The organism is Hydrogenophaga sp., from assembly GCF_026125785.1.
Taxonomy (GTDB): domain Bacteria; phylum Pseudomonadota; class Gammaproteobacteria; order Burkholderiales; family Burkholderiaceae_C; genus Hydrogenophaga.
This window is the reverse complement of sequence record NZ_JAHCKL010000002.1, coordinates 279,998-362,419: the sequence shown is the minus strand read 5'-3', so window position 1 is coordinate 362,419 and position 82,422 is coordinate 279,998. Positions and strand designations below refer to the sequence as shown.

Sequence of the window (82,422 nt, the reverse complement as noted above, 5' to 3'; positions counted from 1 at the left end):
CGCCACAGGCGATCATGCTGACGATCGTCAACACGGCGATGTAGCCACTCCAGAACTCGTGAATGAAATCACCCATGGTTCGCCCCCTTCCGCGAGCGTCCCGCCTGCGGCGGCGTGTCGTCGTCGTGCAGAACCCGCAACGCGTCGGCTTCGAACCGGGACCGTCGCGGCCCGCTATACGCCCACCAGACGATCCCCACGAACACCAGGAACTGCGCCACCACCATCCACGCACGCACGTCTTCGATCGTCATCGCGCTCACCTCACGTTCTTCAATGCGGTACCAAGGCCCTGCAGGTATGCGATCAGCGCATCCTGCTCGGTCTTGCCGGCCACCTGGCCGGCAGCGCCGGCGATGTCCTCATCGGTGTAGGGCACGCCCACACGGCGCAGGGCCCGCATCTTGGCCTCGATGCTGCCGGTGTCGGCCGGCGTCCGCGCCAGCCAGGGATAGGCCGGCATGTTGGATTCCGGCACCACGTCGCGGGGGTTGTCCAGGTGCAGGCGGTGCCATTCATCGCTGTAGCGGCCGCCGACCCGGTGCAGGTCCGGCCCGGTGCGCTTGCTGCCCCACTGGAACGGGTGGTCGTACACATACTCCCCCGCCACCGAGTAGTGGCCGTAGCGCTCGGTCTCAGCCCGGAACGGCCGCACCATCTGCGAATGGCAGTTGTAGCAGCCCTCGCGCACGTAGACGTCCCGGCCCACCAGCTGCAGCGGCGGATACGGGGTCACGCCGGCCACCGGCTCCGTGGTGGAACGCTGGAAGAACAGGGGCACGATCTCCACCAGGCCCCCGACGCTCACCACCAGGATCACCAGCACGATCATCCAGCCGATGTTCTTCTCGACGAACTCATGTGTCATCTTCATCGCATCGCTCTCCGCTGGAGGTTCAGTGGGCCGCCGCCGGCGCCAGGACCGGGGCATCCACGGGCTTGGAACCGACCACCGTCTTCCAGACGTTCCAGACCATGATGAGCATGCCGCAGAAGAACATGAACCCGCCGAGCAACCGGATGGCGTAGAACGGATAGGTGGCCTTGACGCTTTCCACGAAGGTGTAGGTCAGGGTGCCGTCCGGGTTGGTGGCGCGCCACATGAGACCCTGCATCACCCCGGCGATCCACATGGCGGCGATATACAGCACCACGCCGATGGTGGCGACCCAGAAGTGCACGGTGATGGCCCGCACGCTGTACATCTCGGCCCGGCCGAACAGACGCGGGATCAGGTAGTACAGGCTGCCGACCGAGATCATCGCCACCCAGCCCAGGGCGCCCGAATGCACGTGGCCCACGGTCCAGTCGGTGTAGTGCGACAGGGAGTTCACCGTCTTGATGGCCATCATCGGCCCTTCGAAGGTCGACATGCCGTAGAACGACAGGGAGGTGATCAGGAACTTCAGGATCGGATCGGTGCGCAGTTTGTGCCACGCACCCGACAAGGTCATGATGCCGTTGATCATCCCGCCCCAGGACGGCGCCAGCAGGATCAGGGAGAACACCATGCCCAGGGACTGGGCCCAGTCCGGCAGCGCCGTGTAGTGCAGATGGTGGGGGCCGGCCCACATGTAGGTGAAGATCAGCGCCCAGAAGTGCACGATGGACAGCCGGTAGGAATACACCGGCCGCTCGGCCTGCTTCGGAATGAAGTAGTACATCATCCCGAGGAAACCCGCTGTGAGGAAGAAGCCCACCGCGTTGTGGCCGTACCACCACTGCACCATCGCGTCCTGCACGCCCGCGTAGGCCGAATAGGACTTGAACAGGTCCACCGGCAGCGCCGCGCTGTTGACGATGTGCAGCACCGCCACCGCCAGGATGAAGGCGCCGAAGAACCAGTTGGCCACGTAGATGTGGCGCACCTTGCGAATGCCGATGGTGCCGAAGAACACGATGGCGTAGGCCACCCAGACCACGGCGATGAGCAGGTCGATCGGCCATTCGAGCTCGGCGTATTCCTTGCCCTGGGTCAACCCCATGGGCAGCGAGACGACCGCCAGCAGGATGACCAGTTGCCAGCCCCAGAAGGTGAAGGCGGCCAGACCGTCGGAGAAGATGCGCGTCTGGCAGGTGCGCTGCACCACGTAGTAGCTGGCCGCGAACAAGCCGCAACCGCCAAACGCGAAGATCACCGCGTTGGTGTGCAGCGGGCGCAGGCGGCCGTAGCTCAGCCACTCGACGCCCAGATTGAGCGCGGGCCAGGTGAGCTGGGCGGCGATGATCACGCCCACCAGCATGCCGATCACGCCCCATACCACCGTCATGATGGCGAACTGCCGCACCACTTTGTCGTTGTAGACCGCCGCACGGTCGGCCTTGCTTGTCATGGACATACAGAACTCCTCGCTAATGTCACTGTGGGAAGTGTCACCACGGGGCGCCGCCGACGCCTTGACTTAAGTCAACTGGGGCCTGTTCACCGTGTTCCCCCAGCTGGAAAAACACAGCGGACCAGCGGTGGGCTCAATCGCCCTTGAGGATGCGCTCGCCTTCGCGGTCGATGTTGTCGAACTGACCCGATTGCAGCGCCCACCAGAAGACACCGATGATGCCGAACACGAGCAGCACCGAGAGGGGGATCAGCAGGTAGAGAATGTCCATGGCTTGTCCGGATTGAAGAGCGGCGCACGACAGCTCGCATGCTACGCCGTTGCAGGCACCTCGGCCATCCCCTGCCTGGGGGAGCGGGCGGACAGGCGCAGTGCGTTGCCGATGACGAGCAGCGAGCTGCCCGCCATGCCCAGGCCGGCCAGCCAGGGTGGCATCCAACCGACCAGCGCCAGCGGCACGCTGACCGCGTTGTAGACCGCCGCCCAGACCAGGTTCTGCCGCACGACGCGCATCGTCGCTCGGGCCAGGTGCAGCGTGTCGACCACGTCCATCACGCTGGCCCCCTGGATCACGAAGTCGGACTGTGCCTGCGCCAGCGGAGCCGCGTGGCCCAGCGCGAAAGAGGTGTCGGCGCGAGCCAGCACAGGGCCGTCGTTGAGGCCATCGCCGACCATGGCCACCCGCCGCCCCTGCGCCTGCATGGCCGCGATCTCCTGCAACTTGCGCTCCGGAGACGCCTGTGCGATGACCTCATCCACACCCACGGCCTGGGCGATGCGCCCCGCCGCCTGCGGCCGGTCGCCCGAGAGCAACAGCGTGCGCAGGCCCTGGCCCCGCAGTGACGCCACCGCGGCGGCCGCGTCGGCGCGCAGCGACTCCTGCAGCACGAAGCTGGCCATCCAGCCGCGCTCGTCGCTCAGGTGCACCACCGGCGCATCCTCGTCACGCGAGGCGGGTGGCGTACCGCCGCAGAACCCGGCCGAGCCCAGGCGCACCAGGGTGCCGTCGGGCAATCGCCCCTGCATGCCCTGCCCCGCCACCTCCGCGTGGTCCCGCAGGTGCGGCAGGCCGGCGCCGGGGGCTTCCCGCGCCAGCGCCCGCGAAGCCGGATGCAGGGAGCCCTGCGCCAGCGCGGCCGCCAGGGCCAGCGCCTGCGCGCGGTCGAGGCCGGGCCGCGTGCGCACCTTGCACAGCGACAGCCCCTCGTGGGTCAGGGTGCCGGTCTTGTCGAACACCACGGTGTCGATGCCGGCCAGGGTCTCGAAGGCCTGCAGCCGCCGCACCAGCACGCCCTTGCGCGCCAGCGAGCCCGCCGAGGCCAGCATGGCCGCCGGCGTGGCCAGCGAAAGGGCACACGGACAGGTGACGATGAGCACCGCCACAGCCACCGCGAACGCCTGCGTATGGTCAATCTGCCACCAGTACCAGCCCGCCAGCGCGGCCGCCAGCAGCACCAGCACGAGGAACGGCGCGGCCACGCGGTCGGCCAGAATGGCCAGCCTCGGCTTTTCGGTCGAGGCCTGTTCCATGAGCCTGACGATCTGCGCGAAGCGCGTGTCGCCACCAACACGCAACAGCCGCACGTGCACAGGCCCTGCGAGGTTGAAGCTGCCGGCCACGACGTGCTCGCCGCGCGTGCGCGTGAGCGGATGCGATTCCCCGGTCAGCAAGGCCTCGTCCACCGTGGCGCGTTCGTCGAGCAGTTCGCCGTCCGCGGGGAACGCCTCGCCCGCCGGCACGCGCACCACGTCACCCGTGGCCAGCCGGCGGATCGACACCGTTTCGTAGATACCGTCGCCGGTCTGCCGTTCGCAGGCCGCGGGCAGGCGGTTCATCAGGCTGTCCAGCGCCCCCGCCGTGCGGTCGCGCGCCTTGTGCTCCAGGTAGCGCCCGCCCAGCAGAAAGAACACGAACATGGTGAGCGAGTCGAACCACACTTCCGCGCCCCAGGGGCCGGAGGGGTCGAAGGTGGCGGCAGAGCTCACCAGAAAGGTCACGAGAATGCCCAGGGACACCGGCGTGTCCATGCCGACGCGGCCGCGCCGCAGGTCGTTCCAGGCGCTGCGGAAAAACGGTCCGCTGGCGAAGAACACCACCGGCAGGCTGATGACCCAGCTGGCCCAGCGAAGCAACTGATCGATGTCGGGCGGGATCTCCCCCGGCGCGGTGACGTAGGCCGGCCACGCGTACATCATGACCTGCATCATGCAGAAGCCGGCGACGAAAAGGCGCCACAGCGCCTGCCGGGTCTCCTGCAAGCGCTGGCTGATGGACAGGGCCTGCTGCATGGGCAGCAGCCGGTAGCCAGCCCGTCCGACGGCCTGGGCCAGCGTGGACATGCGGGTGAGCGACGGGTCCCAGCGCACGCGCAGGCGGCGGGTGGCGGCGTGCACGCGGGCCTCGCGCACACCAGGCAGACCCTGCAGGGCGGATTCCACGGTGTCGGCGCAGGCCGCGCAGTACATGCCCTGCACCATCAGCACCGATTCGGCCTGACCTTCCTGGCCCTCTGCCTGGATACGCTCGGTGAAGGCCTGCTGTTCCAGCGGGTCGTCGAGCACCGCGAAATCGTCGGTGACGGTGAGCGGGCCCCGGTGTTCGCCCAGCCAGTCCGGCGCCTGCGCGGTGCGGATGGGTGGATCGGCCAACGCAGGCCCCACCGGCAGTGTGGTGACAGCCTGGTTCATGGGTGTAGCGTAGTGCGGGTCTTCCATGGCGCCGTTGACATAAGTCAACCACAACCGGGCTGGACTTGCTACTCTTGGGCTTCATCCCGCAACAAACCCGAGGAGCAAGGCATGTACAAGCGCATCCTGGTGGCCACCGATGGCTCCAAGCTTTCCCAACAGGCCGTCAAGCACGGCATCGATCTGGCCGACCTGACCGGCGCCGAGGTGGTGGCGCTCAAGGTCGTGCCCCGGTACCCGCAGACCTATTTCGAAGGCGGCGTCGCACTGGCCACGGCCGAAGTGGCGCGCATCGAGAAGCAGTGGCAGGAAGAGGCACAGGCCGCCGTCAACGCGGTCAAGGCCGCCGGCCAGGCGCGCGAGGTCAAGGTCAAGGCCGTCACGGTCAAGTCGGACCTGGTCTCGGAAGCCATCATCGCCACCGCCAAGCGCAACAAGTGCGACCTGATCGTGATGGCTTCACACGGCCGCCGCGGCATCAAGCGCCTGCTGCTGGGCAGTGAGACCCAGCAGGTGCTGACGCACTCGCACATCCCCGTGCTCGTGCTCCGCTGAGCGGGCGTTCAGGGTCTGGGCGTACAGCGGCTTTCAGCCGTGCGGCGCGGCTTTGACAAAGGCGCCACCCTGGAAACGCGCGGCGGGATCGTTCACGTCGATCGTCGGCTGCCTTGATTCGACCGCTTCACGGAAGCGGTCTGAAGAATCCCGCGGCCGGTAGCCAATGTGGCGGGCGGCGGTGTTGTCCCACCAGGTGGCCTGGTTGTCGGACATGCCGTAGATGATGCTGTGGCCCACGATGGGTGCGGTCAACGCCGCGACCACCAGACGCTCCAGATCGTCGTGGCTCAGCCAGGTCGCCAGCATGCGCCGGTCCCGAGGCTCCGGGAACGAAGAACCAATGCGCAAACTCACCGTTTCGATTCCCCAGCGATCCCAATACAGCTGGGCCAGGTCTTCGCCAAAGGCTTTGGAGAGGCCATAGAAGCCATCGGGCCGTGGCGCGGTCCGCGGGCCGATCACCTCGTCCTGCCGGTAAAAACCGGTGACGTGGTTGGAACTCGCGAAAACGATGCGGCGCACCCCCTGAAGCCTGGCAGCCTCGTACAGGTTGACCATGCCCACGATGTTGCCCGCGAGAATGGGTTCCCAAGGCTGCTCGGTGGACACGCCGCCCATGTGCACCACCGCGTCGACCCCTTCGAGCAAGGATTGCACGCGCGACCGGTCCTCCAGCGGGGCCTGCACCACCTCCTCGCCCTCGGAGGCTGCGGCCATTTCGTTGAGATCGCTCACACGCAGGGTGCCGCAATACGCCTTCAGGCGCGGTCGCAGCGCCTGACCAAGGTTGCCCGCTGCGCCCGTGAGCAGAAGACGTGTGAAACGAAGAGCGGAAACGGGGTGATCGAGCATGGGAAGACTCCGGATGGGCACGCGGGCGATACGGGATTCAGGTCTTGAAACGCGCACACAGGGCCTGTGCGCTGTCGCGCAACAGGTTCTGGTCCGCGCCGACGGCAACAAACAGGCAACCTTGCTCCAGGTAGTGGCGTGCCAGCGCTTCGTCGCCAGTCAGAATGCCGGCGGCCTTGCCACAGGCGCGTATGCGGGCGATGGCGTCATCGATCGCTGCCAGTACCTCGGGGTGTCGAGGGTTCCCCAGATGGCCCAGAGCCGCCGAGAGATCGCCTGGCCCGATGAACACGCCATCGACGCCCGCCACGCCCGCGATGGACTCCAGGTTGGCCAGGCCTTGTACCGTCTCCACCTGCACCAATACGCACAGCTCCTGCGCGCACCGCTGCGCGTAGCCAGGCACACGGCCATAGCCGCTGGCCCTTGGCGCACCGGCAAAGCCCCGCACACCTTCAGGCGGATAGCGGGTCTGAGAAACAGCCTGGGCCGCCTCCTGAGCCGTCTGCACATAGGGAACCAGCAAGGTCTGCACGCCAATGTCGAGCAAACGCTTGAAGGTCACCATATCGTTCCAGGGCGGCCGGACGATGGCCGAGGCGCTGCCGCCACGCATGGCCATCAACTGCGGCAACAGGTCGGGCAACTCGTTGGGCGAGTGCTCCATGTCGAGCAGAAGCCAGTCAAAGCCGCAGCCGGCCAGGATCTCGGCGCTGATGTGGTTGCACAGATGAGACCACAGTCCGATCTGCCGTTGGCCGGCCAGAAGGGCTTGCTTGAAATGGTTGATGGGCAGATCCATGCGTGCGCCAGGTTGATCGAGGTGCTGAGGCATCTTTATGATCAGTCATCATACAACCAGAGACCATGGCATACCTCGGTGTTAACCCTCTGAGCGCCGGATTCAGTTGGGCAGGATGTCGCGTCTGCGCAGACGCTCGCGGCTGTTGGAGAGGTGCGTGCGGATCGCAGCACGCGCGCCGTCCACGTCCTGATCCCGGATCGCATGGAAGATGCTTTCATGCTCCTGGTGCACGCGGCGAAGGTAGGCCAGGCGGTTGGGGTTGTGACCCTCGTCCGGGTCAAGCCGGGCACGCGGGATCACACCCGGCCCCAACGAGTTCATGACCTCGGCGAAGTGGTTGTTCTGGGTGGCCAGCGCGATCTCCCGGTGGAACTGAAAGTCGGTGGCAGCCGCATCCTGACCGGCCTCGATCGCCGCCTCGAAGGCGGCCAGCGCATCCTGCATACCCTGCAAATTGGCCTCCGTCCGCCGCGAGGCCGCGATGGCGGCCGCCTCGGTCTCTATGCCTATGCGCAGCTCCAGCAGCGCTATCGTGTCGCGCAGGGTGCCCACCTGCTCCGGCTGAACACGGAACGGAGCCCCCTCCTCGGCACGCAGGGCAAAGGTGCCAATGCCATGACGGGTTTCCGCCATGTTCACCGCCTGCAGGTAGGAAATGGCTTCGCGCACGACTGTGCGACTGACGCGGAACTCGTCCATGATGGCCGCTTCCTTGGGCAGCTTGGCCCCCGGCGGATACTCGCCGCTGCGAATGCGATCGGCCAGCAAATGGGCCAGTTCGGTCGACAGGGTGCGCGACTTGTTGCGCCGCGACAGATCCCGGTTCATGAGGGTTATCCCGGTAGGGGGGTCAAAGGACATCTGCTAGATTTGTTGTACGACAACTGATGATGAGAACAGTGCCTCACTGTAGCAGAAGCACCTCGTCTTTGGGAAGTTCGCTCACCAAACGCCTCCGGGGCATCCACACCACCAGCGACCCGGCGCTAGGAGACTCGACATGAACGATCGCAGAACCCTGATTCAGGCGGCCGTGGCCGCCTTCACCGTTGGCATGCTGGGGACGGCCTCCGGGCAGACCGTGCTCAAGGCGGCCGACGTACACCCTGCCGGCTACCCCACTGTCGTCGCGGTGGAAAACATGGGCAAGAAGCTGGAGGCCGCCACCCAGGGCCGGATGAAGTTCCAGATGTTCCCCGGCAGCGTACTGGGCGCCGAGAAGGAAATGATCGAGCAGACGCAGGTGGGAGCGATCCAGATCCTGCGCACTTCGCTGGGTCCCATCGGCCCAGTGGTGCCCGAGGTCGATGTGTTCAACATGCCCTTCGTGTTTCGCGACATCGCGCACATGCGCGCCGTGATCGATGGCCCCATCGGCGACGAACTGCTGGACAAGATATCCGCCTCCCCGGCCCGCATGGTCGGACTGGCCTGGATGGATGGCGGCTCCCGCAGCCTCTACACCAAGAAGCCCGTGCGCAAGCCTGAGGACCTCAAGGGCCAGAAGATCCGCATGATGGGCAACCCGCTGTTTGTCGACACCATGAATGCCATGGGCGGCAACGGCATCAGCATGGGCTACGGCGAGGTGTTCACCGCCCTGCAAACCGGCGTGGTGGATGGCGCAGAGAACAACCCGCCAAGTCTGTATACCGCCAATCACTTCAAGGCCGGGGCCAAGTACTACACGCAGACCAACCACCTCATCATTCCCGAGGTGCTCGTGATGTCGCGCGTGGCCTGGGACAAACTCAGTCCCGCCGACCAGACTCTGATGAAGAAACTGGGCCGCGAAGCCCAACTGGAACAGCGCGCCCTCTGGGACAAGGCCGTGGCGGACTACACCGCCAAGCTCAAGGCCGAGGGTGTGGAGTTCATCGCCATCGACAACCGCCCTTTCTACGAGGCGACCGCGCCTGTGCGGGCCAAGTACGGCGCCAAGTTCGCCGACCTCATGAAGCGCATCAGCGAGGTCAAGTGAACGCATGAAGACGTCCTACGTGGCGGCCATGGACCGCCTTTACCTCGCCTGCATCTGGGTGGCAGGGACAGCCATCACGTGCATGTCCCTCATCATCCCGTGGGGCGTCTTCACGCGCTATGTGATGGGGACGGGCTCGCAGTGGCCCGAACCGATCGCCATCCTGCTCATGATGGTGTTCACCTTCATCGGTGCCGCCGCGGGCTACAGGGCCAACGCGCACATCGCCGTCACCATGCTGACGGACGTCATGCCCGCACCGATCCGTGCGGCATGTGGCTGGCTGGTGGACAGCCTGATGGCGCTGGCCTGCGCCTTCGTGGTCTGGTACGGCACGCACCTGTGTCTGGGCACCATGGGCCAGTCGATCAGCGAGCTGCCCTGGTTGCCTGTGGGGGTGACCTACGCGGCGCTGCCCATAGGTTCGCTCATCACGCTGCTGTTCGTGCTTGAGCGCCGCTGGATCGGCCCCCAGGACCAACGCCGCCTCATGCGCTACGAAGAGTCCGACGAAGCGTTCGCCAAACACAGCTCAGAGGCCGCCTGATGGACGCCTTCATTCTTATCGGCAGCTTCGTGCTGCTCATGGTTCTGGGTGTGCCTATTGCCTTTTCGCTGGGACTGGCGGCGCTGCTTGGCGCTCTATGGATCGATATTCCGCTGGACGCGGTGATGATCCAGATCGCGGCTGGCGTCAACAAGTTTTCACTGCTGGCCATTCCCTTCTTCGTGCTGGCCGGCGCCATCATGGCCGAAGGCGGCATGGCACGGAGGCTGGTGGCCTTTGCCAGCGTGCTGGTCGGCTTCGTGCGAGGCGGTCTTTCGCTGGTGAATATTCTGGCGTCCACCTTCTTCGGTGCCATTTCGGGCTCCTCGGTGGCGGACACGGCGTCCGTCGGCACGGTCTTGATCCCGGAAATGGAACGCAAGGGGTATCCCCGGCCTTTCGCGACGGCTGTGACCATCAGCGGTTCGGTGCAGGCCATCCTGATCCCACCCAGCCACAACGCGGTGCTGTACTCGCTTGCCGCCGGTGGCTCGGTGTCCATCGCTGCGCTCTTCATGGCAGGCGTTCTTCCCGGCCTGCTCATGGGGCTCACGCTGGCGGTGCTGTGCCTGTACAAGGCCAACCGGCATGGCTACCCCAAAGGCGAGGTCATTCCGCTGCGGCAGGCGCTGAAGATGTCGATGGAGGCCCTCTGGGGCCTGATGACCATGGTGATCATTCTTGGCGGCATTCTCTCTGGCGTGTTCACCGCCAACGAGAGCGCTTCCATCGCGGTGCTTTGGGCCTTCTTTGTCACGATGTTCATCTACCGCGACTACCGCTGGCGCGACCTGCCCAAGCTGGTCCACCGAACCGTGAAGACGGTGACCATCGTCATGATCCTCATCGGCTTCGCCGCCGCCTTCGGCTACATCATGACCTTGATGCAGATACCGATGCGCGTGACGGCTTTTCTCACGGGCATTTCTGACAACAAGTACGTCATCCTCGCGTTGATCAATCTGCTCCTGCTGGCGCTGGGCACGCTGATGGACATGTCGCCGTTGATCCTGATCCTCACGCCCATACTGCTTCCCGTGGTCAAGCTGCTTGGCGTGGACCCTGTGCATTTCGGCATGATCATGATGGTCAACCTGGGCATCGGCCTGATCACGCCTCCTGTGGGTACCGTGCTTTTTGTGGGAAGTGCCATCTCTCGGCTCAAGATCGGCGTGGTCACCCGCGCCATGGCGCCCTTCTTTGTGGCGCTCTTCGTGGTGCTCATGATGGTCACCTACCTGCCCTGGCTCTCGCTGTGGCTGCCGCGCACGCTGGGACTGTGAGGCCATGACGCCATCGCTGGTCTGTGTGTCCAACGCCGACAGCGGGGACATTTCCATTCTTCGCGCCACGGCCGACGGGCACCTCACTGTCCTGCCCGGCATCGCATTGGGCGGCGTGCTCATGCCCATGGCCACGAACCAGGACGGCAGCCGCCTGTACGTGGCTCGCCGCAGCGAACCCTTCGCGGTGCTCACCCTGGCTGTGGACAAGGCCTCTGGCAGTCTGCGCCTGCTGGGCGAGACGCCCCTGCCCGCCAGCATGGCCTATATCGCCACCGATCGCCATGCACGCCACCTGTTGGCGGCCTCTTACCCGGGCCACATGCTCACCGTGAGTCCCATCGCCGACGACGGCACCGTGGGCCCGGTGCTCCAGACCATCCCGACGGGTCCGCATGCGCATGCCATCGTGGCCGCGCCGTCCAATCGCCATGTGCTGGCCACCAGCCTGGGAGCGGACGAGGTGCTGCAGTTCCACTTTGATGCCCGCAGCGGTCGACTCACGCCCAACGACCCGCCCTGCTGGCGCCAGCGTGAAGGGGCCGGCCCTCGCCACCTGTGCTTTCACCCGAATGGCCGCTTCGTCTACCTGCTCAACGAACTCGATGCGACGCTGGACGTCTTGTCTTTCGATGCGGACGCCGGCACGCTGCGCTGGTTGCAGACGGAGGCCACCGCGCCGCCCGGTCTCAACGGAAAGCCTTGGGCGGCGGACCTGCACATCACCCCCGATGGCCGCCATTTGTTCACTTGCGAGCGTCACAGCAGCACCCTGTGCGCATTCGCCATCGACGGCTCCAGCGGCCGCGTGCGGCGAATCGGCCGCACCGACACCGAACAACAGCCTCGCGGCTTCGCCATCGGCCCGGAGGGACGCACGCTGCTCGTGGCTGGGCAGGCCTCGCACCATCTCAGCAGCTACAGCCTCGACCCGCTGACCGGTGAGCTGACTCTGCGCCAGCGAGAGCCTGTCGGACGCAACCCCAACTGGGTCTTGTTCCTCCCATGAGCGTTCTGCTCGACCCGGCACGCTTCCGGGGCGAGGTGGGTGGACAACGCACGGCATTGTTCCAGTTGCGCCACCCTCAGGGCATGGTGGTGAGTGTCACCAACCTGGGGGCAAAAGTGCTGCAGATCCTGGTGCCCGACCGCCAGAGCAGACTGACCGATGTCGCGCTGGGCTATGACAGCCTGGATGCCGTGCTGCGAGGTGCCCCATCCGTCGGGGCTTTCATCGGGCGTTATGCAGGGCGCATCTCGAACGCCCGCTTCCCTTGGGACGGGAACATGCATTCACTGCCAGCCAACGCTGGGGCGCATTGCATCCACGGCGGACCCGGAGGGTCACGCCACCAGGTATTCGAGGCGAGCCAGGCCGATCCCTGCACGCTCGATCTGTGGCACCGCTTTGACCCGGAGGTGGATGGCTTCCCAGGAACGCTGGAACTGCACCTGCGCTACCAACTCACGGACCATCACACACTGCGGATAGAACATGAGGCCGTGGCCACGCAGGGCACCAGCCCTGCCAGCTTCACCAGCCACGTGTTCTTCAACCTGGAAGGCCCCGGAACCTCCTTGATCGACGGCCACACCTTGGCGGTGCATGCCCATGCACTGCTGCCCTGCGACGGCGAGCGGATCGCCACAGGCCTGCAGCAAGCGCTCCAAGGCCTGCCGTATGACCTGCGGGTGCCCCGGCGACTGGACACCGTGCCAGAGATCGACGAAGCCTTTGTGATCGAGCCCCGCACGGACGAACTGCGCCACGCCGCACGTTTGTCCGCGCCCGCCAGTGCGCGAACGCTGGACGTATGGACCACGGAGCCGGTTCTGCAGGTCTACACGGCAGGCCTGTTGGGCGTCGGCGAACGGCCCGACATGGGAAAGCAAGGCGTTCGCCACCGGCCCCGGGCGGCCATCTGCCTGGAACCGCAGCGCTATCCGAATGCCCCCAACCGCCCCTCGCTGCCGCTGCTGCGCGTGTCGCCACAGGAGCCCTACTTCGCCGAGACACGCTACGTCTTCAGCGCCGCCTGAGCGCCCCTGTGCGATGCCACGCTCGCCGTGGCCATTCAGGCAAAACTGGCCTTGTACTGGTCCCGCAGCAGGTTCTTCTGCACCTTGCCCATGGTGTTGCGGGGCAGTTCGGGAACGACCACGCAGCGTTTGGGGATCTTGAAGTTGGCCAGGCGGGCCTTGAGGGCAGCCAGGATCTGGTTGGCGTCCAGACTGGCACCGGGTTTGGCGATCACCACCGCCACGCCGACCTCACCGAAATCCGGATGCGGCACGCCGACCACCGCGCTCTCGGCGACGCCCGCCATCTCGTTGATGCAGCCCTCGATCTCGGCCGGATAGACGTTGTAGCCGCCGGAGATGATGAGGTCCTTGCTGCGGCCCACGATGCTCACATAGCCGCGTGCGTCGATGCGACCCACATCGCCGGTCTTGAAGAAGCCATCGGCGGTGAACTCCTCGGCGGTCTTTTCGGGCATGCGCCAGTAGCCCTTGAACACATTGGGCCCACGCACCTGGATGCCGCCGATCTCGTCCACGGGCATGGGTGCGCCCGCGTCATCCACCACGCGCAGCTCCACGCCAGGCAGCACGAAGCCCACGGTGCCCCCGCGGCGTTCATCCTGGCCGCCGAAGCGCGGGTCGGCCGGATAGGGGTTGGAGGTGATCATCACCGTCTCGCTCATGCCGTAGCGCTCCAGGATGGTCTGTCCGGTGCGCTGTTTCCATTCGTCGAAGGTTTCGATGAGCAGTGGCGCGGAGCCCGAGATGAACAGGCGCATGTGCGCGGCCTGCTGTTTCGTGAGACCTGGCTCGGCCAGCATGCGCACGTAGAGCGTGGGCACCCCCATGAACACCGTGGCGCGGGGAAACAGGGCCACCGTGGCGCGCGGGTCGAAGCGGTTGAGCCAGAGCATCGGGCTGCCATTGATCAACGCGCCGTGGATGGCAACGAACAGGCCATGCACGTGGAAGATGGGCAGCGCGTGGATCAGCACGTCGTCGGGCCGCCAGCCCCAGTACTGGCGCAGCACCTGGGCGTTGCTGAGCATGTTGCCGTGCGAGAGCATCGCGCCCTTGCTGCGGCCGGTGGTGCCGCTGGTGTAGATGATGACGGCCAGGTCGTCCGCCTGGCGCAACGCCGGGGTATGCACGTCCGAATGGTGCGCGGCCCGGTCCAGCAGCGTGCCGCTGCGGTCTTCGTCCAGCGTGAACACATGGCGCGTGCCGGCCTTGAAGGCGATCTTGGATACCCAGCCGAAGTTGGCCTTGCTGCACACCACCACGGCGGGTTCGGCGTTGCCGACGAAGTACTCGATCTCGCCGGCCTGGTAGGCGGTGTTCAGCGGCAGGAAGACGTGGCCTGCGCGCAGCGTGGCCAGGTAGAGCATCAGCGCCTCGACCGACTTGTCCACCTGCACGGCGATGCGCGAACCGGCGGGCAGCTGGAGCGAGTCCAGCAGATTGGCCAGCATGGCGCTGGCGCGGTCCAGGTCGCGCCAGGAATAACGCAGACCGGCATGCTCGCCCCCCACGGTTTCCACGGCGGTGGCATCCAGGTCGGCGGGAAAGGCCGCGCGCAGCGCGGCGAAGAGGTTGTGGTTGTCCATGTGCAGACTGAGCGAAGACAGAAGGGAATCAGAAAACGGCGGGCCGCTTGGCGAGAAAGGCACCGATGCCCTCCCGGTGTTCGGGGTGCTCGGCATAGCGGTAGGCCTCGGCCAGCAGCGCGGCAGCGGGCGCGTCCCCGCCCAGTGCACGCAAGGTTTGTTTGTTGAGCCGGGCCGCGTGCGGCGACAGCCGCGCCAGGCGCTGGGCGCGGGCCAGCACCTGCTGCGCCACCTCGGCATCGGGCAGCACCGCCTGGAGAAAGCCGCGCGCCTTCATCTCGCTGGCGTCCAGCACGGCGGCTTCCAGCAGCATCTCGCGCGCCGTGGCCAACCCCAGCTCGCGCGCCACCAACTGGGCTTCGCGCGGCGCCATGGGAAAGCCCAGGCGGGCGATGGGCGCACCAAAGCGCGCGCCCTGCCCGGCCACGCGGATGTCGCAGCAACTGGCGATCTCCACGCCCGCGCCCATGCAGTGGCCGTCGATCTGCGCCAGCAGCGGCAGGTCGCACGCGAGCATGGCGCTCAGACCTCCCCAGACGTCGTTCTCGTGAAAGTCGCGCAGGCCCGCCTCCTCGAAGCGGAATGCCGGGTATTCGGCGATGTCGCCGCCAGCGCAGAAGTGCCCGCCCTCGCCTGCCACGATCACGGCACGCAGGTCATCGCGCGTCTGCAGGGCGGTGAACACCGCGCGCAACTCCCGCCACATCGCGCGCGACATGGCGTTGAACTTGCCCGGATGGGACAGCGTGACCCGCGCCAGCGCCCCGTTGTCGATGGCGAGATGAACCCGTCCGCTCATGCTGTCCTTTCCGTCATTCGAGCTTGGCCCCCGACGCCTTGACCACGGCGGCCCATTTCTGCACCTCAGTCTTCACGAAGGCCTCGAACTGCGGGCCGCTCAGGTTGGCGAACTCCGCCCCCTGGCTGGCCCAGACGGCCTTGGACTCGTCGGCGGAGACCGCCTTGCGGATCTCCTCGATCGCCCGCGCCTGCGCGTCGACCGGCGTTCCCTTGGGCGCCCAGACCCCGTACCAGGTGGTGACGTTGTAGTCGGGCAGGCCCACCTCGGCCGCGCAGGGCACGTCGGGCAGCGCGGGGCTGCGTTTGCTGCCGGAGACCATCAGCGGCTTGATGCGCCCGCCCTTGATATGGCCGGCCGAGGAGCCCAGGCCGTCGAACATCACGTCCACCTGGCCGGCAATGAGGTCGTTGAGCGCCGGGCCCGCACCGCGGTAGGGAATGTGGGTGATGAAGGTGCGCGTCTGTTGCTTGAACAGCTCGCCAGCCAGGTGGTGCGAGGTACCGCTGCCCGCCGAGGCGTAGTTCAGCTTGCCCGGGTTGGCCTTGGCCATGGCGAGAAACTCCTGGAAGTTGTTGGCCGTCACCCGCTTGGGGTTGACCACCACCACCTGGGGCACGCTGGCCACGAGGATGAGCGGCACCAGGTCTTTTTCGAGGTCGTAGTCCAGGCGCGGGTACATGCTGGGGGCGATGGTGTGGTGCACCGCGCCCATGAAGAGCGTGTAGCCGTCCGGCACGGCCTTGGCCGCCGCGCTCGCGCCGACCGTGCCGCCCGCGCCGCCGCGGTTGTCGATCACCAGGGACTTGCCGGTCAGACGGGTGAACTGCGCGCCCATGGGGCGGGCGAAGGCATCGGTGCCGCCGCCCGCGGGAAAGGGCACGATCATGGTGACCGGCCGGCTCGGCCACGCGCTGGGCTGGGCGTGGCCAGCCGTGGCGCGGAGGGCGGCGCCGGCAGCGGCCGCGCGCAGGATGTCTCGTCTGTTCAGACTCTGGTTCATGCGGTTGTCTCCTGTGGTTGGAATGGGCGGCCGGCAGGCCTCGATCTTTCAGTCGTCGAGGTCCTTGATGGCCGCGGCTAGCGGAACCTTGCCCTGCGCCAGCAAGGCACGATGCTTGTCCAGGCGCTTGAGATCATAGAGATAGTTGACCATCAGCCCGTAGGACTGGCGCATGCCCTTGGCAGACGGGTCGGCGGCCCAGTTCAGGCGTTCGACCCGGGCGCCATTGCCCAGGTGGAAACGCGCCACCGGGTCCAGCGGTTTGCCGTCCTGCAGTTCCCGGCCGAGGTAGCGCGCAGCCCAGCCCAGCAGCGCGCGCCGCTCGGGTGCGTCTTCTTCCAGGGTGTCCACGTGCTCCCAGGCCTTGAGCAGCTCCGCCGGAGCCGCCTTGTTCAACCAGGCACGCAAGCCGGGGATGGGCGAGAGCGTGGCGAAGTGGCGCAGGCGCGGGAATTCGCGGTTGAGCGTGTCCACCACCCGCTTGATGAGCGAATCGCCGAAGCTCACGCCACGCAGGCCGGTCTGCGTGTTGCTGATGGAATAGAAGATGGCGGTGGTGGCGCGGTCGAGGTCCGCGGGCGCCGCCGCTTCGTCCAGCAGCGGCGTGATGCTGGACGCGATCTCGTTCATCAACGCCACCTCGACGAAGATCAACGGTTCCTCAGGCAGGCTGGGGTGGAAAAAGCCGTAGCAGCGCCGGTCGCTGTCCAGCCGGTTCTTCACGTCCGCCCAACTGCGGATGTCGTGCACCGCTTCGTACTTGATGAGCTTCTCCACCAGCGAGGCCGGCGAATCCCAGGTGATGCGCCGCAACGCCAGAAAGCCTACGTCGAACCAGGTGGAGAACATGTACTCCATCTCCACGTCCAGCGCCAGCAGGCGCCTGTCCGAACGCAGCAGGGGCTGCATCTGCGCGCGCAGATCGACCAGGAAGCGCACACCGTCGGGGTTGGCGCTGAAACGCTGCAGCAGGCGGCGCCGTGGCGAGACGGTGGCCCGGCGGTACAGCACCTCTGCCGCGGCCTCGTCTGGCGTGCCCACGGCGGCGGCGTACTGGGCTTGCGCCTGCTGCACACGCTCCGGGTCGGCGACGAAGTGCTCGCTCATGAGCAGCCAGAGGTCGCGCCGCAGCGCGGGCTCGGCCTGCGCGTGCCAGTCCATCACCGCCTGAGCCCGCCGCCCTCCCTCCACCTCGCTGACCATGGGATCGACGATGCCCTTGAGATCCTTGAGGGCCTGGCGCAACGCACGTGGGGACATGGCCTCGCCGTCCTGCCGCAGCGTGGCCTTGAGCCGTTCCTGGGTGGAACGGGGGCCCTGCTTGCGCGTGGCGGAGGGACGCAGCCGCGAGACGCTGCGGGCCAGCCATTCCGTGGTGGTGTGGGTGCCGGTGTTCATGCGGATAGCCTCGATCGCTGGCTGCGCGCGAGCTCGCGCAAGGCGGTGCGCTGGCGCGTGAGATGGGTGCGCATGGCGGCCTCCGCGCCTTCGGCGTCGCGCGCCTTGAGCGCGGCAAACACCGCCAGGTGCTCGGACAGGCTCTGCTCCAGGCGGCCCGGGGCATGCAACTGCTGCAGGCGCGCGAGCTTGACGATCTTGCGCAGGTCACCGATCACCTGGGCCAGCCAGCGGTTGTTGGCCAGGGTGATGATGGCTTCGTGGATGGCGAAGTTGGCCTCGTAGTAGTCGTTGATGAGCCGTGCACGCGCGCAGCGCTCCAGGCGTTCGTGCAACTGCTCCAGCGCGGCCAGCTCGGCGTCCGATGCGTTGACGGCCGCCTCGTGCGCGCAGCGCCCTTCGAGCAGCGCGATGACGGGAAAGATCTCGTCCAGGTCGCGCTCGGTGACCTCGCTGACGAAACAGCCGCGCCGGGGTTCGTGGCGCACCAGGCCTTCGGCGGTGAGCACTTTCAGAGCCTCCCGCAGTGGCGTGCGGGAAATGGAAAGCTCATTGCACAGCGCCGGCTCGTCGATGAAGCTGCCGGGCACCAACTGGCCGGCGAAGATGCGCTCCCGCAATTGCGTGGCCACTTCGTCGTGCAGGGAGTTGAGCATGGGCTGCGGGCTGAATAATGACGTGTAATTACGCATAATTTTAAAGCCCCGGCGGGCGCCTTCCATAGGGGTAAGCCCGCCCCTGGTGACGCCTCCGTGGGCCGCCAGGCCGCGCCGCGCCCGGGCCTGCCCCTCCACCCGAACGGGCTCAGGCCGGCATTTCCCGCCCCATCCAATCCCATAACGTCGGCAGGGTAATGACGGTCCTTCGACTTAACCCAAATTTGGTGTCACCACTTACCACCTGCACGAAGACATTGGGCGCATGGTTCTTTTGGTATTACGCTCGAATTTCCAACTGTGGACTTTGCTCCTCAGTCGATGCGACAAGTGGAACTTCGGTCCTATACAAAGGGGGATGTAAAAGCTTATCAATAAAGTTATAAATCCCATCTAATCACATGAAAAACAACGAGATTTTGTACTCAAAACAATGCCTGCACATGCATTTCATCACACCTTTTCATCGATGAAAAAAACCTTCTGGCGGTCACCCATTCTTTTCTGAATGGTCAATTAATAACAGTTTCTAACATGAAAAATTCCACCTCAAGATAAACCATTTATCCCCGAAATCACTAAGGTCGGCATCCGATTTAATTCATGGATTCCCCACCTCTGGAGGCGAATCGGCGAAGGAATCGAGAAGCGGATCAGAGGACCTGGCGCAACAGGGCATCACCGGCTCTCCGGTGGACTGGAACGTCGGGAAGCCTGTCGCCATGCACCTGTGTGTTTGACCTTTTGCGGCCTGTTCAAAGGAGCCCATCATGAAACTTCAGATCCTTCAATTCCTGCGCGACGAGGAAGGCGCCACCGCCATCGAGTACGGCATCATCGCGGGCCTCATGGCCATCGTCCTGGTGGTCGTGTTCAGCACCGGCGAGAACAGCGTGAAGAGCACGCTGGAGGCGATCTTCGAGCACGTCAAGTCGTCGGCCGTGCCGTCGTCCTGACACCCAAGCGCGAGGCAACGGCGATGAACACCTGGGCCATGGCGGTTTTGGTCGGCTGGCTGATGCTGGTGACGCACCACGACCTGGCGCACCGCCGCGTACCCAACAGCCTGGTGCTCGTTGGCGCGGCCATGGCCCTGGTGTCCTTGAGCGTTGGCGCCCAGCCATTGGGCCTGGCTTGGCCACAGGCGCTGCTGGGTGGCGCTCTGGCCTTCGGCGCCCTGCTCTGTCTGCATGCCGCCGGGCTCATGGGCGCGGGCGACGTGAAGTTCGCCGGCGCCCTGGGGCTCTGGATGGGGGCCGCGGCGCTCCCGGGCATCTGGCTGATCACCAGCGTGCTGGGCCTCGCCCATGCGCTGCTGTGGCTGGCTCTGCGGCGACAGCCCACCTGGCTGCCGCGTCTGGCCGGCGCACTGGACAACCCCGCCCCCCCAGCCGCGCAGCGCCGACGGCACATCCCTTTGGCCGCCTACCTCGCATTCGGCACGCTCGGCCTCATGGCCCTGGGCGGCGCGGGTTGAGGCGAGACGTCAACCCACCACGGACACACCGACGCCATGATCAAGTTCTCCAAAGTCATCGCCATCGTCCTGGTGCTGCTGTCCCTGCTCCTGGCGGCGTACGCCTGGATGCTGAGCCGGCAGCCGGCGGTGCCCGTGGCCCAGCCCGTGCCGGCCCCGACAGCCGCGGCGGCCCCTGCGGCCGCCACCTACCCGGTGGTCGTGGCCGCACGCGCCCTGCCCGCCGGCCAGGTCATCGAGGCCAGTGCCTTGCGCGTGGTCCAGCTGCCTATGCAGCCAACGGGTGCGTTTCGCAGCGTGTCCGACGTCGAAGGCCGCGTGCCGGTGTTCGACCTGGGCAGCGGATCACCGCTGCTGGAAGCGCAACTGGTGTCCGGGCTGGCCCTGCGCCTGGAAAGCGGCGAGCGCGCCGTGGCCGTGAAAGTGGACGAGGTGATCGGCGTGGGCAACACCGTGCGTCCCGGTGACTTCGTCGACGTGTTCTTTGCCATCAAGGCCGATGGCAAGGACGTCGAGCGCAGCCAGTCGCGCCTGCTGCTGGCCCGCAAACGTGTGCTGGCCTACGGCAGTGCGTCGGTCGACGGCCTGCCACCCAACGGAGACGGCCGCCCCCAGAAGCCTGCCGCGCAGGCAGCAGCACGCACCGCCGTGCTGGCGGTGCCCGTGGAGGAGGTCAACCGCCTGGCCCTGGGCGACGCCACCGGGCAACTGCTGCTAGCGCTGCGCAACCCCGACGACACCGCCGAACCGGACCCCGCCCTGTTCGCACCGCTGCCCACCGCGCTGCGGCCGGCCCGGCGGGGCACCGCCGCGACCGGTCCGCTCAAGGGCATGGACCTGGCACAGGCCGGCCTGACCGCGGCCGACCTCGCCGAGGGCGGCAGCGCCTCGCCCGCACGCCCGGCGGCCACGCCCATGCCCGCCCGGCGCGGCGCGCGGCCCGCCGCCGAGAGCCAGGAAATCGAAATCATCCGCGGCGACCGCCGCGACACCGCGCGCTACTGAGCCGGCCGCCCCCTACCACCCCAAGGTGCACGCATGTCCACAGCCCACCCGCCCTCTCTCCCGCCCTCGGCCCCGCGCGCGGGTGTCCGCATGGTGGCCAGCCTTGTCGCCTGCGGCATCCTGGCCTGGGCGCCCCCCCTGACCGCCACGGCCCAGACAGGAACGGCCGGCATGGCCGCGCAGGCAACGGCGCTGGACCTGACCGTCGGCAGCCAGCAGACGCTGCTGATCGACAAGGGCGTGGAGCGCATCGCCATCGCCGACGACCGCGTCGCCACGGTGCTCGTCACGCGCAAGGAACGCGGCAGCGCGGCGGCCCGGTTGATCCTCACCGGCAAGGCGCCGGGCAGCACCTCGCTGCTGGTCTGGGAGCGCGGCAGCGAAGCGCCGCGCGCGTTCCTGCTGGAGGTGCAGCGCCCCGCGGCGGTGCTGCAAGGCAGCTACGCGGATGCGCAGGCGCACCGGCAGGCCCGCGAGGAGGCTTTGAGCGCCCATGCACCGCAGACAACCCTGAACGACCGCGCCACCGTGGCGGTGAAGAGCCACACCGTGCAGGTGGAAGTGAAGATCGTGGAGTTCAACAAACGCGTGCTCAAGCAGGCCGGCCTGAACCTCTTCAGCACCAGCCCCAACCGCAGCGGCTTCAGCTTCGGCGTGTTCACGCCCTCTTCGCTGAACTCGGCCACCTTCGGCGCCGATGGCGCGCTGACGGGCGAAATGGCTTCCCCGATGTCGCAGGCGTTCAGCCTGCTGATGAATTTCGGCAAGGCCAACATCGGCATGCGGCTGGGCCTGCTGGAAGGCAACGGCCTGGCGCGCGTGCTGGCCGAGCCGACACTGGTGACGCTCTCCGGCCAGAGCGCCAATTTCCTCGCCGGCGGCGAGATCCCGATCCCCGTCGCACAGGGCCTGGGCACGACCAGCGTCGAGTACAAGCCCTTCGGCATCGGCCTGACGGTTTCGCCCACGGTGCTGTCGGACAGCCGCATCGTGCTCAAGGTGGCCCCCGAGGCCAGCGACCTGGACTACACCAACGCGGTGACGCTCAACGGCATTTCGGTGCCGGCGCTCACCACGCGCCGGGCCGACACCACCGTCGAGCTGGGCGACGGCGAGAGCTTCATCATCGGCGGCCTCATCAGCCGCCACACCACCTCCAGCCTGGACAAGGTGCCCATGCTGGGCGACCTGCCCGTGTTGGGCACGCTGTTCAAGCGCCAGGACTACCAGCAAAGCGAACGCGAGCTGGTGATCGTGGTGACGCCGCACCTGGTGCGCCCCCTGGCGCCGGGCACGCCGATCGACCCTGCCCTGCCAGGGCGCAGCGAACAGCGCGACGCCCCCTTCTGGCGCAGCTTCCTGATCGGTGCCCAGGCCGACGAGAGCCTGCCCGGCTTCTCGCGTTGACCGACGCCCCACGACCATGACCAAGATGCCAAGCTCCCTCGTCGCCGCGAACCTGGGCCTCACCGCCTCGCTCTGTGCGTCCGACGTCCGCGCGCACGTGGACTGGCTGGCCACGGCGCTGGGCGGTCCGGAACAGGTCACCGCCATCACGCCCGATGCGCGTTCGCTGGGGGAACGCATCGGCGCCACGCCGCCGCGGGCCGTGTTCATCGATTTCTCCGGCGAACAGGCCGGCCAGGGCGCACGCCTCGCCGCCCACTTGCGCCGGGAGTGGCCCGACCTGCTGTTGATCGGCATCGGGCATGCCAGCGAAACCCAGGCCACGCTGACGGCGCTGCGCGCGGGGGTGGACGATTTCGTGGACCTGGGCGGCCCGCCCGGTGAGGTGCTGCAGATGCTGCTGACGCTGGGCAACCGGCGCCAGGAAGTCCGGCCGGTGCCCCGCGGGCGCACGCTGGCCCTGCTCGGCGCGCGCGGTGGCCTGGGCGTGAGCACCCTGGCCTGCAACCTCGCCGCGCTGCTGCAGTCCGGGCGCGGCGCAGGCATGCCGCGCCAGGGCGTCGCCCTGCTGGACATGGGCCTGCCCGCGCGCGACGGCCTGCTGTACCTGGACATGCAGAGCGGCTTCAGCTTCGTCGATGGCGTTCACAACCTGCGCCGCCTGGACCAGACGCTGCTGCAGACCGCCCTGGCCCAGCACGCCAGCGGCACGGCGGTGCTGCCCCTGCCGGCCGACCTGACGCAACTGCGCGCGGTGTCGCATGCCGACTCCGTGGCGCTGATCCAGCGCATGACCGAGTTCTTCGACCTGCAGATCGCGGACCTCGGCGGTCTGTCCAACCTGGACTTCGTCGCGCAGGTGGCGCAGGCGGCCGACGAGGTCTGGGTGGTGTGCGACCAGAGCATCGGCGCCATCGTCTCCACCGCCCAGTTGCTGAGCGAACTGCGCGACCGCCAGGTGCCCGTCGCCAACTTCTCCCTGGTGCTCAACCGGCTGGAAAAAGGCGTGGGCCTGGGCAGCGAAGACATTGCGCGGCAGCTCGGCCTGCGCGCCAGCGCGCACCCCTTGCCCGCGCGCGGCGCGGCGCTGCTCGGCGCCGCCGCGCAAGGCCGCCTGCTGGCCGAGACGGACCGCAGCGACCCGTATGTCCAGGCCCTCGCGGCCCTGGCGCGCACGCTGGGCCAGGGCCAGAGCCACGATGCCGGCGCGGCGTCATCGGGCCCTCCCACCTCGGCACCCTGGTCCCAGCGCATGAACGGCTGGCTTGCGCCCTGGAAAGGACGGAAATGAGCGCCCTGTCCAACCCCATCGAATTCGCCGAAACGGGGCAGTTCCAGAACTCGCCGGAGTTCCAGACCGTCAAGACCTTCGTGCACGAGCACCTGCTCAACCGCATCGAAGAACTGGGCGCGGAGTTTGGCCGCTGGTCACGAAGCACCATCCAGCAGTTCGTCAGCCTGGAGTGCGAAAGCCAGGTGCGCCTGCACCGCGTGCCCATCAACGCGCGCGAAACGCAACTGGTGGCGGACGCGCTGACCAAGGAGTTCGCCGGCTTCGGTCCGCTGGAAGACCTGTTGAGCGATCCGACCGTGGAGGACATCCTCATCAACGGCAGCCAGCAGGTCTATGTCTCGCGCCACGGCGTGCTGCAGCGCGAGCAGATCCACTTTGCCGACAACGACCACCTGATGCGCATCGTGCGGCGCATCCTGGCGCCCATCGGCCGCCGGCTGGACGAGTCCAACCCCATGGTCGATGCGCGCATGGGCGACGGCGGACGCATCAACGTCGTCATCGAGCCTCTGGTGATCAACGGCCCCGCCGTGTCGATCCGGAAATTCCGCAAGGACCCGCTGAGCCCGGAAGACCTGCTCGGGCTGGGCACCTTCGACCTGGCCATGGCCCAGTTGCTGGAGATGGCGGTGCGCTCTCGCTGCAACATCCTCATCAGCGGCGGCACCAGCTCGGGCAAGACCTCGCTGCTCAACGCCCTGGCCTGTTTCGTGACCGGCAACGAGCGCATGGTCACCATCGAAGACACCGCCGAACTGGCGCTCAACCACCCGCACGTGGTGCGACTGGAGAGCCGCCCGGGTGGCTACGACGGCGCGGGGCACATCGCCATCCGCGACCTCATGCGCAACAGCCTGCGCATGCGTCCGGACCGCATCATCGTGGGCGAGGTGCGCGGCGGCGAGGTCATCGAAATGCTGCAGGCCATGAACACCGGGCACGACGGCTCCATGGGCACCATCCACGCCAGCTCGCCGCGCGAGTGCCTGTACCGCCTGGAAATGCTGGCTGGCTTCGCGGGCTACCAGGGCAGCGAGATCAGCCTGCGCCGGCAGATCGCCAACGCCATCGACTTCATCGTGCAGATCGGCCGCCTGCCCAATGGCTCGCGCCGCATTCTGTCCATCAGCGAGATCACCGGCCTGAACGACAACGTGGTCGCCATGCAGGAGCTGTTCCGCCACGAGCCGTTGGTGTCGGCCCATGGAGAGGAGCAGGACCGCTGGGTGGCGATGGACATCGCCCCGCACTCGCCCAAGATCGCCCGCTTGCGCCAGCAACTGCTGCACCAGGCATCGCCCGGAGGCCCGCATGTCTGACCTCGCTCTCATCGCCCTGAGCGGGGCGCTGCTGCTGCTCGCCGCGGGCGTTCTGGCCTGGGCGTTCGCGCAGCGGCGCCAGCGGAACCAGGCCGCGCAACGGCACCTGGCCGAACGCCTGTCACCCCAGAACATGCCTCCCCCCGGCGCGGCGCCGCTGGCCATGCCGGGCCTGCGCTTTGGCGCGCCGCTGGCTCCACAGGCGCCACCGCAACCCATACCCGGAGCACGCCCGGCATGGCACATGCCGGCCTGCATGCTGGGCGCATTGCCACCCTCTGCCGCGGTGGCCGGGTTGCTGATGGCACTGGTGTCCGTCGGCACCGCCCTGGCATTCTCCGGCTGGGTCAGCGCGCTGGGTGTGCTGGCGGTGCTGCTGTCCGGCGGCGGCCTGGGCATCTGGCTGCGCGTGCAGCGCCAGCGCCGGCAGATGGTCCACCAGTTGCCAGGCATGCTCGATGCGATCGTGCGGCTGATCGTGGTGGGCCACTCCACGCAGGCGGCCTTCCAGATGGCCGTGCAGGGCACCAAGAACCCCTTGCACGAGCAGATGGCGCATGCCCTGGCGATGGTGAAGGCCGGCATGGACGTGGACCAGGCCTTGCGGCAGGTGGCGCGCAAGACCCGTGTGAAAGAGCTGTTTCTGGTGGCCTCCATCCTCGGTCTGAGCTCGCGCTACGGCGGCCGCTCGGACCAGTTGCTCGAACGGGTGGCCCACTTCATGCGCGACCGGGAAGAGGCCGAGGCGGAGCTCTCGGCCATGTCGGCGGAAACCCGCCTGTCGGCCTGGGTGCTGGGCCTGCTGCCGGTGCTGGTGGGGGGCGCCATCATCGCCACCAACGCCGACTACTTCGGCCGCATGTGGACCGACTCCCTGGGCCGCAGCCTGGTCTTCAGCGCCGCTGGCCTGCAACTGGCGGGCGCGCTGCTGCTGTACCGGCTCGCACGACTGGACTGAGCATGAGCCCGCTGCAATTGACCATCCTGTCCCTGGTGCTGCTGGCCGTGGGCCTGGCCATGCTGGCGGCGGTGATGCTGCGCGAGCAGGCGCGGCGAGACGTCCACACCCGCCTGGTCGAGCGGGCGCTGGGCGTGCACTCGCAGGAAGCGCCGCACGCCCCCCCGGACGAACTGGCCTTGCTGCGCGCGCCAGCCTGGCCACGGCGCTGGCTGGACAGCCGTTTCGGCCGCGCGCTGGTGGCCGAGGAAGACCGCCGCCTGATCAGCCAGAGTGGCCTGCCGGCCACACGCGCGCAGATCGCCTTCCTCGTCGCCCGGCTGCTGCTCTGCCTGACCTTGCCGCTGCTGGCCCATGCCTTTCTGGGCAACGGCAAGGGCGGCGCCGGCCAGCACGTGGTGCTGCTGGCCACCGGCTTCGCCATGGGTTACCTCTTGCCCAAGTGGGTGCTCAAGCACCTTGCCGCACGTCGGCGGCGCCAGGTGACGCACGAACTGCCGCTGTTCGTGGACCTTCTCGGCCTGCTGCAGAGCGTGGGCCTGAGCCTGGACCAGAGTCTGCAGGTCGTGGCCGCCGAATTCCAGCACGTGATGCCGGTGCTCGGCGCCGAGGTCGCGCGGGCCAATCGCCAGTACGCGCAGGGCCGCAGCCGCGAACAGGCCTACCAACGCATGGCCGGCCTGCACGACAACCAGCACCTGATCGACTTCGTGGCCCTGATGAACCAGGTGGACAAGCACGGTGGCGCGGTGCAGGAGCCCATACGCCAGTTCGGCGAACGCCTGCGCGTGCACCGCAAGGCCGAAATGCGGGCCCTGGTGGGCAAGATCACCGTGAAGATGACCGTGGTGATGGTGGCCACCCTGCTGCCGGCGCTGGTCATCGTCACCGCCGGGCCGGGCTTCATCGCGATCGTGCGATCACTGGGGAGCATCACATCATGAACACACCGCACCGCATCGGCCGCGCCCTGCTGGGCCTTGCCTGCCTCCTGGCGCTCGGCGCTTGCACCTCGCTGCCGCCCGACCCGGCCGGGGCCGCAGAAACGGCCCAGCCCGGCCTGGACAACCAGGCCACGTACCTGGCGCTGGTTCGCCAGATGCAGGGCAACGGCATGTGGTTTGCCTCCCTGGCCCATATCGATGCGCTGGAGCAGCGTTGGGGCAGCACCCCGGCCACGCGCCTGCTGCGCGCACAGGCGTTTCGCCACACCGGCCAGGACGCACCGAGTGCCGCGCTCTACGAGCAGCTCACCGGCACCACCGAACGCGCCGCCGCCTTGCGCGGCCTGGGCCTGCTGGCCGGTACGCGCGGCGACTACGCCGAAGCGGCCACGCTGTTTCAGCAGGCGCGCGAAGCACGCCCCACCGACGGCCTGCTGCTCAACGACCTGGGCTACGCCTACCTGATGGCCGGGCGCTTCGACGCCGCCCGGCTGCCGCTGATGCAGGCGCAGCAGTTGCTGCCCGACCACCCGCGCGTGCGCAGCAACCTGGCCCTGTACCTGCTCACCCAGGGCGACACGGCGGCCGCTCGGCGCTGGATGGACGAGGCGCGCCTGAGCGACGCCGCGCGCTCGGCCATCGAGCAGCAGGCGCGGGTCCTGGCGCCAGCCTCGGCCCCGTCTGAAAAAACCCTGCGCATGAGCCTGCGGCTGGAGAACCCGCCCGCGCCATCGACGCCCTGAACAATTTCGCTGTCACACCCGCCACCGCCGTCCTGCAAGGAGCCACGCCATGCGCACAAGACCCCGCCCTTCCACCATCGCCCGGCCCTGCGGGTGGGTGCTCGGCATGCTGCTGAGCACCTCGCTCTGGGCGCAGGACGCGCCGGCCATGCCGGCGACCACGGCCGCCCCCGCGCCGATGCAAATCGGCGACGCCACGCGCAGCCTGCTGCAGCGCCAGCGCCTGGGGCATGAAGCCTCCGCCACGCCACGCCCGATCGACGGCAGCGTGGCCGACCTGAGCCACCAGCGCTACCTCAAGAGCTTCCAGCAGCCTTTGCCGACCTGGTTCGGCTCGCGTGTGCAGGGCGAAGCGAAGTAGGACACGCCGCCGCAACGCGGTGCAGACCCCCATGCCACGCACGCCACGCACGCCTCGCCGGCCACGGTTTCAGCGGGGCATCTACGCCATCGAGTACGCCTTCGTGTTCCTGCTGTTCTTCGGCATCGTCTACACCATCATGTGCTACGGCGTGCTCTTCACCTTCCGCCTGGGGCTGCAGAGCGCGGCCGAAGACGCCGCGCGCGCCGGCCTGCGCCACCAGTCCGGCGCCACGGTGCAGCAGAGCCTGCAGGCGCGGCTCTCGCAGGCGCAGGCTGTCGCACTGGCACGCACCCAGGGCTGGAAGCCGCTGCAGGCGAACATGGCCATCGAGGCCGATGTCTGCCAGCCGGCCACCGGAACCTGTGTGCAGGCCGGCGGCACGCCCGACTGTGCCTCCAGCGACTGGGCGCAGCGCTGCCACATCCGCGTGCAGGTCACCTTGTCCCAGCTCGATCGCGTGCTGCCGCCGATTCCCTTTCCCCTGCCCGAGCGGCTGGCGGGCCGGGCCAGCGTCCTGCTGGAGCGCGTGCGGCCATGACACCGGTTCGCACGCCCCTGCTTCGGCTCGCGCAGCGCGGCGTGGCGGCGATCGAGTTCGCGCTGGTCATGCTGGTGCTGCTGCTCGCGCTCTACGCCGTCGCCACTTTCGGCGCCGCGCTGTACACACAGCAGGCGGTGGCGCGCGCGGCCGGCGAAGGCGCGCGCGCGCTGCACGCACGCACCGCCATGGCCACCGACGACGTCCGCAACCTGGTCTGGGATTCGCTCGCCGAATCCCTGGTCACGCCGGTGGCGCATGCCAGCTTCGCCGATCGGCGCCTGTGGATCGCGGCACAGGTCACGGTGGAAGTCAGCGGCCCTCCTGGCGCCACCACCGTCACCGTGAGCTACCCCTACCGGGTGAACCGGCTGCTGCCCTCGCTGCCCCTGCTCGACGGCAGCCGCTGGATGCCCGACCTGCTCCAGGGCCGCGCCACGGCCCGCCCCTGACCCTTCGCCCAGACGCCGCCATGCACGCGCATCCCCACGCCTCTGCCCCTCCAGCCTCAGCGTCCCCGAGCCGGCGGCGCCTCTCGCCCCGCGCGCCGCAGCGCGGGTCGCTGATGATCCACACGGTGATCGCCATGAGCCTCATCGTGATCGCGCTGGTGAGCACCGAACTGGGCCACCTGTTCCACATGAAGCGCGAACTGCAGAAAGCCACGGACCTGGCCGCACTGGCCGGAGCCGGCGGCCTTCTGGCCAACCGTTGCGACGACGCCATCGACGCCGCACGCCACAGCGCCAATGGCAGCGGCCCCTCCGACCCGGCACGCAACCTGCCGGCCAGCTTCAGCCTGGAAGCGGCCGAAGTCCGCTGCGGCTACTGGGCGCCCGATGTCGCCGACGACGGCAGCGGCCGCCATTTCGAGGCGGACCGCACGCCGTTCAACGCGGTACGGGTGAGCCTGCAGAAGACGCCCCCGCTGCTGCTCCCGGCCATCCCCGGCAATGCCCCGCGCACCATCCAGGTGGAAGCGATCGCCGCGCGCCAGTCCCCCCAGGCCGCGCTGACGGTGCGCAGCACGCTGCTCAACCTGGACAGCACGCAGGCCAGCCTGCTCAACCAGGTGACCGGCGCCCTGCTCGGCAGCGCGGTCAACCTGTCGGCGGCGGGCTGGAACGGCCTGCTGCAAACCCAGGTCCGCCTGCTGGACTACCTCGTGGCCCTGGGCGCCACCGCCGGTGACTACGAAAGCGTGCTCGACAGCCGCATCACGCTGGCCCGCCTGTTCGACGTCGCGGCGGAACTGCTGCAGCGCGACGGCCATGCGCTGCAGGCCAGCGCCCTGCAGCAACTGGGCACCGCCGCGGCCGTGCGCAACGCCGACATCCGCCTGGGCGACCTGCTCAGTGTGGCCAGCGGCACGCCGGCCTCGGCACTGAACATGGACGTGCAGGTGTTCAGCCTGGTCCAGAGCACCATACAACTGGCCAACGGCGAGAACGCAGCGGCCGCGAACCTGGCCATCAGCCTGCCTGGGCTGGCGGGCCTGACGTCGCAGATCAAGGTCATCGAAAAACCGCAGCACTCGGCCATCGGCAATCCGGAACTCATCAACCCCCAGTTGGGCGACAGCGACCCCGCCCGCATCGCCGTGCGCACGGCGCAGGTGCGCACCCTGCACAGCGTGCAGCTCAATGGCCTGAGCGGAGCCGTCAGCAGCCTCACCAGTTCGGTCACCGCGGCCCTCTCGCCCCTGATCAACTTCCTGGGCACCGTGAGCACGCTCAACCTGGGCAACATCGTCACCGGCCTGGTGGGTGGCATCGTCTGCGGCGCCATCGTCCCCTGCCCGGAATCCAAGATCATCTACACCCAGGTGCTGCCCAGCGCCCGCGTCGACCTCAGCATCGACGCCGGACTGGGGTCCGCGCGCGTCACCGACCACAGCTGCGAAGCGCAGAGCAAGTCCTTGAGCGTGCACGGCGAAACCGCCCTGGCCCATGTGCGCGTGGGCCAGATCAGCCAAGCATTCTCCAGCTCCCAGCCCATCCGGGTGGACCCGGTGTCGCTGATCGAGGTCGGCTACACCGAAGAGCGCTACGCGAGCTGCCTGCTGAACATCCTGCTGGGCTCCATCGGGTGTTCGGGCCGTCAGTACAAGAACGTGTCGGGCAACTTCGTCAACGACGCCAACGCCGCGCGGCGCAACGTCGTCGCGGGCTTCGGCCTGCAGGCGGACATGCCGGTCGCCGGCTCCCAGACCAGCACACCGCTGCTCTACGCGGCGCCCGCACCCGAGAACCTGCCGGAAATCGATGCGCCGCCCTACGCCGGCCCGGGCAGCGACCCCTCGTTCCAGGCCATCCAGGCCACGGACATCGTGGCCAGCCTGGGCAATACGCTCAATGGCCTGGAGATCTCGATGTACCAGAGCAGCGGCAGCGGCGCGCTCGGCGCGCTGCTCAATGGCACTGTCTCCCTGATCAACAACCTGCTGAACACGCTCAAGGGCGTGATCAGGAACGCACTGGCACCGCTGCTGGACCCCGTGCTCAACGCTGCGCTGCGCTGGACCGGCATCGACCTGGCCCAGACCGAGATCGGCGCACGGCTGTCGTGCCAGCGCGGCGCCACGCTGGTCTACTGACGGCGGCGCCCAAACCACCACCACATGAACGCGCCGCCCAGGATCATGGGCACGCACAGCCACTGGCCCATGCTCATGCCCAGCGAGAGCAGCCCGAGGTGGGCATCGGGTTCGCGGAAGAATTCGGCGATGAAGCGGAACACGCCGTAGCCGAACAGGAACACCGCCGACACCTGGCCCTGCGCGCGCTCCTTGCGTGCGTAGAACCACAGCAGCACGAAGAGCAGCAGCCCTTCGAGCAGGAACTGGTAGATCTGCGAGGGGTGGCGCGGCAGGTCGCCGGCACCGCGAAACACCATGGCCCAGGGCAGCGAGGGATCGGCCACCCGGCCCCAGAGTTCGCCGTTGATGAAGTTGCCCACACGGCCCGCGGCCAGGCCGGTGGGCACGCAGGGCGCGACGAAATCCATCACCTGCATGAAGGGCCGCCCGCGGCTGCGCGCGTACCAGACCATGGCCAGCATCACGCCGATGAGGCCGCCATGGAAACTCATGCCGCCCTGCCAGACCGCGAACACCTCCAGCGGATGGGCCAGGTAGTAGGCGGGCTTGTAGAACAGGCAGTAGCCCAGTCGCCCGCCCGCCACCACGCCCAGCACGCCCAGGAACAGGATGTCCTCCACGTCGCGCCGGCTCCAGGGGCTGGGCTGGGTGATGCCCGCGAAGGGCGGGTGGTGCAGGCGCGCGCGCCCGAGCAGGAGAAACAGGCCGAAGGCGGCGAGATAGGTCAGGCCGTACCAGTGGATGGCCAGGGGGCCGATCTGCAGGGCAACGGGGTCGATCTGGGGATGGAGCAGCATGCGGTCTATTGTCGCAGCAGGGCCCGTTCGGGCTGGGCGAAGTCCATGAAGCGCGCCAGCGTCGGGCTGACCGCATCGGCCCGCCAGACCAGGCTGGTCTCGCACGTGGGCAAGGCCCGGCCCCGGGGCAACGCCGGGCTGCGGTAGACCACGCCGGTGCGCTGGAACTGGCGCACGCTGTGCGGCACCCAGGCCAGGCCGAGGCCGGCGGCCACCAGGTTGACGATGGTCTGCATCTGGATCGCCTCCTGGGCGACCCGGGGGGCACGCCCGGCGGCGTGGTAGAGCTGGAACACCGCGTCGTGCACCGAGGGCAGGATGCGGCGGGGAAAAATGACCAGCGGCTCATCCAGCAAGGCCTGCAACCTGGGCTGTTCCTGCGTGGCCAGCGGGTGAGATTGCGGCAGCGCCACCACCAGCGGCTCGCTGGCGATGCGGGCATGCGCCAGCCCCGCCATGGCAAAGCCTGGCGAATGCAGCATGAAGCCGGCGTCGGCCTCGCCGCGCGCCAGCAGCTCGAGCTGCACGTCGCCGGTGGCTTCGGTCAGCTCCAGCGCCACCTGCGGCCAGCGCTGGCGGAAGGCGAGCACCCAGCGTGGCAGCAGTTCGTAGCCCACGGTGGAGACGAAGGCCAGCCGCAGATGCCCCACCTCGCCATCGGCGGCGGCACGCGCCAGCCCGGGCAGTGCCTGCGCGCGCGCCAGCAGCTCGCGCGCCTCGGGCAGCAGCGCCTGGCCGGCGGGGGTGAGCTGCACGCTGCGCCGGGTGCGGTCAAACAGCCGGACGCCCAGCGCGGCCTCCAGCCCGGCGATGGCCTGGGTCAGCGGCGGCTGGGTCATGTGCAGCCGCAGCGCGGCGCGGCCAAAGTGCAGTTCCTCGGCCAGAGCGACGAACTGGCGCCACTGGCGCAATTCGACACGCAGCGATTTTTCATCTCTATTCATATGCCAAGCATATCAATGGCGACCGCCGAAGCAATTGGAAATGCCCTGGCGCCTGTCGCATACTCGCGGCTGGCCGCGGCCCGCCACGCGCGGGCCGGCCGCCCTTCCCTTCCCCACGACGAGACAACCATGGCCACGCCGAACAAGACCATCCCCATCCAGCCCATCAACCGCCGCAGCGCCAACATCACGCAAGGCAAGTCGCGCGCGCCCAACCGCTCCATGTTCTACGCCATGGGCTACCAGGAAGGCGACTTCACCAAGCCCATGGTGGGCGTGGCCAACGGCCACAGCACCATCACCCCCTGCAACTCGGGTCTGCAGAAGCTGGCCGATGCGGCCATCGCCGGCATCGAGGAGGCCGGTGGCAATGCCCAGGTGTTCGGCACGCCGACCATTTCCGACGGCATGGCCATGGGCACCGAGGGCATGAAGTACTCGCTGGTCAGCCGCGAGGTGATCTCCGACTGCATCGAGACCTGCGTCGGCGGCCAGTGGATGGATGGCGTGCTGGTGGTGGGCGGCTGCGACAAGAACATGCCCGGTGGGCTGATGGGCATGCTGCGCGCCAACGTGCCGGCGATCTATGTCTACGGCGGCACCATCCTGCCCGGCCGCTGGAAGGACAAGGACCTCAACATCGTGAGCGTGTTCGAGGCCGTGGGCCAGAACGCCGCCGGCAACCTCAGCGACGAGGACCTGCGCGAGATCGAGATGCACGCCATTCCCGGCACCGGTTCGTGCGGTGGCATGTACACGGCCAACACCATGTCGTCGGCCTTCGAGGCGCTGGGCATTTCCCTGCCCTACTCCAGCACCATGGCCAACCCGCACGACGAGAAGATGAACTCGGCCAAGGAGTCGGCCAAGGTGCTGATCGAGGCGATCCGCAAGGACATCAAGCCGCGCGACATCGTCACGCGCAAAGCGATCGAGAACGCGGTGGCCGTGATCATGGCCACGGGCGGCTCGACCAACGCGGTGCTGCACTTCCTGGCCATCGCCCACGCGGCGGGCGTGGAATGGAGCATCGACGACTTCGAGCGCATCCGCAAGAAGACGCCCGTGCTCTGCGACCTCAAGCCCAGTGGCAAGTACCTCGCGGTGGACCTGCACCGTGCCGGTGGCATTCCGCAGGTCATGAAGATCCTGCTCAACGCCGGCCTGCTGCACGGCGACTGCCTGACCATCTCCGGCCAGACGATCGCCGAGGTGCTCAAGGACGTGCCCGACCAGCCCCGCGCCGACCAGGACGTGATCCGCCCGATCGACAAGCCCATGTACGAACAGGGCCACCTCGCCATCCTCAAGGGCAACCTCAGCCCCGAAGGCGCAGTGGCCAAGATCACCGGCCTGAAGAACCCGGTCATCACCGGTCCGGCGCGCGTGTTCGACGACGAACAGTCGGCCCTGCAGGCGATCCTGGACGGCAAGATCAAGGCTGGCGACGTGATGGTGCTGCGCTACCTCGGCCCCAAGGGCGGGCCGGGCATGCCCGAGATGCTGGCACCCACCGGCGCGCTCATCGGTGCGGGCCTGGGCGAAAGCGTGGGCCTGATCACCGACGGCCGCTTCTCCGGCGGCACCTGGGGCATGGTCGTGGGCCACGTGGCGCCCGAGGCCGCCGCCGGCGGCACCATCGCCTTCATCGAGGAGGGCGACAGCATCACCATCGACGCGCACCAGCTCAAGCTGGAACTCAATGTGCCGGAAGCGGACATCGAGAAGCGCCGCGCCGGCTGGACGGCACCGGCACCGCGCTACACGCGCGGCGTGCAGGCGAAGTTCGCGTTCAACGCCTCTAGCGCCAGCAAGGGCGCGGTGCTCGACGCGTTCTGATGCCCTGCAAGCCCCCGCCCTGGCCTCACGCCCGAGGTCAGCGCGGGGGTTTTTTCTTGATGCCCAGGGCCTCGCGCTGCTTGTCGATGCGCGCCTGCTTCTTCTGGTCCATCTTCTCCATGGCCTTGCGCTTGGTGTAGCCACTCATGTCGGCCCAGACCCACCAGGCGGCGGCCAGGCCAAAGGGGGACAGCACCCACCACCAGGACAGGTCGGCGGCAAAGCCGACCTCCAGGTACTTCATCAGCAACAGCAGGATGCCGGCGATCAGGAAATACATCACATGCTCCGGTAAAGGCCGGACAAAGCCGGCAAGAAACTGTAACCCGTCGTGTCTGCGCAAAACGGGCTTCGTTAAAATCGCGCCACGCCAATCCTGGCAAACATCACAAGGAAGTCCCCCATGAAACGCGCTTTCCTCATTCTGGCCGCCATGAGCACGCTGGCGCTGCCCGCGATGGCCGATGAAGCCCTGGCCAAGAGCAAGAACTGCATGGCCTGCCATGCGGTGGACAAGAAGCTGGTGGGCCCTTCCTACAAGGACGTCGCCAAGAAGTACGCAGGCGACGCCAAGGCCGTGGATGCCCTGGCCACCAAGATCGTCAAGGGCGGCTCCGGCGTCTGGGGTGCGATCCCCATGCCCGCGAACACGCAGGTCAGCGAAGCCGAGGCCAAGAAGCTGGCCGCCTGGGTGCTCAGCCTGAAGTGATCCGCGCCCCTGGCGCATGAAAAAACCCGCCGCGACCCGGCGGGTTTTTTCATGGAGCGCGCGCGCGGTCGTTGCCGATGCGACGGGAGACTTCCGCCGCGCATTGCAGCGCGGCCTTGGCCACCGCACCGTCCCAACGGCTGTCGAACGTGGCCGAGGGCCCCATCACCAACAGGCCCAGCACGAGGTGGCCCGCGCCGTCGAACACCGGCGCGCACAGCGCATCAATGCCGGGAATCGGCTGGCCCAGCGAACGCGAGAGGCCATGGCGGCGCGTCTCCGCGAGCAGCGCCTCGAAGGCCTCGTGGCCGAGCTTGAGCGGCGTCTCCGGCGCGTCGCCCACGCGGGCCAGTTCGTCCGACAGCAGCCGCTCCACCAGCTTGGGCGGCATGTAGGCGGCGAACAGGCGGCCCGTGGCGGTGTTCACCAGGGACATCACCGTGCCCGCGCGCAGGTTGACGTGCAGCGGCTGTATCGGCTCTTCCAGCCGAACGATGGTCGGCCCCAGGTTGCCCCAGACCGCCACGGCGACGCTCTGCCCGGTTTCCTCGGCCAGGGCCTCGATCACCTGCGACGCCTCCTTCACCGGGTCCATGCGCTGCAACCGCGTGAGCCCCAGGGTCAGCGCCAGCGGGCCCAGTTCGTAGTGGCCCGCGTCGGTCTGGGTCACGAAACCGACCTTGAGGAAGCTGACCATGTAGGGATGCGCCTTGCCTGGCGTCATGCCCGCGGCGCGCGCGAGATCCTTGAGCGGCACCGGCCGCACGTGACGGGCCAGCTGCAGCAGCAGCGCGCTGCCGATCTCGATCGATTGAATGCCCCGTCGGTTCTTTTCCATGGTCGGCGATTTCATGCGCGAAGGCCCGAGTGTAGCCATCCGTGTTTTCCCCGATATTCATGGATTTGTCTGATGAAGTCTAATCGTTCGATATTAACGAATTGATTGACCATAATCATACGAAGACCGAGTCCCGGTCTCATCGGGCAGAGCAGGAGCAGCAGCAATGACGGAAAAGACAAAGACACGGGACGTGGACGTGCTCGTGGTGGGCACCGGCGCCTCGGGCATGGCCACGGCCATCACGGCGGCTTCGCAGGGCCTAAAGGTGCTGGTGGTGGACAAGCAGCCGCTGTTTGGCGGCACCACCGCGCGCTCGGGCGGCTGGCTCTGGATTCCGGGTACGCGCCTGGCCAGGGAGCAAGGCATCGAGGAGCCTTCGGGCGCGGCCGTGACCTACATGAGGCACGAGGCCACGACGCACTACGACGCGGCGCGCGTACACACCTTCCTGACCCAAGGCCCTGAGGCGATCGACTTCTTCACCCGCAACACCTGCGTGCAGTTCGACCTGCCGGCGGTGTTCCCCGACTACCACGCCGAGGCGCCGGGCGGCCAGCAGGGCGGCCGCTCCATGGTGACCCGCCCGTTCGACGGACGCGAACTGGGGCCGCGCATCAAACAGTTGGCGCCGCCGCTGCCCGAACTCACGGTGTTCGGCATGATGCTGGGCTCGGGCCCGGAGATCAAACACTTCATGCGCGCCTTCAAGTCGCCGGTGTCCTTCGCCTACGTGACCCGGCGGCTGACCCGGCATTTCCTGGACGTGCTGCGGCATGGGCGCGGCATGACGCTGACCAACGGCAACGCCCTCGCCGGCCGCCTGGCGCGCGCCGCCATGGACCTGAAGATCCCCATCTGGCTGTCTTCGCCGGTGGAGCGCCTGGTCTCTGAAGAGGGCCGCGTGACCGGCGCCATGGTGCAGCACGAAGGCCAGCCGGTGCTGGTGCGCGCGGCGCGCGGCGTGGTCCTGGCCTGCGGTGGCTTCCCCTACGACGTGGAGCGCCGCCGCCAACTCTTTCCCCACGCGCCCACAGGGCAGGAACACTATTCGCCCTCGCCCCAGACCAACACCGGCGACGGGCTGCGCCTGGGCGAGAGCGTGGGCGGCTGGGTCGATGGCACCATCCCGCACGCGGCGGCCTGGGTGCCCGCCTCGGTGACCACGCGCCCCGATGGCAGCCGGGGCGTGATGCCCCACTTCATCGACCGCGCCAAGCCCGGCGTGATCGCCGTGACGCGCCGCGGCGTGCGCTTCACCAACGAAGGCAACAGCTACCACGACTTCGTGCAGGGCATGGTGGCGGCCTGCAAGGACGAGCCCGAGGTGTCGGCCTGGCTGCTGTGCGACCACAAGGCCCTGCGCAACTACGGACTGGGCTGCGTGGCGCCGGCGCCGCTGCCCATCGGCCGCCACCTGCGCAGCGGCTATCTCAAGCGCGGCGCCACGGTGGCCGCGCTGGCCAGAGAGATCGACGTCGATCCGGCGGTGCTCGAACGCACGGTGGCAGAGTTCAACGCCGGTGCGCAGCGCGGCGAAGACCCCGCGTTCGGCAAGGGCAGCAAGGCCTACAACCGCTACCAGGGCGACGCCACGGTGGCGCCCAATCCCTGTGTGGCGCCGCTGGAGCACGGCCCGTACTACGCCATCAAGCTGGTGGTGGGCGACATCGGTACCTTTGCCGGCCTGGTCACCGACGAGCGCACACGCGTGCTCGATGCCCAGCGCCAACCCATCCCGGGCCTGTACGCGGTGGGCAACGACGCGGCCAGCGTCATGGGCGGCAACTACCCAGGTGCGGGCATCACCCTGGGGCCGGCGCTGACCTTCGGCTACGTGGCCGGACGCGAACTCGCGCAGCAGCCCGCAGCGGCGGAAATCGCACCGCTGGCCACCGCCGCGCAAGCCACCGCCTGAGCCCCGACGGAGACCCTGCCATGACCTTTCCTCCCCACATCGCACCCGCGCTGCTGCAGGGCCGCCTGGCCCTGGTCACGGGCGCCGGGCAAGGCAACGGCCGCGCCATCGTGCTCGGCCTGGCACAGGCCGGTGCCCGTGTGATCGCCACCGACATGAATGCCGAGGCCGCCGCGCAGACCGCGCAACTCGCGCGCGACGACGGCGCCCAGGCCTGGTCGTTCGCGCTGGACGTCACGTCGGCCGAGGCCTGCGAGGCGCTGGCGCAGCGCGTGGCGCAGGACGTGGGCACGGTCGACCTGCTGGTCAACAACGCCGGCGTGATCATCCGCGAAGGCACGGCCAGCCCCAGGGCAGCGGCCAACTGGAAGAAGACCATGGACGTCAACGTCCAGGGCACCTTCAACGCAACCATGGCCTGGCTGCCCGCGATCAAGTCCGCCCGCGGCGGCATCGTCAACATCGCCTCCATCGCCGCCTACGCCGGCCAGGGGGGCAGCCTGGGCTATTCGCCGTCCAAGGGCGCCATCAAGATGTTCACGCAGTCGCTGGCGGCCGAGCTGGCGCCGCTGGGGGTGCGCGTGAACGCGCTGGCACCCGGCGTGATCGCCACGCCCATGACCGCAGCCACGCGCGAGGACCCCGCGCGGCTGGAGGCCTTCATGACCCGCATCCCGATGGGGCGCGTGGGAGAGACCGAGGACCTTGTGGGCCCGGTCATCTTCCTCGCCTCCGACATGTCCCGCTACGTGACCGGCATCACCCTGCCGGTGGACGGTGGTTTCCTGGCGGCGTAGCCGCCCCCCCGGCCACCCTCTTTCCGTTTTTCAGTCCGGGCCCCGCGCCCTTTTTCCAACCAAGGAGACAACCATGAAGCTGACTCACCTGCGGACCGCGCTCGCGGCGGCAACCTTTGCCGTCGCGGCCGGCGCCTCGATGGCCCAGGACATCAAGCTGGGGTACAACGGCGACCTGTCCGCCTCGCCTTCCGCCCAGAGCGGCCAGGCCGCCGTGCTGGGCATGGAAGCCGCCATCGCCGACATCAACGCCGCGGGCGGTGTGCTGGGCCGCAAGCTCACCCTGGTCACGCGCGACGACGTGTCCGCGCCGCCCAAGTCCATCCAGAACATGAGCGACCTGGTGGACAACGAGAAGGTCACGGCCGTGTTCGGCCCGACCAACTCCGGCAACGCCATGGCCTGGAAGCACATCGCCAACCAGAAGAAGGTGCCCGTGATGGGTAACGTGGGCTCCGGCACCGACATCACCAAACCCATGAGCCCGGGCGCGGACAACTACATGTTCCGCGTCTCCATGGTGGACCGTGAGCAAGTGGCCGCGCTGATGGCCTACGTGAAGAAGAACAGCGCCTCCAAGGTGGTGGGCCTGATGGCCGAGACCACCGGCTACGGCCAGGGCGGCCTCAAGGACATGGAAGAGATCGCCAAGCTGCAGGACATCAAGATCGCGGGCGTCGAGCGTTTCGGCGTGGGCGACACGGACATGACTTCCCAACTGGGCAAGATGAAGTCCGCCGGCGTGGACACGGTGGTGGTGTGGGCCCAGGGCACGCCCATCGCCCAGCTCATCCGCAGCATGGAGAAGATCAACTACTTCCCGCTCACGCTGACCTCCTGGGCCGCGGACAACATCACCTTCTACGACGCCGCGGGCAAGACCCTGGCCGAGAAGCCGCTCTTCATGCGCACCGTGGGCGACACCCGCACGCCGACGCAGCAGAAGCTGTATGACCGCATCGGCTCCAAGCTCAAGGCGCCCAGCTCGTTCTCGTTCGCGCTGCACGGCTACGACTCGGTGCTGCTGATGGCCGAGGCGATCAAGCAGGCCAAGAGCACCGACGGCTCCCAGATCCGCCTGGCGCTGGAGGACCTGCAGGCCCCGGTGCAAGGCCTGCTCAAGACCTACACCAAGCCTTTCAGCAAGAACGACCACGAAGCCCTCACCGCCAAGGACCTGGTGTGGATCAAGTGGAAGGACGGCAAGCTGCTGCCCTACAGCGACGCGCTGATCACCTCGTTCACCGCCGCGGACTTCAAACAGTAAACCGATCGCCATGACCGTCGCGCTTCTGCAGGCGATCCTGAGCGGACTGGCCGTGGGCGGTGCCTACGCGCTGGTCGCGCTCGGGTTCAGCATCACGTTCACCACCACCAAGACGCTGAACTTCTCGCACGGCGAGTTCGTCTCGGCAGGTGCGTTCATCGGCATGAGCGCGCTGTTCCTGATGCTGGGCATGCCGGTGTCGTCGACCTCGTTCGGCACCACCGAGCCCAGTCTCACTGCCCAGTTGCTGGCCTTTGCGGCCGCACTGGGTGTCATGGGCCTGCTGGGCTGGCTGCTGTATGTGGCGGGCGTGCGCCCGTTCGCCGGCCGCCCGGGCATGGCCTGGGTCATGAGCACCCTGGGTTTCGGCGTGATCCTGCAGAGCATCGGACTGGCCATCTGGGGCCCCAAGCCCGTGGTGGTGCCCGCGCCCGTGGGCGACGAGGTGATCCGCTTCTGGGGCATTGGCGTGCGGCCGCAGGAGTTGCTCACACTGGGCGTGAGCGTGGCGGTGATGCTGGTGTTCGACCATGTCATGAACCGCACCATGGTGGGCAAGGCCATGCGCGCCGTGGCGGCCAACGGCCAGATCGCCAGCCTGATGGGCATCAACACCCAGGCGGTGATGATCGGCGCCTTCGTCGTCAGCGCGGCGCTGGCGGGCCTCTCGGGCTTCCTGCTCGCTCCCATCGCCCAGGCCTCGCTCTTCATGGGACTGGCCGTGGGCCTCAAGGGCTTCTCCGGCGCCATGATCGGCGGCCTGTCCAACCCGCGCGGCTGCGTCATCGGCGGCTTTGCGTTGGGCGTGCTGGAGTCGCTCATCAACCTCTGGCAGGCGCAGTGGCGCGAGGTCGCCGTCTTCGCCCTGGTGATCCTGGTACTGGCCTTCCGTCCCACCGGCCTGTTCGGCAAGCCCGTGGTGGAGAAGGTATGAAGTTCGCGACCCACCTGGCCCTCGTCGTGGCCGCGACGGCCGCGCTGATGGCCGCCAGCACCCTGCTGGGCAACGACTACTACCTGCGCATCGCCTTCATGATGTGCGTCTACTACCTGGCGGCCGCAGGCATGAACGTGCTCGTGGGCTACGCCGGCCAGAAGTCGCTCGGCCAGGCCGGCCTGTTCGCGGCCGGGGCCTACGCCGTGGCGCTGCTGACCAGCCGCACCGAGATCGACCCCTGGCTGGCCCTGGTGCTGGCGGCGAGTGTTTCGGGCATCTGCGGTGTGCTGATCGCCCTGCCCTCGCTGCGGGTGAAGGGGCCTTACCTCGCCATGGTGACGCTCGCGTTCGGCATCGTGGTCGAAAAACTGGTGAGCGAATGGACCGACGTCTTCGGCGGCGCCCAGGGCATCTACGGCATCCGCCCCATCACCTGGGACGGGCAGCCGCTGAGTTCGCTGCAATGGGTGTGGCTGGGCCTGCTGCTGTGCGCGCTGACGCACCTGCTGATCCGCAACCTCATCCAGGGCCGTTTCGGCCGCGCGCTGCTCTCGCTGCAGGCCGACGAGATCGCCTCCTCTTCGGTGGGCGTGCGGGTGTACCGCGCCAAGGTCATCGCCTTCGTGGTCGCGGCCGTCACCTGCGGCATCGCGGGTGCGCTGGTGGCCCAGCAGAACCAGTACATCAACTCCGACTTCATCAACTTCCACCTCTCCATCTTCATCCTGCTGCTGGTGCTGTTCGGGGGCGCGGGCTCGCTCTACGGCCCGCTGGCCGGAGCGGTGATCCTCACCACCATCGACGCGCTGCTGGCGCGCTGGCCCTCGGCCCAGCACTTCGCCTACGGTTTCCTGCTGCTGTTCGCGCTGTACGTGATGCCCGGCGGCGTGGTGGGTGCGGCCAGCCGGCTGTTCGGCCGTGGCCAGCCGGCACCAGGCACGGGCCTGGGCGGCGACGCCGGCTACACCGTGGCGCAAGGCGAAGGCGAACTGCTGGAGGTCAGCCACGTGAGCAAGGCCTTCGGCGGCGTGAAGCCGGCGCAGGACATCTCCTTTCGGCTGCAGCGCGGCCACGTGCACGCCCTCATCGGCCCCAACGGCGCGGGCAAGAGCACGCTCATCAACATGCTCACTGGCGTGATCGAGCCCAGCGAAGGCTCCATCCGGTTCCTCGGGCGCGAGATCACCGGAACGCCCATGCACGCCATCTGCAAGATGGGCATGGGCCGCACCTTCCAGAACCTGCGCCTGTTCGCGGAGCTCTCGGTGCTGGACAACGTCATGCTCGGGCGCCACAGCCGCATGGCCAACGGCTTCTTCGCTTCGCTGCTGGCGCTGCCCGGTGCCCGGCGGCAGGAAAAGGCCACGCGCGAGCGTGCTCTACAACTGCTGGAGCTCGTGGGGCTGGGCGCGCAGGCCCACCTGAACGCCGGCAGCCTGCCCTACGGGTTGCAGCGGCGCGTGGAACTGGCGCGCGCGCTGGCCACGGAGCCGCAGTTGCTGCTGCTGGACGAGCCGGCCGCCGGACTGAACCCGCAGGAGACGGCCGAACTGGGCCAACTGCTGCAACGCATCGGCCGCTGCGGCGTGACCATTCTCATGGTGGAACACCACATGGACCTCGTGATGGCCATCTCGGACCACGTCATCGTGCTCGACTACGGCATCAAGATCGCCGAGGGCAGCCCCGAGCAGGTCCAGGCCGACCCGCGCGTCATTGCCGCCTACCTGGGCACCGAAGAGGAGGCACCCCATGCTCCAGCTTGAAGGCGTGCGCGTGAACTACGGCGCCATCGAGGCGGTCCGTGAAGTCAGCCTGGAAGTGGGCGCTGGCGAGGTCGTCACCATCATCGGCGCCAACGGCGCGGGCAAGAGCACGCTGCTCAAGAGCATTGCCGGCCTGGAGCCGGCGGCGGCCGGGCGCATCGTGTTCGATGGCAGAGACATCACCCAGGTGCCCCCGCACCAGCGCGTCGGCCTGGGCATGGCCATGTCGCCGGAGGGGCGCGGCGTGTTTGCCGACCAGACCGTGCGCGAGAACCTGATGCTCGGCGCCTATGCGCGCCGCAAGGACCCGCGCGCGGTGCAGGCCGCGATCGACCGCGAGTTCGCGCGCTTTCCGCGCCTGGCCGAGCGGCAGCACCAGCCGTCCGGCACGCTGTCGGGCGGCGAGCAGCAGATGCTGGCCATTGCCCGCGCGCTCATGAGCGAACCCCGCCTGCTGCTGCTCGACGAACCGTCGCTGGGTCTGGCGCCGCTGATCATCAAGGACATCTTCGACACCATCCGGCAACTGCGCCAGGCCGGCCTGACCATCCTGCTGGTGGAGCAGATGGCCAAGCAGGCGCTGAGCGTGGCCGACCGCGCCTACGTGCTGGAGACCGGCCGCATCACCCTGCAGGGCGCCGGACGCGAACTGCTCGACGACCCCAAGGTGCGCGCGGCCTACCTCGGCGCGCACTGAGATTCCACCTTTCACGCCTCCATTCCTTCCCATGAACACCAAGACCTTCGCCAGCCACGCGGACATGCAGGACAAGCAGATCAGCTTCACCCGCCTGTCCGAGAACGCCTGGGCCTACACCGCCGAGGGCGACCCCAACACGGGCGTCTTCATCGGCGACGAGGCCGTGATGATCGTCGACACCCAGGCCACGCCCGCGATGGCGCAGGACGTGATCCGCCGCATCCGCGAGGTCACGCCGCTGCCCATCAAGTACGTGGTGCTGAGCCACTACCACGCGGTGCGCGTCCTCGGCGCCTCGGCCTATTTCCAGGAAGGCGCCGAGCAGATCATCGCCAGCCGAGACACCTACGACCTGATCGTGGAGCGCGGCGAGCAGGACAAGGCCAGCGAGATCGGCCGCTTCCCGAGGCTGTTCCGCAACGTGGAATCGGTGCCGCCGGGGCTGACCTGGCCCACCATGACCTTCGACGGCAGCATGAGCGTGTGGCTGGGCAAGACGCTGGAGGTCAAGCTGGCACAGATCGGGCGCGGCCACACCAAGGGCGACACCATCGCCTACCTGGAAGACCAGAAGATCTGCTTCGCCGGTGACCTGGTGGAGTACCAGAGCACCGCGTACGCGGGCGACTGCTACTTCCGCGACTGGCCCACCACGCTGGACCGCCTGGCCGGCTTCGGCTTCGAGAAGCTGGTGCCCGGCCGCGGCGGCGCGCTGGAAAACGCCGGCAGCGTGCGCCGCGCGATCGCCTCGACGCGCGCCTTCATCTCCGACGTCTACACCCTGGTGAACAACGGCGTGGCCGAAGGCAAGGACCTGGGCACGATCTACAAGGAGACCATGGCGGCGCTGCGGCCGGTGTACGGCCACTGGGTGATCTTCGACCACTGCATGCCGTTCGACGTCTCGCGCGCCTACGACGAGGCCACCGGCCATGTGCACCCGCGCATCTGGACCGCCGAGCGCGACATCGAGATGTGGAAATCGCTCGAAGGCTGATCCCCCGCATCCGGCCCCCACAGCGCATGAGCGACCCGCGCGAGCCATCCGCCGCCGCCACGCAGGCGGTGCTGCTGCTGGCCATGCTGATCTGGGGCCTGAACGTCACCGCGGTCAAGCTGCTGACCGGTGAACTCAGCCCCCTGCGCGTGGCTTCGCTGCGCATGGGCGTGGCCTGCATCGTGCTGACCGCGGTGCTGCTCTGGTGGCGCCGCCTGCCGCGCCGGCTCACGGGTCGCCAGATGGCGGGCCTGCTGGTCTGCGGCCTGCTGATGGTCTATGCCAACCAGATTCTGCTGACCCAGGGTCTGTTGCGCTCCACCGCCACCAACGCGGCCCTGATCATGGCCTTGTCCCCGCTGGTGTCCGCCCTGCTGGCGGCGGTCGCCTTCCATGAACGCCTCACGGCACCGCGCCTGGCCGGCCTGGCCCTGGGTTTCCTGGGCGTGGCCGCCGTCATCCTGAGCCACCCGCTGCATTCGCTGAGCGCGGCCGGGGCCGGCGATCTGCTGCTGGTCGGGGCCGTCATCAGCTTTGCCGCCGGCGGCGCGCTGGTGCAACGGCTGGCCGGCCGGCTGGACGCGCTGGCCATCAGCTGGGCGGTCTACCTGATCGGCACCGCGCTGCTGATCGTGCACGACCTGGCCACCGCCCCGGTGCCTGGGTTCGGCGACTTCGCCGTGGGCTGGCGCACCTGGGGCCTGGTGCTGTTCTCCGGCGTCTTCGCCACCGCGCTGAGCAGCATCGCCTGGAACCAGGCCATCGGCCGCATCGGGGTGGCGCGCACCGCCGTGTTCTTCTACTGGGTGCCGGTCTTTGGCGTGCTCGGTGCCGTGGTGCTGCTCGGTGAGCGGTTGACGGCCTGGCACCTGGTCGGCTTCGTCGCGGTGATGCTCGGCACCTGGCTGGGCACGCAGCGCGCACGCGACGCCCACGCCCGCGCATGACCATGTCCACCCTGCCCCTGCTGTTCCAGCCCTTGCGGCTGCGCGAACTCGACCTGAAGAACCGCATCGTCATCTCGCCCATGTGCCAGCATGCGGCCGAGCGCGGCGCGGCCACCGACTGGCACTTGGTGCACCTGGGCAAGTTCGCCCTCGGCGGCGCCGGACTGGTGCTGACCGAGAGCACGGCGGTCGATCCGCGCGGGCGCATCGGCAGCGCCGACCTCGGCCTGTGGAGCGACATGCAGATCGCGCCTCTGGCGCGCGTGGCGGCCTTCGTCCAGGCGCAGGGCGCGGCCTTCGGCGTGCAGTTGGGCCACGCGGGCCGCAAGGCCGGCAGCCAGCCCCTGTGGGAAGGCGGTGCCGCGCTGAGCGAGGCCGAGATGGCGGCCGACCCGGACCCGTGGCAACGCCTGGGACCGAGCGCGCGGCCAGCCGGCCCCGGCTGGAGCGTGCCGCTGGCACTGGATGAAGCCGGCATTGCCGGCATCATCCAGGCCTTTGTCGACGCTGCGGTGCGCGCCGACAAAGCCGGCTGCGACGTGGTCGAGCTGCACTTTGGCCACGGCTACCTGATCGCCGCGTTTCTCTCGCCGCTGGCCAACCAGCGCCAGGACCGCTGGGGCGGCAGCCTGGAGGGCCGCATGCGCCTGCCGCTGGAAGTCACGCGCGCGGTGCGGGCCATCTGGCCCGCGCACAAGCCGCTGTTCGCGCGGCTCTCGGTGGTCGACGGCAGCATCGGCGGCTGGCGCGAACACGATTCGGTGCGACTGGCCCAGGCGCTGGCGGCGCTGGGCGTGGACGTGGTCGACTGCTCTTCGGGCGGCCTGACCGAAGAGACCCGTGCCCTGCCGGTGCCGCGCGGCCTGGGTTTCCAGGTGCCCTTCGCGCGCCAGTTGCGCCAGCAGGCCGGCGTGCGAACGCAGGCCGTGGGCATGATCGTCGACCCCGAACAGGCCGAGGCCGTGCTCGCGCGAGGCAGCGCCGATCTCGTGGCCATCGGCCGCGAAGCGTTGCTGGACCCCTATTGGCCGCACCACGCCGCCGCCCATTTCGGCATCGACCCCGCCTTCCAGCGCTGGCCCGAACGCCATGGCATCTGGCTGGCCAAGCGGGCACCAGGCCTGGCCGAGGCGCGCGCCAACGCCCACCACCCAGAAGGAGACACAGCATGATGAACCCCACGACCGAGACGGTCCGCATGGGCCTGCTCCAGCGCAACCCCGCGCTGGGCGAGGACGCTTTTCGCGCTTACTGGCGCGACCACCATGGGCCGCTCGCCGCGCAGGCGCCCGGCCTGCGCGCCTACTGGCAGAACCCGGTGCTTGACCGCCTGCAGCGCGGCATCGACTTCGCGCGTGGTCCCTGGGACTTCGACGGCTTCTCGCAACTCTGGTTCGACTCGGCCGCCGACGCCGGCCAGGCGTTCGACGCCGGCAACCTGGCCGGGCCGCTGCGCGAGGACGAGGCCCGCTTCCTGGCTGGCCTGCACATCGTCACCTGCGAACAGACCACCGTGATCGAACTCCCTGCGCCCGCCGAGCGTGCCCGGCGGCTCAAGCGCATGTCCATCCTCAAGCGCCGACCCGACATCGACGAAGCGGACTTCCGGCGCGAATGGCGGGTGCACGCCGGACACGTGCGGCGCATGCCGGGCGTCTCAGGCTACCGGCAGAACGTGGTGGTGGCGCGCGAACGCCGCAAGGGCGAGCCCTGCGGCTACGAGGCGCTGCCGATCGACGGCATCGTCGAACTCTGGTTCACCGACCCCGAGACCCTGAACGCCGCCTTCGCCAGCCCCGCCGGCCAGGTGACCATGGCCCACGCCAAGGATTTCCTGCACGAGATCACGGCCTTCGTCGTGCAGGAGCACCGGGTCGCCTGAGCAGGCCCCCGGCCTACTTGCCCGCGATGGAGCGGATGAAACTCAGCGTTTCCTGCGCGATGAGGTCGAGATCGTGGTCCAGCGTGGCCACGTGGTAAGAGTTGTCGAGCCAGCGGAAATCGATCCGGCTGCTGCCCAGGCGGCGCACGATGCGCGGCCCGTTGCTGGGGTCGACCACGTGGTCCTCGCGCGAGGTCATCACCAGCGCCGGGCACTTGATGCGCGGCAGCAGGTCGTGGGTCACCGCCATCAGCGCATACACCTGGCGGAACGCGGCCACCGGTACCTCGGGGTACGCCAGTTCCTGGATGCCGGGCGCCTTGATGTCCGAGCCAATGCCGGGCACCGTGTCCGGCAGGCCCGTGGCCAGCGCAAGGCCGGCCATGTCGGCGGAATTGAGCTGGACCGCGCCGTTGATCGGCACGGTGCCCTTGATGACATCGGGGTGCATGGCGGCCATGTAGAGCGACAGCGTCCCACCCATGGACAGACCCACCATGAAGATCTGCGAGCAGCTCTTGCGCAGCGTGGCCAGGGCTTCCTCCACCGAGGCGATCCAGTCGCTGGCGGTGGTGCGGGCCATGGCGGCGGGCGATACGCCATGCCCTTTCAGGCGCGGTCCGATCACGGTGTAGCCGGCCTTGGCGATGTGCTCGCCCAGCGGACGCATGCTTTGCGTGGAACCGGTGAAGCCGTGACAGACCAGCACGCCGACATCGTTGCCGGCAAAGAAGAAGGGCTCGGCGCCGGGGAGGATGGGTTCTTCGTTCATGGAGTCTCCTGAGGGGTGAGAAGGGTTGCGGGAAGTGTCAGCGGGTCTTGAGGCTGTAGGCCAGCGCGGCCACCGCGATGATGGCGCCTTGCAGCATCAGCCGCCCGGGCTCGCCCAGGCCCAGGCTGGTCAGAAAGTTGAAAAGAAAGGTGAGCATGAACGCCGCGACCGCCGGCCCGGCCATCCCGCCTTTGCTGCGGCCAAAGGTCACGCCGCCCAGGATCGCCGCGGCCAGAGAGTTCAGCGCGAGATCCTGGCCCAGCGTGATGCTGCCCTTGCCCACGAAGCCGACGAGGACGAAGCCGCAGGCCACGGAAATCAGCGCCGACACCACGTGACCGACAAAGACCACGCGCAGGTGGGGCAGGCCCGACAGCGCGGCCGCCTGGGGGTTGCTGCCCACGGCATCCAGGGCACGCCCAAACACCGTGTAGCGCAGCAGCAGCGCGGCGGGCACCAGGGCCACGAGCCAGATCAGCACGGGCACCGGCCAGCCCAGCACCCGCTGGCGCACCAGTTCGGTCAGGAACTCGGGCGCATCACCGGGCGCACGGAACTGCGACAGCGCGACCACGCAGCCCGTGAGGATCATGGACATGGCCAGCGTGACGATCATGGCCGAGGCGCGCGTCCTCACGATCAGCACCCCGTTGAGCGCGCCTACCACCAGACCCAGCAGCACGCACAGTCCCACCGCCATACCGGTTGACAGGGGAAAGTAGCCGCTGGTGAGCAGGTAGGCAACGGCGACGATGACACCGCCGGACGAGAGGTCTATGGAGCGCGCCCTCATCACCAGCGACTGCCCGATGACGGCCAGGCCCAGCGGGGCGGCCTGCCGCGCGATGAGTGGCAGCAGCATGGCGGACAGCAGTTGAGGGCGCATGAACGCGGCCAGCACCAGCAGGATGAACAGCGCCACATAGGCCGGCGGCAGGTCGGCCAGCCAGCCGAGTGCCTTGCGCCACGAGGGCATGGCCACGGGTCGGGTCAGGGGAACGGCGCTCACAGCCCCACCGCCTTTCTGCGTTGGGAACACACCGCCACCAGCAGCAGCACGCCCGTGACCGCGCCTCGCAGGAAAGGCGAAATGCCGAACAGGTTGATTCCGTTGGTGATCAGCCCCAGGCTGAGGGCACCGATGACCACGCCCAGGATGCTGCCCACGCCACCGGTGAGCTGCACGCCGCCCAGAGCCACCGCGGCAACGGATTCGAGGCCGAACGCCGCCCCCATGGTCGGGTCACCGGCCGACACCCGTGCGGTCAGGTAAATGCCCGCCACCACGGCCATCAGGCTGCACAGGATGTACGCGGCCACCACCACGGTGCGCGCCTGCACTCCGTTGAGGTGAGCACTGCGCGCCATCGCGCCCACCGCGAAGAAATGCAGCCCCAGGCGCGTGCGGTGCAGCAGCAAACCGGCCAGCGCGATGCAGGCCGCGCACCAGAGCAAGGGCAAGGGAACACCCCAGAGATGGCCATTGGCCATGCGCCCCAGCACAGGGGACACCTCTCCACCGGGAATCGGCAGCACGAGGTAGGCCAGGCCTTGCAGGAAGGTCATGGACGCCAGGGTCATGATCAGCGGGTGGATGCCGGCAAAGGCCACGCCCACGCCATTCAACAGGCCAACGCACAAGCCCAGCAGCAGCGCCAGAACCACGCCCATGACGGGATCCGGCTGCGTGGCCACCAGGCAACCCGCCAGGCTCATCACGGCGCCCACCGACAGATCGATGCCCGCCACCAGCGCCACCAGCATCTGCCCCAGGCTGACGATGAGCAGCGCGGTGATCTGGCCTGTGACGTTCGACAGGTTCTGCGCCGCCAGGAAGTTCGGCGCCGCCAGCGCCAGGCAAGCGACCAGCAGCACGGGCAACGCCAAGGTCATGCGGCCGATGCCGGTTCGAAATGTGTTCATGCGAGGGAAGCCTCCGCCTGAGAGCGGGCCTTGTCGCCGGTCTGTTCGACCAGGGCCAGGGCCAGCAGTTGTTCTTCGGTCGCGCCTTCGGCAGGCACCTCGCCCACGATCCGTCCGCCGCGCACCATCATGATCCGGTCGCACAGGCCGATCAGCTCCAGCAGATCGGACGACAGCGCCAGCACCGTGCCGCCCTGCCGCACGAAGTCGCGCAACAGCCCATAGATCTCCGCCTTGGCACCCACGTCCACACCCCGGGTGGGCTGCTCCACCAGCAGAATGTCCACGCCCGCGGCAAGCCAGCGACCCAGCATGACCTTCTGCTGGTTGCCACCCGAGAGATCGCCCACGTCCTGGTCGAGGTCGCGCGAGCGCAGTTGCATGCGCTCGGCCAGGGTGCCGACCACCTGGCGTGAGCGCGGAGCGCGGCGAACCAGCCCCAGCCCACGCAGCAGCCCCAGCCAGATGTTGTCCGCGATCGGCAGGTCCAGGTAGAGGCCTTCCTGCTTGCGGTCCTCCGGCACCAGCCCGACCCCCTGGCGCACGGCCTGCATCGCACCGGCGCGCGGGTCGTAGGGCTGCTCGTGGCCATCGGGTCCACGGCGCACGATGTCGGCCTCCGCGGCCCGGATCACGCCGGCCAGCGCTCGCACGATCTCGCGCTGCCCCTGCCCCTCCAGGCCGCCGAGGCCCACGATCTCGCCCCGGCGCAAGGTGAGCGCGACGCTGGCCGAAGAAGCAGTGGGCCGCAGGCGGCGCACCTGCAGCGCCGGCTCACCGACCTCGGCCGGGTCCGGACGCGGTGGAAACAGCGCCTGCAGCGAACGTCCCACCATCAGCGAAATCAGGCGGTCATGGTCCAGCGCGCCGATCGCCTCGGTGGCCACCAGGCGACCGTCCTTGAGCACCGTCACGGTGTCGCAGAGGCGGAAGATCTCGTCCAGGCGGTGGCTGATGTAGAACACCAGCTTGCCCTGGGCCTTGAGCGCATGCAGCAGCGCCTCGAGCTTGTCGACCTCGGCACGGTTGAGCGGAGCCGTTGGTTCGTCAAAGATGAAGACCTGGGCATCGGTGCTCACGCCCTTGGCGATTTCCACCAGTTGCTGCTCGCCCACGGTGAGGCTGCCGCCGGCCCGCAGGGGATCGAGCTCAATGCCAATGCGAGCCAGCACCGCGCGCGCCTCGGCCAGCATGCCAGCCCGGTCCAGCAGCCCCGCCCGGGAACGCTCGCGCCCCAGCAGCAAGTTTTCCGCGACCGTGAGGTTGGGCAGCACGGTGAGTTCCTGGAACACGGTGGAAATGCCGGCGGCGCGCGCCGCCGCCGGGCTGCGCAGCACCATGGGGCGCCCGCCGACCAGGATCTCGCCCGCGTCGGGCTGGTGCACCCCCGCCAGCAGCTTCATCAGCGTGGACTTGCCGGCTCCGTTCTCTCCGGTGATGGCATGGATGGAGCCGGCACGGCCGACGAGATCCACATCGTGCAGCGCGACGGTGGACCCGAAGCGCTTGCCGATGCGCCGCACGACGATGGGATCGGCTCCATGGGGAGTGGCAAGGGTGTCAGGCATCGGCTGTCCGTACCATCAGCGGCGGAACATGTCCTTGAGCTTGGCCTCCGGCAAGGTGGAGGGCAGCCAGTAGGCATCGTTGAGATCCGGGCGGTAGAACTTGTCCAGATCCGCCTGCGTGATGGGCGGCGGCGAAGAAAAGTAGGCGCGGTACAGCGGCTTGCCGGCCAGCAGCGCCGCCGAGGCGCGCACCACAGCGGCGCCCAGACCCGGCGTGAACTGCGGCGCCACGCTCTTGACACCGGTGGCCTTCCAGGTGCGCAGGAAGCCGTTGTTGCCCTCGCCGGTCATGGGGACCAACGGCTTTCCCGTTTCCTTGAAAACGTCGATGCAGGCACGGGTCATTTCGGCGCCCGAGAACCAGATGCCGTCCACCGCATCCCCGGACAGGACGAGGTTCTCGCACAGTTGCTTGCTCTTGGCGTAGTTCCAGTCCCCAAACACCTCCTTGGTCACTTTCATGGCGGAGCCTTCGATGGACTTGCGGAAACCGTTGTAGCGCAGCGTCTCTTCTTCCACGCCGGCCACGCCACGGAACGCCCAGAGGTTGCCCTTGCCGTTGAGCTCCTTGCGCAGGAATTCACCCCCCTGGCGCCCGAAGACCTCGCCCGCCCCCATCATCTCCACGGTCGATGGCATGGCCTTGCCGAACGCGCCGAACACCACCACCGGGATGCCCGTTTTCGCGGCCTTCTCCACCAAGGGTGCGCCAATGGCCGATGAGATCGGCCCGATGATCAGCACGTCCACCTTCTTGGTCAGCAGGTCCTCCACGTCGGCCACCTGCTTGGCGGCCTGCCAGTTCGCCTCCACGAAAATGAACTCGCCGATGTTCTTGTCCTGTGCGGCGGCATGCCGCATCTCCTGGATCATCTGCACGATCCAGGTATTGCCCACCCCGCCGAAGGACACGCCGATGCGCCACGGCCCGGGTTTCTTGAACTGGCCCGGCTGGGTCTGTTCCTTGGTGGTGGGGGTCAGCAGACCACCCGGAAGCAGTTCGACGTCGGCGGCACCGGCGGCACCGCAGAAAGCGGCGGCAACCACCGCGGCACCGAACCAGCGGCGCACGGGAAGAAGGGAATGGGACATGATGGCTCCTGAAGACAAGGACGTGTCTCACCTGGGACGCACCCGGCAAGTTCGCTTTTGTTCGTTTCGGTCGCCGCCCCGATGAGGGTGGCCTGTCTTCCTGCCTCGGTTCTGGAGAGGCTTGGGGAGCCGCCACAACCTGATAGGCCGTGGCACCGGCAGAGTGCCCGTAGGCCCTGCGCCATCGCACTGAAACGATCAATGTGTGGGACTATTTTTTGATCGAAATCGGCTTTTTCAGATCAGAGTTTTCCCTAGTTTTGATCGTTTTTTTTCGTTTTGCAAAGCTTTGTTTTCCCGATCGCACCAAACAACGCCCGCGACCCGGCACAAATGAAAACCGCCGGGGCCTCTTCGGCACCCGGCGGTGGCTCTGCCCGGCTCGCACGCAGCGAGCCCCTGGACGCTCAGTTGTTCTGCGCCAACTGCTCCAGGATCGCCGGGTTCTCCAGCGTGGAGGTGTCCTGGGTGATGGCCTCGCCCTTGGCAATGGAGCGCAGCAACCGGCGCATGATCTTGCCCGAGCGCGTCTTGGGCAGGTTGTCGCCAAAGCGGATGTCCTTGGGCTTGGCGATCGGGCCGATTTCCTTGCCCACCCAGTCGCGCAGTTCCTTGGCGATGGCCTTGGCCTCGTCGCCGGTGGGGCGCGCGCGCTTGAGCACCACAAAGGCCACGATGGCCTCGCCGGTCAGGTCGTCGGGGCGGCCTACCACGGCGGCTTCGGCAACCAGGTCGGTCTTGCCCACCAGCGCGGACTCGATCTCCATGGTGCCCATGCGGTGGCCGGAGACGTTGAGCACGTCGTCGATGCGGCCGGTGATGCGGAAGTAGCCGCGGTCGGCACTGCGCACCGCGCCGTCGCCAGCCAGGTAGTAGCCCTTGAGTTCCTCGGGGAAGTAGCTCTTCTTGAAGCGCTCGGGGTCGCCCCAGATGGTGCGGATCATGGACGGCCAAGGCTTCTTGACCACCAGGATGCCGCCCGAGCCGTTGGGCACGTCGTTGGCCGCTTCATCGACGATGGCCGCGGCGATGCCGGGCAATGGCAACGTGCACGAGCCCGGAACGAGCGGCGTGGCACCGGGCAGCGGCGTGATCATGTGGCCGCCGGTCTCGGTCTGCCAGAAGGTGTCCACGATGGGGCAGCGCTCGCCGCCCACGTGCTTGTAGTACCACATCCAGGCCTCGGGGTTGATGGGCTCGCCCACCGAGCCCAGCAGGCGCAGGCTGGAGAGGTTGGAGCGCGCGGGGTGCACCTTCTCGTCGCCTTCGGCGGCCTTGATCAGCGAACGGATCGCCGTGGGCGCGGTGTAGAAGATGGTGCACTTGTGCTTCTCGATCATCTGCCAGAAGCGCCCGGCGTTCGGGTAGGTCGGCACGCCCTCGAAGACGATCTGCGTGGCGCCCGCGGCCAGCGGGCCATAGGCCACGTAGCTGTGGCCCGTGATCCAGCCGATGTCGGCCGTGCACCAGAAGATGTCCTCGGGCCGCAGGTCGAACGTCCAGTTCATCGTCAGGTTGGCCCACAGCAGGTAGCCACCGGTGCTGTGCTGCACGCCCTTGGGCTTGCCGGTGGAGCCCGACGTGTAGAGCACGAACAAGGGGTGCTCGGCATCGACGAACTCGGGTGGGCAGACGTCCGATTCGCCGGCCACCACGTCGTGCAGGAAGCTGTCGCGTCCGGCCACCATGTTGCAGGCGGTGGGCGTGCGCTGGAACACGATCACGTTCTGGATGGATTCGCAGCCGCCCATGGCGATGCCCTCGTCCACGATGGCCTTGAGCGGCAGTTCCTTGCCGCCGCGCAACTGGTAGTTGGCGGTGATCACCGCCACCGCGCCGGCGTCCTGGATGCGCTCCTGCAAGGCCTTCGCCGAGAAGCCGCCGAACACCACGCTGTGGGTGGCACCGATGCGCGCGCAGGCCTGCATGGCCACCACGCCCTCGACCGTCATCGGCATGTAGATGACGACGCGGTCGCCCTTCTTTACACCACGCGCCTTGAGCGCGTTGGCAAAGCGAGAGACCTTGGCCAGCAGCTCCTTGTAGGTGACCTTGCTCACCTGGCCGTCATCGGACTCGAAGATGATGGCGGTCTTGTTCTCCACCGGCGTGCCGATGTGGCGGTCCAGGCAGTTGTGCGACGCGTTGAGCTGGCCGTCCTCGAACCATTTGTAGAACGGCGCGTTGCTGCTGTTCAGGGTCTTGGTGAAGGGCTTGTGCCAGGTCAGGGTCTCGCGCGCCAGGCGGGCCCAGAAAGCCTCATGGTCCTTCTCCGCCTCGGCGCACAGCGCTTCGTACGCTGCCATGCCCGAGACCCGGGCCGCCTTCACGGTCGCGTCGCTGGGTTCGAAGACGCGGTTTTCGACCAGGGTGGATTCGATGGACGACGAAGGCGCTGACATGGGATGTCTCCTCAGAGGATGTTGTCGGGACGGGACAGCCGGCGACTGTGCGCAAGGGCTCTTACGAGCCACTTACAGGGCACCGTACTGATGCGGGGAAACCCGAATATACGACCAGACGCGGCCCTACAATACGCCCGCCCCGCCCTCGACCGCCCCGGGGCACCATCCAACACGCTGGCCATTCATGACCGAACCTGTCAAAACCCCTGCCTCGGTGCGCGCGCTGCCGAACCTCATTTTCGCCAGCCGCTGGCTGCAGTTGCCGCTCTACATCGGACTGATCGCCGCGCAGGCGATCTACGTCTTCCACTTCTGGGTGGAACTCGTGCACCTGATCGAAGCCGCCTTCGGCAACCAGGTCGCCCTGGACAAGCTCATCAGCAGCATCGGCTACAAGAGCGACGTGCAGCTCAACGGCCTGAACGAAACCGTGATCATGCTGGTGGTGCTGGCGCTGATCGACGTGGTGATGATCTCCAACCTGCTGATCATGGTCATCGTCGGTGGCTACGAGACCTTCGTGAGCCGCATGCACCTGGAGAATCACCCCGACCAGCCCGAATGGCTGAGCCACGTGAACGCCTCGGTGCTCAAGGTCAAGCTGGCCACCGCCATCATCGGCATCAGCTCCATCCACCTGCTCAAGACCTTCATCAACGCCGCCAACTACGACGTGAAGGTGCTGATGTGGCAGACCATCATCCACGTGGTGTTCCTGCTCAGCGCCATGGCCATCGCCGTGACGGACCGCCTGATGGCGCATCCGGCCCAGGGCGACGGGCACTGAGCCAGGCCGACGTGGGCGTTCAGCGCCCCACCATGTTCGCCGGCACCACCCACTGGTCGAACTGCTCGGCCGTGACGTAGCCGGAAGCCATGGCGGCCTCGCGCAGGCTGCTGCCTTCTCTGTGGGCCTTCTTGGCGATGAAGGCCGCCTTGTCGTAGCCGATGTGCGGGTTGAGCGCGGTCACCAGCATCAGGGAACGCTCCACCAGTTCGGCGATGCGCGCGCGGTCGGGTTCGATACCGACGGCGCAGTGGTCGTTGAAGCTCCTCATGCCATCGGCCAGCAGGCGCACGCTCTGCAGGAAGTTGTGCGCCACCATGGGTCGGAAGACATTGAGTTCGAAGTTGCCCGAGGCGCCGCCGATGTTGATGGCGACGTCGTTGCCCAGTACCTGCGCGACCAGCATGGTGAGCGCTTCGCTCTGTGTGGGGTTGACCTTGCCCGGCATGATGGACGAGCCCGGCTCGTTTTCCGGAATGCGGATCTCGCCGATGCCGCTGCGCGGCCCGCTGGCCAGCCAGCGCACGTCGTTGGCGATCTTGTTCAGGCTCACCGCCAAGGTCTTGAGCGCGCCGTGCGCATGCACCAGCGCATCCACCGAGGCCATGGCCTCGAACTTGTTGGGCGCTGTCACAAAAGGCAGTCCGGTGAGCGCGGCGAGCTCCGCCGCCACCTGTTCGGCATAGCCCTTGGGCGCGTTCAGGCCGGTCCCCACCGCGGTGCCGCCCAGCGCCAGTTCGCACAGATGGGGCAGCGCATCGCGCACGTGCCGCTCGCCCTGTTCCAACTGCGCCACCCATCCTGAAATCTCCTGGCCCAGCGTCAGCGGCGTGGCGTCCTGCAGGTGGGTGCGGCCGATCTTGACGATGCCGTCGAACGCGAGCGCCTTCTGCGCCAGCGTCTCGCGCAGTCGCTGCAGCGCCGGCAGCAGGCGCCGCACAATGGCTTCCGCCGCCGCCACGTGCATGGCGGTGGGAAACACGTCGTTGCTGGACTGGCTGCGGTTCACATCGTCGTTCGGGTGCACCAGCCGCCCTTCCCCACGCGGGCCGCCCAGCAGCTCGCTGGCGCGGTTGGCCAGCACCTCGTTGACGTTCATGTTGGTCTGCGTGCCCGAGCCGGTCTGCCAGACCACCAGCGGGAATTCGGCCTCGTGCCGGCCGGCGATGATCTCCTCCGCGGCCTGAACGATGGCCTGGGTCTTGCGCGCGTCCTGCAAGCCCAGCGCGTGGTTGACCGCCGCCGCCGCGCGCTTGACCTGGGCCAGCGCGTGGATGATCTCGCGCGGCTGGCGTTCGCCGGAGATGTCGAAGTTCTGCAGCGAACGCTGCGTCTGCGCGCCCCAGAGGCGGTCGGCCGGGACCTCGATCGGGCCAAAGGTATCGTGTTCGGTGCGGGTGTTCATGGGGAGCGGACTCCTTTCTTCATTCGGGTAAGTCGCCGGTGTCCGGCGGACCTTTGCGGCGCCGCTTCCAGAGCGTGGTGCGCGAGATGCCCAGGCGGCGCGCCGCCTCCGAGACACGCCCGCCCGACAGCGCCAGCGCGCGATCGATCTGGTCCAGTTCGGCCTGCTCGCGGGCATCGGCCAGGGTCTCCGGTGCCACCGGCATGTCCAGCCGCTGCTCGGGGAACAGGTCCTGCGGCGTGATGCCATCACCGTCGACCAGCGCCACCGCGCGCTCGATGCGGTTGCGAAGCTCCCGCACATTGCCCGGCCAGGCATGGCCCTGCAGAGCCGCCAGCGCCGCCTCTTCCAGCACCAGACCGGGCATGCCGTTGCGCGCGGCGGCCTCGCGCAGGAAGCGCTGCGCCAGCGGCACGATGTCCTCGCGGCGCTCGCGCAGCGGCGCAATGGTCAGCTCCACCACCGCGAGCCGGTAGTACAGGTCTTCGCGAAACGCCTTGCTGGCCATGCGCTCGTTCAGGTCGGCGTTGGTAGCGGCCATGAGGCGGCCACGGAACCGCTGTTCGGTGCGGCCACCCAGGCGGCGAAACACCCCGTCCTGCAACACCCGCAGCAGCGCGGTCTGCAACCGGGCGTCGAGTTCGCCGATCTCGTCCAGGAACAGTGTGCCTTCGCCGGCCTCCTCGAAATAGCCCGCGTGCGCGGCGACCGCTCCGGTGAAAGCCCCACGCTCGTGGCCAAAGAACTGGCTCTCCATGAGCTCGCGGGCGATGGCGCCGCAGTTGACCGCCACGAAGGGCTGTGCCGCGCGCGGTGAGTGGGCGTGCATGTACCGCGCGGCCACCTCCTTGCCCACGCCGGTCTCGCCGCGCAGCAGCACCGGCAGATCGCGCGCGGCCAGGCGGTGCAGGTCGCGCGCCAGCGCCTCGGACGCGGCCGAGCCTCCGCCCGGCATGCCCTCGGTCGCAGCGGCCGGTTCGCTGGCCAGCGCGCGGATCCGCGCCACCACCGCATCCATGTCGTACGGTTTGGTGAGGTAGTCGTCGGCGCCGGCCCGCACCAGCCGCACCGCCTGGCCGATGTCGGCGAACGCGGTCACGAACAGGATGGGCGTGTCGCCCAGGTAGGGCATGGCGCTGCGGTAGAGATCCTCGCCGGACCCGTCGGGCAGGCGGATGTCGGCCAGCACAAAGGCCGGCCGGCGCAGCCGCAGCGCGGCCATGGCCTGGGCGCTGGTCTCGGCCCAGCGCACCTCGAAACCCTCCAGGCGCAGGCGTTGGCTCACCGCGCCGCCCAGCACGCGGTCGTCTTCGATCAGCAGGATGTCGTTCATGGGTCTCGGGATTCCAGCGGCAGTTCCAGCGTGATGTGGGTGCCACCCTGCGAGTGTGCATCCACCGCGACCCGGCCCCGCAGTTGCTGCACCAGACGCACGATGACGGCCACGCCAAGACCCGTCTGCCCGGCGTGCGGCAGGCCTCGGCGCAGGCTGTCGGCCACGTCTTCGGCCATGCCCTTGCCCTGGTCGATCACCTCCAGCACCAGCGCGCGCGCCTCGCGCCGCACGCGCAGCAGCACCTCGCCTCCGGGGGCCGTGGCGCGCACGGCGTTGATGAGCAGATTGAGCAGCACCTGCCGCACCTCGGTGGCCGCCACGGGCAGTTCCTCGGGCAGGCCGGGCACGGCCTCCAGCCGCACACCGACACCGCGCTGGCGTGCATCGGCGGCCACCAGCCGCTGGACGTCCTGCAGGTCCTGCAGGCGCAGGCGGCGTTCACCGCTGCCGGGGCGGTGCGTGGTGAGGGTGGCGTCCACCACCTCGCCCAGCGCAAGCACGCCGCGCTCGATGAAAGCCAGTGCGTCTTCGCGGGCATCCGGCCGGTCGCCGAACTTGCGCAGGGTCTGAATGGCGGTGACCATGCCCCCCAGCGGATTCCGCACCTCGTGTGCCAGCGTGGCCGCCAGCCGGCCCAGCACGGCCTCGCGCTCCTGCTCGGCCAGCAGGGCCTGCATGGCCTCGCGCTCGCGCGCATCGTCGGCCATGCGGTTGACCGCCCGCATCAGCCGCGCCGACTCCGGGTCGCTGGCCTGTATCAGCGCCGCCGGAATCGCCTGCCCTTCCTGCAGGCGCTGCGTCACCAGCGCCACCGGACGCTGCATCTGTCGTGCGACCAGAAAACCCAGCAGCGCACAGGCCACGCTGACGGCCAGGTCCAGCAGCACCAGCCGCCAGCGCAGACCCTCGCGCTGCTCTCGGAAGGCCGAGACGTCCAGGTTGGCCAGCACACGGTGTTCACCTTCGAGCGTGCGCCAGACCCAGATGCTCTGGTCCTCATCCGCCAGACGCGCGCCGCGAGCGGTGTCCGGTAGTTCCTCCGGCCAGTCCGCATCGGGCGGCAAACTCTCGCGGTCGGCGCGCGCCAGCGTGCCGCCTCGCGCGTCCAGCACCACCAGGCGGCGGTCCTGCACGCCCACGCTGACCGCCAGCGAGCGCTCCAGCACGCTGCGCACAGCCTCGACGTCTGCCGTGCGCAACGCCGGCTGCAGCGCGGCCGCCAGGCCGTCCAGGTAGACCTGGCCCACGCCAGCCATCTGGGACTCGAACTGGCGCGAGACGCTCTGCAGCGCCACCTGGGTGGTGCCGATGGCGGCGGCAAAGATCATCACCGCCACCACCAGCGGCAGCCGCACGGTCAGCGGCAGGCGGCGGTAGGCGGCGAGCACGGCATGGGGAGCAGGCATGGAGGAGAGGGCGAACGGTTGGATGGCCGACAAGCCCTCACCTTACCAGCCCGTCATCCCCCCAGGACCCGCAGTGGCCTCTGCGCGCGCCAGCGCAGGCGACGCACCACGTCCACCCGCTGCGCCAGGACGCCCTGGTCGAACCAGGCCTGCGGCGCCACGGCCACCACCGTGTCCGCGCTGGCCATGGCGTGCAGCAGCCGGCGCGGGCGCCCTTCCTCCAGCCGCACCGACCAGACCAGGCCGGCGTCGTTGGCGGCCTGCTCGAAACGCTGGATCACATCGGCGGCGGCCTGGCGCGCCTGCGTCAGGCGCCGCTCCCTCATGCGCTGGGCGTAGGTCAGCGCGCCCAGGGGAACCGGACCGACGTTGGCCAGGCGCGGCGTGTCGATGATGGCCACGCCGCACAGCTCGGCGCCCTGCTCGCGCGCCAGCGCCACGGCGTCCCCGATCGCGCGCGCCATGCACGGCCCTTCGGTCAGCGCGAGCACCACCCGCCGCACCGTGGGCGCGGTCGCTGGGCCGAAGCGGCCGCGGGGCAATACGTCGCGCAAGTGGTCTTCCGTGGTGCCGCGCCACAGCGGCGCACCACCAACGTAGCCCGCGCGCCCGAGCAGGTGGCCCGCCACAGGCGTGGTCAGCAGCAGAAAGACAATGGCCAGCAGCACCTTCACCCAGGTGGCCAGGCTGCCATCGGCCACGGCCACCCCCAGCAATACCAGGCCACTGCCCACCACGCCGGCTTTGGTGGCGGCGTGCATGCGCATGAAGAAGTCCTGCAGGCGCAGCACGCCGGTTGCCGCCAGCAGGCACACCAGCGCGCCGGCGACGAGCAGGCAGGAAGCCACCCAGGTGTTCATGGCATGTCCTCCTCGCGGATCGATCCGCGCTCGATGAAGGCGGCGAACGCGACCGTCGCCAGGAAGCCGATCAGCGCCACACCGAGCGCGATGTCCACAAAGGCCGTGCTGTCGGCCACCAGGGCGGCCAGCGCCGCGGCCGCCACGCCCAGCAGGCCCAGCATGTCCAGCGCGACCACACGGTCCGCAGGATGCGGACCGCGCACGATGCGCGCCCCCGCGGCCAGCATGGCCAGCAGCAACAGCAGGGCCGTCAGCCCCAGCACCCAGTCGGGCAGGATCATGGTGCACCTCCTTCCACCTCGCCCAGCGCGGCGCGCACGCGGGCCTCGAAGCCTTCGACGATCTGCGCCACGGGATCGCCCTGCAGGTTCATGACGTGCGCGTACAGGACGCGCCGGTCGGCGCTCACGTGCAGGCTGGTGGTGCCAGGCGTGAGCGTGACCATGTTGGCCAGCAGCGCGATGCCGGCATCGCTGCGCACCGTCAATGGCACCGCGACGATGCCGCTGCGCGCGGCGCGCTGCGGGCGGAGCACGGTCAGCGCGACCTCGCGCACCGAAAGCACGAGCTCGCGCAGGAAGATGCCGGCCAGCGCCAGCCAGTTCCACAGGGCACGGATTCTTCTCATGGGCTTGCCTCCTGGCCGAGCACGGCCTCGATGTAGCTGGCGGGCACCAGCAACTGGTCTGCCGCCCGCAGGGAAAACTCGATGAAGGGCTCGGTGGCCAGGCCGATGGTCAGCGTGATGGCCGCCAGCCCGGTGATGGGCAGCAGCATGGCCAGGCGCGTGCGGGGCGCGGCCTTCCAATGGGCCACCGCCTGCGCCGACTGCGGGGTGGCGGCCTTCCAGAAGGCTTCGTTCCAGATCTTCACCATCGAGTACAGGGTGAGCACGCCCACCGCCAACGCCACGCCGCCCAGCACCATGTGGCCGGCGTCCAGGCTGGACTTGACCACCACGTACTTGGCCCAGAAACCCGAAAGCGGCGGCACCCCCGCCAGCGACAGCGCGGGCACCGCGAACAGCAGCGCCAGCAGTGGCGCGCTGCGGTGCAGGCCACCCATGGCCTTGAGGTCGAAGCTGCCGCCGGCCAGGCGCATGGCGCCGGCGACGAGGAACAGGTTGGCCTTGACCACGATGTGGTGCACCACGTAGAGCACCGAGCCGGCCAGCGCCAGCGGCGTGGCCACGGCCAGGCCGACCAGCATGTAGCCGATCTGGCTGATGATGTGGAAGGAGAGGATGCGGCGAACGTCAAAGTGGGCCGCCGCCCCGAGCACGCCAGTGACCATGGTGAGGGCGGCCACCACGCCGATGATGGGCCCGGTGAAGCCGGCGTCGCCCGCGAAGAGCAGCGTGAAGCTGCGCAGGATGGCGTAGACGCCCACCTTGGTGAGCAGCGCGGCAAAGATGGCCACCACCGGCGCACTGGCGGTGTGGTACGCGGCAGGCAGCCAGAAGAACAACGGAAACAGTGCGGCCTTGGACCCGAAGGCGATCAGGAACATCACCGCCAGCGTGCTCACCAGGCCCTGGTTTTCCACACCGGGCAGCGTGCGCGAGAGGTCGGCCATGTTCAAGGTGCCGGTCAATCCATAGAGGAAGCCGACCGCGATGAGGAACAGCGTGGTGGCCACAAGGTTGAGCGTCACGTACTTGACGCCAGCGTCGAGCTGGGCACGTGTCCCGCCCACCACCAGCAGGCCGAAGGAGGCGATCAGCATGATCTCGAACCAGACATACAGGTTGAAGAGATCGCCCGTCAGGAAGGCCCCGCAGACGCCCAGCAGCAGCCCGTGGTAGAGCGGATGAAAGAAGGCACGCTCGCGCTCGCGCGCACCGTCCACCAGCGCATAGACGGAGACGGCCACGGCCATCACGGCGGTGATCAGCACCATCACCCCGGCCAGCAGATCGGCGACGAAGGTGATGCCGAACGGCGCGGACCAGGTCCCGAACTGGGTGGCCAGCACGGTCCCGTCGAAGACCGCCGCCAGCAACGCCACAGACGCCGCGAGCAAGGCCAGGCTGCCGGCCACGCTGGTCCAGCGCTGGACGCGAGGCAGGTCCCGGAGCAATGCGCACAGCACCAGCGTGGCCAGCGGAATGGCCACCGGCAAAGTGAGCAGCAGGTGGGCGCTCATGCTCGGGGCTCCGCTTCGCGCATGGCGTCGGTGTCCAGCGTGCCCAGACGCTGGTGGGCCTGTTCGAACAGCACCACCGCATAGGCCACGAGGGCAAAGGAAATCACGATCGCGGTGAGGATCAGCGCCTGCGGCAACGGGTTCGCGCTGACGGCAATCAGCGTTTCGCCTTCCGCCACCAACGGTGGCACACGCGATTCGAGCCGGCCGGCGATGAAGATGGACAGGTTGGCGGCATTGCCCAGCAGCAACAGGCCCAGCACGATGCGCAGCACGTTGCGCGACATCAGCAGGTAGGCGGCGATGGTGGCCATGAAACCGAACGCCAGTACGAAGAAGAATTCCATCAGTCGTCCAGGTAGTGCGAGAGAAACACCAGCACGGCGCCCAGCACCGCCAGATAGACACCGATGTCGAACACCAGCGCCGTGCCGATCACGAAGCCGCTGTCCCACACCGCCCACTGGTGGGTGAGAAAGGGCTGCCCCATCAACAGGGCAGGCAATCCCGAGAGCAGCGCCAGGGCCAGGCCGATGGCGGCCAGGCTGCCTGGCGGTATGCGCAGCAGCCGCAGCAGGCGGGCCCGCCCACGCGGCAGGGCGTGGATCGCGAAGCCCGCAGCCGCCATGAGGCCGCCGACGAATCCGCCGCCGGGTTCGTTGTGGCCGCGCCAGAGCAGGAACAGCGAGAACAGCAGAGCCACCGGCAACACCAGTTGGCCGCACATGCGAAGGATCAAGGGATTCATGAGCGCACCTCCTCGCCATGGGCCCGGCGCGCGCGCACGCTGGCGATCGCAGCGGCGGCGGCCAGCGCCGCCAGGGCCAGCACCGTGATCTCGCCCAGGGTGTCGAGCGCACGGAAGTCCACGATGATCACGTTGACCAGGTTGCGACCGTGCGCCTCGGGCACGCTGGCGGCTCGGAAAAAGTCGGACAGCCGCGCGTCAAAGGGCGATGCCACCACCGCCAGCAGCACCAGCGTGGCCATGAGGCCGAACGCGATCGCCGCCAGCGCATCGCGGCGGCGTTCGCCGGACCGCCGGGGATCGACCTCGTGAAACGGCATGCGCCCGACGATGGCCAGCAGGATCACGATGGCCAGCGCCTCCACCGAGAACTGCGTGAACGCGAGATCGGGCGCGCCACGGAAGAGAAACACCAGCGCCACCAGAAAGCCCACCATGCCCGCCGTGACGATGCCGGCCATGAAGCTGCCGGCACGCAGCACCGCCGCCGAGGCCAGCACCAGCAGGACCGACAGCGCGACCTCCGCGCCCACATCGGCCCAGCGCGGCCAGGCCACCGCGGCGCCGCCCTGAAGCCAGAGGGTGAGCAGCACACCCAGCGCGGTCACGGCGAAGAAGCTGCCGAGGTAGCGCCGCAGGCTGCCGGTCTGGATGCGCCGCGTCTGCCACGCAGCCACGCGTTGCAGGCCAGTGATCAGGCGGTCATAGGCCCGGTCGGGTCCGAGCCGGTCCATGGCTTCGCGGCCCGCCAGCCATTGGCGCAGCGCGGGCCAGACCCGCAGCGCGAGCGCGCCCAGCGCCAGGGTCAGCGCACTCAACGCCAGCATGGGCGTGAAGCCATGCCACAGCGAAAGGGACGGCGTCACCGGGTGCCCGGCCACGGCGCTGGCCGCCGCGCCAAGCAGCGCCGCGGGCCACTGCGGCAGCAGGCCCGCCAGAAGACCGAGCACGGCCAGCACCACCGGGCCCAGCCACATCGCCAGCGGCGGATCGTGAGGCTGCCCTGGCACGGGACGCGCCGGACCGAAGAAGCACTTCAGCGCCACCACGCCGGCCACCAGCACCATGCAGGCGTTGGCCAGCAGCGCCACGGCCGTCAGCCACCATGCACCACCCAGTGTGGCCTCGTAAACCAGCTCTTTGCCCATGAAACCCACGAACGGCGGCAGCCCTGCCATGGACAAGCCGGCCAGCAAGGCCACGGTGGCGGTCAGGGGCATGGCTCGCCGCAGGCCGCCCAACTGCGTGGCGTCGCGCGTCCCGCAGGCGTGGTCCACGATGCCCGCCACCATGAAGAGGCAGGCCTTGTAGAGCGCATGCCCCAGCAGAAAGGTCACCATCGCGCTCAGGGCCACGGGATGCGGCAACCCGATCAGCGTGACCAGGGTGCCCAGGGACACCACGGTGGAATAGGCCAGCAGCCGCTTGAGGTCGCTGGCGCGCAAGGCCAGCAGCGTGCCGGTGAGCATGGTGAGCAGGCCCGCTGGCAGCAGCAGCGCACTCCACAGCGCGTGCTCACCCAGCGCCGGATGCAGGCGCGCCAGCAGGTACACGCCGAGCTTGACCATGGTGGCCGAGTGCAGGTAGGCGGACACCGGCGTGGGCGCAGCCATGGCATTGGCCAGCCAGGTGTGCAAAGGCGCCTGCGCCGATTTGGCGAAAGCGCCGATCGCCACCAGGGTGATGAAAGCCGGGGCGTGCGGATGCGCGACCAGCGTGGGGCCCTGCGCCAGGATGTCGCTGATGCGCAAGGTGCCCGCCGCGCTGCCGAGCAGCACGATGCCAGCCAGCATGGCCAACCCACCGGCGACCGTGATCAGCAGACCCTGCTGCGCCGCGCGCCGGGAAGCGGCCTTCTCCGGCTCGTAGCCGATCAGCAGAAAGGAGGTCAGGCTGGTCAGTTCCCAGAACACCAGCAGCGCGATGAGGTCGTCGGCCAGTACCGCGCCCAGCATGGCGCCCATGAACAGCGTGAGGAAGGCGTAGAAGCGCGGCAGCCCCGCGTCGCCGTGCAGGTAGCTCGACGCGTAGAGAAAGATGAAGCTGCCGATCCCGGTGATGAGCAGCGCGAACAACAACGACAAGCCATCCAGCCGCAGGGCAAACTCAATGCCCAGGCTGGGAATCCAGGCATGCTGCTCCAGCACCACCTGGCCGGCCACGATCTCGGGCAGCCAGCCCAGGAAGGCAAGGAACAGCCCGGCCGGCAACAACGCCATCCAGGGTGCCAGACCCCGGCGCACCACGGTGGGCGCCAACCAGCCGGCGGCCAGCGTGGACAGGACGAGAGTGACAAGCATCACGGCAACAGGTCTCCTTGTGAAGCCTGTCTTCGCAAGCGCCGTGCCGACCTGCCCTGTCTACGCGAGCCTTTAAAATCAATGACTTGCGTGAACACGCCGGCCCGACGTGTTCAGTTTTCGCAACCGGTGCGGCGGCGCTGTTCACCCCGGTGAACAGGCCTGCTTCGCTACACTGGCGGGCGCTTTCCCTTCAACACCTTCCAGGCCCTCTCCCCATGACCACCACGATCCAGCGCGACGACCTCGTCGAGAGCATCTCGGCCGCCCTGCAGTACATCAGCTACTACCACCCCGCCGACTACATTGCCCACCTGGCCCGCGCCTACGAGCGCGAGCAGAGCGCCGCCGCCAAGGACGCGATCGCGCAGATCCTGACCAACAGCAAGATGAGCGCCACCGGCCACCGGCCGATCTGCCAGGACACCGGCATCGTCAACGTGTTCATCAAGGTCGGCATGGACGTGCGCTTCGCGGGTTTTGACGGCAGCCTGGAGGACGCCATCAACGAAGGCGTGCGCCGCGGCTACAACCACCCCGACAACATGCTGCGCGCCTCCGTCGTGGCCGACCCGCAGTTCGCGCGCAAGAACACCAAGGACAACACGCCCGCCGTCATCTTCACCGAGATCGTGCCTGGCGACAAAGTCGACATCACCGTCGCGGCCAAGGGCGGCGGCAGCGAGAACAAGAGCAAGATGGTGATGCTCAACCCGAGCGACTCGGTGGTGGACTGGGTGCTCAAGACCGTGCCCACCATGGGCGCTGGCTGGTGCCCGCCGGGCATGCTGGGCATCGGCATCGGCGGCACCGCGGAGAAAGCGGTGCTCATGGCCAAGGAAAGCCTGATGGACGACCTGGACATGTACGAGCTGCAGGCCAAGTCCGCCAAGGGCGAGAAGCTCAGCCAGGTCGAGGTGTTGCGCCTGGAGCTGTACGAGAAGGTCAATGCGCTGGGCATCGGCGCCCAGGGCCTGGGTGGCCTCACCACGGTGCTGGACGTCAAGATCAAGATGTACCCCACCCACGCGGCCAGCAAGCCCGTGGCCATGATCCCCAACTGCGCGGCCACGCGGCACGCCCACTTCGTGCTGGACGGCTCTGGCCCGGTGTACCTGAGCGCGCCTTCGCTGGACCTGTGGCCCCGCATCGACTGGGCGCCCGACTACAACAAGAGCAAGCGCGTCAACCTCGACGCCCTGACCAAGGAAGAAGTGGCCAGTTGGAAGCCGGGCGACACGCTGTTGCTCAACGGCAAGATGCTCACCGGCCGCGACGCCGCGCACAAGCGCATCCAGGACATGCTGGCCAAGGGCGAGAAGCTGCCGGTGGACTTCACCAACCGCGTGATCTACTACGTCGGCCCAGTCGATCCGGTCAGGGATGAGGCCGTGGGACCGGCCGGCCCGACCACCGCCACGCGCATGGACAAGTTCACCGACATGATGCTGGAGCAGACCGGCCTGATCGCGATGATTGGCAAGGCCGAGCGCGGCCCCGTGGCCATCGAGGCGATCCGCAACCACAAGAGCGCCTACCTGATGGCCGTGGGCGGCGCCGCCTACCTGGTGTCCAAAGCCATCAAGACCGCGCGCGTGGTCGGCTTCGAGGACCTGGGCATGGAGGCCATCTACGAGTTCGATGTGGTCGACATGCCCGTCACCGTGGCGGTGGACGCCGGTGGCACCAGCGCGCACATCACCGGCCCGGCCGAGTGGCAGCAGCGCATCGCCACCGGGGAGTTCAAGGGCATCAGCCTGGCCACCGCTTGAAGACCGTCGGCGTGTTCGACAGCGGGGTCGGCGGCCTGAGCGTGCTGCGCGCCCTGCTGGCCGACATGCCGGATACGCGCTTCGTCTACGTGGCCGACAGCGGCCACGCACCCTATGGCGAACGCGAGCCGGCCTTCGTCGAACAGCGCTCGGCCTGGATCACGGACTGGCTGCGCCAGCAACACGCCATCGACACCCTGGTGGTGGCCTGCAACACGGCCACGGCACTGGCCATCGATGCGTTGCGGCGTCGGCACCCGGACCTGCCCGTGGTGGGCGTGGAGCCTGCCCTCAAGCCGGCGGCCGCGCTCAGCCGCAGCGGCCATGTGGGCGTGCTGGCCACTCGCGGCACCCTGGGCAGCGAGCGCTTCCGTCGCTTGCAGGAACGCCTGTGCGCCGACGCGCCGCATCCGCTGCGCTTCACGTCGCAGGCGTGCGATGGCCTGGCCGACGCCATCGAACGCCACGAATCCGCCACGATCGAGGCGCTGTGCGAACAGCACCTGGCGGCGCTGCATCGCAATGCCTCCGACGGCCCGCCCATCGACACCCTGGTGCTGGGGTGCACCCACTACCCTTTTGCCATGGCCACCTGGCAACGGCTCTGCGGCCCGGGTGTGCAGTTGGTGGACACCGCCACCGCCATCGCGCGGCGCACGCGCGAGGTGCTGCCCGGTGGCAGCACCGTCGCCCAAGGGCAAAGCCCGCTGCTCTACAGCAGCGGCCCGCCGGACGACCTGACGCGGGCGGCTCAGCGCTGGCTCGGCCTGACGCAGGCCGCACGCTCACTGGGCGGCGGAGAGGCCGGCTGAATCGGCGGCGGCCCGACCGCGCGCCATGTTCACCGGCAGCAGCAGCACCAGGCCCAGCACGAACAGCACCGCCGTGCAGCCAATGGCCAGGCGCTGGTTGCCACCCGTCATCCAGGTAATGGCGCCGTAGCTCAGCGGCCCGGCGATGCTGGCCACGCGCGTGGCGAAAGTCCACAGGCCAAAAAACTCGGCCAGTTGTGCCGCAGGCGCCAGCATGCCGGCCATGGCGCGGCCGGCCGACTGGCTGGACCCCATACACACGCCGGCGATCACGGCGGCGTACCAGAAGCCGCCCTTGGTGGTGGTGACGGCGGCGATGATGCAGGTCGCCATCCAGCCAACCAGCGTGATGCCCAGCGCCAGCTTGTGCCCCAGCCGGTCCTGCCAGTGGCCGAAGGCCAGCGCGCCCAGTGCGGCGGCGATGTTGAGCACGAAGATCAGCACCATGGTTTCCTGCTGCACGAATCCGATCACCTGCTCGGCATAGATCGCCGCCAGCGCAATGGCCACCGCCACGCCGCCCTGGTAGGCCGCCACGCAGGCCAGCAGCCACATGAAGTCCTGGTAGCGCCGCGCCTCCCGAAAGGTCTGGCGCAGGCGCTGAAACGACTCGCGCAGGCCGACAGAGCCCGCCGCCCCGGCCTGCGGCACGGCGCGTTCTCGCAGCAGCGCCAGGGTGAACAGCGCGGCCAAGGCGAACACGGCCGCCGTGATCCACATGGTCACCGGCACGAACTGTTCCGCCTTCTGGCCCTGGCCCTGGGCCCAGAGCACGTACGCCAGGCACAGGCCCAGCGCCAACATGCCGCCCACGTAGCCCAGGCCCCAGCCCCAGCCGCTCACGCGGCCCATGGCCTGCGGGCGCGCCAGCTCGGGCAGGAAAGCCGCCACCAGCGATTCGCCCCAGGCATAGAACACGTTCGAAACAATGAGCAGCACGACCCCCAGCACGACCGCGCCAGGCCCGACCAGACCCAGCGCCGCGGTAGCCAGCACGCAGCCTGCGGTGGTCAGCATCAGCAGCCGTTTTTTTGCGGCGTGCTGGTCGGCCCAGGCGCCCATCGCGGGACTGGTGAGCATCACGATCAGATGAGAGGCACTCAGCGCCGCCGTCCAGGCAAAGGTCGCCCAGTCGGCCCCGCCGGCCACCGCGCCGACGAAGTACGCGGCGAACACCGCGGTGATCACGACCGTGGTGTAGCCCGAGTTGGCGAAGTCGTACATCGCCCAGCCGAACACCTCGCGCCTGCGCACGCCGGGGTTCAGGGCACCGCTGTCGGAAATCTCAGCGCTCCACCACGCCGCGGCACCCGGCGGTCGACCTGGAAAACCCCGTCTCGCTGCTCCAGCGCGGCCCCCCGCTTGCAGAGAGAGGGCACCGGAGGCAACGCGGGAAGCGCTTCATCTCAATGCAGGTGGCGAGGCTTGCGCGGCCCGCCATGGCCGGAGGAGCCCCCAAAGCCGCGCGGCGGCTTGCCCAGTTGCATCGAGCTGACCAGCGCGTCAAAGCGCTGGGTGAAGAGCTTGTCGATGGAGGCCACCACCTCACCGAGCTCGGACTGGTCGAAGTGACGCTCCATCACATGCAGCACATCCTGCACCAGCAGGTCGCGCTGCACCTGCATGATGGCCGCCGGCGTGGGGCCGACGAAGCACATCAGGAAGTCGTCCCGGGCCTCTTCCTCGGAGGATTCGTCTTCCTCGTCGTACTCGGCGTCGTAGAAGGAGACTTCCAGCGGGGCCCCGGCCGCGGCGATGTCGTTGAGCCCCATGCAGGCCTCCTCGATCACCTGGCGGAAGTCCTCGTCGCCCGGTACCGTCCAGCAGATCTGCAGCAGATGGGCTTCTGCGTCGAAGCGGATGCCGGGTTCGTCCTCGTAGCTGCTCTCGGCTGCGGCGGCCAGGGAGCGCGCGCCCGCGTACTGCCACAACGGCTTGAGTGCGTCCTGGATCTGGCCATAGGCCACGTCCTCGCGCAGCGGCACGTCGCCGTGAACGTGGATCTCGAAGGGCGCGTTGTATCGGGTCATGGAAACTCACTGTACCGGCGAAACCGGAAAAAACCTAGGCCCCGGCGGATGGGCAGAACCTCTGGTGCCTCGAAGCGGACTCGAACCGCTAAGTCGTTTTCACGACGAGGGATTTTAAGTCCCCTGTGTTTACCCATTTCACCACCGAGGCGGGTGGGGCATTGTCGCAGGTCGCTCAGCGCGGCTGCCCTGCGGGAGCCGCGCCCAGGCGCCAGAGCACCGCGCCGGCGCACAGCCACTGCACCAGCACCATGGCACTGCCGACGCCATGCCAGAAGCGCAGATCGCCGCCGCTGGCCCGCGCGGTGACGATCTTCTGTGCCACACCGAACTCCTGCAGCAGCGCCAGCAGCATGGCCAGGAGCACGAATCCCATGGTGGTCAGCGCCTCTGCCGCGATGACCGGCCGCTCGTCGCCGCCAGGCGCCTGCGTGCCGCGCAGGAGCAGCAGCAACGCCACGCCGATCAGCAGCCCGGCCCAGCATTGCAGGGAGAAGATGCGCGCCGCCACGGGTCCAGCCACCGCCGGACTGCCCAGGCTGGCGAACAGCAGCGGCACCGCCAGAAAGCTCAGCGCCGTGATGCCGCCCCACCAGAGGGCGGCGAGAAACAGGCTCAGGCGCTGGCGCAGCATCAGGCGTAGCGCACAGCCACGATTTCAAAGCGCTTGGTGCCACCCGGCGCCTGCACCTCGGCCACGTCGCCCTCTTCCTTGCCGATGAGGGCGCGGGCGATCGGGCTGCTGATGTTGATCAGGCCCTGCTTCAGGTCGGCCTCGTCCTCGCCGACGATCTGGTAGGTCACGGCGGTGCCGCTGTCCTCTTCCTCCAGCTCCACCGTGGCACCGAATACCACCTTGCCGCCGGCATCCAGCAGAGAGGGGTCGATGACCTGGGCAGCGGAGAGCTTGCCTTCGATCTCGGCGATGCGGCCCTCGATGAAGCCCTGGCGGTCCTTGGCGGCGTCGTACTCGGCGTTCTCGCTCAGGTCGCCCTGCGCGCGCGCCTCGGCGATGGCGTTGATGACCCAGGGTCGGTCCACGGTCTTGAGGCGGTGCAGTTCCTCCTTGAGCTTCTCGGCGCCGCGCTTGGTGATCGGAATGGTGGCCATGTGTCGTGTCTCCAAAAGCAAACCGCCGGGCGTTGCCGCTCGGCGGTGTTCATGAAGACGGATTATGCCGTGAAAGATTCCGCCACCCAACCCGGGGCGCCGGACGGCCCGGCTCAGTCCCGGCCCGCCTCCTCGATCTTGCGCGCCAGCAGCGCCGGGTCGGTGAAGCACAGTTCGTGGCTGCCTGGACAAGCGACCAGGCGGTACAGGCCCAGACGCTCGGAGAGACGGGGGTGCCAGGGCAGGCTGTGCGGCATGGCCGTGTCCTCGGTGCACAGCAGGTAGCTCTTGCCCATGGGCTTGGCGGCGAGTTCGGTCTGCAGGACCACGGGCTCGGTAAAGGTGCGGTACGGCTGCGGGTTCAGTTGCTCATAGGCGCTGCGGGCCAGCGCGGCGTCGGCATCGTTGATGAAGGCCTCGCGCCAGATCGGGTACGGCAGCATGACCGCATTGCCGTTGGCTTGCGCGATGCCATCGAAAAGGGCCTTGTAGTGCGGCGGCACCATGTCGTTGAGGCATTCGCCGCTGAGCGGCACGAATGCCACCCAGTACACCAGCCGGGCGATGCGTTCGGGCACCATGTCGGCCACCTTGCTGATCACCATGCCGCCGTAGCTGTGCCCCAGAAGGCGCACGTCGCGCAGGTCGTGCTGCACGAGGTAGTCCACCACCGACTGCGCGGCGTCGCCGAGGCCCGAAGTGGCTCGGTCATCGCCTGGCCGGTTGCCGGCCAGCGTGGGGCAATGCACCGTGTGGCCGCGAGCGCGAAGGTGCCGGGCCACGGGTTCGAACTCGGCACCGGTGTGCCAGGCGCCGTGCACGAGAACATAGGTATCTGCCATGTCATGTCTCCTGAAGGAAAAGCCGCCACGCCCCTCGGCACGGCGTGCGCATGAGCTTAGGCAGATGGAGGCCTCGGGAATGGCGGATGTGTGCCAGGCCAATGGCCTGCGCGTGCCAGGCAGTGGCAGCCCATCAGGCGGGCAGGTGCCGCCGACGCCAGCTCGACGGCGCGATGCCGTGCTGGCGCTGGAACTCGCGCGCGAAATGCGAGGCATCGACGTAACCGCAGCGACGCCCGATCTCCGCCACGGGTACCGTGGCCAGCCGGGCCTGGCTCAGCAACTGAGCCGCCTGCGCCAGGCGGAGGTGGCGCAGGTGCTGGGCGAAACTGGTCGCACCTGCGGCGTAGGCCCTGTGCAAGGTGCGCAGGGACACGCCCAGCCGGTCTGCCACACGCTGGGCGGTCAGACCCGGTTCCCCGAGAGCCTCGCGCTGCAAGGCCTGTGCGCGCTGCAGCAGATCACGGCTGGCGGGTCCGGGCAATGGCACCTGCCCTGGCTCGATGGCCGCCGCCAGCATGGCACCCAGTTGGTCGCACAGGAGGCCTTCCGGGTATTGAGCGGCCAGCAGCGGCTCGTGCGCGAACTGCAACGACAGCCCTGAGAGCGCCCTGCCCCAGCCCTGGTCGCGGAAAGCCACGCGAGGCGCCGGGTCATCGACCCGGGTCAGCCATTCCCCCACCCAGGCGCGCGGCAATTGGATCGACATCACTTCCACCGACACCGGAAAGTGCAGTTCGTAGCGCTGGGCCGAATCCACCAGCACCGCGTCACCAGGGCGCAGGGAGATGTGGCGACCACCCTGCCGCACATGCCAGGGCGTCTGCCGATGGGTGATGAGATAGAAGGGGTAACGCTGGCCACGGGCGATCCCGGCACCCGTGCGGTAGACGTCCTGGGAGGACGCCTCGACCTGGTTGAAGGACAGCGGCCCGGCCTCCACGCTGGTGAGGTGCCCGTCAAAAACGGCGGCTTCCCGGGAGCTGCAGTCCATTTCCAGGAAAGCCTCGCAGATCGCGCCGACCCAGTAGTCGAGCCGGCCCTCGGGGTCCACCTCATCGGTGGACCACCGCCGGGCCCGATCCGGAAACCTTGCAGCCTCGCCCACGTCCATGGGCCCGAATGTAGCGCGGCCAGCGGCGTGCGCGCAAACCCTCGGCCGGCCGGCGCCGGGCTCAGAGCTGCGCGTGCATCTCCTGGACCGAGATCACGTCGAGCTTGTCGAGGTACTTCATGCCTTCGACAGCGGCCTCGGCCCCGGCGATGGTGGTGAAGGTGGTCACCCGGGCCAGCAGCGCGGAGGTGCGAATGGCGCGCGAATCGGCGATGGCGTTGCGGCGCTCTTCCACCGTGTTGATCACCAGCACGATGTCGCCGTTCTTGATCGCGTCGACGATGTGAGGACGGCCCTCGGTGACCTTGTTGACCGTCTGCACCGCCACGCCGGCCGCGCTGATGGCGGCTGCCGTGCCGCGCGTGGCGACGAGTTCGAACCCCATCTCCACCAGTTGGCGGGCCACTTCCACCGCACGCGGCTTGTCGCCGTTCTTCACGGTCAGGAACACCTTGCCAGAGGTCGGCAGCTTGGTGCCCGCGCCAAGCTGGCTCTTGACGAAAGCCTCGCCGAAGGTCTTGCCCACCCCCATGACCTCGCCAGTGGATTTCATCTCCGGGCCGAGGATGGTGTCCACACCGGGGAACTTCACGAACGGGAACACCGCCTCCTTGACGCTGAAGTAGGGCATCTGCACCTCGGCGCCGATACCCTGGGCGTCGAGCGACTGGCCGGCCATGCAGCGCGCGGCCACCTTGGCGAGCTGGATGCCGGTGGCCTTGGACACGAAGGGCACGGTGCGAGAGGCGCGCGGATTGACCTCGAGCACGAAGATCACATCCTTCTTCACGCCGTTCTCTTCCACTTCCTGGATCGCGAACTGCACGTTCATCAGGCCCACCACGTTCAGGCCTTCGGCCATGGCCGCGGTCTGGCGCTTGAGTTCGTCCACCGTCGCCTTGCTGAGGTAGTACGGCGGCAGCGAGCAGGCGGAATCACCGCTGTGCACGCCGGCCTGCTCAATGTGTTCCATCACACCGCCGATGAAGACACGGCCGGTGGCATCGCGCACCGCATCCACGTCGCACTCGATGGCGTCGTTGAGGAAGCGGTCCAGCAGCACCGGCGAATCGTTGCTCACCTTGACCGCCTCGCGCATGTAGCGCTCCAGGTCGCGCTGCTCGTGCACGATCTCCATGGCACGGCCGCCGAGCACATAGCTGGGGCGCACCACCAGCGGATAGCCGAGCGCGGCGGCCTTGTCCAGCGCCTCGGGTTCGGCGCGCGCGGTGGCGTTGGGCGGCTGGCGCAGGCCCAACGTATGGAGCAACTGCTGAAAGCGTTCGCGGTCTTCGGCGGCGTCGATCATGTCCGGGCTGGTGCCGATGATGGGCACGCCCGCGGCCTCCAGGCCCAGCGCGAGCTTCAGCGGCGTCTGGCCGCCGTACTGGACGATCACGCCCAGCGGCTTTTCCTTGTCCACGATCTCCAGCACGTCTTCCAGCGTGAGCGGCTCGAAGTACAGGCGGTCGCTGGTGTCGTAGTCGGTCGAGACGGTTTCGGGGTTGCAGTTGACCATGATGGTCTCGTAGCCGTCTTCGCGCATGGCCAGCGCGGCGTGCACGCAGCAGTAGTCGAACTCGATGCCCTGGCCGATGCGGTTGGGCCCACCACCCAACACCATGATTTTCTTGCGGCCGGTCGGCTCGGCCTCGCACTCACCGTCGCCATGGCCTTCGTAGGTCGAGTACATGTAGGCGGTGTTGGTGGCGAACTCGGCCGCGCAGGTGTCCACGCGCTTGTAGACCGGGCGGATGTTCTCCGCGATGCGGCGCTCGCGCACCGCCTTGTCGCTGGTCTTCAGCAGCTTGGCCAGGCGGCGGTCGGAGAAGCCCTTCTTCTTGAGGCCGCGCAGGGTGTCGGCATCGATCGCGTCCAGGCTGGTCTTCTCCAGCGCGAGTTCGATCTTCACGATCTCCTCGATCTGCACCAGGAACCATGGGTCGATCTTGGTGAACTGGTGCACTTCCTCCAGCGTCCAGCCGGCGGCAAAGGCATCGCCCACGTACCAGATGCGGTCGGGCCCGGGCTCGCCGAGTTCGCGCTCCAGCGTCTCGCGGTCCTGGGTCTTCTCGTTCATGCCATCCACGCCCACCTCCAGGCCGCGCAAGGCCTTCTGGAACGACTCCTGGAAGGTGCGGCCCATGGCCATGACCTCGCCCACGCTTTTCATCTGCGTGGTCAGGCGGCTGTCTGCGGTCGGGAACTTCTCGAAAGCGAAGCGCGGGATCTTGGTGACCACGTAGTCGATGCTGGGCTCGAAGCTGGCCGGCGTGGCACCGCCGGTGATCTCGTTGCGCAGCTCGTCCAGCGTGTAGCCCACGGCCAGCTTGGCCGCCACCTTGGCGATGGGAAAGCCCGTGGCCTTGGAGGCCAGCGCCGAGGAGCGCGAGACCCGCGGATTCATCTCGATCACCACCATGCGCCCGTCCTTGGGGTTGATGGAGAACTGCACATTGGAGCCGCCGGTGTCCACACCGATCTCGCGCAGCACCGCCAGGCTGGCGTTGCGCAGGATCTGGTACTCCTTGTCGGTCAGCGTCTGGGCGGGGGCGACGGTGATCGAGTCGCCAGTGTGCACGCCCATGGGGTCCAGGTTCTCGATCGAGCAGACGATGATGCAGTTGTCCGCCTTGTCGCGCACCACCTCCATCTCGTACTCTTTCCAGCCGAGCAGCGACTCCTCGATCAGCAGCTCGTTGGTGGGCGAGGCCTCCAGGCCGCGCTTGCAGATGGTCTCGAACTCTTCCGGGTTGTAGGCGATGCCACCACCGGTACCACCCAGCGTGAAGCTGGGGCGGATCACCACCGGGAAGCCCACGCTCTTCTGCACGCTCCAGGCTTCTTCCATGCTGTGGGCGATGCCCGAGCGCGCCGAGCCCAGGCCGATCTTGGTCATCGCGTCCTTGAACTTCAGCCGGTCTTCGGCCTTGTCGATGGCTTCGGGCGTGGCGCCAATCAGCTCCACGCCGTGCTTGGCCAGCACGCCATGGCGCCAGAGGTCGAGCGCGCAGTTCAGCGCCGTCTGTCCGCCCATGGTGGGCAGGATGGCGAAGCCGCCCTGGGTGAGGGGACGCTCCTTGGCGATGATCTTCTCCACCGTCTGCCAGGTGATGGGCTCGATGTAGGTGACGTCGGCCGTGGCCGGGTCGGTCATGATGGTCGCGGGGTTGCTGTTGATCAGCACCACACGGTAGCCCTCCTCCCGCAACGCCTTGCAGGCCTGGACGCCGGAGTAGTCGAACTCGCAGGCCTGTCCGATGACGATGGGCCCTGCGCCGATGATGAGGACGGTCTGGATGTCTGTTCTTTTGGGCATGGTTCGCGGTGGGTTCGCGCCGGCTCAGGCCTGGCGCTGGGTATCCAAAGTATTGAGCAGTGCCTGCACGCGCGCGGCGGGCACGTTCTTCTGCATCAGCTGAATCAGGCCGTCCCCTTCGATCATGGGGCGCAGCACCTCGACCTCGGCGTCGTAGAAGCGTGCGTCCCAGGCCGACAGTTCGGCGTTGAAGGTCTCGTCGTCCCAACCCTTGCCCTTGACCAGCAGCGTGACCAGCGGCATGGCCTTGTTCTCGATGAAGGCCTTGCGGTAGGGCTTCTGCGCCCAGCGCTGCGCGAACCATTCGCGGTGCGGTGATTCCAGCGTGAGCATGCGCCGGGCGATCGCCTTCTCGATGGTGTGGATGGGAAAACTGAAGAGCTTCATGCGGCTTCAGGCGGCGGCGCTGGCGCGGGCCTGCATCAGGTCGATGAAGCGGTCGAACAGGTAGCCGATATCGTGCGGCCCCGGTGACGCCTCGGGATGGCCCTGGAAGCAGAAGGCCGGCTTGTCGGTGCGGGCCAACCCCTGCAGCGTGCCGTCGAAGAGGCTCACGTGCGTGGCGCGCAGGGTCGCAGGCAGGGTCTTCTCGTCCACGGCGAAACCGTGGTTCTGGCTGGTGATCGAGACGCGACCGTTGTCCAGGTCCTTCACCGGGTGGTTGGCGCCGTGGTGGCCGAACTTCATCTTGAAGGTCTTCGCGCCGCTGGCCAGCGCCATGATCTGGTGGCCCAGGCAGATGCCGAAAGTGGGCACGCCGCTGTCGATGATCTCGCGCGCGGCGGCAATCGCGTAGCCACAGGGCTCCGGGTCGCCAGGGCCGTTGGAGAGGAACACGCCGCTGGGCTTGAGCTTGAAGACATCGGCGGCCGGTGTCTGGGCTGGCACCACCGTGACCTTGCAACCGCGCGCACTCAGCATGCGCAGGATGTTGTGCTTGACGCCGAAGTCGTACGCCACCACGTGGAAGCGCGGTGCGATCTGTTCGCCATAGCCGAAGCCGAGTTGCCATTCGGTCTGGGTCCAGGCGTAGGGCGCGCTGGCCGACACCACCTTGGCGAGATCGGTACCCGCCATGCTGGGTGCGGCCTTGGCAGCGGCCACGGCCTGCGCGCGGTGGGCCTCGGTGATCGCCTGTCCGGCCGGCAGGGCCAGAATGCAGCCGTTCTGCGCACCGTGCGTGCGCAGCCGCCGCGTGAGCGCACGGGTATCCAGGTCGGCGATGGCCACGGTGCCCTCGCGTTGCAGGTATTGGGTGAGGGTTTCGGAGCTGCGGAAGTTGGAGGCCAGCAGCGGCAGGTCTTTGATGATCAGGCCGGCCGCATGGATGCGGCTGGCTTCGACGTCTTCGGCGTTGACGCCGGTGTTGCCGATGTGCGGATACGTCAGCGTGACGATCTGCTGGCAATAGCTCGGATCGGTGAGGATTTCCTGGTAGCCGGTGATGGCGGTGTTGAACACCACCTCACCCGAGGTCTGGCCGGCAGCGCCAATGGAAATGCCTGTAAAGACCGTGCCGTCGGCGAGCGCGAGAAGGGCTTTCGGGTGGACGGGAAGCACGGAATTCTCCAGAAGGTTGGCTGCAAGGTCCTCGCGCCGGCGGCAGGTGCCGCGCAGGCTTGGCGTCCGCCTTGCGCCGGACCGGTGCCGGGGCAGAAACGGAGCAACAACCTGGGGTGAAAAGCCGGGGCGCGCAAGGTTTGCGCCGATTGCGGGTAAACCGCGGAATTATAGCCCGGCGCCAGCCGCGCCGAGAGGCGTCAGGCGCTGCGGCGGGTCGCGCTGGCGTGCAGGCAGATCGCCGCCGCAGCCGCCACGTTGAGCGACTCCTCGCCACCAGGCTGGGCGATGCGCACGTGCCGCTGCGCCATCGCTTCCAGAGGGGCGCTCACGCCCTGCCCTTCGTGCCCCAGCAGCCAGGCGCAGGGCCAGGGCAGTTCACCCTGGTGCAGCCATTCGCCCTGGTGCGAACTGGTTGCCAGCAGCGGTACCGCAAGGCCGTCCAGATCCGCCACGGACAGCCCCTCGACCAGCCGCAGGCCAAAATGCGCCCCCATGCCGGCGCGCACCACTTTGGGCGACCACAGCGCGGCCGTTCCCTTGAGTGCGGCAACCTGGGTGAAACCGAAAGCCGCCGCGCTGCGCAGGATGGAACCCACGTTGCCGGCGTCCTGCAACCGGTCCAGCACCACCGTGGGTGCATCAGACGCGAGGGGCACCGCGGCAGGCAGCGCCCAGACGAAGCCCACACCAGCCGCCGACTCCAGGCCGCTGAGGCCCGCCATGAGCGCCTCGGGCACGGTGACCACCTGGGGCGCCGCTTCGCGCAGCGCCTGAGGCGCTTGTGGCCAGTAGCGGTCGGTGAACACCGCCACGTCAGGGCGATGTCCACGCGCCAGCAGAGCACGGCAGAGATGGTCACCCTCCAACCAGACCTGGCCCTGCTTGCGGTAGGCGGTGCTGTCCTGCGCAAGCAGTCGCAAGCGCTTGAGCAAGGGGTTGTCGCGCGAGGTGATGGCGGTAGGCGGGGTCAATGCGCTCCACCCTCGCCCGCAAGGGCGGTGGATGCCAGCGCCCGCGCCACAGGGGCGAAGGAACGTCTGTGCACCGCCAGCGCGCCATGGGCCTGCAGTGCGCGCAGATGCTGCGCCGTGCCATAGCCTTTGTGGCGGTCAAAACCGTACTCGGGATGTTGCTGGTGCAACTCGCACAACAGGCGGTCGCGCGTGACCTTGGCCAGAATGGAGGCAGCGGAAATCGCGGGCACCAGCGCGTCACCCGACACCACCGCTTCGGCCAGCACATCCAGTGGCGGCAGCCGGTTGCCGTCCACCAGCACCTTGCCCGGCTTCAGGCGCAGCCCCTGTACGGCACGGCGCATGGCCAGCATCGTGGCCTGCAGGATGTTCAACTGGTCAATTTCTTCCACCGAGGCCTGGGCCACGCTGCAGCACAGCGCCTTGGCACGGATTTCGTCAAACAGCCGCTCCCGGCGCAGCGCGGTCAACTGCTTGGAGTCCGCCAGGCCCTTGATGGGATGGCGCTCGTCCAGGATCACCGCCGCCGCCACCACCGGGCCGGCCAGAGGCCCTCGACCGGCCTCGTCCACGCCAGCCAGCAGGCCGGGCGTGTCCCAGGGCAAGGAGGCCTGTTCAGCTTTCAAGAACTTTTTCGATCGCATCGGTGGCGAGTTGGGCGGTGTCGCGTCGCAGAGCATGGTGCAGCACGTCGAAGCGCTGCTGCAAAGCCAGGATTTTCGCAGGCGCATCGAGCCAGTCCAGCACCGCACGCGACAAAGCCTCTGGCGTGGCCGCGTCTTGCAGGAACTCGGGCACCACGAACTCACCGCTGAGGATGTTCGGCAAGCCGACCCAGGGCTGCAGTTGCTTGCGCCGCATGATCTGCCACGACAGCCAGTTCATGTCGTAGGCGATGACCATGGGCCGTTTGAAGAGCGCCGCCTCCAGCGTGGCGGTGCCGCTGGCGATCAGCGTCACGTCGCAGGCGGCCAGCACGGCATGCGACTGGCCGGTCAACACACGCAGACCGTCGCGCAGACCGGCGGCACGCGCGGCGGCGTCGATGCGTTCGCGCAGCGCGGGTACCGCAGGCACCACGAAATGCAGACCCGGCCGCTCGCGCTGCATGCGCACGGCGGCGTCGAAGAAAGTGCGCGCCAGGTACTGCACCTCGGACGCGCGGCTGCCTGGCAGCACCGCCACCACCTGGGCATCCGCGGGCAGGCCCAGGTGGGCACGCGCCGCGGTGCGGTCTGGCTGCAGCGGAATCACGTTGGCCAGCGGGTGCCCGACGTAGGTTGCGGCAATCCCGTGCCGGGCCAGCAGGTCGGGTTCGAAGGGAAAGATGCACAGCACATGGTCCGCGCTGCGGCGGATCTTCTCCACCCGTTCGGCACGCCAGGCCCAGATCGAGGGGCAGACGAAGTGCACGGTGCGCACGCCACGCTCCCGCAACGCCGCCTCCAGATCGAGATTGAAGTCTGGCGCGTCCACCCCGATGAACACATCCGGTCGGTCCGGGCCGAGAAGGCGCTCGCGCAGGCGGTCACGGATGCCGACGATCTCGCGGTAGTGGCGCAGCACCTCCACGTAGCCACGCACGGCAAGCTTGTCGCTCGGCCACCAGGCCTCGAAGCCCTGGGCCGCCATCTGTGGCCCGCCGATGCCACAGGCATGCAGCGCCGGCCAACGCTGGCGTACACCGCCCAGAAGCAGGCCCGCCAGCAAGTCACCCGACGCTTCGCCCGCCACGAGCGCGAAGCGCTTGGGAACCTGCGCCATTCAGCGAACGATGCCGCGCTGGGGCGACACCCGGGCGAGAAAATCCAGCATCAAGGCCACGTCGGGCGCAGCCTCGGGCGTGCCCTCGGCCAGTGCCTGGATGCGCGCGGTGGCCTGGTCGAGCTTGAGGTCATCCCGGTAGAGCGCCTTGTGCATGGCCTTGACCGCCGAGACGCGCGCGGCGGAGAACCCCCTGCGGCGCAGACCTTCGAAGTTCATCGAGCGGGCCTGGGCCGGCTGGCCCTGGCACATCACGAAGGGAGGGAGATCAGCGAACAGCAGCGAGCACATGGCCGTCATCGCGTGCGCCCCGATGCGCACGAACTGGTGCGCCACGGTAAAGCCGCCCAGGATCACCCAATCGTCCACGGTGACGTGACCGGCCAGCTGCGAGTTGTTGGCGAAGATTGTGTGATGGCCCACCTGGCAGTCGTGCGCCAGATGGACGTAGGCCATGATCCAGTTGTCATCGCCTACGCGCGTGACGCCCTTGTCACCGGGCGAACCGATGTTGAAGGTGCAGAACTCGCGGATGGTGTTGCGATGGCCTATGACCAGTTCGCACGGCTCACCTGCGTACTTCTTGTCCTGCGGGATCGCACCCAGCGAGTTGAACTGGAAGATGCGGTTGTCCCGGCCGATGGTGGTGTGGCCCTCGATCACGCAATGCGCACCGATGGTGGTCCCTGCATCGACCTTCACATGCGGGCCGATCACGGTATAGGGCCCCACCTGGACCGAACTGTCCAGTTGCGCCTGCGGGTCGACCAGGGCGGTGGGATGGATCAGAGACGACACGGCGCGGCCCTCCCGCGCTCAGGCGATGGTGCGCATGGTGCACATCAGTTCCG

81 protein-coding genes and 1 tRNA gene (1 of these 82 running past the window's edge) are annotated in these 82,422 nt (G+C 68.2%); 34 read left to right on the top strand and 48 right to left on the bottom strand.

Annotated features, from left to right (window positions below):
- Window positions 1-68: 68 nt before the first annotated feature.
- The 5 genes from KIT53_RS03980 to KIT53_RS03960 form a co-directional block, all read right to left on the bottom strand.
- Entirely contained in the window at window positions 69-254 is a 186-nt protein-coding gene (locus tag KIT53_RS03980) for a CcoQ/FixQ family Cbb3-type cytochrome c oxidase assembly chaperone (RefSeq protein ID WP_297747966.1), read from the bottom strand.
- A 5-nt stretch (window positions 255-259) separates the two neighbouring features.
- A complete protein-coding gene (ccoO, locus tag KIT53_RS03975) occupies window positions 260-874 on the bottom strand; it encodes a cytochrome-c oxidase, cbb3-type subunit II (protein WP_297747964.1) in 615 nt (204 codons plus the stop codon).
- 22 nt (window positions 875-896) lie between these two features.
- Entirely contained in the window at window positions 897-2,339 is a 1,443-nt protein-coding gene (ccoN, locus tag KIT53_RS03970; RefSeq protein ID WP_297747961.1) for a cytochrome-c oxidase, cbb3-type subunit I, read from the bottom strand.
- Window positions 2,340-2,469: 130 nt separating this feature from the next.
- Window positions 2,470-2,607: a cbb3-type cytochrome oxidase assembly protein CcoS gene (ccoS, locus tag KIT53_RS03965; RefSeq protein ID WP_297747958.1), complete on the bottom strand. Its 138-nt coding sequence runs from the start codon at window positions 2,605-2,607 to the stop codon at window positions 2,470-2,472.
- Window positions 2,608-2,648: 41 nt separating this feature from the next.
- On the bottom strand, window positions 2,649-5,024 hold the full coding sequence (locus KIT53_RS03960; RefSeq protein WP_297747955.1) for a cation-translocating P-type ATPase: 2,376 nt from the start codon (window positions 5,022-5,024) through the stop codon (window positions 2,649-2,651).
- 111 nt (window positions 5,025-5,135) lie between these two features.
- Between KIT53_RS03960 and KIT53_RS03955 the strand changes: the two genes are divergently transcribed.
- Window positions 5,136-5,579 (top strand): universal stress protein, encoded by a 444-nt coding sequence (locus KIT53_RS03955; protein WP_297747952.1) that lies wholly within the window; start codon window positions 5,136-5,138, stop codon window positions 5,577-5,579.
- A gap of 33 nt (window positions 5,580-5,612) precedes the next feature.
- Here the strand turns inward: KIT53_RS03955 and KIT53_RS03950 are convergent, their stop codons facing one another.
- The 3 genes from KIT53_RS03950 to KIT53_RS03940 all read right to left on the bottom strand — a co-directional run bounded on the left by KIT53_RS03950 (window position 5,613) and on the right by KIT53_RS03940 (window position 8,067).
- Window positions 5,613-6,434 carry an NAD(P)-dependent oxidoreductase gene (locus KIT53_RS03950; RefSeq protein ID WP_297747949.1) on the bottom strand — a complete coding sequence of 274 codons (822 nt, stop codon included), beginning with the start codon at window positions 6,432-6,434 and terminating at the stop codon, window positions 5,613-5,615.
- Between the two features lie 37 nt (window positions 6,435-6,471).
- The gene (locus tag KIT53_RS03945) at window positions 6,472-7,236 is read right to left on the bottom strand and encodes an aldolase/citrate lyase family protein (RefSeq protein ID WP_297747998.1); all 765 of its coding nucleotides are present in this window, start codon (window positions 7,234-7,236) and stop codon (window positions 6,472-6,474) included.
- 102 nt (window positions 7,237-7,338) lie between these two features.
- Window positions 7,339-8,067, bottom strand: a complete 729-nt coding sequence (locus KIT53_RS03940; protein ID WP_297747946.1) for a FadR/GntR family transcriptional regulator — start codon at window positions 8,065-8,067, stop codon at window positions 7,339-7,341.
- Window positions 8,068-8,239: 172 nt separating this feature from the next.
- Between KIT53_RS03940 and KIT53_RS03935 the strand changes: the two genes are divergently transcribed.
- The 5 genes from KIT53_RS03935 to KIT53_RS03915 are packed head-to-tail and all read left to right on the top strand — an operon-like array spanning window position 8,240 to window position 13,090.
- Window positions 8,240-9,220, top strand: a complete 981-nt coding sequence (locus KIT53_RS03935; protein ID WP_297747943.1) for a TRAP transporter substrate-binding protein — start codon at window positions 8,240-8,242, stop codon at window positions 9,218-9,220.
- Between the two features lie 4 nt (window positions 9,221-9,224).
- Window positions 9,225-9,767, top strand: coding sequence for a TRAP transporter small permease (locus KIT53_RS03930; RefSeq protein ID WP_297747940.1), 543 nt, complete (start codon window positions 9,225-9,227; stop codon window positions 9,765-9,767).
- The gene (locus tag KIT53_RS03925; protein ID WP_297747937.1) at window positions 9,767-11,050 is read left to right on the top strand and encodes a TRAP transporter large permease; all 1,284 of its coding nucleotides are present in this window, start codon (window positions 9,767-9,769) and stop codon (window positions 11,048-11,050) included. Before KIT53_RS03930 ends, KIT53_RS03925 begins: the two co-directional genes overlap by 1 nt.
- 4 nt (window positions 11,051-11,054) lie before the next feature.
- Entirely contained in the window at window positions 11,055-12,059 is a 1,005-nt protein-coding gene (locus tag KIT53_RS03920; RefSeq protein ID WP_297747934.1) for a lactonase family protein, read from the top strand.
- Window positions 12,056-13,090 (top strand): aldose epimerase family protein, encoded by a 1,035-nt coding sequence (locus KIT53_RS03915; RefSeq protein WP_297747931.1) that lies wholly within the window; start codon window positions 12,056-12,058, stop codon window positions 13,088-13,090. Before KIT53_RS03920 ends, KIT53_RS03915 begins: the two co-directional genes overlap by 4 nt.
- A 35-nt stretch (window positions 13,091-13,125) precedes the next feature.
- Here the strand turns inward: KIT53_RS03915 and KIT53_RS03910 are convergent, their stop codons facing one another.
- Genes KIT53_RS03910 through KIT53_RS03890 form a run of 5 tightly spaced genes read right to left on the bottom strand, consistent with a single transcriptional unit; the run spans window position 13,126 to window position 18,535 of the window.
- Entirely contained in the window at window positions 13,126-14,679 is a 1,554-nt protein-coding gene (locus tag KIT53_RS03910; protein ID WP_297747928.1) for a malonyl-CoA synthase, read from the bottom strand.
- 28 nt (window positions 14,680-14,707) lie between these two features.
- A complete protein-coding gene (locus tag KIT53_RS03905) occupies window positions 14,708-15,478 on the bottom strand; it encodes an enoyl-CoA hydratase/isomerase family protein (protein ID WP_297747925.1) in 771 nt (256 codons plus the stop codon).
- 13 nt (window positions 15,479-15,491) lie between these two features.
- Entirely contained in the window at window positions 15,492-16,481 is a 990-nt protein-coding gene (locus KIT53_RS03900) for a tripartite tricarboxylate transporter substrate binding protein (protein WP_297747922.1), read from the bottom strand.
- A 48-nt stretch (window positions 16,482-16,529) separates the two neighbouring features.
- A complete protein-coding gene (locus KIT53_RS03895; RefSeq protein ID WP_297747919.1) occupies window positions 16,530-17,879 on the bottom strand; it encodes a malonyl-CoA decarboxylase family protein in 1,350 nt (449 codons plus the stop codon).
- Complete coding sequence (locus KIT53_RS03890; protein WP_297747915.1) at window positions 17,876-18,535, bottom strand: GntR family transcriptional regulator; 660 nt, start codon at window positions 18,533-18,535, stop codon at window positions 17,876-17,878. The genes KIT53_RS03895 and KIT53_RS03890 overlap by 4 nt, the downstream gene beginning before the upstream one ends.
- A gap of 770 nt (window positions 18,536-19,305) precedes the next feature.
- On the opposite strand from KIT53_RS03890, the gene KIT53_RS03885 reads away from it, so the two are divergent.
- Genes KIT53_RS03885 through KIT53_RS03825 form a run of 13 tightly spaced genes read left to right on the top strand, consistent with a single transcriptional unit; the run spans window position 19,306 to window position 31,180 of the window.
- Window positions 19,306-19,491 carry a Flp family type IVb pilin gene (locus KIT53_RS03885; RefSeq protein ID WP_297747913.1) on the top strand — a complete coding sequence of 62 codons (186 nt, stop codon included), beginning with the start codon at window positions 19,306-19,308 and terminating at the stop codon, window positions 19,489-19,491.
- Window positions 19,492-19,514: 23 nt separating this feature from the next.
- Window positions 19,515-20,012 carry an A24 family peptidase gene (locus KIT53_RS03880; RefSeq protein WP_297747910.1) on the top strand — a complete coding sequence of 166 codons (498 nt, stop codon included), beginning with the start codon at window positions 19,515-19,517 and terminating at the stop codon, window positions 20,010-20,012.
- A 36-nt stretch (window positions 20,013-20,048) separates the two neighbouring features.
- A complete protein-coding gene (gene cpaB / locus KIT53_RS03875; RefSeq protein ID WP_297747907.1) occupies window positions 20,049-21,017 on the top strand; it encodes a Flp pilus assembly protein CpaB in 969 nt (322 codons plus the stop codon).
- A 33-nt stretch (window positions 21,018-21,050) separates the two neighbouring features.
- Window positions 21,051-22,424, top strand: a complete 1,374-nt coding sequence (locus KIT53_RS03870) for a type II and III secretion system protein family protein (RefSeq protein ID WP_297747904.1) — start codon at window positions 21,051-21,053, stop codon at window positions 22,422-22,424.
- Between the two features lie 25 nt (window positions 22,425-22,449).
- Entirely contained in the window at window positions 22,450-23,715 is a 1,266-nt protein-coding gene (locus tag KIT53_RS03865) for a histidine kinase (RefSeq protein WP_297747901.1), read from the top strand.
- A gap of 5 nt (window positions 23,716-23,720) precedes the next feature.
- A complete protein-coding gene (locus KIT53_RS03860) occupies window positions 23,721-25,037 on the top strand; it encodes a CpaF family protein (RefSeq protein ID WP_297747995.1) in 1,317 nt (438 codons plus the stop codon).
- Complete coding sequence (locus tag KIT53_RS03855; RefSeq protein WP_297747898.1) at window positions 25,030-25,995, top strand: type II secretion system F family protein; 966 nt, start codon at window positions 25,030-25,032, stop codon at window positions 25,993-25,995. The genes KIT53_RS03860 and KIT53_RS03855 overlap by 8 nt, the downstream gene beginning before the upstream one ends.
- Before the next feature lie 2 nt (window positions 25,996-25,997).
- Entirely contained in the window at window positions 25,998-26,939 is a 942-nt protein-coding gene (locus KIT53_RS03850; RefSeq protein WP_297747895.1) for a type II secretion system F family protein, read from the top strand.
- Window positions 26,936-27,682: a tetratricopeptide repeat protein gene (locus tag KIT53_RS03845; RefSeq protein WP_297747892.1), complete on the top strand. Its 747-nt coding sequence runs from the start codon at window positions 26,936-26,938 to the stop codon at window positions 27,680-27,682. Before KIT53_RS03850 ends, KIT53_RS03845 begins: the two co-directional genes overlap by 4 nt.
- Before the next feature lie 49 nt (window positions 27,683-27,731).
- Window positions 27,732-28,043, top strand: coding sequence for a DUF3613 domain-containing protein (locus KIT53_RS03840; RefSeq protein ID WP_297747890.1), 312 nt, complete (start codon window positions 27,732-27,734; stop codon window positions 28,041-28,043).
- A 31-nt stretch (window positions 28,044-28,074) separates the two neighbouring features.
- The gene (locus KIT53_RS03835) at window positions 28,075-28,584 is read left to right on the top strand and encodes a TadE/TadG family type IV pilus assembly protein (RefSeq protein WP_297747887.1); all 510 of its coding nucleotides are present in this window, start codon (window positions 28,075-28,077) and stop codon (window positions 28,582-28,584) included.
- Window positions 28,581-29,036: a TadE/TadG family type IV pilus assembly protein gene (locus tag KIT53_RS03830; protein WP_297747884.1), complete on the top strand. Its 456-nt coding sequence runs from the start codon at window positions 28,581-28,583 to the stop codon at window positions 29,034-29,036. The genes KIT53_RS03835 and KIT53_RS03830 overlap by 4 nt, the downstream gene beginning before the upstream one ends.
- A 20-nt stretch (window positions 29,037-29,056) precedes the next feature.
- Window positions 29,057-31,180: a TadG family pilus assembly protein gene (locus KIT53_RS03825; protein WP_366521890.1), complete on the top strand. Its 2,124-nt coding sequence runs from the start codon at window positions 29,057-29,059 to the stop codon at window positions 31,178-31,180.
- On the opposite strand, the gene lgt is transcribed toward KIT53_RS03825, so the two are convergent.
- Together lgt and KIT53_RS03815 are read right to left on the bottom strand one after the other, a co-directional pair.
- Window positions 31,174-31,980, bottom strand: coding sequence for a prolipoprotein diacylglyceryl transferase (lgt, locus tag KIT53_RS03820; RefSeq protein WP_297747877.1), 807 nt, complete (start codon window positions 31,978-31,980; stop codon window positions 31,174-31,176). The genes KIT53_RS03825 and lgt overlap by 7 nt on opposite strands.
- Before the next feature lie 5 nt (window positions 31,981-31,985).
- Window positions 31,986-32,924, bottom strand: a complete 939-nt coding sequence (locus KIT53_RS03815; RefSeq protein WP_297747873.1) for a LysR family transcriptional regulator — start codon at window positions 32,922-32,924, stop codon at window positions 31,986-31,988.
- Between the two features lie 129 nt (window positions 32,925-33,053).
- Here KIT53_RS03815 and ilvD point away from each other — a divergent pair, with 129 nt between their 5' ends.
- On the top strand, window positions 33,054-34,763 hold the full coding sequence (ilvD, locus tag KIT53_RS03810) for a dihydroxy-acid dehydratase (RefSeq protein ID WP_297747869.1): 1,710 nt from the start codon (window positions 33,054-33,056) through the stop codon (window positions 34,761-34,763).
- A gap of 37 nt (window positions 34,764-34,800) precedes the next feature.
- Here ilvD and KIT53_RS03805 read toward each other — a convergent pair whose 3' ends face one another.
- Window positions 34,801-35,043 carry a TIGR04438 family Trp-rich protein gene (locus KIT53_RS03805; RefSeq protein ID WP_297747866.1) on the bottom strand — a complete coding sequence of 81 codons (243 nt, stop codon included), beginning with the start codon at window positions 35,041-35,043 and terminating at the stop codon, window positions 34,801-34,803.
- Between the two features lie 123 nt (window positions 35,044-35,166).
- Between KIT53_RS03805 and KIT53_RS03800 the strand changes: the two genes are divergently transcribed.
- Window positions 35,167-35,472, top strand: coding sequence for a c-type cytochrome (locus KIT53_RS03800; RefSeq protein WP_297747863.1), 306 nt, complete (start codon window positions 35,167-35,169; stop codon window positions 35,470-35,472).
- Between the two features lie 49 nt (window positions 35,473-35,521).
- Here the strand turns inward: KIT53_RS03800 and KIT53_RS03795 are convergent, their stop codons facing one another.
- Window positions 35,522-36,310, bottom strand: a complete 789-nt coding sequence (locus tag KIT53_RS03795; RefSeq protein ID WP_297747992.1) for an IclR family transcriptional regulator — start codon at window positions 36,308-36,310, stop codon at window positions 35,522-35,524.
- 166 nt (window positions 36,311-36,476) lie between these two features.
- On the opposite strand from KIT53_RS03795, the gene KIT53_RS03790 reads away from it, so the two are divergent.
- The 10 genes from KIT53_RS03790 to KIT53_RS03745 all read left to right on the top strand — a co-directional run bounded on the left by KIT53_RS03790 (window position 36,477) and on the right by KIT53_RS03745 (window position 47,521).
- The gene (locus KIT53_RS03790; RefSeq protein ID WP_297747861.1) at window positions 36,477-38,228 is read left to right on the top strand and encodes an FAD-dependent oxidoreductase; all 1,752 of its coding nucleotides are present in this window, start codon (window positions 36,477-36,479) and stop codon (window positions 38,226-38,228) included.
- Window positions 38,229-38,248: 20 nt separating this feature from the next.
- Entirely contained in the window at window positions 38,249-39,025 is a 777-nt protein-coding gene (locus tag KIT53_RS03785) for a glucose 1-dehydrogenase (protein WP_297747858.1), read from the top strand.
- Between the two features lie 73 nt (window positions 39,026-39,098).
- Window positions 39,099-40,292 carry an ABC transporter substrate-binding protein gene (locus KIT53_RS03780; RefSeq protein ID WP_297747855.1) on the top strand — a complete coding sequence of 398 codons (1,194 nt, stop codon included), beginning with the start codon at window positions 39,099-39,101 and terminating at the stop codon, window positions 40,290-40,292.
- 10 nt (window positions 40,293-40,302) lie between these two features.
- Complete coding sequence (locus tag KIT53_RS03775) at window positions 40,303-41,226, top strand: branched-chain amino acid ABC transporter permease (RefSeq protein ID WP_297747851.1); 924 nt, start codon at window positions 40,303-40,305, stop codon at window positions 41,224-41,226.
- The gene (locus KIT53_RS03770; protein WP_297747848.1) at window positions 41,223-42,995 is read left to right on the top strand and encodes a branched-chain amino acid ABC transporter ATP-binding protein/permease; all 1,773 of its coding nucleotides are present in this window, start codon (window positions 41,223-41,225) and stop codon (window positions 42,993-42,995) included. The genes KIT53_RS03775 and KIT53_RS03770 overlap by 4 nt, the downstream gene beginning before the upstream one ends.
- Window positions 42,982-43,692, top strand: a complete 711-nt coding sequence (locus KIT53_RS03765; protein ID WP_297747845.1) for an ABC transporter ATP-binding protein — start codon at window positions 42,982-42,984, stop codon at window positions 43,690-43,692. The genes KIT53_RS03770 and KIT53_RS03765 overlap by 14 nt, the downstream gene beginning before the upstream one ends.
- A 31-nt stretch (window positions 43,693-43,723) precedes the next feature.
- Complete coding sequence (locus tag KIT53_RS03760) at window positions 43,724-44,692, top strand: MBL fold metallo-hydrolase (RefSeq protein ID WP_297747841.1); 969 nt, start codon at window positions 43,724-43,726, stop codon at window positions 44,690-44,692.
- A gap of 26 nt (window positions 44,693-44,718) precedes the next feature.
- Window positions 44,719-45,639: a DMT family transporter gene (locus KIT53_RS03755; RefSeq protein ID WP_297747839.1), complete on the top strand. Its 921-nt coding sequence runs from the start codon at window positions 44,719-44,721 to the stop codon at window positions 45,637-45,639.
- Complete coding sequence (locus KIT53_RS03750; protein WP_297747836.1) at window positions 45,636-46,811, top strand: NADH:flavin oxidoreductase/NADH oxidase; 1,176 nt, start codon at window positions 45,636-45,638, stop codon at window positions 46,809-46,811. Before KIT53_RS03755 ends, KIT53_RS03750 begins: the two co-directional genes overlap by 4 nt.
- Entirely contained in the window at window positions 46,808-47,521 is a 714-nt protein-coding gene (locus KIT53_RS03745; protein WP_297747833.1) for an EthD family reductase, read from the top strand. The genes KIT53_RS03750 and KIT53_RS03745 overlap by 4 nt, the downstream gene beginning before the upstream one ends.
- A gap of 13 nt (window positions 47,522-47,534) precedes the next feature.
- Here KIT53_RS03745 and KIT53_RS03740 read toward each other — a convergent pair whose 3' ends face one another.
- The 6 genes from KIT53_RS03740 to acs form a co-directional block, all read right to left on the bottom strand.
- A complete protein-coding gene (locus KIT53_RS03740; RefSeq protein WP_297747831.1) occupies window positions 47,535-48,293 on the bottom strand; it encodes an alpha/beta fold hydrolase in 759 nt (252 codons plus the stop codon).
- A 37-nt stretch (window positions 48,294-48,330) separates the two neighbouring features.
- On the bottom strand, window positions 48,331-49,302 hold the full coding sequence (locus KIT53_RS03735; protein ID WP_297747828.1) for an ABC transporter permease: 972 nt from the start codon (window positions 49,300-49,302) through the stop codon (window positions 48,331-48,333).
- Complete coding sequence (locus KIT53_RS03730) at window positions 49,299-50,216, bottom strand: ABC transporter permease (RefSeq protein WP_297747825.1); 918 nt, start codon at window positions 50,214-50,216, stop codon at window positions 49,299-49,301. The genes KIT53_RS03735 and KIT53_RS03730 overlap by 4 nt, the downstream gene beginning before the upstream one ends.
- On the bottom strand, window positions 50,213-51,784 hold the full coding sequence (locus KIT53_RS03725) for a sugar ABC transporter ATP-binding protein (RefSeq protein WP_297747822.1): 1,572 nt from the start codon (window positions 51,782-51,784) through the stop codon (window positions 50,213-50,215). The genes KIT53_RS03730 and KIT53_RS03725 overlap by 4 nt, the downstream gene beginning before the upstream one ends.
- Before the next feature lie 15 nt (window positions 51,785-51,799).
- On the bottom strand, window positions 51,800-52,876 hold the full coding sequence (locus KIT53_RS03720; protein WP_297747818.1) for an ABC transporter substrate-binding protein: 1,077 nt from the start codon (window positions 52,874-52,876) through the stop codon (window positions 51,800-51,802).
- Between the two features lie 407 nt (window positions 52,877-53,283).
- A complete protein-coding gene (gene acs / locus KIT53_RS03715; RefSeq protein WP_297747815.1) occupies window positions 53,284-55,278 on the bottom strand; it encodes an acetate--CoA ligase in 1,995 nt (664 codons plus the stop codon).
- A 187-nt stretch (window positions 55,279-55,465) separates the two neighbouring features.
- On the opposite strand from acs, the gene KIT53_RS03710 reads away from it, so the two are divergent.
- Window positions 55,466-56,068, top strand: coding sequence for a TIGR00645 family protein (locus KIT53_RS03710; protein ID WP_297747812.1), 603 nt, complete (start codon window positions 55,466-55,468; stop codon window positions 56,066-56,068).
- 19 nt (window positions 56,069-56,087) lie between these two features.
- Here the strand turns inward: KIT53_RS03710 and fumC are convergent, their stop codons facing one another.
- From fumC to mbhE, 10 genes are read right to left on the bottom strand one after another with little or no spacing between them, the layout of a single operon-like run.
- Window positions 56,088-57,473, bottom strand: coding sequence for a class II fumarate hydratase (gene fumC, locus KIT53_RS03705; RefSeq protein ID WP_297747809.1), 1,386 nt, complete (start codon window positions 57,471-57,473; stop codon window positions 56,088-56,090).
- Between the two features lie 19 nt (window positions 57,474-57,492).
- Window positions 57,493-58,806 carry a sigma-54 dependent transcriptional regulator gene (locus KIT53_RS03700; protein ID WP_297747806.1) on the bottom strand — a complete coding sequence of 438 codons (1,314 nt, stop codon included), beginning with the start codon at window positions 58,804-58,806 and terminating at the stop codon, window positions 57,493-57,495.
- Window positions 58,803-60,248 (bottom strand): HAMP domain-containing sensor histidine kinase, encoded by a 1,446-nt coding sequence (locus KIT53_RS03695; RefSeq protein WP_297747803.1) that lies wholly within the window; start codon window positions 60,246-60,248, stop codon window positions 58,803-58,805. The genes KIT53_RS03700 and KIT53_RS03695 overlap by 4 nt, the downstream gene beginning before the upstream one ends.
- Before the next feature lie 20 nt (window positions 60,249-60,268).
- Window positions 60,269-61,075, bottom strand: a complete 807-nt coding sequence (mnhG, locus tag KIT53_RS03690; RefSeq protein WP_297747800.1) for a monovalent cation/H(+) antiporter subunit G — start codon at window positions 61,073-61,075, stop codon at window positions 60,269-60,271.
- On the bottom strand, window positions 61,072-61,359 hold the full coding sequence (locus KIT53_RS03685; protein WP_297747797.1) for a monovalent cation/H+ antiporter complex subunit F: 288 nt from the start codon (window positions 61,357-61,359) through the stop codon (window positions 61,072-61,074). Before KIT53_RS03685 ends, mnhG begins: the two co-directional genes overlap by 4 nt.
- Entirely contained in the window at window positions 61,356-61,706 is a 351-nt protein-coding gene (locus KIT53_RS03680) for a Na+/H+ antiporter subunit E (RefSeq protein WP_297747794.1), read from the bottom strand. Before KIT53_RS03680 ends, KIT53_RS03685 begins: the two co-directional genes overlap by 4 nt.
- Window positions 61,703-63,223 carry a Na+/H+ antiporter subunit D gene (locus KIT53_RS03675; protein WP_297747792.1) on the bottom strand — a complete coding sequence of 507 codons (1,521 nt, stop codon included), beginning with the start codon at window positions 63,221-63,223 and terminating at the stop codon, window positions 61,703-61,705. Before KIT53_RS03675 ends, KIT53_RS03680 begins: the two co-directional genes overlap by 4 nt.
- Window positions 63,220-63,570 (bottom strand): NADH-quinone oxidoreductase subunit K, encoded by a 351-nt coding sequence (locus KIT53_RS03670; RefSeq protein ID WP_297747789.1) that lies wholly within the window; start codon window positions 63,568-63,570, stop codon window positions 63,220-63,222. Before KIT53_RS03670 ends, KIT53_RS03675 begins: the two co-directional genes overlap by 4 nt.
- The gene (locus KIT53_RS03665) at window positions 63,570-63,971 is read right to left on the bottom strand and encodes an MnhB domain-containing protein (protein WP_297747786.1); all 402 of its coding nucleotides are present in this window, start codon (window positions 63,969-63,971) and stop codon (window positions 63,570-63,572) included. The genes KIT53_RS03670 and KIT53_RS03665 overlap by 1 nt, the downstream gene beginning before the upstream one ends.
- Window positions 63,968-66,271: a hydrogen gas-evolving membrane-bound hydrogenase subunit E gene (gene mbhE, locus KIT53_RS03660; protein ID WP_297747783.1), complete on the bottom strand. Its 2,304-nt coding sequence runs from the start codon at window positions 66,269-66,271 to the stop codon at window positions 63,968-63,970. The genes KIT53_RS03665 and mbhE overlap by 4 nt, the downstream gene beginning before the upstream one ends.
- A gap of 218 nt (window positions 66,272-66,489) precedes the next feature.
- Here mbhE and KIT53_RS03655 point away from each other — a divergent pair, with 218 nt between their 5' ends.
- Both KIT53_RS03655 and murI read left to right on the top strand, forming a co-directional pair.
- Window positions 66,490-68,043: a fumarate hydratase gene (locus tag KIT53_RS03655; RefSeq protein ID WP_297747780.1), complete on the top strand. Its 1,554-nt coding sequence runs from the start codon at window positions 66,490-66,492 to the stop codon at window positions 68,041-68,043.
- A complete protein-coding gene (gene murI, locus KIT53_RS03650; RefSeq protein ID WP_297747777.1) occupies window positions 68,040-68,855 on the top strand; it encodes a glutamate racemase in 816 nt (271 codons plus the stop codon). The genes KIT53_RS03655 and murI overlap by 4 nt, the downstream gene beginning before the upstream one ends.
- On the opposite strand, the gene KIT53_RS03645 is transcribed toward murI, so the two are convergent.
- From KIT53_RS03645 to fabZ, 15 genes are all read right to left on the bottom strand, one after another.
- Entirely contained in the window at window positions 68,829-70,079 is a 1,251-nt protein-coding gene (locus KIT53_RS03645; RefSeq protein ID WP_297747989.1) for an MFS transporter, read from the bottom strand. The genes murI and KIT53_RS03645 overlap by 27 nt on opposite strands.
- A 182-nt stretch (window positions 70,080-70,261) precedes the next feature.
- Window positions 70,262-70,885: a DUF6806 family protein gene (locus KIT53_RS03640; protein ID WP_297747774.1), complete on the bottom strand. Its 624-nt coding sequence runs from the start codon at window positions 70,883-70,885 to the stop codon at window positions 70,262-70,264.
- A gap of 62 nt (window positions 70,886-70,947) precedes the next feature.
- A tRNA-Leu gene (locus tag KIT53_RS03635) sits at window positions 70,948-71,036 on the bottom strand.
- A gap of 24 nt (window positions 71,037-71,060) precedes the next feature.
- A complete protein-coding gene (locus tag KIT53_RS03630; RefSeq protein ID WP_297747771.1) occupies window positions 71,061-71,519 on the bottom strand; it encodes a DUF4149 domain-containing protein in 459 nt (152 codons plus the stop codon).
- On the bottom strand, window positions 71,519-71,995 hold the full coding sequence (greA, locus tag KIT53_RS03625; protein WP_297747768.1) for a transcription elongation factor GreA: 477 nt from the start codon (window positions 71,993-71,995) through the stop codon (window positions 71,519-71,521). Before greA ends, KIT53_RS03630 begins: the two co-directional genes overlap by 1 nt.
- A gap of 113 nt (window positions 71,996-72,108) precedes the next feature.
- Window positions 72,109-72,837, bottom strand: coding sequence for an alpha/beta hydrolase family protein (locus KIT53_RS03620; RefSeq protein ID WP_297747765.1), 729 nt, complete (start codon window positions 72,835-72,837; stop codon window positions 72,109-72,111).
- 133 nt (window positions 72,838-72,970) lie between these two features.
- Window positions 72,971-73,951, bottom strand: a complete 981-nt coding sequence (locus tag KIT53_RS03615) for a helix-turn-helix domain-containing protein (RefSeq protein WP_297747762.1) — start codon at window positions 73,949-73,951, stop codon at window positions 72,971-72,973.
- A gap of 61 nt (window positions 73,952-74,012) precedes the next feature.
- Window positions 74,013-77,270 carry a carbamoyl-phosphate synthase large subunit gene (gene carB / locus KIT53_RS03610; protein WP_297747759.1) on the bottom strand — a complete coding sequence of 1,086 codons (3,258 nt, stop codon included), beginning with the start codon at window positions 77,268-77,270 and terminating at the stop codon, window positions 74,013-74,015.
- A 24-nt stretch (window positions 77,271-77,294) separates the two neighbouring features.
- Entirely contained in the window at window positions 77,295-77,657 is a 363-nt protein-coding gene (locus KIT53_RS03605; protein WP_297747756.1) for a hypothetical protein, read from the bottom strand.
- A 6-nt stretch (window positions 77,658-77,663) separates the two neighbouring features.
- On the bottom strand, window positions 77,664-78,830 hold the full coding sequence (carA, locus tag KIT53_RS03600; protein WP_297747753.1) for a glutamine-hydrolyzing carbamoyl-phosphate synthase small subunit: 1,167 nt from the start codon (window positions 78,828-78,830) through the stop codon (window positions 77,664-77,666).
- A 200-nt stretch (window positions 78,831-79,030) separates the two neighbouring features.
- Window positions 79,031-79,804, bottom strand: a complete 774-nt coding sequence (locus KIT53_RS03595; RefSeq protein ID WP_297747750.1) for an RNA methyltransferase — start codon at window positions 79,802-79,804, stop codon at window positions 79,031-79,033.
- On the bottom strand, window positions 79,801-80,451 hold the full coding sequence (gene rnhB, locus KIT53_RS03590) for a ribonuclease HII (protein WP_297747747.1): 651 nt from the start codon (window positions 80,449-80,451) through the stop codon (window positions 79,801-79,803). Before rnhB ends, KIT53_RS03595 begins: the two co-directional genes overlap by 4 nt.
- The gene (gene lpxB / locus KIT53_RS03585; RefSeq protein ID WP_297747744.1) at window positions 80,423-81,571 is read right to left on the bottom strand and encodes a lipid-A-disaccharide synthase; all 1,149 of its coding nucleotides are present in this window, start codon (window positions 81,569-81,571) and stop codon (window positions 80,423-80,425) included. Before lpxB ends, rnhB begins: the two co-directional genes overlap by 29 nt.
- Window positions 81,572-82,369, bottom strand: a complete 798-nt coding sequence (lpxA, locus tag KIT53_RS03580) for an acyl-ACP--UDP-N-acetylglucosamine O-acyltransferase (RefSeq protein ID WP_297747741.1) — start codon at window positions 82,367-82,369, stop codon at window positions 81,572-81,574.
- 18 nt (window positions 82,370-82,387) lie between these two features.
- On the bottom strand, window positions 82,388-82,422 hold the end of the coding sequence (gene fabZ, locus KIT53_RS03575; RefSeq protein WP_297747738.1) for a 3-hydroxyacyl-ACP dehydratase FabZ. It continues 406 nt past the right edge of the window; 35 of the gene's 441 nt are visible here — the last part of the coding sequence; its start codon lies beyond the right edge, outside the window; the stop codon is at window positions 82,388-82,390.

What these genes read in the sequence shown, in the direction of transcription:
- KIT53_RS03980 (WP_297747966.1), bottom strand. Translation starts at nt 254, where the DNA reads ATGACGATCGAAGACGTGCGTGCGTGGATGGTGGTGGCGCAGTTCCTG.
- ccoO (WP_297747964.1), bottom strand. Translation starts at nt 874, where the DNA reads ATGAAGATGACACATGAGTTCGTCGAGAAGAACATCGGCTGGATGATC.
- ccoN (WP_297747961.1), bottom strand. Translation starts at nt 2,339, where the DNA reads ATGTCCATGACAAGCAAGGCCGACCGTGCGGCGGTCTACAACGACAAA.
- ccoS (WP_297747958.1), bottom strand. Translation starts at nt 2,607, where the DNA reads ATGGACATTCTCTACCTGCTGATCCCCCTCTCGGTGCTGCTCGTGTTC.
- KIT53_RS03960 (WP_297747955.1), bottom strand. Translation starts at nt 5,024, where the DNA reads ATGAACCAGGCTGTCACCACACTGCCGGTGGGGCCTGCGTTGGCCGAT.
- KIT53_RS03955 (WP_297747952.1), top strand. Translation starts at nt 5,136, where the DNA reads ATGTACAAGCGCATCCTGGTGGCCACCGATGGCTCCAAGCTTTCCCAA.
- KIT53_RS03950 (WP_297747949.1), bottom strand. Translation starts at nt 6,434, where the DNA reads ATGCTCGATCACCCCGTTTCCGCTCTTCGTTTCACACGTCTTCTGCTC.
- KIT53_RS03945 (WP_297747998.1), bottom strand. Translation starts at nt 7,236, where the DNA reads ATGGATCTGCCCATCAACCATTTCAAGCAAGCCCTTCTGGCCGGCCAA.
- KIT53_RS03940 (WP_297747946.1), bottom strand. Translation starts at nt 8,067, where the DNA reads ATGAACCGGGATCTGTCGCGGCGCAACAAGTCGCGCACCCTGTCGACC.
- KIT53_RS03935 (WP_297747943.1), top strand. Translation starts at nt 8,240, where the DNA reads ATGAACGATCGCAGAACCCTGATTCAGGCGGCCGTGGCCGCCTTCACC.
- KIT53_RS03930 (WP_297747940.1), top strand. Translation starts at nt 9,225, where the DNA reads ATGAAGACGTCCTACGTGGCGGCCATGGACCGCCTTTACCTCGCCTGC.
- KIT53_RS03925 (WP_297747937.1), top strand. Translation starts at nt 9,767, where the DNA reads ATGGACGCCTTCATTCTTATCGGCAGCTTCGTGCTGCTCATGGTTCTG.
- KIT53_RS03920 (WP_297747934.1), top strand. Translation starts at nt 11,055, where the DNA reads ATGACGCCATCGCTGGTCTGTGTGTCCAACGCCGACAGCGGGGACATT.
- KIT53_RS03915 (WP_297747931.1), top strand. Translation starts at nt 12,056, where the DNA reads ATGAGCGTTCTGCTCGACCCGGCACGCTTCCGGGGCGAGGTGGGTGGA.
- KIT53_RS03910 (WP_297747928.1), bottom strand. Translation starts at nt 14,679, where the DNA reads ATGGACAACCACAACCTCTTCGCCGCGCTGCGCGCGGCCTTTCCCGCC.
- KIT53_RS03905 (WP_297747925.1), bottom strand. Translation starts at nt 15,478, where the DNA reads ATGAGCGGACGGGTTCATCTCGCCATCGACAACGGGGCGCTGGCGCGG.
- KIT53_RS03900 (WP_297747922.1), bottom strand. Translation starts at nt 16,481, where the DNA reads ATGAACCAGAGTCTGAACAGACGAGACATCCTGCGCGCGGCCGCTGCC.
- KIT53_RS03895 (WP_297747919.1), bottom strand. Translation starts at nt 17,879, where the DNA reads ATGAACACCGGCACCCACACCACCACGGAATGGCTGGCCCGCAGCGTC.
- KIT53_RS03890 (WP_297747915.1), bottom strand. Translation starts at nt 18,535, where the DNA reads ATGCTCAACTCCCTGCACGACGAAGTGGCCACGCAATTGCGGGAGCGC.
- KIT53_RS03885 (WP_297747913.1), top strand. Translation starts at nt 19,306, where the DNA reads ATGAAACTTCAGATCCTTCAATTCCTGCGCGACGAGGAAGGCGCCACC.
- KIT53_RS03880 (WP_297747910.1), top strand. Translation starts at nt 19,515, where the DNA reads ATGAACACCTGGGCCATGGCGGTTTTGGTCGGCTGGCTGATGCTGGTG.
- cpaB (WP_297747907.1), top strand. Translation starts at nt 20,049, where the DNA reads ATGATCAAGTTCTCCAAAGTCATCGCCATCGTCCTGGTGCTGCTGTCC.
- KIT53_RS03870 (WP_297747904.1), top strand. Translation starts at nt 21,051, where the DNA reads ATGTCCACAGCCCACCCGCCCTCTCTCCCGCCCTCGGCCCCGCGCGCG.
- KIT53_RS03865 (WP_297747901.1), top strand. Translation starts at nt 22,450, where the DNA reads ATGCCAAGCTCCCTCGTCGCCGCGAACCTGGGCCTCACCGCCTCGCTC.
- KIT53_RS03855 (WP_297747898.1), top strand. Translation starts at nt 25,030, where the DNA reads ATGTCTGACCTCGCTCTCATCGCCCTGAGCGGGGCGCTGCTGCTGCTC.
- KIT53_RS03850 (WP_297747895.1), top strand. Translation starts at nt 25,998, where the DNA reads ATGAGCCCGCTGCAATTGACCATCCTGTCCCTGGTGCTGCTGGCCGTG.
- KIT53_RS03845 (WP_297747892.1), top strand. Translation starts at nt 26,936, where the DNA reads ATGAACACACCGCACCGCATCGGCCGCGCCCTGCTGGGCCTTGCCTGC.
- KIT53_RS03840 (WP_297747890.1), top strand. Translation starts at nt 27,732, where the DNA reads ATGCGCACAAGACCCCGCCCTTCCACCATCGCCCGGCCCTGCGGGTGG.
- KIT53_RS03835 (WP_297747887.1), top strand. Translation starts at nt 28,075, where the DNA reads ATGCCACGCACGCCACGCACGCCTCGCCGGCCACGGTTTCAGCGGGGC.
- KIT53_RS03830 (WP_297747884.1), top strand. Translation starts at nt 28,581, where the DNA reads ATGACACCGGTTCGCACGCCCCTGCTTCGGCTCGCGCAGCGCGGCGTG.
- KIT53_RS03825 (WP_366521890.1), top strand. Translation starts at nt 29,057, where the DNA reads ATGCACGCGCATCCCCACGCCTCTGCCCCTCCAGCCTCAGCGTCCCCG.
- lgt (WP_297747877.1), bottom strand. Translation starts at nt 31,980, where the DNA reads ATGCTGCTCCATCCCCAGATCGACCCCGTTGCCCTGCAGATCGGCCCC.
- KIT53_RS03815 (WP_297747873.1), bottom strand. Translation starts at nt 32,924, where the DNA reads ATGAATAGAGATGAAAAATCGCTGCGTGTCGAATTGCGCCAGTGGCGC.
- ilvD (WP_297747869.1), top strand. Translation starts at nt 33,054, where the DNA reads ATGGCCACGCCGAACAAGACCATCCCCATCCAGCCCATCAACCGCCGC.
- KIT53_RS03805 (WP_297747866.1), bottom strand. Translation starts at nt 35,043, where the DNA reads ATGTATTTCCTGATCGCCGGCATCCTGCTGTTGCTGATGAAGTACCTG.
- KIT53_RS03800 (WP_297747863.1), top strand. Translation starts at nt 35,167, where the DNA reads ATGAAACGCGCTTTCCTCATTCTGGCCGCCATGAGCACGCTGGCGCTG.
- KIT53_RS03795 (WP_297747992.1), bottom strand. Translation starts at nt 36,310, where the DNA reads ATGGAAAAGAACCGACGGGGCATTCAATCGATCGAGATCGGCAGCGCG.
- KIT53_RS03790 (WP_297747861.1), top strand. Translation starts at nt 36,477, where the DNA reads ATGACGGAAAAGACAAAGACACGGGACGTGGACGTGCTCGTGGTGGGC.
- KIT53_RS03785 (WP_297747858.1), top strand. Translation starts at nt 38,249, where the DNA reads ATGACCTTTCCTCCCCACATCGCACCCGCGCTGCTGCAGGGCCGCCTG.
- KIT53_RS03780 (WP_297747855.1), top strand. Translation starts at nt 39,099, where the DNA reads ATGAAGCTGACTCACCTGCGGACCGCGCTCGCGGCGGCAACCTTTGCC.
- KIT53_RS03775 (WP_297747851.1), top strand. Translation starts at nt 40,303, where the DNA reads ATGACCGTCGCGCTTCTGCAGGCGATCCTGAGCGGACTGGCCGTGGGC.
- KIT53_RS03770 (WP_297747848.1), top strand. Translation starts at nt 41,223, where the DNA reads ATGAAGTTCGCGACCCACCTGGCCCTCGTCGTGGCCGCGACGGCCGCG.
- KIT53_RS03765 (WP_297747845.1), top strand. Translation starts at nt 42,982, where the DNA reads ATGCTCCAGCTTGAAGGCGTGCGCGTGAACTACGGCGCCATCGAGGCG.
- KIT53_RS03760 (WP_297747841.1), top strand. Translation starts at nt 43,724, where the DNA reads ATGAACACCAAGACCTTCGCCAGCCACGCGGACATGCAGGACAAGCAG.
- KIT53_RS03755 (WP_297747839.1), top strand. Translation starts at nt 44,719, where the DNA reads ATGAGCGACCCGCGCGAGCCATCCGCCGCCGCCACGCAGGCGGTGCTG.
- KIT53_RS03750 (WP_297747836.1), top strand. Translation starts at nt 45,636, where the DNA reads ATGACCATGTCCACCCTGCCCCTGCTGTTCCAGCCCTTGCGGCTGCGC.
- KIT53_RS03745 (WP_297747833.1), top strand. Translation starts at nt 46,808, where the DNA reads ATGATGAACCCCACGACCGAGACGGTCCGCATGGGCCTGCTCCAGCGC.
- KIT53_RS03740 (WP_297747831.1), bottom strand. Translation starts at nt 48,293, where the DNA reads ATGAACGAAGAACCCATCCTCCCCGGCGCCGAGCCCTTCTTCTTTGCC.
- KIT53_RS03730 (WP_297747825.1), bottom strand. Translation starts at nt 50,216, where the DNA reads ATGAACACATTTCGAACCGGCATCGGCCGCATGACCTTGGCGTTGCCC.
- KIT53_RS03725 (WP_297747822.1), bottom strand. Translation starts at nt 51,784, where the DNA reads ATGCCTGACACCCTTGCCACTCCCCATGGAGCCGATCCCATCGTCGTG.
- KIT53_RS03720 (WP_297747818.1), bottom strand. Translation starts at nt 52,876, where the DNA reads ATGTCCCATTCCCTTCTTCCCGTGCGCCGCTGGTTCGGTGCCGCGGTG.
- acs (WP_297747815.1), bottom strand. Translation starts at nt 55,278, where the DNA reads ATGTCAGCGCCTTCGTCGTCCATCGAATCCACCCTGGTCGAAAACCGC.
- KIT53_RS03710 (WP_297747812.1), top strand. Translation starts at nt 55,466, where the DNA reads ATGACCGAACCTGTCAAAACCCCTGCCTCGGTGCGCGCGCTGCCGAAC.
- fumC (WP_297747809.1), bottom strand. Translation starts at nt 57,473, where the DNA reads ATGAACACCCGCACCGAACACGATACCTTTGGCCCGATCGAGGTCCCG.
- KIT53_RS03700 (WP_297747806.1), bottom strand. Translation starts at nt 58,806, where the DNA reads ATGAACGACATCCTGCTGATCGAAGACGACCGCGTGCTGGGCGGCGCG.
- mnhG (WP_297747800.1), bottom strand. Translation starts at nt 61,075, where the DNA reads ATGAACACCTGGGTGGCTTCCTGCCTGCTCGTCGCCGGCGCGCTGGTG.
- KIT53_RS03685 (WP_297747797.1), bottom strand. Translation starts at nt 61,359, where the DNA reads ATGATCCTGCCCGACTGGGTGCTGGGGCTGACGGCCCTGCTGTTGCTG.
- KIT53_RS03680 (WP_297747794.1), bottom strand. Translation starts at nt 61,706, where the DNA reads ATGAGAAGAATCCGTGCCCTGTGGAACTGGCTGGCGCTGGCCGGCATC.
- KIT53_RS03675 (WP_297747792.1), bottom strand. Translation starts at nt 63,223, where the DNA reads ATGAGCGCCCACCTGCTGCTCACTTTGCCGGTGGCCATTCCGCTGGCC.
- KIT53_RS03670 (WP_297747789.1), bottom strand. Translation starts at nt 63,570, where the DNA reads ATGGAATTCTTCTTCGTACTGGCGTTCGGTTTCATGGCCACCATCGCC.
- KIT53_RS03665 (WP_297747786.1), bottom strand. Translation starts at nt 63,971, where the DNA reads ATGAATCCCTTGATCCTTCGCATGTGCGGCCAACTGGTGTTGCCGGTG.
- mbhE (WP_297747783.1), bottom strand. Translation starts at nt 66,271, where the DNA reads ATGCTTGTCACTCTCGTCCTGTCCACGCTGGCCGCCGGCTGGTTGGCG.
- KIT53_RS03655 (WP_297747780.1), top strand. Translation starts at nt 66,490, where the DNA reads ATGACCACCACGATCCAGCGCGACGACCTCGTCGAGAGCATCTCGGCC.
- KIT53_RS03645 (WP_297747989.1), bottom strand. Translation starts at nt 70,079, where the DNA reads ATGTACGACTTCGCCAACTCGGGCTACACCACGGTCGTGATCACCGCG.
- KIT53_RS03640 (WP_297747774.1), bottom strand. Translation starts at nt 70,885, where the DNA reads ATGACCCGATACAACGCGCCCTTCGAGATCCACGTTCACGGCGACGTG.
- KIT53_RS03630 (WP_297747771.1), bottom strand. Translation starts at nt 71,519, where the DNA reads ATGCTGCGCCAGCGCCTGAGCCTGTTTCTCGCCGCCCTCTGGTGGGGC.
- greA (WP_297747768.1), bottom strand. Translation starts at nt 71,995, where the DNA reads ATGGCCACCATTCCGATCACCAAGCGCGGCGCCGAGAAGCTCAAGGAG.
- KIT53_RS03620 (WP_297747765.1), bottom strand. Translation starts at nt 72,837, where the DNA reads ATGGCAGATACCTATGTTCTCGTGCACGGCGCCTGGCACACCGGTGCC.
- KIT53_RS03615 (WP_297747762.1), bottom strand. Translation starts at nt 73,951, where the DNA reads ATGGACGTGGGCGAGGCTGCAAGGTTTCCGGATCGGGCCCGGCGGTGG.
- carB (WP_297747759.1), bottom strand. Translation starts at nt 77,270, where the DNA reads ATGCCCAAAAGAACAGACATCCAGACCGTCCTCATCATCGGCGCAGGG.
- KIT53_RS03605 (WP_297747756.1), bottom strand. Translation starts at nt 77,657, where the DNA reads ATGAAGCTCTTCAGTTTTCCCATCCACACCATCGAGAAGGCGATCGCC.
- rnhB (WP_297747747.1), bottom strand. Translation starts at nt 80,451, where the DNA reads ATGCGATCGAAAAAGTTCTTGAAAGCTGAACAGGCCTCCTTGCCCTGG.
- lpxB (WP_297747744.1), bottom strand. Translation starts at nt 81,571, where the DNA reads ATGGCGCAGGTTCCCAAGCGCTTCGCGCTCGTGGCGGGCGAAGCGTCG.